Origin of the sequence: Streptomyces sp. Je 1-332, assembly GCF_040730185.1 — a bacterium.
Taxonomy (GTDB): Bacteria; Actinomycetota; Actinomycetes; order Streptomycetales; family Streptomycetaceae; genus Streptomyces.
Map to the genome: position 1 here is coordinate 4,717,335 of NZ_CP160402.1, position 109,055 is coordinate 4,826,389.

Consider the following 109,055-nt stretch of genomic DNA (forward strand, 5'->3'; position numbering starts at 1 on the left):
AGGAACGAGAAACGCTCCCAGACCTCGAGACCCGACAGGGTGAGCAGCCCGCGCGGCTGCCCGAAGAAGGCGTGGTCGTCCCCGGGCGGCGGCTCCGTCGGCGGCTCCGCGGGCGGTTCGGTGTCGGGCTCGATGCGGGACAAAGGTTCTGCTCCCGGTGGTTCTGGGGCGTATCAGCTGATCAAGAACATACCGGTGGTCACCGCGTGCCGCCTGGGCGGCATTGCACAGGCGGGTGCCCACTGTGATCGAAAGGCGACCGGATACGCTGACTTGAGTGATGGCAGCGACACATCGACAAACCGTGTCATCGAAGCGATCATCACGCAAAGACCGACCGAGTGATGATCGACCGAGTGACCGACTTGTGATCGTCAGCAGACAGGAGAACCCCTCGTGACCGTCGTCGGGCCCTTCGGCCTCAGCGTGCGGGACCAGGCTCTCGAAGCCGATGTCCAGGCCGGATTGGCGGCCGTCGAGGAAGGTCTGCTCGACGCCACCAAGAGCGGGGTCCCCTTCATCACGGAGGCCGCGCAGCATCTGGTGCGCGCGGGCGGCAAGCGGTTCAGGCCGCTCCTCGTGTTGCTCGCCTCGCAGTTCGGCGATCCGTACGCGCCGGGTGTCGTGCCCTCCGCCGTCGTCGTCGAGCTCACGCACCTCGCGACGCTCTACCACGACGACGTGATGGACGAGGCGGACGTGCGCCGCGGTGTCGAGAGCGCCAACCAGCGCTGGGGCAACTCCGTCGCCGTCCTCACGGGTGACTTCCTGTTCGCCCGCGCCTCGTACATCCTGGCCGACCTCGGTCCGGACGCCGTCCGCATCCAGGCGGAGGCCTTCGAACGCCTGGTCACGGGCCAGATCCTGGAGACGGCGGGGCCGAGCGAGGGCCGCGACCCGGTCGACCACTACCTCGACGTGCTGGGCGGCAAGACCGGCTCGCTCGTCGCCGTGGCGTGTCGTTTCGGCGCCATGATGTCGGGCGCCGACGAGACCGTCGTGGACGTCCTGACCCAGTACGGCGAGCGGCTCGGTGTCGCCTTCCAGCTCGCCGACGACGTACTGGACATCGCATCCGACTCGCACGAGTCCGGCAAGACGCCGGGCACCGACCTTCGCGAGGGCATTCCCACGCTTCCGGTCCTGCGCCTGCGCGAGCGGGTGGAGAAGCTCGGGCTCGCCGAGGACATCGCCCTGTCGGAGCTCCTGGACTCGGACCTGACGGACGACGCGCGGCACGCCGAGGCGCTGGCCCGGCTGCGGGTCCACCCGGCCCTGGAGCAGGCGCGCAAGGACACCGTGCGGTTCGCGGAGGAGGCGCGGGACACCCTCGCGCCGCTGCGGGACTGCGACGCGAAGACGGCGCTGGTCGAGCTCTGCGATCTTGTGGTGCACCGGGCCGGCTGAGGCCCGAACGCGGAATGTGACTGAGGTCACACTCGCTGTCGCGCGAGCGTCCCGAGCAAGACGGACTACGTGTGGCGCTGTGCCCTGAGTTGGGTCATGACTGCCTGGGCGGTGCTTCCCCTACTGGTTGGGGGAGGTGCCGCCCCTCTGTGTCATCCCACAGCAGTACGTGGAGTTGCTCCCGGGGTCTGACGCTTCTGGCTGGCCGATTTGGTCGTATGGACAACAACAAGGCCCGGCAAGAACAACCACTCCTGACCTATTCGGGTGAGAATGGCGGCGCGGAGTGGACGCACGCACGTACTGGGAAGGCCGCCGCCGACCACGGAGGTAGGGCACACAATGGCACCGTACGAACCGGAGCAGAACACCAGCGAGACCGGAGAGCTGCGCGCCGGCCGCCGCAAGGCGGCGCGTTACGTGGTTCCCGTCGCGGTGGCGGGGGTGGCGGCGGCGACCATCGGGCTCGTCCCGGCGCTCGCCACGTCGGGAGACCCCAAGCTGCCCGACGTCACCGCGCAGGAACTCATCGAGAAGATCGCCGCGTCGGACACGGAGCAGCTCTCCGGCACCGTGAAGATCAGCACCGACCTCGGCCTGCCGTCCTTCGGCGGCGACATGGCCGGCGGCCTCGCGCAGGGCGGCGGCTCGGGCGGCGATGACGGCGGGGACGGCGCGGGCTCGGCCGCGGACCCGCAGGCCAAGCTGATGGAACTGGCCACCGGCACGCACACGCTGCGCGTCGCCGCCGACGGCCCCGACAAGCAGAAGCTGTCCGTCATCGACGACGCGGCCGAGTACAGCCTGATCCACAACGGCGACGACGTGTGGGCCTACGACAGCAAGTCGAACGAGGTTCACCACTCCAAGTCGGCGGGCAAGGCCGGGGATTCCGGCAAGAAGGACGCCCCCGAGGACCTCCCGAAGGACGTCCCGTCCACTCCCAAGGAACTGGCCGACGAAGCGCTGAAGGCGGTCGACGACACGACGTCGGTGAAGGTGGACGGCACCGCGCAGGTCGCAGGCCGCGACGCCTACCGCCTGGTCATCAAGCCCAAGCAGTCCGGCTCGACGGTCGGCCAGATCACGGTCGCCGTGGACGCCAGGACCGGTACGCCGCTGAAGTTCACGCTCAGCCCGTCCGGCGGCGGCAGCGCGGTCGTCGACGCGGGCTTCACCAAGGTCGACTTCGCGAAGCCCGAGGCATCGACCTTCGACTTCACGCCGCCGAAGGGCGCGAAGGTCACGGAGGGCGACGACGCCAAGAAGTTCAAGGGAGAGGCGTCCGAGGGCAAGGAGTTCAAGGGCAAGGAGTTCAAGGGCGGGGAGGATCTGAACGGTCTGAACGTCATCGGCAAGGGCTGGAACTCCATCGCCGAGCTGGAACTGCCGGGCGGCCAGGGCATCCCGACGGGCGGCTCCGGCGACGTCCCGCCGGAGGCGCAGCAGCTCCTCGACTCGCTCGGCGACAAGGTGTCGGGCGACTTCGGCTCGGGCACGGTCTTCAAGACGCGCCTGGTCAACGCCCTCATCACCGAGGACGGCAAGGTCTACGCGGGCGCGGTCACCAAGGACGCCCTCGTGAAGGCGGCGAACGCGGCGAGCTAGGGGCGCCCCTTAAGGGGCGCGGGGAACTGCGCGACAAGCCACGAAGCACTCGCAGAGGACGTACAGGCGGCGGGTTCAGGGGGGAACACCCCTGAGCCCGCCGCAACGGTGAGGGAGGACAAGGTGCCGCCCAGCAACGGCAGCCCGGCGCACAGCGTGATCGAGACGGACACCCTCACCAAGCGCTACGGCAAGCAGCTGGCCGTGGACAGGCTGAGCCTCACCGTCCCCCAGGGCAGCGTCTTCGGGTTCCTCGGACCGAACGGCTCCGGCAAGACGACCACCATCCGCATGCTGATGGGCCTGATCGAGCCGACTTCCGGCCAGGCACGGGTCCTGGGCCACCCCATGCCGCGCGAGACGCGAAGGGTGCTGCCGTACGTCGGCGCGCTCATCGAAGGCCCCGCCCTCTACGGCTTCCTCTCCGGCCGCGACAACCTCCTGCGGTACGACGCCGCCGACCCCACCGCCGATCCGCGCACCCGCCGCGCCCGCGCCGGAGCGGCCCTGGACCGGGTGGGGCTGAGCGCCGCCGCCGGCAAGAAGGCGAAGGCGTACTCACTCGGCATGAAGCAGCGCCTCGGCCTCGCGGCGGCGCTGCTCCAGCCGCGCAGGCTCCTCGTGCTCGACGAGCCGACCAACGGCCTCGATCCACAGGGCATGCGCGAAATCCGTGCGCTGGTCCGGGAGTTGGCGTCGGACGGCACGACCGTCTTCCTCTCCTCGCACCTCCTGGACGAGATCGAGCAGGTCTGTACGCATGCCGCGGTGATGGCCAAGGGCCGACTGATCACCCAGGGCTCTGTGGCCGAACTCGCCGAACTCGCCGCCGGCGCGCGGGGACGGCTCGTCGTGACGACGCCGGACACGGGGGACGCGGTCCGTGTCCTGAAGGAACTCGGCGTGACGGACCTCTTCGTGACGGAGGACCGCGTGACGGGCGAGCCGCCGGGCGCGGAGACCGGCACCGACCTCGCTGAGCTGAACGCCGCGCTGGTCGGCGCGGGCGTACGGGTACGGGGCTTCGGCGTCGAACGTGCCTCGCTGGAGGACGCTTTCGTGGTGCTGACGGGGGAGGGCTTCGATGTCGCGGGCTGAGGCCGATGGCGCGGAGGCCGACGGCGTACGAGCGGATGACGTGCGAGCCGATGCGGTACGAGAGGTGAGCGGCCCCCGCGCAGTGCGGCGGATCTGGACCTTCGGTCTCTTCCGCAGTGAGCTGGGCATCACCTTCCGCCGCTGGCGCACCCTCGCCCTGCTCGGTGTGCTCGCCGCCGTGCCGGTCCTCGTGGGCGTGGCCGTCAGGATCGAGACCAGTGACGGTTCGTCGATGGGCGGGGGAGGCGAGGGCGGGGGCCCGGCGTTCATCGCGCAGGTCACCAACAACGGCCTGTTCCTGGTCTTCACCGCGCTCGCCGCGACCCTCCCCTTCTTCCTGCCCATGGCGGTCGGTGTCGTCGCGGGCGACTCCATCGCGGGCGAGTCCAGCGCGGGGACGCTGCGCTATCTCCTGGTCGCCCCCGCGGGACGTACGCGCCTGCTGCTCGCCAAGTACGCGACGGCGATGACGTTCTGCCTGGTCGCGACGCTCGTCGTCGCCGTGTCCGCGCTCGCCGTCGGGGCGTTGCTGTTCCCGCTCGGCGAGGTCACCACGATCTCCGGCACCCGGATCGGCTTCGGCGAAGGGCTGGCACGGGCCCTGCTCATCGCACTCGTGGTCGCCGCGTCACTGATCGGTGTGGCGGCGCTCGGTCTGTTCGTGTCGACGCTGACGAGCAGCGGCATCGCGGCGATGGCGACGACCGTCGGACTGCTCATCACCATCCAGATCCTCGACCAGATCCCTCAACTGCACGCCATCCAGCCGTACTTCTTCTCGCACTACTGGCTGTCCTTCGCGGACCTGATGCGTGAGCCCGTCTACTGGGACGAGCTGGTCAAGAACCTCGGCCTCCAGGGCCTGTACGCGGCCTTGTTCGGCTCGGCGGCGTGGGCGAGATTCGGGGCGAAGGACATCACGGCGTAGGGCGCCCCGTGGCCGCGTGCGCGCGTCAGTTGTCGTACGGGTAGCGGGCGAGCGGCGGTTCCTGCGTGAAGAAGGTCTTGGCGCGGGCGATGGCCTCGGTGTCGTCGAGTACGTTGCCGGGCCGGGAGCCGTTGCCGAGCAGGACGCCGCCGAAGTGCATCGGGAAGAAGGCGGCGGTGTGGTTCAGGGTGCCGATCAGCGGGCCCGCGACCTCCTCCTCCTGGTGTGCGAGCACGGTCACGCCCCACAGGGTGCGGCCAGCCATCGTGTTCTTGAAGTCGACCTCCGGGACCTCCAGCCAGGCGTCCCAGTGGTCGAGGTAGCGCTTGGTGGTGGCCGAGAGCGAGTACCAGTACAGGGGCGACACGATGACGATGTCCGTGGCATCGAGGGTGGCGTCCAGGAGCGCCGCCTCGTGGTCGCCGACGGGCCGGGGGCGGGCCCGGGGCCGGGTGCTGTCGTGGCGCAGGTCCTCGAAGTCGGGCAGTGGGTGGTCGGCGAGGTTCAGCCAGCGCTGCTCGACGTCCGGCGGGAGCTGCTCGGCGGCCTTGCGGGCCAGCGTCTCCGTGTTGCCATCGGGGCGGGCACTGCCGAGCACGAACAGGAACTTGCGGGTCATGGTGGTCCCCCTGGTCTGAGGCGTGGTGGCGCACGGCCGCGCAGGGCCGTGCAATTACCTGCGCTTGCACTATATGCACGCGCAGGTAATTGCGTCCAGGGGGTACCCGACTCGCAGGGCGGGGGACCGTCAGGCGGAGAGCCCCCACACCGCGTACGCCACGGCGTCGCTGTTGCGGTCGAGCGCGGTGCCGTCGATGTTCGACTCCGTGTCGCACGCGGAGTGGTAGCACTTGTCGAACGGCTCACCGGTCGTGCCGCCCCAGTTCCGGGCCTGCTCGGCGGTCTTCTTGTAGTCGGCGCCGCTGAACAGCCCGCCGACCGGGACCCCTGCGTCCTTGAACGGCGCGTGGTCGGAGCGGCCGTCGCCCTCCTCGTCGGGCTCCGTGGTGATGTCGAGGCCGCCGTAGAAGTCCTTGAAGGTCTTCTCGATGGTCGGGTCGTCGTCGTAGACGAAGTAGCCCGGGTTCGGGGAGCCGATCATGTCGAAGTTCAGATAGCCCTTGATCTTCGAGCGCTCGGCCGCGGGCAGCTTGTCCACGTAGTGTGAGGAGCCGACGAGGCCCAGTTCCTCCGCGCCCCACCAGGCGAACCGCAGGTGCTTGGCCGGCTTGTACTGCTCGCGCGCCACGGTGAGCGCGGTCTCCAGGATCGCGGCGGAGCCGGAGCCGTTGTCGTTGATGCCGGGTCCCGAAGCGACGCTGTCCAGGTGCGAGCCCGCCATGACGACCTGGTCGGCCGAGCCGCCGGGCCAGTCCGCGATCAGGTTGTAGCCGGTCTTGCCGTTGGAGGTGAACTCCTGGAGTGACGTGGTGAATCCGGCTGCGTCCAGCTTGCCCTTGAGGTAGTCGACGGAGGCCTTGTAGCCCGCGCTGCCGTGGGCGCGGTTGCCGCCGTTGGACGAGGCGATGGACTGCAGCTGCGAGAGGTGGGCCTGGACGTTGGCCACGGAGATGTCGGGGGCGGCGGCTGTGGGGGCCGGGGCCGCGGAGGACAGGGCGCTGGTCGTGAAGAGTCCGGTGACGGCTATGACGGCGGCCGCCGTGACGCGTCCGGGAACGGAGAGCTTCATGTGGGGGGCTCCGTGTTCTGTTGGATCGTTCGTTGCGTGGGGGGTTCGCGGTACGCCGAATTCCCTGAACGTCGAAAGGAATTGGCGTGCCTGATGGTGGGGGTGAGCTTGACCGTGCGTCAAGACCGCATATCGGGCGGGGTGTTCTGCAAGGCGGGCGTCGGCGGGGGGTTCCGCAACGCGGGTGACGGCGGCACGAGCACCGCCCAGCCGGGGGCGTAGGTGTCCGGAACGGGGTGGCGCCGCCAGTCACGGGCCCAGCGCGGAGGCTTCTTCCCGCGCAGTACCAGAGCGGCGGGCTGCCGCCGGTCACCGTGGCGGACGGCCGAGCATCCGGAGACGTACGCGATGGGGATCACCGAAGTGTTGCCTTTCAGGAGGCAGGGGGCGCGGACCCCGTGCTCGTACAGAACGTCGGTGATGCGGTCCCAGTCGCCGCGGGCACCGACCTGGATACGGGCGTTGCCGAAGGCGAGCAGGAGTTGCACCGCGAGGTGGGCGACGAGGAGGCCTACGACGCCGACGGCGATGGTGCGCCTCGCGCGGCCGGCGGGGCGCCTCGCCCGGTCGACGAGGGCAAGGAGGCCCAGGGTGGCGGGCACCGCGAGGAGGGCGTGGGTGGGCAGGAGGAAGCGGGGAGCCCCGTAGGGGACGAGGAAGAAGTAGGGCAGGGCGGCGGCCACGGCGACGAGCACGGCCAGCCAGAGGTCGCGAGGGGCCGCCCCGAGGGCTGGGCCTGCGGCCACGGCGTCGACTGTCCGCCCCGCGGCCCACAGCCCGGCGGCCACGAGCAGCGGCAGCAGGATCCACCACTCGGCGGCCACGATTCTGAGCTGGTCGGCGGCGCACGGCCTGCACAGCAAGGGGCCGTCCAGGGCGGTGAATTGGGCCTCGATGGCGGCCAGGGGGCGCAGGCCTCCCTGCACGTCGCTCGCGGCGGTGAGCCGTGCGCGGACACCGCCGAAGCGGACGTACGCCTCGATGGCCCACGGCAGCAGACCGGCCAGGAGGCCGCCCATCACGGCGAGCAGACGCCCCCGTGTCCGCCAGGCGGGCACCAGCAGGGCCGCGGCGAGCAGCGGGACGGCGACGGCGGCACCGTCGTTGGGGCGCATCAGGGCGGCGACGGCGAGCCCCGCCGCGATCCCCGCGAGGGCGAGGCGTCCGGGGCGCGCCCCGAGGAAGAGCCCGACCGCCGCAGTGACGCCCATGGCGGTGTAGTGGTTCGGCATCGCGGCGTTCGCGTAGAACAGCGCGAACCAGAGGCTGCCGTAGAGACCGGCGGCCACGCCGACGGCGACGGGGCGGTGCGCGACGACACGCAGCCAGGGGCGGAAGCCCAGGTAGAGGGCGGCGGTCGAGAGCAGCGTCAGCCACACCCTGAGCAGGACGGTGGAGTCGCTCCAGGTCGCCACGGGGGAGATGAGGAGCGGCACGCCTCGGGTGCGGGGAGCGCTGAACGGGGTGGCGGGCGCGTACGGCGGGAAGCGGCTCGCGTAGACGATCTCGTCCCAGCCGAGGGACAGGGTGAGGGGGACGAGGGCCAGGGAGAGGGCCGCGAAGGCGAGGCAGGCGATCAGGAGGGGAAGGTCGTCGCGGGCGGAGGGCCGACGGCCGGAGAGGCGGCGGCCTGCGAGGCGGCGGCCTGCAAGGCGGCGAGGGGAGCGGCTCGGGAGGCGGCCGGGCGAGCGCGTCGTCTCGGGCACGAGGGGCTCGACCTCCCGTCAAGCTCGGTCGGATCATGTCGCTTTCGGTCACTTCTGTTCCCTTATGGGCGAAGGTAGCGACGATGATGCCCGAATCACAGGAGGTGGGGCCCACGTGTTTCACTCGCGGACCCGGCACGGCGCCTCCCGCGGCGAGCCGGTCATCCCACGGCCCGCGGCGAGCCGCCCCCCGGCCGTCCGGCGGTCAGCGAGGCCCTGGAAGGCGTGACCGCGCTCTACCTGGTCGGCCCGCCCGAGCCACGCCCGATCGCCGACTTCGTCCACCAGGCGGCCGCAGCGGGCGTACGCCGCTTCGTCGTCCTCTCCGGGCGGGGCGTCGAGGTGTTCGGCGACTCCTTCGAGCCGTCGATGGCGGAGGCCGAGCGGGTGGTGCGCGAGGCGGGCGTGGACTGGACGGTGATCCGGCCCAACAACTTCTCGCAGAACTTCGACGAGGACATCTTCGCCGCGCCCTTGCGCGAGGGCCGACTCGCGCTGCCGGTCGGCGACGTGCCCGAACCGTTCGTCGACGCGGAAGACATCGCGGACGTGGCCGCCGCGCTGCTCACCGAGCAGGGACACACGGGCCGGGTCTACGAACTCTCCGGCCCCCGAGCACTGACCTTCGCCGAAGCGGTCGCGGAGCTGGCGGACGCGTGGGGGCGCCCGATGCGCTTCGAGCACATCACGGCGGACGAGTACGTGACGGAACTGACCGCAGCCAACGTCCCCGCCGAACCGGCCCGAGCCCTGGCAGACATCCTCACCTGGCTGACCGACGGCCACAACGCCACCCCGGTGAACGGCGTACGAGACGTACTGGGCCGAGAACCACGCGACTTCACGGAGTACGCGAAGAAGGCCCCGGAGGGGGCAGCCCGACGCTAACGCCCCAAAGGGGCGCGGGGAACGGCGCGCCCAGCCACGACGGCCCGGCGGACAAAAAAGAGGCCCGACACGAGCGCCCCAAAGGGGCGCGGGGAACGGCGCGCTCAGCCACAACGAGCCCGCGCTAAGAAACGGCGCCCCGCAGGCAGGCGCATTTAAGGGGCGCGGGGAACTGCGCGACCGGCCACAACGAGCCCGCGGCTAAGAAACGGCGCCCCGCGGGCAAGCGCTTTTAAGGGGCGCGGGGAACTGCGCGACCGGCCACGGCCGACCCGCAGAGACGGACGGCGCAGCCCGCAGGGGCAAGTCAGACCCCGGACTCCGTGCCCCGCCCGGCAGCGGGAGTCATCGGCTCGGTCTCCCGCCCCGCGACGGGGGCAACCGAAGCCACGGAACCCCGCCGAGCGGCAGCGACCCGCACCGCACCAAGCCGCGCACCGCGCACCGCATCCCAGGTCAGCAACGTCAACGCCACCCACACAAGCCCGAACCCGGCCCACCGCTCGGGCGGCATCGCCTCGTGGAAGTACAGGATGCCGAGCAGGAACTGGAAGACGGGCGCGAGGTACTGCAACATCCCCAGCGTCGCGAGCGGCACCCGGATCGCCGCGGCGCCGAAGCAGACCAGCGGGATGGCGGTGACCACACCGGTCGCCGCGAGCAGCGCCCCGTGCCCGAAGCCCTCCGCGCCGAACGTGGCGTCGCCCCGCACACTCAGCCACACCAGGAAGCCGACCGCGGGCAGGAACTGGACCGCGGTCTCGGCCGCGAGCGACTCCAGACCGCTGAGCCCGACCTTCTTCTTCACCAGGCCGTACACGGCGAAGGAGAAGGCGAGGCAGAGCGAGATCCACGGCGGCTGCCCGTACCCGAAGGCGAGCACGAGGACCGCCACGAGGCCGACGGCGACGGCCGCCCACTGCACGGGACGCAGCCGCTCGCCGAGGATCAGGACGCCCATGGCGATGGTGACCAGGGGGTTGATGAAGTAGCCGAGGGAGGCCTCCACGACGTGGCCGGAGTTCACGGCCCAGATGTAGACGCCCCAGTTGATCGTGATGACCGCCGCGGCGATCGTCACGAGGCCCAGCTTGCGCGGTTGGCGGATCAGCTCGCCCGCCCAGGCCCAGCGCCGCACGACGAGGAGCGCGATGCCCACCACGACGAGGGACCAGGCCATGCGGTGCGCGAGGATCTCGCCCGCCCCGGCCGGCTTGAGCAGGGGCCAGAAGAGGGGCACGAGGCCCCACATTCCGTACGCCGCGAAACCGTTCAGCAGACCTATGCGCTGCTCGCTCCTCGACTTCTCGGCTGCGGCAGCGTCCACGGGTCCTCCTTGGTGCGAGGCAGCCCCACGCTGCCCCCAAGAAGGTAGCGGGACAGGAGGCCCCGTGTCATGCCCGTCTCACGAAAACGGTCATGACCTCCGTCTCGCCGCCCCCGACGCTCCCGCCGCTCCCGACGCCCCCGCCGGCCCCGGCGCCCCCCATTCGCCCTCAGCTCTTGAGCGCCGCCGAGATCGCGTCGGCGACAGGCGTGGTCGGGCGCCCGATGAGCCGGGCCAGATCGCCGTTCGTACCGGCGAGCAGCCCCCGCTCGATCGCCGAGTCCATGTCGACGAGGATCGCGGCGAACTGCTCGGGAACGCCCGCGCCGGTCAGGATCGCGAGGTTCTGCTCGGCGGGCACGTTCGTGTACGAGATGTCCTTGCCGCTCTGTCGGGCGACCTCGGCGGCGTACTCGGCCAAGCTCCACGCGACATCGCCGCTCAGCTCGTACGCCTTGCCCTCGTGGCCCTCGCCGGTCAGTACGGCGACGGCGGCAGCCGCGTAGTCGGCCCGCGAGGCGGAGGCGATCCTGCCCTCGCCCGCGGAGGCGACGACGGCGCCGTGCTCCAGGACGGGAGCGAGGTTGGCCGTGTAGTTCTCGTGGTACCAGCCGTTGCGCAGGAACGTGTGCGGAAGCCCGGACGCGAGGATGAGCCGCTCGGTCTCCTTGTGCTCGGCCGCGAGGTCGAGGTCGGCGTCGGGTCCGCCGAGGACACCGGTGTACGCGAGCAGCGCGACCCCCGCGGCACGCGCCGCGTCGATCACCGCCGCGTGCTGCGCCACCCGCCGCCCGACCTCGCTTCCGGAGATCAGCAGGACCCTGTCGCCCGCGGCGAAGACGCCGGCGAGGGTCTCGGGTGCGTTGTAGTCCGCGATCCGCAGCTCCACGCCCCGCGCGGCGAGGTCCGCGGCCTTCTCCTTGTCGCGGACGACGGCGGCTATCTGCCCCGCGGGCACCTGCGCGCCGAGCAGCCCGTCGATGACGAGACGGCCGAGCTGTCCGGTGGCTCCGGTGACGACGATGCTCATGTCTGTTATCTCCCTCTGGTGCCCTTTGGTGCGGTTCGACAGTGAGCCTACGTCGGGCGCTAACTATTGGAAAGTACCCACTTTGAAGTAAGGTACTGGCATGGCAGTAAGTAACTGGAATCTCGGGGACGAGGGCATGTGCCCGCAGCGCCTCGTCCTGGAACACGTCACGAGCCGCTGGGGCGTGCTCGTCCTGATCACCCTGGACGAGCGTTCGTACCGCTTCAGTGAGCTGCGCCGGGCCCTCGGCAGGGTCAGCGAGAAGATGCTGACGCAGACCCTCCAGACCCTGGAGCGCGACGGCCTGGTGCACCGCGACGCCAAGCCGGTCATCCCGCCGCGCGTCGACTACTCGCTCACCGACCTCGGGCGCGAGGTTGGCTCGCAGGTCCGGGCGCTCGCCGAGTGGACCGAGCGGCGCCTGGCGGACGTACAGGAAGCGCGCCTGGCGTACGACGAGGCCCGGTCCCAGGGGAAGGCGTACGACGAAGCCCGGTCCTGAGGGATCAGAACCGGGCTTGGAAGAGTGCGAGTTGAGCTAGCCGACGACGGTCCAGGTGTCGCCGCCCGCGAGGAGCGCGGCCAGGTCGCCCTTGCCGTTCTGCTCGATGGCGGTGTCGAGCTGGTCGGACATCAGCGTGTCGTAGACCGGGCGCTCGACGTTGCGGAGGACGCCGATGGGGGTGTGGTGCAGGGTGTCGGGGTCGGCGAGGCGCGAGAGGGCGAAGGCGAGCGTCGGGGAGGTGGAGTGCGCGTCGTGGACCAGGATCTGGGGCTCGGTCTCAGGGGTGACGGGGACGACCTTGAGATCGCCGGTGGCCGGGTCGCGTACGACGCCCTTGGAGCCGAGGCCGCCCTCCATGGGGGCCCCGAAGCGGATGGGCTGCCCGTGTTCCAGGCGGATCACCGCCTCCTCGGCCTGCTGCTTGTCCTTGAGGACCTCGAAGGCGCCGTCGTTGAAGATGTTGCAGTTCTGGTAGATCTCCACCAGCGCGGTGCCGGGGTGTTCAGCGGCTTCGCGTAGCACCGAGGTGAGGTGTTTGCGGTCGGAGTCCACGGTCCGTGCGACGAACGACGCCTCCGCTCCGATCGCCAGCGACACCGGGTTGAAGGGTGCGTCCAGCGAACCCATCGGCGTCGATTTGGTGATCTTGCCGACTTCGGAGGTGGGGGAGTACTGGCCTTTGGTCAGTCCGTAGATCCGGTTGTTGAAGAGCAGGATCTTGAGGTTGACGTTGCGGCGCAGGGCGTGGATGAGGTGGTTGCCGCCGATGGACAGGGCGTCGCCGTCGCCGGTGACGACCCACACGCTCAGGTCCCGCCTGGAGGAGGCGAGTCCGGTGGCGATGGCGGGGGCGCGGCCGTGGATGGAGTGCATCCCGTAGGTGTTCATGTAGTACGGGAAGCGGCTGGAGCAGCCGATGCCGGAGACGAAGACGATGTTCTCCTTGGCCAGGCCGAGTTCGGGCATGAAGCCCTGCACGGCGGCCAGGACCGCGTAGTCACCGCAGCCGGGGCACCAACGCACCTCCTGATCGGACTTGAAGTCCTTCATGGACTGCTTGGCCTCGGCCTTGGGCACCAGCGAGAGCGCTTCGATCGTGCTCCCGGGGCCTTCGGTCTTCGTGTCAGCCATTGATGGCCTCCTTGAGAGCCGTGGCGAGCTGCTCGGCCTTGAACGGCATTCCATTGACCTGGTTGTACGAGACCGCGTCCACGAGGTACTTGGCGCGGAGGAGCGTGGCGAGCTGCCCGAGGTTCATCTCGGGGATCACCACCTTCTCGTAACGCTTCAGGACCTCGCCCAGATTCCGTGGGAACGGGTTGAGGTGGCGCAGATGGGCCTGCGCCACGCTCTGACCGGTCGCCCGCAGGCGCCGTACCGCCGCGGTGATGGGCCCGTAGGTCGAACCCCAGCCGAGGACGAGCAACTTGGCGTCCCCGGTGGCGTCGTCGACCTCCAGGTCCGGGACCTGGATTCCGTCGATCTTGGCCTGGCGGGTGCGGACCATGAAGTCGTGGTTGGCGGGGTCGTAGGAGATGTTGCCGGTGCCGTCCTGCTTCTCGATGCCGCCGATACGGTGCTCGAGACCGGGCGTGCCGGGAATCGCCCACGGACGGGCCAGCGTGTGCGGATCACGCTTGTACGGCCAGAAGACCTCGGTGCCGTCGTCCTCGGTGTGGTTGGTCCCCGAGGCGAACTGCACCCGCAGATCCGGGAGTTCGTCGGTGTCCGGGATGCGCCACGGCTCGGAGCCGTTGGCCAGATAACCGTCGGACAGCAGGAACACCGGCGTGCGGTAGGAGACCGCGATCCGCGCCGCCTCCAGCGCCGCGTCGAAACAGTCGGCCGGCGTCATCGGCGCCACGATCGGCACCGGCGCCTCACCATTGCGCCCGAACATCGCCTGGAGCAGATCCGCCTGCTCCGTCTTGGTCGGCAGACCGGTGGAGGGACCACCGCGCTGGATGTCCACGACCAGCAGCGGCAGTTCAAGAGAGACCGCGAGCCCGATCGTCTCCGACTTCAGCGCCACACCCGGCCCCGACGTGGTCGTCACCGCCAGCGACCCGCCGAACGCCGCGCCCAGCGCCGCCCCGATCCCCGCGATCTCGTCCTCGGCCTGGAAGGTGCGTACGCCGAAGTTCTTGTGCTTGCTGAGCTCGTGCAGGATGTCCGAGGCCGGGGTGATCGGATACGAGCCCAGATACAGCGGCAGGTCCGCCTGCCGGCCCGCCGCGATCAGCCCGTAGGACAGGGCCAGGTTCCCGGAGATGTTGCGGTACGTGCCGGTCGGGAACGCCTGGGCGGCCGGAGCGACCTCGTAGGAGACCGCGAAGTCCTCGGTCGTCTCGCCGAAGTTCCAACCGGCGTGGAACGCGGCGATGTTCGCCTCCGCGATGTCCGGCTTCTTCGCGAACTTCGCCCGCAGGAACTTCTCCGTCCCCTCGGTCGGCCGGTGGTACATCCACGACAACAACCCGAGCGCGAACATGTTCTTGCTGCGGCCCGCGTCCTTGCGGGAGAGGTCGAACTCCTTGAGCGCCTCCACCGTCAGCGTCGTCAGCGGCACCGGGTGGACGCTGTAGCCGTCCAGCGAACCGTCCTCCAGCGGCGAGACCTCGTAGCCGACCTTCTGCATCGCCCGTTTGGAGAACTCGTCCGTGTTGACGATGATCTCCGCGCCGCGCGGCACGTCGGCGATGTTCGCCTTCAGCGCCGCCGGGTTCATCGCGACGAGGACGTTCGGCGCGTCGCCCGGCGTGAGGATGTCGTGGTCGGCGAAGTGCAGCTGAAAGGAGGACACGCCCGGCAGGGTCCCGGCAGGGGCACGGATCTCGGCGGGGAAGTTCGGCAACGTCGACAGGTCGTTACCGAAGGACGCCGTCTCCGAGGTGAACCGGTCACCGGTGAGCTGCATACCGTCACCCGAGTCACCCGCGAAGCGAATGATCACCCGGTCCAGACGGCGCACATCCTTCTCACCAGCATGCTTGCGCTGCTCTCCGACGACTGCCCCATCGGCCTGCTCTGCTGGGCTACTGACCTGGCTGGTCACTGAACTGGACCTCCCTCGGGCGGCTGAGCGGGAAGGGCTGGGCGACCGGCCTTCCCAAGGCCCACCCTACGTCGGTAAGGGTCGCCTTCCTGGGGCGGATCGCATGATGGACCTGATTTTGAGATGCGCATATGCCCCAGTTTGCCGTGCTGTGCCCCGCCTCCCGGCCTGCCATGGGAGACGCCCCCCGCTCATCCTTTGGTTCTAGGACCGTGCTCCTTGCTCGCGTTCGTGCTCGTGTTCGTGCTCGCGTCCCTGCTCCTGCTCTCGCGCGCTCCCGCTGATACCTCTAGTGGCACTCATTAGCTGACGCAGCGTCAGATTGCTAGGAGTTGAGGTAGGTGAGGACCGCAAGCACACGCCGGTGGTCCCCGTCGCTCTGGGAGAGCCCCAGCTTCAGGAAGATGTTGCTGACGTGCTTCTCGACCGCGCCGTCGCTCACCACCAACTGCCGGGCCACCGCCGAGTTCGTCCGCCCCTCGGCCATCAGGCCGAGTACCTCGCGTTCGCGTGGAGTAAGCCCCGCGAGGACGTCCTGCTTGCGGCTGCGGCCGAGCAGCTGTGCCACGACCTCCGGGTCGAGCGCGGTGCCGCCCTCCGCGACGCGCACCACGGCGTCCACGAACTCGCGCACCTCGGCGACGCGGTCCTTGAGCAGATAGCCGACGCCGCGGCTGGACCCGGCGAGCAGTTCGGTGGCGTACTGCTCCTCGACGTACTGCGAGAGGACGAGTACCCCGAGCCCCGGGAACCGGTGGCGCAGATGCACCGCGGCCCGCACCCCCTCGTCGGTGTGCGTCGGCGGCATCCGCACGTCGGCGACGACGACGTCGGGCAGCTCGCCCGCCGAGGAGAGTTCGCCGATCGTCTTGATCAGCGCGTCCGCGTCGCCCACCCCCGCGACGACGTCGTGCCCGCGGTCGGTCAGCAACCGGGTCAGGCCCTCCCTGAGCAGCACCGAATCCTCGGCGATGACGACCCGCACTTTGTCCTCCACGTTCATGGCCCCCCGGCATATGTGGTTCTGGTTGTCCCCCGGCGCCCCAGTATCGGCGCCTCGGTATCGGCACCTCAGTATCGCGCGTACGAACGCGCACGAAGGGGCGTTACGGCGTTCGTGGACAACCGCTTGCGACGTGTTCGCGCACGGCGGGCCACGGCTGGGCACGGCGGGGCACGGCGGAGCCCACCCGCCCCCTCTGCGGGGTGATCGGGTGGGCAGGTGGGAAAGATCCGCTGCGAAGCGGCTGGACGGGAGACGGGCTACGCCCGCCAGGGCAGCTCAGCAGTCACCGTCGTGGGCCCGCCCGCAGGGGAATCCACCACCAGAATCCCGTCGACGGCGTCGAGCCGCTCGGCGAGCCCCGCGAGACCGGAGCCACCGGTGACATCCGCGCCCCCGGCCCCGTCGTCGGAGACCTGAAGCATCAGCCGGCCCTCGACCTGCCACACGTCGACCGAACCGCGCGACGCCCGCGCATGCTTGCTGATGTTCTGCAGGAGCTCGGAGACCGTGAAGTACGCGATGCCCTCGATCGCGGCGGCGGGACGCGCGGGCAGGTCCACCTCGACCTGGACCGGAACGGTGCACCGGGCGGCGAGCGCGGAGAGCGCCGCGTCCAGGCCGCGGTCGGTCAGGACGGCGGGGTGGATGCCGCGGGCCAGGTCACGCAGCTCCTGGAGGGCCACCTTCACCTCGCCGTGCGCCTCGCCCACCATGCGCGCCGCGGCATCCGGGTCCTCCGTCAGCTTCTCCTTGGCCAGGCCCAGGTCCATGGCGAGTGCCACCAGGCGTGCCTGCGCGCCGTCGTGCAGGTCGCGCTCGATGCGGCGCAGGTCGGCCGCGGCCGTGTCCACGACGACGCCGCGGTCCGACTCCAGCTCGACGACGCGCGTGGCCAGGCTCGACGGGCCGAGCAGACCGGCCACCATGACGCGGTCGACGGTGGTCAGGGCCCGGATGATCCAGGGCGTGGCGAGCGTGACCAGCAGGCCGGTGAGGGCGGTGACGCCGATCTCGAAGGGGTTGTCCAGATAGATCTGGTGACCGTTGTCGCGGTAGAGCTGGATGCCGTTCTGGCCGCCGTAGACCGGGAAGAGCCACTGCCACAGCGGGTACGTGAGCATCGCCCAGCCATACGTCCAGAAGACCACCGACACGGCGAAGGAGAAGACCGCCCACGGCATGTGGAGGATGGAGTAGAGGACGTGCCGCCAGGAGACTCCGCTCTTGAGCGCGGCGCCCATCCACCCCATGGGCCCCCCGCCGTTCTTGGGCCGCAGCGGCTCCGGTGCCGCCACCTCGACGCCCAGGAGCGCCCGCGCCCGCACCCGCTCCAGCGAGCCGAAGCCACGGCAGGCGGCGAGCCCGGCGGCCAGGACCGGGATGCCGATGAACGTGACCAGCAGACCCACGCCGAGCGACAGCATCGTGACCGCGAACACGAACGTGACGATGCTGATCGGCAGGCTCAGGAGCACATAGCCGAACTCCTTCCAGGCACGGGCCTCGATGGGCGCGCGCAGCCCGGCGGGAAGACGGCGCCGCCGGTCGTCGAGGTCGGATCCCCGGAACTCCGAACGGTTCATGCGTCCGTACTCCTGTCCGTACTCCGTGGCCATCGGTGTCGTCCGTTTCTGCTCGGTCGTGCGCTGCTTGATGTGCGCTGCCTCTTGGGTCACGCGCTGGTTCGGCGTCGTATCTCAAGAGTGCTGGCCGCCGGTGATCCGGACCATGTGGTGCGTAGGTGTCTTGGACCGGGGGTTTTCCCTACCCCCGGGACCCCCGGGACCCCCGGACGACCTGCTCCAGCTCCTGGCCCTGGCCCTGGCCCTGGCCTTGGCCTTGGCCTTGGCCCTGCTCCCGGTCACGCCACGGCAGTTCCGCCGTGATCGTCGTGGGCCCGCCCTCCGGCGACTCGATCACGAACAGGCCGTCGACCGCGCCGAGCCGGTCCGCGAGGCCCGCCATACCCGTGCCCCCGTTCAGGTTCGCGCCGCCCCGGCCGTCGTCCCCCACCTGGATGAGCAGCCGCTGGTCGCTCCGCCACACGTCCACGGACGCCGTACGGGCCCCGCTGTGCTTGCTCACGTTCTGCAGGAGCTCGGAGACCGTGAAGTACGCGATGCCCTCGATCGCGGCGGCCGGGCGTGCCGGCAGATCGGCGGTCACCTTCACCGGGACCGTGCACCGCGAGGCCACCGAGGACAGCGCGGCATCCAGGCCGCGGTCGGTCAGGACGGCGGGGTGGATGCCGCGGGCCAGGTCACGCAGCTCCTGGAGGGCGAGCTTCACCTCGCCGTGCGCCTCGTCGACCATCGCCGCCACGGTGTCGTCGGCCTGGCCCTCCAGGAGCTTCTCCTTGGCCAGACCGAGGCCCATGGCGAGTGCCACCAGGCGTGCCTGCGCGCCGTCGTGCAGGTCGCGCTCGATGCGGCGCAGGTCGGCCGCGGCCGTGTCGACGACGACACCGCGGTCCGACTCCAACTCCACGATGCGCCGCTCCAGTTCGTCGGAGGGCGACAGCAGCCCGCGCGCCATCGCGCGGTCGGCGTTCGTCAGGCCGCGCACGATGTAGGGGAGCACCGGCCAGAGCACGAAGAGCCCGGTCAGGGTGACGGCGAAGGTCACCACGCCCCAGGGCAGCCGCATGAACGAGTACAGCATCGTGCGCCAGCCGACCGGATCCTTCAGGCTCGACCACAGCCAGCTGAAGAAGCCGTGCCCCCGCTGCTTGGGCATCGGACTCGGCTCGTCGATCCGCAGCCCGAGCAGCTTGCGCGCCCGCGCCCGCTCCGCCCTGCCGATCAGCCGGGCGCCGAGCAGCGCGCCCGCCAGCAGCGGCAGACCGACGACCGTCACGGCGAGACCGCAGCCGGCCGCGAGCGTCACGACCACGTAGACGAAACCGGCCACGCCGATCGGCAGGTTGGCGAGGAGATGCGCGATCTCCTTCCAGGTCCGCGCGTCGTATCCCGCGAAGCGGGCGGGGGGCGGCGAGGACGTGGCTGACGTGGCTGAGGACATGGCGCGTGCGGTCATACGGGTCAGAGTGCACGGCACGCCGCCGCGACGCCATGAGGAGGGCCGCCAGGAACACCCGGGGGATAACCCCACCCGATGCATGACGCTCTGCTTACCTCACCTTTAGCAGGCCCTAGACTCCCGTGCGTACAGATCGTCGAACAGCGCTGGGTGTCAGAGGCGGTCAGGGAGTGAGGGGCTGACGTGCACGTGACGAACGTCGCGGCGAGCTACTACCAGTCGTACTCCGTCGTCGGACTGCTCGCCGTCGTCGGCGTGCTGTTCGTCGCCGTCGCCTTCGGCGCGGGGCGGCTGTTGCGTCCCGTCGTGCCGACACCCGAGAAGCTCCTGACGTACGAGTGCGGCGTCGACCCGGTCGGCGAGGGCTGGGCACATACCCAGGTCCGCTACTACGTCTACGCGTTCCTCTATGTCATCTTCGCCGTCGACTCGATCTTCCTCTTTCCCTGGGCGACGGTTTTCGCCGCGCCCGGCTACGGTGCGACGACGCTGTTGGAGATGTTCGTCTTCCTCGGCTTCCTGACCGTGGGCCTGCTGTACGCATACAAGAAGGGCGTCCTCACATGGACGTGACCCCGGAGCGTCCTCGCACGGACGTCACCCCGGAGCCCGTGCTCCTGCCCGAGCCGACCGTGCTCCCCACACCCGAGCCGCAGAAGCTGGGCGTGCTGTCACGGCTGGCCCCCGAGCCGATGAAGGTGGTCCTCAACTGGGGCCGCCGGTACTCGCTGTGGGTCTTCAACTTCGGCCTCGCGTGTTGCGCCATCGAGTTCATCGCCGCCTCCATGGCCCGGCACGACTTCATCCGGCTCGGCGTGATCCCGTTCGCACCGGGCCCGCGCCAGGCCGACCTGATGGTCGTCTCCGGCACGGTCACGGACAAGATGGCCCCGGCCGTGAAGCGCCTGTACGAGCAGATGCCCGAGCCCAAGTACGTCATCTCCTTCGGCGCCTGCTCCAACTGCGGTGGCCCGTACTGGGATTCGTACGCGGTGACCAAGGGCGTCGACCAGATCATTCCGGTCGACGTCTACGTACCCGGCTGCCCGCCCCGGCCCGAGGCGCTGCTCCAGGGCATCCTCAAGCTCCAGGAGAAGATCGCGGCGGAGTCGCTGGGGGAGCGGTACGGGCGCGGTAAGGGCAACGGCAGCCGCCCTTCGACGGCGGCCCTGCAGAGCGGGCTCGTGAAGCCGCCGGTGCCGGCCTCTGACTCAGGCTCTGGGGAGGGGAAGGCATGACCGGCTGGCTGCCGAGCCCCGTCGAGGAGCTCTTCGGCGCGGACGCCACGGCGGGCGAGTCGTACGACCTCCTGACGGTCGACGTCCCGCCGAGCTCGTGGATCGCGGCGCTCGAAACCGCGCGCACGGCCCTGACCTGCACCTACTTCGACTGGCTGAGCGCCGTCGACGAACCGGGCACGGGCTTCCACGTCTCGGCCCACGTCGTCGCCCTGGCTCCCGTACGTCGCCTCCTCGTCCGTACGACCGTTCCGCACGACGCCCCGGTCCTGCCGACGGCGGTCGGCGTCTACGCGGGCGCGGCATGGCACGAGCGCGAGACACACGAGATGTTCGGCGTGGCTTTCGAGGGCCACCCGCACCTGGTCCCGCTGCTCCTCCCCGACACCTTCGAAGGCCACCCCCTGCGCAAGGACTTCGTCCTGGCGGCGCGCGTCGCCAAGGCGTGGCCCGGCGCGAAGGAGCCGGGGGAGTCGGAGCACGGCGGGCCCAAGCGCCGCCAGATGCTGCCGCCCGGCGTACCCGACCCGAACGAATGGGGCCCCCTCAAGGGCCAGCTCCCGGCGGCCCCGGCCCGCCCGGCCCGCGGCGCCGCCCGCGCGGCGGGCGACCGTCCCGTACGCCGGGCACGCACGGCGGGAGAGGGCTCGGCCAGCCAGGCAGCGGGCGCCCAGCCGGAGACTCCGGCACCCGCACCGCGCCGTTCGCGGAGTGTGAGCCAGGGGTCGGCTTCGCAGCGACCGGAGGCACCGGCCGTTCCGGCGCCTGAGGCGAAGCCCGAGGCTGCTCCGGCACCGGAGGCGAAGCCCGAGGCTGCTCCGGCACCGGAGGCGAAGCCCGAGCCGTCGGCACCTGCTTCCGACGCTCCGTGGCACCAGGCCCGCCCGGCGTTCGACGCGAGCGAGGGGGAGAGCGCCAAGCCGGCCCCCGCCAAGCCGGCCCCCGCCAAGCCGGCCCCCGCCAAGCCGGCCCCGGCCAAGCCCGACCCCTCAAAGCCCGCCCCAGCCAAGCCCGACGATGAAGCCGACCGCCAAGGAGGCTCGGAGTGACCGACGTTCTCGACGTCGCCCTGCGTCTGCTCATCGTCTTCGCCGCATTCCTCGTCCTGCCCCTGGTCGTCGGCCAGACCGAGCACAAGGTGATGGCCCACATGCAGGGCCGCCTCGGCCCCATGCACGCGGGCGGTTTCCACGGCTGGGCCCAGCTCGTCGCCGACGGCGTGAAGTTCGCGCAGAAGGAAGACGTCGTGCCGGCCAAGGCCGACCGGCGGATCTTCCAGCTCGCCCCCGCCATCTCCCTGCTGCCGTACCTCCTCGTCCTGGTCGCCATCCCGATCGGCCCGAGCGAAGGCGCCGTCGGCCAGCTCGTCGACGCGGGCATCTTCTTCGTGCTCGCGGTCATGGGCATCGGCGTACTCGGCTCGCTCATGGCGGGCTGGGCCAGCGCCAACAAGTTCTCCCTCCTCGGCGGCCTGCGCACCGCGGCCCAGCTCCTGGCGTACGAACTCCCGATGCTGCTCGCCGCGGCCTCGGTCGCGATGGCCGCCGGGACGGTGTCGCTGCCCGGCATCCTGAACGCCTTCGAGTGGTGGTGGCTGCCCTGGCAGATCGTCGGCGCCCTGGTCTTCTTCATCGCGGGCCTCGCCGAACTCCAGCGCCCGCCCTTCGACATGCCGGTCGCCGACTCGGAGATCATCTTCGGTGCGTACACCGAGTACACGGGCCTGCGCTTCGCCCTCTTCCTCCTCGCCGAGTACGCCGGAATCGTCGTACTCTGCGGCCTCACCACCGTCCTCTTCCTCGGCGGCTGGCACGGCCCCTGGGGCGCAGACGGCCTCGGCTGGATCTGGACCCTCCTGAAGACCGGACTGCTCGCCTTCGTCGTGATCTGGCTACGCGTCAGCTACCCCCGTCTCCGCGAGGACCAGCTCCAGAAGCTCTCCTGGACCCTCCTCGTCCCGCTCGCCCTCGCGCAGATCGCGCTCACCGGCATCGTGAAGGTGGCGATCAACTAATGCCTCCGATCCCTGGCAGCGGCCTGGCCAAGGGCCTCGCCGTCACCCTCCGCACGATGACGAAGAAGACCGTCACCGAGCAGTACCCGGAGCACCAGCCCGAACTCCCGCCCCGCACCCGCGGCGTCATCGGGCTCTTCGAGGAGAACTGCACGGTCTGCATGCTCTGCGCCCGCGAGTGCCCGGACTGGTGCATCTACATCGACTCCCACAAGGAGACGGTCCCGCCCGCCGTCGAGGGCGGCCGCGAGCGCAGCCGCAACGTCCTCGACCGCTTCGCCATCGACTTCTCCCTCTGCATGTACTGCGGTATCTGCATCGAGGTCTGCCCCTTCGACGCACTGTTCTGGTCACCGGAGTTCGAGTACGCCGAGACCGACATCCACGAACTCACCCACGAGCGCGACAAGCTCCGCGACTGGATGTGGACGGTCCCCGCCCCGCCGGCCCTCGACCCCGCGGCCGAGGACCCCAAGGAGATCGTCACCGCCCGCAAGGCAGCGGAGAAGCTGGCCGCCGCACAGGAAGCCGAAGCCGCGGCCCAGGAAACCGAAGCAGCGGCGCAGGGGCCCGAAGCCGCGGCGCAGGGGTCCGAAGCCGCGGCGCGGGAATCCGAAGCAGCCGCACAGCAGGGCCAAGCCGCCGGACCGGAGGGAGACGCGTGACCCTCACAGCCACCGCCACCTCCCTGGCGGCCAACGCCCCCCAAGGCTTCCTCTCCCCGACGGGAGTCGAGATCGCCTTCCTCCTGGTCGGCCTCGTCACCCTCGGCTCGGCGATCGTCACCGTCACCACCAAGCAGCTGGTGCACGCCGCCCTGTGGCTCGTGGCGACGCTCGGCGGCCTGGCCGTCGAGTACCTCCTGCTCACCGCCGAGTTCATCGCCTGGGTGCAGGTCCTGATCTACGTAGGCTCCGTCGTCGTACTCCTCCTCTTCGGTCTGATGCTGACCCGCGCCCCCATCGGCCGCTCCCCGGACGCCGATTCGGGCAACCGCCCGGTCGCGCTCGCGGTGGCCGTCCTCGCCGCGGGCCTGCTGGTCTGGGTGGTCGTCGACGCCTTCCGGACGGAGTGGATCGACCTCGACCGCGCCGCCGACGAGGCCCAGGGCTCCACCGCGGTGACCGGAGAGTTCCTCTTCCGGCACTGGGTGCTGCCCTTCGAGGCCCTCTCGGTCCTGCTCCTCGCCGCACTGGTCGGCGCGATCGTCCTCTCCCGCAGGAACGCCCGAATGACCCGCCTGAACGGCACCCCCGGCAACACCCCCACACCAGGCACCCCCGGCAACACAAGCCCCACGCCGGGCACCCCCGGCACAGGCCGCACGCCAGGCGCCGCGCCCCAAAGCCGCCCGCCAGGCGCCACGGCCCAAAGCCGCCCGACCGGTGCCGCCGCCGAGAGCCGCCCGTCAGATGCCGCCGCCGAGAGCCGCCCGACCGGTGCCGCCGGCGACAAGGAGCAGCGCTGATGCACCTCGCCTATCCCGCCGTCCTGGCCGTCCTCCTCTTCTGCGTGGGCCTGTACGGAGTGCTCGCCCGCCGCAACGCGATCCTGGTCCTGATGTCCGTCGAGCTCATGCTCAACGCCGTCAACCTCAACCTGGTCGCCTTCGACGTCTGGCTCCGCGACGCCCTCCACTCCGGCCAGGCCCTGACCCTCTTCACCATCGCCATCGCCGCGGCGGAGATCGGCATCGGCCTCGCTATCGTCCTGGCGGTCTACCGCAACCGCGGCTCCTCCGCCGTCGACGACCTCCGCGACACCGCCGAGGGTCCGGACGACCCCGACGACGACCCCGACGACGACGCTGAGGGCGCCGCCGCCGAAGAACCCGGCAGCGAAGAGCCCGCCCCGGCCAAGTCCTCGCAGAAGTCGCAGAAGGCTGAGGCCGCCGCGTGACCACGACCACCCTCGCCGTACTCGTCCCCCTCCTGCCGTTCCTCGGCGCGGTCGCCGGCCTCCTCCTCGGCCGCACCGCCCCCGGTCTCGTACGCCCCCTCGCGGTGCTGCCCACTCTGGCGGCGCTGGTCCTCGCCGTCCTGGTCGCCGTCCGCCACGGTGGCGGCGCCGACATCGACTCCGCCACCGAGCTCACTCCGACCGGCTCGGTCCCCATCGAACTCGCCCTGCACATCGACGGCTTCGCCGCCCTCGTCGCCGTCCTGGTCGGCGTCGTCGCCTCCTGCGTGCAGATCTACTCGACGGGCTATCTGCGCGACGACCCGCGCTACCCCTCGTACGCCGCTCTCGTCTCCCTCTTCACCTCCGCGATGCTGCTCGTCGTCTACTCCGGCGACCTGATGGTGCTCCTGGTCGGCTGGGAGATCATGGGCATCTGCTCGTACTTCCTCGTCGGCCACTACTGGGAGACGCCCGAAGCCCGCGCCGCCTCCCTCAAGGCCTTCCTGGTCACCAAGCTCGGCGACGTCCCCTTCCTGATCGGCCTGTTCGCGCTCGCCGTCGACGCCGGGTCCTTCCGCATCACGACGATCCTCGGGACGGTCGCGGGCGGCGGCCTCGACCACCCCACGCTGATCGCCCTGCTGCTCCTCGCCGGTGTGGCGGGCAAGTCCGCGCAGTTCCCGCTGCACACCTGGCTGCCCGACGCGATGGCGGGCCCCACCCCCGTCTCCGCGCTCATCCACGCCGCGACGATGGTCGCCGCCGGTGTCTACTTCGTCGCCCGCCTCCTCCCGGTCTTCGCCGCCTCATCGGCAGCACTGGTCGTCCTCGCCGTCATGGCCGCCGTCACGATGGCCGGCTCGGCCCTCGCCGCGCTCGCCCAGGACGACATCAAGCGCGTCCTCGCCTACTCGACGATCGGCCAACTCGGCTATCTGACCGGCGCCCTCGCCGTCGGCGACCGCGGCGCCGCCGTCTTCCACCTCCTCTCGCACGGTGCCTTCAAGGCGCTCCTCTTCCTCGGCGCCGGCGTGATCATCCACGCCGCCGGCACCAACTCCCTCGCCGCGATGTCCCGCATGAAGGGCCTGCGCGACCGCGTCCCCGACGCCTTCTGGACGATGACCGTGGCACTCCTCGCGCTCGCCGCGATCCCGCCCTTCAGCGGCTTCTTCTCCAAGGAAGCCGTCCTGGGCGCCGCCGAACACGCGGCCACCGGTCACTCCGAGACCGCCCCCACCGCGGCGGGCTGGATCGTCCTGATCGCCGGCCTGCTGACCGCCCTCCTCACCGCCGCCTACGCGACGCGTCTGTGGCTGCTCGCCTTCAACGGCCAGGGCCCCGAAGCCCCGGACCACGGAAAGCAGCCGGTCACGATGACCGCCGTGCTCTGGGTGCTCGCCGTCCCCTCGCTCGCCTTCGGCCTCACCGTCGGCGTCCTGCCGGACTGGTTCGACGGCCACTCGCTCACCCCGACCCTCACCACCTCCGTCCTCGGCACGGGACTCGCCCTCGTCGGCGGGCTCGTCACGTACGGAGCGTGGCGGCACACCACGGCGCTTGCCGTCCGCCATCCGATGGGCGCGGTCGCCGCCGACACGGGCGCCGACGGAGGCCTGGTCGAAGCCGAGGCCATCGCCTCGCACGCCCCCGCCTACGGAGACGTGGCCCAGGCCCACGACCCGGCCGACCCCGGCCGCCTCCTGCTCGGCCCACTGCACCGCCACGCCGCCGTCGGCTTCCACCTCGACGCCGTCTACGCCGCCCTGTTCGTGCGCCCCGTCCAGGCCGCCGCGCGCCTCGTCCGGTTCCTCGACCGCGAGGTCGTCGACACGTACGTACGCGGCGCGGGCACCGCACCCCGCTGGCTCGGCGCGGCCGTCCGCCGCGCGCAGACCGGCAACGTGCAGACCTACCTGAGCGCGCTGCTCGCAGGCACCGTCGTCCTGGCTGTCGCCGCCGTCCTCGTCGCCACCGCCGGAGCGTGAGCAGCCGTGATCGATATCAGTGAATCCGTGATGCAGCTTCTTCTCGCGTTGATCGTGGTCGGCCCGCTCATCGGCGCCGTGGCCGCCCTGCTCCCGGCCCCGCCCGGACTGAAGGGGAAGTCACCCGACCAGGCCGTACTGCGCCACGGCGTGTTCGTCACCGGTGCGATCCTCATCGCAGCGATCATCCTGGCACTCGGCTTTGACCATGACCATCCGTCAAAGATGCAGGCCACGACCGATATCAGCTGGATCCCCGCACTCGACGTGCGCATCCACCTCGGCATCGACGGCATCTCGCTCCCCCTCCTGGTCCTGACCGCGCTGCTGACCTTCCTCTGCGCGATGTACAGCTATTTCAAAATGCCGACCGGGCCGTCCCCCAAGGCATTCGTCGCGCTGATCCTCGTGCTCGAGTCCGGCACCCTCGCGACCTTCGCCGTCCTCGACCTGCTGCTGTTCTTCCTGGCGTTCGAGATGGTCCTCATCCCGATGTACTTCCTCATCGCACGCTGGGGCGGCGCCCAACGCACGCAAGCTGCTTGGAAGTTCATCCTCTACACGCTTCTCGGCTCCGTCGTGATGCTGCTCGGTCTCCTCCTCATCGGCCTCAAGTCCGGCACATTCGACATGGTGGCACTCGCCACTGACAACGGCCCCCGGCTGAGCACATCCGTGCAGGTCATCGCCGTTCTGGCGATCGGGATCGGGCTCGCGGTCAAGACGCCGATGTGGCCGCTGCACAGCTGGCTGCCGGACGCGCACACCGCCGCGCCGACCGTCGGCTCGGTCCTGCTGGCAGGCGTGCTGCTGAAGATGGGCACGTACGGCTTCGTCCGGATCCTGCTGCCGATCGCGCCCGACGGAATGCAGACCTTCGCGCCGTACCTCGCGGCCTTCGCGGTCGTCGGGATCATTTACGGATCACTCGCCTGCCTCGCCCTCGCCAAGCAGGGCGCGAAGGGCGATCTCAAGCGCCTCATCGCGTATTCGTCCGTGGGCCACATGGGCTTCGTACTGCTCGGCATCTCGACGATGAGCCCGACCGGCGTGAACGGCGCGCTGTTCGCGAACATCGCGCACGGCCTCATCACCGGCCTGCTGTTCTTCCTCGTCGGCGCGCTGAAGGACCGCACCGGCACCAGCGACCTCGACACCCTCGCGCAGGAGTCGGGCGCCGCGCTCTACGGCAGGGCGCCCCGCCTCGGCGGCCTCCTCGCCTTCGGCGCCGTCGCCTCGCTCGGACTTCCGGGCCTCGCCGGGTTCTGGGGCGAAATGCTCGCGCTGTTCGGCGCGTTCAAGCCCGCCGACGGGCTCAGCCGCCCCGCCTTCCTCACGTTCATGGCGATCGCCGCCGTCGGCACCCTGCTCACCGCCGCGTACATGCTCATCGTCGTACGCCGCGTCTGCATGGGCCCGATGACTCACGGGCCCCGGGGGTCCCAGGAGGCCCAGCAGCCAGAGGGCGCCGCCAAGTCCGAATCCCCGGCGCTCGCCGACGTCCAGGGCTATGAGTTCGCCGCCTGGACCCCGCTCGTCGCCCTCACCGTCCTCGCCGGACTCTGGCCCGCCGCTCTGCTCGGCCTCACCGACCCGGCCGTGCAGCAGCTCCTCTCAGGAGGCAAGTCGTGATCGTGGCCGCCGAAAGCGCCGCCGACGTCGTCCAGTCCGTGGACTGGCTCGCGATCGCTCCGCCCACCATCGCGGCGGTCGTCGGTCTCCTCGTGCTCGTCGTCGACCTCTTCGTGGGCGACAAGAAGAAGGCGCTGCTCGGCTGGATCTCCGTGGCGGGCCTCGCCGTCGCCGCGCTCTCCCTGCTGCCGCTCCTGAACGACGACCGGTCGACCTTCTGCCTGACCGGTGGCGCGGAGGCCTGCAGCTACACCGCCGACCGCTTCACGCTCGTCATCCAACTCCTCGTCATCGGCGGCGCCCTGCTGGCCGCCCTGCTCTCGATCAGCACACTCAAGGACGCGAACGGCACCGCCAAGGAACTCCCCGAAGGGGAGTTCTGGTTCCTGCTGCTCTCCTCCGCGGCGGGCGCCGCGCTGCTGCCCGCCTCGCGCGACCTCGCCACGCTCATCGTCGCCCTCGAAGTCGCCTCCCTGCCCGCCTTCGCGCTCGTCGGCCTCAGGCACGGCGACAAGCGGTCCTCCGAGGCGGCTCTGAAGTTCTTCCTCTCCTCCGTCACCGCCACCGCCGTGACGCTGATGGGCGTCAGCTTCGTGTACGCCGCGACCGGGACCATGCACCTCACGGAGATCGCCGAGGAGCTCCAACACGTCGACGGGCAGCTGGACACCCTCGCCCAGACCGGCGTCGCCCTCACCCTCGTCGGTTTCGCCTTCAAGGTGGCCGCCGTGCCCTTCCACTTCTGGGTGCCCGACACCTACGTAGGCGCTCCCTTGCCGGTGGCGGCCTACCTCTCGGTCGTCGGTAAGGCGGTCGGCTTCACCGGTCTGATCCTCGTCACCGTCGTCGCCTTCCCCTCGTACGCGGACGTGTGGGGCCCGGCACTCGCCGTGCTCGCCGCCCTCACCATGACCGCGGGCAACGTGGCTGCGCTGCGCCAACAGGCCACGCGCGCGTACAGCGCGGTCCGTCTGCTCGCCTGGTCCTCGGTCGGCCAGGCGGGATACCTCCTGGTGCCGATCGCCGCGGCCGGATACGCCGACAACCCCGCCGAGGCGGAGAAGGCCGTCGGCTCCACCGTCGCGTACGCCCTCATGTACGCGGCCGTGAACCTCGGCGCCTTCGCCGTAGCCGCGCTCGTCGGCCGTACGCAGCGCCTGAACCGCGTCAGCGACTACCGGGGCCTGTACGCGCGAAGCCCCCTCGCGGCCCTGGTGCTCGGCTTCTTCCTGCTCTGCCTCGCGGGCCTGCCGCCGGGCATCATCGGCCTCTTCGCGAAGGTCACCGTCTTCTCCGCGGCGGTCGACGCGGGCCTCGGCTGGCTCGCCGTGGTGATGGCCGCGAACGTGGTGATCGCGCTCTTCTACTACCTCCAGTGGACCGCGCTGCTGTTCCGCGCCCCCGAGGGCGAGCCCGTCAAGCACCGCGTCCCGGCACCCCTCACGGCGGCCATCGCCCTCACCGCGGTCCTCGGCGTCGCGCTCTCCGGAGCGCCGCAACTCGTCCTGAGGTTCTCCGACACCGGCCTTTTCTGACGGGTCGCCTTCTTCCGGGGGCCGCGCGGCCGTCACCCGAGCGGCCCACACCGCTCCTGCGCCGCTCCTGCGCGCACAAGGGAACTAGTGCTCCCCGCCTGGCGTTGACCAGTACGGGAGGGTCCACTGAAGAGTGGAAGCACCAGTAGGCAGAGGGTTCCCCCACGCACCACAGGAGGGCGTACCGTGCACCGCCGGCACAACGGGCTGAAGACCGCCGTACTCCTCGGGGGACTGTCCGCTCTCATCCTCGTCATCGGCAGTTTCTTCGGGCGTACGGGCCTGATCGTCGCGCTCTTCGTGGCGCTCGGCACGAACGCGTACGCGTACTGGAACAGCGACAAGCTCGCCCTGCGCGCCATGCGCGCGCGCCCGGTGAGCGAGTTCGAGGCCCCCGAGCTGTATCGCATGGTCCGCGAGCTCTCCACCCAGGCCCGCCAGCCCATGCCCCGCCTCTACATCTCGCCCACCGAGGCGCCGAACGCCTTCGCGACGGGCCGCAACCCCCGTAACGCGGCGGTGTGCTGCACCGACGGCATCCTGCGCCTCCTCGACGAGCGCGAGCTGCGCGGCGTGATCGGCCACGAACTCAGCCACGTCTACAACCGCGACATCCTGATCTCGTCGGTCGCCGGCGCGCTCGCCTCGGTGATCATGTTCCTGGTCAACTTCGCCTGGCTGATCCCGATCGGCAGGTCGAACGACAACGACGGCCCCGGCATCTTCGGCATGCTCCTGATCATGCTCCTCGGCCCGCTCGCCGCCTCGATCATCCAGCTCGCGATCAGCCGCTCCAGGGAGTACGAGGCCGACGCGTCCGGCGCACAGCTCACCGGGGACCCACTCGCGCTCGCGAGCGCCCTGCGCAAGCTCGAGGCGGGGACGAAGCAGCTTCCGCTGCCGCCCGAGCCACGCCTTGAGACGGCAAGTCACATGATGATTGCGAACCCTTTCCGTCCGGGGCAGGGCATGTCCAAGATGTTCTCCACGCATCCGCCGATGGCGGAGCGCATTGCCCGGCTCGAGCAGATGGCAGGTCGCCAACAGTGAAGACAATCCTGAACGTCATTTGGCTCGTCCTGTGCGGCTTCTGGATGTTCCTCGGCTATCTCCTGGCCGGGGCGCTCCTGTGCATCACGGTCATCGGCATCCCCTTCGGTGTCGCCAGCTTCCGCATCGGCCGCTATGCCCTGTGGCCCTTCGGCTACACGGCAGTCGAGCGCCGCGACGCGGGCGCACCGTCCTGCATCGCGAACGTCCTGTGGCTGGTCCTTGCGGGCTGGTGGCTGGCGCTCGGCCACATCGTCACGGGCCTCGCCCTCTGCGTCACGATCATCGGCATCCCGCTGGGCATCGCCAACTTCAAGCTGATCCCGGTGTCGTTGATGCCGCTCGGCCGCGAAATCGTCCGCACGGACCAGCCGTTCGCGGCGCGCTAGCTCGCTAGCGCGCCGGCGCGCGTGCCGGGCCGCGCCGCAGCGGCCCGTGTGTCATACACCGCACCTGGCTGATCACCGCAACCACGCCCCGCCCTTGTGTCGTCCTCCAGGACAACAGCACCAAGAGGGCACGAAGAGGGGCAGGTCACCGCATGGGCACCATCAGCTGGATCGTTCTCGGGCTGCTCGCAGGTGCCGTGGCCAAGGTCCTGCTGCCCGGCCGCGACCCGGGCGGTTTCATCGGCACGACGGTCATCGGCATCGCGGGCGCCTTCATCGGCGGCTGGCTCTCCGCCCGCTATCTCGACCGCCCGATAGTCAACGACTTCTACGACGGCGCGACCTGGGCAGCGGCGATCGGCGGCTCACTCGTCCTGCTCGTGGCCTACCGCATCCTCTTCGGCCACTCGCGCCGCTGAGCCACAAGCGCGCCACCCACGCCTCCGCGCACGCCTCCACTCAGGCCTCCTGAGGCGTAGTCCCCCGATCTGCGGCCAGCAGCAAGGGCGGGCACCCGATCCGGGTGCCCGCCCTTCGGCGTGGTGCAACGAACGATCACCAGTACTTACTGCTGCGTCCCTACCGGCGATTACCGGTAGTTGACGAACTGCACGGCGAAGTCGAAGTCCTGCCCCTTGAGCAGCGTCTGCACGGCCTGCAGGTCGTCACGGCTCTTCGAGCTGACCCGCAGCTCGTCGCCCTGGACCTGCGCCTTGACGCCCTTGGGGCCCTCATCGCGGATGATCTTGGCAACCTTCTTCGCGTTCTCCTGGGAGATGCCCTCTTCGATCGAGGCGAAGATCTTGTACTCCTTGCCGGAGAGCTGCGGCTCGCCCGCGTCCAGCGACTTCAGCGAGATGCCGCGCTTGATCAGCTTGGACTGGAAGATGTCGAGGATCGCCTTGACCCGCTCCTCGCCGTTCGCCTCCATCAGGATCTTCTCGCCGGACCAGGCGATCGAAGCGCCCGTGCCCTTGAAGTCGTAGCGCTGCGAGATCTCCTTGGCGGCCTGGTTGAGGGCGTTGTCGACCTCCTGCCGCTCGACCTTCGAGACGATGTCGAAACTGGAGTCGGCCATGTCCTGTGGCTCCTTGTATCGGGGTCTGTGTACGTCTACGTGCGTCTGCGTACCGAGCAGGTGCACGGCCTTCGGTCCCTGGCCGCACCCGCAAAGCCTAGCCACCGCCCCCGCGCCGGGCGCTGATCAATCGGGTGGCGAAGCACCCCTGTGCATCAGGTATCGTTTACGTCGTTGCCACGGAACGCCGCCGCAAAGCGGTCGATTCCGGGCAGCGACCCAGGCGGTGTGCCCGAGCGGCCAAAGGGAGCAGACTGTAAATCTGCCGGCTCAGCCTTCCCAGGTTCGAATCCTGGCGCCGCCACACGAAGGAGACCCTCTCCGATCTTGCGGAAACGCGAGTCGGAGGGGGTCTTTTCGTACGCTGAGGCCATGTCGATGTCCATGCCCTCCTCGTCGCGTCGCAGGAACTGCCCCGAGTGCCGCCGTGAAATCGCCGTCGTCGGAGGCCGGTTCGCCCGGCATGATCCGCCGGGGGCGCGCGGCAGCGGTGACCTGGTGTCCTGTCCCGGCTCGCGCAGGCAGGCCATGCTGGGCGCCGCACAGCCCGCTCTGGACGGTTACGCGGTCCCTGACTTCCCCGGACAGCTCCCGCTCTTCTGAGGCGCTCTCACGGGCCTTCAGGGCCGCCTGGCGCGGTCCGGGCGGGCGGTCACGGCTGGCGGACGTCCATGCGGCTCACCAGGCCGTCCGCCCGGAACGTGTAGACGTGCTCGACCGTCGTCGGCGCCCAGTGGTCGCCCGTCTCGTCGCGCAAGCCGGGCCGCACGGTCGCCACGACCCGCCGCCCGTCGTCGTCGAGCCGCAGCCGCTCCAGGTGTACCAGGGGGTGCATCACCGCGAACTGCCGTGCCCAGTAGGCGCGGACCGCCGCTATGCCGCGGGCGCGGGTGTTGTCCAGGAGGTTCGGCCAGTTCACGTCGGGGGCCAGGGAGCGGGGGATGAACGCGTCGCGCTCTTCGGTACTGAAGACGGCGTACATCTGCCGCAGGAGGGCTTCCTGCGCGGCGGGCACATCGGAAGCAGGCATGGCGTTCCTCACGTAGGCAGTGCCTCCCAGCCAAGCACCGCCCCGCGCGCGGGGCATCCCTCAGGAGACCGACATACCCGTACGGCCTGTACGAACGTCAGTTCCCCGCAACGGACTTGACCGCCACGGACACCGGAGTGGAGCCGCTGACCAGCTCCAGCGTCAGGCCCGCCGTCGCCGACGAGTCGACGAGCTCGGCGAGGACCGCGGCCACGTCGTCCCGCGGGACAGGACCGCGTCCGGTCGACGCCTCCAGGCGTACGAGACCGGTGCCCGCGTCGTCGGTGAGCATGCCGGGGCGCAGGATCGTCCAGTCCAGGGCCCTGCGGCCGCGTACGGAGGCGTCGGCCTCGCCCTTGGCGCGCAGGTAGGCGTCGAAGATCTCGTCGCCCTCGTGCGCGGGGTCGGCGCCCATCGACGACACGACCACGTAGCGCCGCACGCCCGCGCGCTCCGCCGCGTCCGCGAAGAGCACCGCGGCGTCGCGGTCCACGGTGTTCTTGCGGTCGGCCCCGCTGCCCGGCCCGGCGCCCGCCGCGAAGACGGCGGCGTCGGCGCCTTCCAGAATCCCGGCGACCTCGCCCACCGACGCCGATTCCAGGTCGCACAGCGCCGCTTGCGCGCCCGCGTCCCGCAGGTCGGCTTCCTGGTCGCCTCTGCGGATGATCCCGACGACCTCGTCACCCCGCGCGGCGAGCAACCGCTCGAGCCGCAGCGCGATCTGACCATGACCTCCAGCGATGACAATGCGCATGTCTCCGACCGTACGACAGCACCCGCGTGTTCGCCCCGCGCACGCGGGTGCACGTCAGGAGGTGCCGCCCGCCCTCGAGCCCACCCTCAAGCCGCCCTCAAGGCGTCTTCACGAGGGTTCCGCGCCCTTCGCCCGCCCCGGGCCGTTCCCTGTGGACCGGCCCTGCCGGGGCAGGTCGAGCGCCACGGCGGCCGCCGAGTCGCAGTACTCCCGTACCGCGCTCGTCCGTGCCACCACGCGCCCCCGGTGCACCACGATGCGGCTGTACGCGAGCGAGAGCGCCCCCGCGAGATGGTCGCCGCGCACCGCGAGCAGCTCGGCGGGGAAGCCCGCCTCCACCCGGACCTGGCGCAGCCCCATCGCGGCCCGCGCCGCCGAGCTGACCGCGCCGTACGCCTCCCCGGGGCGCAGCCCGCACCGAGAGGCCAGCAGGTAGGCGGCCTCCAGCGGGTCCCCGCGCCCCACGGGGTTCGACACGTCCCGCATGGCCCCGCTGCCCGCGGCGACCCGCACCCCGGCCGCCCGCAGCAGCCGTACCGGAGCCACCGCGCCCCGCCGTTCCACGCTCCCGCACCCGCCCTGCGGCAGGCACACCACCGTCACGCCGGCCGCCGCCAGCTGTTCCGCCGTTCGCGCGGCCACGTCCGACGGCAGTCGCCCCAGCCCGCCGCACGGCCCGATCGTCACCCCGGGCCGCAGCCCGCCCGCCATCGCCGCGAGCCGCCCGAGCCGGGCCGGATCGCTGCCGTCCGTGTGCAGGTCGACTGGGCAGCCGTGCTCTGCGGCGACTTCGAGCACCGCCTCCACGTAGCCGGTCGGATCAGGGTCCAGGTCGGGGCAGCCGCCCACTACGGAGGCGCCCATCTTCACCGCGTCCCGCAGCATCGCGAGCCCGTCGGCACCGGCCACGCCGGTCAGCAGCCGCGGCACGGCCACGGCCGCCAGGTCGACCAGGCCGCGCAGCGAACGCCGCGCCTGCAACACCGCCTCCATCGGGGTGAGCCCCGGGACATCGCCGATCCGCACATGCGAGCGCAGCGCCGTCGCGCCGTGCCCGAGCTGCAGCAGAGCGGCCTCGGTCGTCCGGCGTTGGACGTCCGCGAGTTCGTACGAGGCCGGGCCCTCCGCGTCCGCCGACAGTGCCGTGTCGCTGTGCGCGTGCGGTTCGGCGGCGGCCGGCAGCAGGAGGTAGCCGCCGAGGTCCACGCGCGTGGCGTGCGAGGTCAGGCTGCCCGCGGTGCCGACCGCTTCGATGCGCCCGGAGCCGAGCCGCACGTCCACCGTCCGCCCGTCGGTCAGCCGGGCACCGCACAGGAGCAGCGCGGACGCGTCGGCGTCGTCCCCGGAGGAGCCGGAAGAGCCGGATGACCCGGAGGAGTGGGGCTGCGGCTGGCTGTCGGGCATCGCGCTCCTGAGGTTCGGGGGCGGCTGCGGGACCTGGCGTCGTCCGGGACCAGGACGTCCAAGATCACGCAGAGTAGGTCGAGCAAGATCACGCAGGGTGGGTCGAGCCTAGGACGGCGACCGGCCCTCTTCGAGGAGGAGCGGAATAGTCGTACCGGCGTGGTGCGGAGCTACGAGGGGGCACTCCACGCGCCGCGAAACGGGCCGGCCCCGAGCCGCGGAAGCGGCACTCCGTGCCCCGCGGACCGCCCGGGCCACGAGTCACCGAAGCACCCCGCCACGAGTCACCGAAGCACCCCACCACGAGCCGCCGAACCGCCCCGCCTTGAGCCGCCGAACCGACGTGGCGTGAGGCGTCGAACCGACGTGGCGTGAGGGTCGAAGTGACGTCGTGAGGCGGGCGGGACGCCTGCCTGAATGCCCCCGGACAGCACGGGCGAAACGGATTTGGGCGATCGGCGACCGACCGTGTAATGTCTTCATCGCTCGCCCCAATAGCTCAGTCGGTAGAGCGTCTCCATGGTAAGGAGAAGGTCTGCGGTTCGATTCCGCATTGGGGCTCTGATGTCGCGTGATCCTCGCCCTCGGGCGAGGGGATCCGGCATCTGCAGCGGTGTAGCTCAGTCGGTAGAGCAAGCGGCTCATAATCGCTGTGTCACCGGTTCAAGTCCGGTCACCGCTACTGATTTGGTAGCCGATTGTGGGGTCGGACCTTCGATCGGCTACTATTTTTTTGCGTTCATCCGTCCATCCGTCCGTCAAGGAGCACTCACGTGGCTGCCACAGACGTCCGCCCGAAGATCACGCTGGCCTGCGTGGAGTGCAAGGAGCGGAACTACATCACCAAGAAGAACCGGCGTAACGACCCGGACCGTCTTGAGATGAAGAAGCACTGCCCGCGCTGCAACGCGCACACTGCGCACCGCGAAACGCGCTAGACACAGGCTCGTACGCGAGGCCGTCCCCGATTTCTGGGGGCGGCCTCGCGTCGTTTACCCATACCTGTCACCCCTACCTGCAGGAGGTACCGAGTCCATGGCGCTCGACCAGTCCTTCGTGGGGCGGTCCTACCCGCCCACCGATCCCTATGAGGTCGGCCGGGAGAAGATCCGTGAGTTCGCCGAGGCGGTGGGCGACGCCAACCCCGCGTACACCGACGCGGAGGCCGCCAAGGCGCTCGGGCACCCGGATGTGATCGCACCCCCGACCTTCGTGTTCGCCATCTCGTTCAAGGCCGCGGGCCAGGTCATCGAGGACCCGCAGCTGGGGCTCGACTACAGCCGCGTCGTGCACGGCGACCAGAAGTTCACGTACACCCGCCCGGTGCGCGCGGGGGACCGGCTCACGGTCACCTCGACCATCGAGGCCATCAAGTCGATGGCGGGCAACGACATCCTGGACATCCGCGGCGAGGTCCACGACGAGGCCGGCGAGCACGTCGTGACCGCCTGGACGAAGCTCGTCGCGCGTGCGGCGGAGCCTGCGGCAGAGGGAGCGTGACGCGATGACCGCCAAGATTTCGTACGACAGCGTCGAGGTCGGCACCGAGCTGACGGCCCAGAGCTTCCCCGTGACACGCGCCACACTCGTGCGGTACGCGGGCGCTTCCGGTGACTTCAACCCGATCCACTGGAACGAGAAGTTCGCGGTCGAGGTCGGCCTCCCCGATGTCATCGCGCACGGCATGTTCACCATGGCCGAGGCGATCCGTGTGGTGACGGACTGGGTGGGCGACCCGGCCGCCGTCGTCGAGTACGGCGTGCGCTTCACCAAGCCCGTCGTGGTCCCGAACGACGACAAGGGCGCGGTCGTCGAGGTCAGCGCCAAGGTCGCCCAGAAGCTCGACGACAACCGGGTCCGCGTGGACCTGCTGGCGACCAGCGAGGGCCAGAAGGTCCTCGGCATGTCGCGCGCCGTGGTCCAGCTCGCCTGACGATCGCAGGTATCGCAGGTATCGCAGGTCTCACGGGTAAGGGGCGTCCGCTATGGCGGACGCCCCTTACTTCGTGGCTCGTCGTCACGACGACCGCTTGACCAAGGTAGTGATTGGACACTAACTTAGTCGCATGGTCAGGATGAGCGCAGAGGAGCGGCGCGAGAGCGTCATCCGCGCGGCGATGATCGAGTTCGCGCGCGGTGGGTACAACGGCACGTCCACCGAAGTGATCGCCAAGCGGGTGGGTGTATCGCAGCCCTACCTCTTCCGTCTCTTCCCGGGGAAGCAGGCCATCTTCCTCGCCGCGTCCGGGCGTTGCTGCCGGGAGGTCACCGAGGTCTTCAGGAAGGCGGCCGAGGGGCTCGAGGGGGAGGAGGCCCTGCATGCCATGGGTGAGGCCTATCAGGCGCTCATCGCCGACGACCCGGACAAGCTCCTCATGCAGATGCAGATGTACGTCGCCGTAGCCTCCGCGGAGGCGTCCGGTGACCGGGAGTTCGGTGAGGCGCTGCGAGCCTCCTGGATGGAGATGTACGACACGGTGCGCCTCGCGCTGGGTGCGGACGTCGGTGAGACGACGCAGTTCCTGGCGTACGGGATGCTGGTCAACGTCCTGGTGTCGATGGGGTTCGATCCCGATCACCGGGTGTGGACCGGTTTCTACAAGCCGACACAGCCCAAGCAGTGATGCGCGTCGAGCGGTGATCCGCGCCGAGCGGTGAGTTGCGCCGAGCAGTGATTCACGCTCCGGTGTGCGTCAGGAGGGTGCGTACTTTTGCGCCCATGAAAGTTAGTCATCAATAACTAACCACAGGGGAAAGCAATGTCACAGAAGCAGCAGCACCAGCCGCCACGGCGCGGGGAAGCGGCCTGGGCCCTCGCCATCACCAGCGTCGCCGGATTCATGGCGGCCCTCGACAACCTCGTCGTCACCACCGCCCTGCCCGCCATCCGCGAGGACCTCGGAGGAGCGCTGCACGACCTCGAATGGACGGTGAGCGCCTACACCCTCACCTTCGCCGTGCTGCTGATGTTCGGCGCGGCCCTGGGCGACCGCTTCGGACGCCGCAAGCTCTTCATCACCGGCCTCGCCATCTTCACCGGAGCCTCCGGCGCCGCGGCCCTCGCGCCCGGCATCGAGGCGCTGATCGCGGCCCGCGCGGTCCAGGGCGTCGGCGCCGCGATCATGATGCCCCTGACGCTGACCCTCCTGACGGCGGCCGTGCCGGCGGCCAAGCGCGGGAAGGTGTACGGGATCTGGGGCGCCGTCAACGGCCTCGCGGTGGCCGGCGGCCCGCTCATCGGCGGCAGCCTCACCGAACACATGTCCTGGCAGTGGATCTTCTGGCTGAACGTCCCGCTCGGCCTCGCGGTGCTGCCGCTGGCCCGGCTGCGGCTCTCCGAGTCGTACGGCACGGGAGCGCCGCTCGACATCACCGGAACACTGCTGGCCAGCGGCGGCCTCTTCGGCATCGTGTACGCGCTGATCCGCGGCAACATCGACGGCTGGACGAGCGCGACCGTCCTCACCGGCCTGATAGGCGGCGGCGTGCTCCTGGCCCTCTTCGTGCGCCACGGCATCCGCAGCGAGAACCCGATGCTGCCGATGCGGCTCTTCCGGAACCGTGCGTTCTCCGCGATCAACGCCGCGAGCCTGCTGATGTTCGTCGGGATGTTCGGATCGATCTTCCTGCTCGCGCAGTTCCTGCAGACCGTCGTCGGCTACTCGCCCACCGAGGCGGGCCTGCGGATGCTCCCCTGGACCGGCATGCCGATGATCGTCGCCCCCATCGCGGGCTATCTCTCGGACCGGATCGGCGGCCGTCCCGTCGTGACCGCGGGCCTCGCGCTCCAGGCCATCGGCCTCGCCTGGTTCGCGGCCGTCCTGGAGCCCGATGTGTCGTACGCCGCCCAGCTGCCCGCCCTGATCATCAGCGGGGTCGGCATGGCGCTGTACTTCGCGCCCGCCGCGAACCTGGTGATGTCCAGCGTCCGCCACTCCGAGCAGGGCATCGCGTCCGGCGCCAACAACGCCCTGCGCGAGGTCGGCGGCGCCCTCGGCATCGCGATCCTCGCCGCGGCCTTCTCCGCCCAGGGCGGCTACGAGTCCGACCAGAGCTTCGTGGACGGCCTCGGGCCCGCGCTGTGGGTCGGCGCCGCGATGGTCGGCGTGGGCGCCGTGGCGGCCGCGCTGCTCCCGCGGCGGGCCGCGACCGGCAAGCAGGCGGGCGCGGTGCCGGCCGCCGAGGAGCGCACCCGGGCCGGAGTCTGAGCCGGTTCCGCCCGACTCGCCCGGCCCCCGGTCCGTGGGCCCGCCCGACTCGCCCGGCCCACCGCCCGTGGGCCCGCCCGGCCCCACGGCCCGTGGGCCCGCCCGACCCGCCTGGCCCCCCGTCCGTGGCCCCGCCCGAGCGGCGGGGCCACGGACCGTACCCTTGGGCACGTGCAGGAACTCCACGATGCCCCCCTCGCCCCGCTGACCACCTTCCGGCTCGGCGGTCCCGCGGCCCGCCTGATCACCGCGACGACCGACGCCGAGGTGATCGCCGCCGTCCGTGAAGCCGACGACTCCGGGACCCCGCTGCTGATCGTCGGCGGCGGCTCGAACCTGGTCATCGGCGACAAGGGTTTCGACGGCACCGCTCTGCGCATCGCCACGAAGGGCTTCGAACTCGACGGCGTAGAGCTCGAGTTGGCTGCCGGTGAGGTGTGGACCGACGCGGTGGCCCGCGTCGTGGAGGCCGGTCTCGCGGGCATCGAGTGCCTGGCGGGCATCCCCGGCTCGGCGGGCGCGACGCCGATCCAGAACGTGGGGGCGTACGGCCAGGAGGTCTCGTCGACCATCACCGAAGTGATCGCGTACGACAGGAAGACGCACGAGACGGTCACCGTCTCGAACGCCGAGTGCGACTTCTCGTACCGCCACAGCCGGTTCAAGGCCGAACCCGACCGCTTCGTGGTGCTGCGCGTCCGCTTCGCCCTTGAGGACGCCCAGGGGATGAGCGCCCCCCTCAAGTACCCGGAGACGGCGCGCACGCTCGGCGTCGAAGCGGGCGACCGGGTCCCCGCGGCCGTCGCCCGTGAGACCGTCCTGAAGCTGCGCGCGGGCAAGGGCATGGTGCTCGACCCCGAGGACCACGACAGCTGGTCGGCCGGGTCCTTCTTCACCAACCCCATCCTCACCGAGGAGGAGTTCGCCGCGTTCCACGCGCGCGTGGTGGACCGTCTCGGCCCGGACGTGGCACCCCCCGCCTTCCCCACCGAGGACGGCCGCGTGAAGACCTCCGCCGCCTGGCTCATCGACAAGGCGGGCTTCACCAAGGGCTACGGAGAGGGCCCGGCCCGCATCTCCACCAAGCACACGCTCGCCCTGACCAACCGCGGCGACGCGACCACGGAGGACCTGCTGGCCCTGGCCCGTCAGGTCGTGGCCGGAGTGCGGGACGCCTTCGGGGTCACGCTGGTCAACGAGCCGGTGACGGTGGGCGTCAGCCTCTGAGCCCCCCCGGCCGGCCGTGCGCGGCTAGTAGGCCACGCCCACGCCCTGTTTCACCGTCGCCAGGTCGTCGACCGCCGTCAGCATCGCGTGCGCCACGTCGGCCCTGCCGATGAACCGCCCGCTGGTCGGCGTGCCCCCGACGACCCGGCGGTAGACGCCCGTGACCGGCTTGTCCTGCAGCCGCGGCGGGCGCACGGACGTCCAGTCCGTCGCGCTGCTCGCCAGCTCGGCCTCCATGGCCCGCAGATCGTCGTAGACCGGCTTCAGGATGTTGCTGACCAGGGCTCCCATGATCCGGTCGACCACCGGCTGGGGCTCGGCCGGCGGGCCCACCGGTGCCGCGCTCACCACCACCAGCCTGCGCACGCCCTCGGCCTCCATGGCGTGCAGCACCGCACGCGTGAGCTCGGCCGCGATCCCCGCGTCCGCCCTCTTGCGCGGCCCGAGCCCCGAGAGGACCGCGTCCCGTCCGGCCACCGCCGCCCGCAGGGACTCCGGATCGGTCAGGTCGGCCCGGAATGCCTCAAGGCCCTCGCCCGTCGCCTTAAGCCGCGCGGGGTCACGTACGACTGCCGTCACCTCGTGGCCCGCCGCGAGCGCCTGTCGGACGATCTCCCCGCCGACACCCCCGGTCGCACCGAACACCGTGAGCTTCATTGCGCACCCTCCCCAGGTGGGTAAGTATTCACTCACCCCTAGGGTGAGTATCCACTCACCCCTGCGTCAAGGTTGGTTGGACGGCACATGCAGCAGAAGCCCACCCGGGCCCGCATTCTCGACGCGGCGCACGATCTCATGCGCACCATCGGCCTCGCCCGTGCCACCACCAAGGAGATCGCCAGAGCGGCCGGCTGCTCCGAAGCGGCCCTCTACAAGCACTTCGCGAGCAAAGAGGAGCTCTTCGTGGGCGTCCTCCAGGAGCGGCTGCCGCGGCTCGGCCCGCTCCTGCGCCGCCTCGCCGAGGACCCGGGGGAGCGCTCGGTGGAGGAGAACCTCGCCGAGATCGCCCGCCTGGCCAGCCACTTCTACGCCCAGAGCTTCCCGATCGCCGCGTCCCTCTACGCCGAGACCAAGCTCAAGCGGCGCCACGAAGACGCCATGCAGGAGATGGGCACAGGCCCGCACATGCCCATCGAGGCCCTCGACGCCTACCTCCGCACCGAACGCGACGCCGGCCGGATCGCCCCCGGAGCCGACACCTTCGCTGCCGCCTCGCTCCTCCTGGGCGCCTGCGCCCAGCGTGCCTTCGCCTACGACGCCACGGTCGGCAAGCAACCTCCGCAGCCCGTAGAGGAGTTCGCGGCTGCCCTCGCCCGCACCCTCCTCGCGGGCATCAGCCGCTGAGCCACTCCTCGATCCCCGAAAGCAGCTTCTCCTGTACGCCGACGGGGGCGGCCGAGCCACGCACCGACTGCCGGGCGAGCTCGGCCAGTTCGCTGTCGTCGAAGGCATGGTGCTTGCGCGCGATCTCGTACTGCGCGGCCAGCCGCGACCCGAAGAGCAACGGATCGTCCGCCCCCAGAGCCATCGGCACCCCGGCGTCGTACAAGGTGCGCAGCGGCACGTCCTCGGGCTTCTCGTAGACGCCGAGAGCCACGTTCGACGCCGGACAGACCTCGCAGGTCACGCCACGATCGGCGAGCCGCTTCAGGAGCCGCGGGTCCTCGGCCGCCCGCACCCCGTGCCCGATCCGCCCCGCGTGCAGGTCGTCCAGGCAGTCCCGCACGGAGGCGGGCCCGCTGAGCTCGCCGCCGTGCGGCGCGGCGAGCAGGCCGCCGTCCCGCGCGATCGAGAAGGCCCGGTCGAAGTCCCGCGCGAAGCCCCGGCGCTCGTCGTTCGAGAGCCCGAAGCCGACGATGCCGCGATCGGCGTACCGCACCGCGAGCCGGGCCAGCGTGCGGGCGTCCAGAGGGTGCTTCATGCGGTTCGCCGCGACGAGGACGCGCATTCCGAGACCGGTGTCCCGCGAGGCGCTCTCGACGGCGTCCAGGATGATTTCCAGGGCCGGGATCAGCCCACCGAGCCGCGGCGCGTACGACGTCGGGTCGACCTGGATCTCCAGCCACCCCGACCCGTCCCGCAGATCCTCCTCCGCGGCCTCCCGCACCAGGCGCTGGATGTCCTCGGGCTCCCGCAGGCAGGACCGCGCCATGTCATAGAGCCGCTGGAAGCGGAACCACCCGCGCTCATCCGTCGCCCGCAGCTGCGGAGGCTCACCGCCGGTCAGCGCCGGAGGCAGCCGCACCCCGTACTTGTCGGCGAGCTCCAGCAGGGTCGTGGGCCGCATCGACCCGGTGAAGTGCAGATGCAGATGGGCCTTCGGCAGCTCTCTTACGTCACGTACGCGCTCCATTCAAGGATCTTGCCGTACGTACGGGGCGTCCCGGTAGCCACTTTCCCCCTTCGTGGCCTTCCCCGAACGAAGAAGCGGACCGCCTCCCCGGGGAGGGGAGACGGCCCGCACGCGCGCGTGGAGCGCGAGAACTCGACGAGATCTCAGTCGCGCGCCTCGGCCAGCAGCTTCTGGATCCGCGAGACGCCCTCGACGAGGTCCTCGTCCCCCAGGGCGTACGAAAGGCGCAGATAGCCCGGCGTTCCGAAGGCCTCACCCGGGACGACCGCGACCTCGGCCTCCTCCAGGATCAGCGCGGCCAGCTCCACGGAGTCCTGCGGGCGCTTGCCACGGATCTCCTTGCCGATGAGGCCCTTCACCGAGGGGTAGGCGTAGAAGGCGCCCTCGGGCTCGGGGCAGAGCACGCCGTCGATGTCGTTCAGCATCCGCACGATGGTCCTGCGGCGCCGGTCGAAGGCCTCGCGCATCGTGTCGACGGCGGTCAGATCGCCGGAGACGGCCGCGATGGCCGCCACCTGCGCGACGTTGGAGACGTTCGACGTGGCGTGCGACTGGAGGTTCGTCGCGGCCTTGACGACATCCTTCGGGCCGACGATCCAGCCCACGCGCCAGCCGGTCATCGCGTATGTCTTGGCGACGCCGTTGACCACGACGCACTTGTCGCGCAGCTCGGGCAGGATCGCGGGGAGCGAGGTGAACTTCGCGTCTCCGTAGACGAGGTGTTCGTAGATCTCGTCGGTCATGACCCACAGGCCGTGCTCGACGGCCCAGCGGCCGATCGCCTCGGCGTCGGCCTCGCTGTAGACGGCGCCCGTCGGGTTGGACGGTGACACGAAGAGGACGACCTTCGTGCGCTCCGTGCGCGCGGCCTCCAGCTGCTCCACCGAGACGCGGTAGCCCGTCGTCTCGTCGGCGACGACATCGACCGGCACACCGCCCGCGAGACGGATCGACTCCGGGTACGTCGTCCAGTAGGGAGCCGGGACGATGACCTCGTCCCCCGGGTCGAGGATCGCGGCGAACGCCTGGTAGATCGCCTGCTTGCCGCCGTTGGTCACCAGGACCTGCGAGGCGTCGACCTCGTACCCGGAGTCGCGCAGCGTCTTCGCGGCGATCGCGGCCTTGAGCTCGGGGAGACCGCCGGCCGGGGTGTAGCGGTGGTACTTCGGGTTCTTGCAGGCCTCGACAGCGGCTTCGACGATGTAGTCGGGCGTCGGGAAGTCGGGCTCACCCGCGCCGAAACCGATCACCGGCCGCCCGGCGGCCTTGAGGGCCTTGGCCTTGGCGTCGACAGCGAGGGTCGCGGACTCGGAGATCGCGCCGACGCGGGCGGACACCCTGCGCTCGGTGGGAGAAGTGGAAGCGCTCATCGCCCCATCGTTCCAGACCTGAAACGCCTCTGGCACGCGGCTCTCGGTGTTTGCCGACGGCCGCCGGATCCGTTTCTGTTCGACGGGGCGCCGCAGAGCACGTACACTCACTGCTCGTTGGCCCTCACCGGCCGCACCTTCTCCTCGCACTCTGTGCACCCGGGCGGATGCGGTAGGTTGGGGGAAATCAAAGGGTCGTAGCTCAATTGGTAGAGCACTGGTCTCCAAAACCAGCGGTTGGGGGTTCAAGTCCCTCCGGCCCTGCTACACACTCCTCTCACCAGGATGTGTGCGCACATGTACGTACTGCATTGCACCGCCGTGCGGCTCATACCGGGCGCGGCACGGCCACGACCCGGAATCAGGTGAGGACGAGTGACGGACGCCGTGGGCTCCATCGACATGCCTGATGCCCAGGACGAGGCGCCGGATTCGAAGAAGGCCCGTAAGGGCGGCAAGCGCGGCAAGAAGGGCCCCTTCGGCCGTCTCGCGCTCTTCTACCGCCAGATCGTCGCGGAACTCCGCAAGGTCGTCTGGCCGACTCGCAGTCAGCTCACGACGTACACCACCGTGGTGATTGTCTTCGTCGTCATCATGATCGGCCTCGTGACCGTGATTGACTATGGGTTCAACCAGGCCGTCAAGTACGTCTTCGGCTGAGCCGATGGCACAGCCGAGAGCGAAGGGCGCCGTACCCGGCGCCCGTTTCGCGCGTTCCACCCCTCTGTATCCAGGAAGAAGCAGCCACCGTGTCTGACCCGAACCTGAACGACGCCGTTGAGCCGCGCGTGGATTCCGCGGAGTCCGTGGAGGACCAGCTCGACATCGTCGAGGCGGCGGACGCCGAGGACCCGGACCAGGCCGAGGCTGCCGACGCCGCTGCTGGCGCTCCCGCCGAAGAGTCGGCGCTGCACGTCGAGAACGACACCGAGTCTGCCGACGAGGCCGAGGCCGAGGCGGGCGAGGAAGCCGCCGCCGAGTCCGACGAGACCGAGGGCGAGACCGAAGAGGCCGCCGAGGCTGCAGAGCCCGCCGAGTCCGCTGAGGACGAGGAGGAGGCCGAGCCGGTCGACCCGATCGCGGCCCTGCGCGACGAGCTCCGCACCCTTCCCGGCGAGTGGTACGTCATCCACACGTACGCCGGTTACGAGAACCGCGTGAAGACCAACCTCGAGCAGCGTGCCGTCTCGCTGAACGTCGAGGACTTCATCTTCCAGGCCGAGGTGCCGCAGGAAGAGGTCGCGCAGATCAAGAACGGCGAGCGCAAGACCATCCGTCAGAACAAGCTCCCCGGATACGTCCTGGTGCGCATGGACCTGACGAACGAGTCCTGGGGCGTCGTGCGTAACACCCCCGGCGTCACCGGCTTCGTGGGCAACGCCTACGACCCGTACCCCCTGACCCTGGACGAGATCGTCAAGATGCTCGCCCCCGAGGCCGAGGAGAAGGCGGCCCGCGAGGCCGCCGAGGCCGAGGGCAAGCCGGCTCCGTCCCGCAAGGTCGAGGTCCAGGTGCTCGACTTCGAGGTCGGCGACTCGGTCACCGTCACCGACGGCCCGTTCGCGACGCTGCAGGCGACGATCAACGAGATCAACGCCGACTCGAAGAAGGTCAAGGGTCTCGTCGAGATCTTCGGCCGCGAGACCCCGGTCGAGCTCAGCTTCGACCAGATCCAGAAGAACTAGCCCTTAGCGGCTTCCTGGCTTCCTCTGGAACATACGCCTCCGAACAGGTCAGACGGGCTCTCAAAGCCGGTCTGACCTGCTCGGTTTTTGGCCGCGTGACGATACCCGTTATCGTGGTGCGGTATGCCTCCATCCGGATGACTGGATGGTGGCTGGAAACTCTCACTAGGACCCGGAGAGAGCAATGCCTCCCAAGAAGAAGAAGGTCACGGGGCTTATCAAGCTCCAGATCCAGGCCGGCGCAGCCAACCCGGCCCCGCCGGTCGGCCCCGCGCTGGGCCAGCACGGCGTCAACATCATGGAGTTCTGCAAGGCCTACAACGCCGCGACCGAGTCGCAGCGTGGCTGGGTCATCCCGGTGGAGATCACGGTCTACGAAGACCGCTCCTTCACCTTCGTGACCAAGACTCCGCCGGCCGCCAAGATGATCCTCAAGGCCGCGGGTGTCGAGAAGGGCTCCGGCGAGCCGCACAAGACCAAGGTCGCCAAGATCACCGAGGCGCAGGTCCGCGAGATCGCCACCACCAAGATGGAAGACCTCAACGCCAACGACCTGGACGCCGCGTCGAAGATCATCGCCGGCACCGCCCGTTCCATGGGCATCACGGTCGAGGGCTGAGAGCTTTCCCCGTCTGACCTTTCTCAGTGGTAGGGCCACGCGCCGGCCCGCACCACGACTCCCACACCTGTCACGCGGCGGAGCCGCATGATGTAACCGCTACAGGAGCAGAAGTGAAGCGCAGCAAGACTCTCCGCGCTGCGGACGCCAAGATCGACCGGGACAAGCTCTACGCCCCGCTCGAGGCCGTCCGTCTCGCCAAGGAGACCTCCTCGACCAAGTTCGACGGCACCGTCGAGGTCGCCTTCCGCCTGGGTGTCGACCCGCGCAAGGCCGACCAGATGGTCCGTGGCACCGTGAACCTCCCGCACGGCACCGGCAAGACCGCCCGGGTCCTGGTCTTCGCGACCGGTGACCGTGCTGCGGCCGCGGAAGCCGCTGGGGCCGACATCGTCGGCGCCGACGAGCTCATCGACGAGGTCGCCAAGGGTCGCCTGGACTTCGACGCCGTCGTCGCCACCCCGGACCTCATGGGCAAGGTCGGCCGCCTCGGCCGCGTGCTCGGTCCGCGTGGTCTGATGCCGAACCCGAAGACCGGCACCGTGACCCCCGACGTCGTGAAGGCTGTCAACGACATCAAGGGCGGCAAGATCGAGTTCCGCGTCGACAAGCACTCGAACCTGCACTTCATCATCGGCAAGGTGTCCTTCGACGACACCAAGCTGGTGGAGAACTACGCCGCGGCGCTGGAGGAGATCCTCCGTCTGAAGCCGTCGGCCGCCAAGGGTCGCTACATCAAGAAGGCCGCGCTCACCACCACGATGGGCCCCGGCATTCCGCTGGACAGCAACCGCACCCGCAACCTCCTCACCGAGGAGGACCCGGCCGCCGTCTGAATCTGACGGCAGTCGCGTCGCGCACGCGTTTGTGGACGGGCCCCGCAACCTTTCGAGGTGCGGGGCCCGTCCTCGTATACGTGCATGCCTCAGAGCTTTCGGGGGACTGCGCTAGCGTGCGGGATTCACACAAGTACAAGGGGTGGGATGTCATGAACAGCACGACCATGCGACGCGCAGGCCTGTCGATCGCGGTGGCCGCCGCGCTGACCGGGGTCGCGGCCTGTGGCTCCTCCGGCGGCGGCGACGGCGACGAGAAGGGCAAGAAGAAGGGCTCCGTGGCTCTCAGCCCGATAGCCGCCCTGCGCACCATCCAGGACAAGACCGACAGCGCCGACTCCGCCAAGGTCGAGGGCAAGACGGTCATGGGCACCAAGATGTCGATGGACATGGCGGGCTCCATGGAGTGGTCGGACGGCATCACCGGCACCATGACGGCCACCCTCACGGGCGGAACCCAGGCCGAGCAGATGGAGCAGATCGGGCAGTCGAAGATCGACTACCGCTATCTGAAGAACGGGTTCTACGCGAACATGGGTGACAAGTTCGCGGAGCAGGCCGGCGGCGGCAAGCACTGGATCGAGTACGACTACGCCACGCTGGCCGACATGAGTGGCGCTGCCGGTGATGCCTTCAAGGATCAGATGCAGAACACCACCCCGAACCAGTCGGTCAAGATGCTGCTCGCCTCGGGTGACGTGAAGCGTGTGGGCGAGGAGACCGTCCGCGGGGCGAAGGCCACCCACTACTCCGGCACCGTCGACGCCGCCGACTTCACCGGCAAGAACGCTGACCTCGACGCCGAGCAGATGGCCGAGCTGAGGAAGCAGTTCAAGCAGGTCGGCCTGACCACGCAGACCATCGACATCTGGGTCGACGCCGACGACCTGCTGGTCAAGAAGGCCGAGAAGGGCAAGATGGCCGACGGCGACTTCTCGCAGACGGCCTACTACAGCGACTACGGCACCCCCGTGTCCGTGGAGAAGCCCCCGGCCTCGGACACGATGAGCTTCAAGGACCTCATGAACCAGCAGCCGCAGGCCTGACCTCGGACGTCGGGTATTCTCGCCGGACCGAATTGTGTCGATCATGTGTTCCTAGGGGTGGGGTCATGACTGTGAAGAGAACGGCGAGCGCTGTGCTCGCCACCGCGATGCTGTGTACCGGCGCGGTGGCCTGTGGAGGCTCCGACAACGGCGGCAAGGCGAAGGGGGCGGGCTCGGGGGAGACCCAGTCCCGGTCGCAGGTGACCGAGGTCATCACGGCGGCGTACGAGAAGACCTCGAAGGCCAAGTCGGCCAAGGTCGAGATGACGATGTCGACGCCGAAGTCGATGGGCGGCTCCAGCGGTGACATGAAGATGTCCGGAGTCATGGGCTGGGACCCGACCGTCATGGATATGACGATGTCGGGCTCGGCGCTCACGGACAGCGACCCGGAGGCGCCGGAGAAGGTCCGGATGCTCTGGCTCGACAACGTGATGTACATGGACATGGGGGCTGTCGCCGCCAAGGACATGGACGGCAAGCAGTGGGTCAAGATGGACCTGAACACCATCGCGGAGCAGGTCGGTGACGAGAAGGCCGCCAAGCAGCTGACCGGCGGTCTGGACAGCATGAACCAGGACCCGGCGCAGCAGCTCGCGATGCTCCTGGACTCGCCGAACCTGAAGCACGTCGGTCCCGCGAAGGTCGACGGCGTCCAGACGCAGCGCTACAAGGGCCGCCTCTCCGTCAAGGAGATGATGGAGTCCAACAAGGGCCTCGACGAGATGCTCGGCAAGAGCGAGCGCGAACAGCTCCTCAAGAGCATCGAGAAGGCGGGCATCAAGGGGTACGACACCGAGGTCTGGGTGAACGAGGACGACTACCCCGTCCGCATGGACATCGACATCAAGTCCCCTGAAGGCACGATGAAGACGTCCCAGAAGTTCTCCGAGTACGGCGCGGCCGCCAAGGTGAGCCCGCCGCCCGCCGGCGAGACCTTCGACCTGATGGAGATGTTCAAGGAGCTCGAGAAGAGCGGCGCGGACATGGGCGCGGACAGCGGCGTCTGAGCCGATTTGCCTGACGCGAACCCGTTCGCGTACTCTTCCACAGAAGCCAAAGACCGCTGGTCGTTGCCGTGTGCTCGTTAGAGGGCGCGGTGGCCGAAGGATCCGTTGAAATTGCGGACGACCCGCGCAGGTGGATGTGGAAGTGCTCCCGGACGGGATTCCGTCGGGTCGAGCTCACGCCCCATGCGCCTGCGCTGGGGCGTTTTGTTTTGTCAGCCCCTTTTGAGCGGTCCTCATCACCCGGAAGGAGGCTGACGCTCTATGCCGACGCCCGACAAGGCTGCCGCGGTAGCCGAGCTCACGGACAAGTTCCGCAGCTCGAACGCCGCCGTGCTGACCGAGTACCGGGGTCTCACCGTGGCCCAGCTCAAGCAGCTGCGCCGTTCGCTCGGTGAGAACTCCGAGTACGCCGTGGTGAAGAACACGCTGACCAAGATCGCGGCCAATGAGGCCGGGATCAACCAGCTGGACGACCTGTTCGCGGGTCCGACCGCTGTTGCCTTCGTCACCGGTGACCCGGTGGAGTCGGCGAAGGGTCTTCGTGACTTCGCCAAGGACAACCCCAACCTCGTCATCAAGGGCGGTGTCCTTGACGGCAAGGCGCTGTCCGCCGACGAGATCAAGAAGCTCGCGGACCTCGAGTCCCGCGAGGTTCTGCTCGCCAAGCTGGCGGGCGCCATGAAGGGCAAGCAGACGCAGACTGCGCAGCTCTTCCAGGCGCTTCCCTCGAAGTTCGTCCGCACCGCGGAGGCGCTTCGTGCCAAGAAGGCCGAGCAGGGCGGTGCCGAGTAATTCGGCTCGCGCATTGATCGCCGCCCGTTAGGGCGACGGTCGCAGCGGGCCAAACGTACGCCCGCCTTCATATACACCCGGCACCAGCCGAATTAGTGGAAGGATCGCCCATCATGGCGAAGCTCAGCCAGGAAGACCTGCTTGCCCAGTTCGAGGAGCTCACCCTCATCGAGCTCTCCGAGTTCGTGAAGGCCTTCGAGGAGAAGTTCGACGTCACCGCCGCCGCGGCCGTCGCCGCTGCCCCGGCCGGCCCGGCCGCCGCCGCCGAGGTTGCCGAGGAGCAGGACGAGTTCGACGTCATCCTCACCGGCGCCGGCGAGAAGAAGATCCAGGTCATCAAGGTCGTGCGCGAGCTCACCTCCCTGGGTCTCAAGGAGGCCAAGGACCTCGTCGACGGCACCCCGAAGCCGGTCCTCGAGAAGGTCGCCAAGGAGGCCGCTGACAAGGCTGCCGAGTCCCTCAAGGCTGCCGGCGCCTCGGTCGAGGTCAAGTAACACCTCGCGAGTCGTCTGCCACGCGCCTGAGGGCGTGTAGGTGGCAGGTCTTTTCAGCGCTGCTCAGGCAGCGCGCGCCAAGGGCGATCACCCATCTGGGTGGTCGCCCTTCGGCGTTCTCCGGCGCACCCCTACGGCTGCCTTGCGTAGCCCGCCCCGACGAGTATGGTGATCTTCGTCGTGCCTCGGAACGGCCGTGACGGTGACGAACTGAGAGCCAAGTCGGGGCAGGGGGGCCTTGACGAACCGCACGCAGCGCGCAATTCTCAGGACGCGTCGTCACAACGATCCGCATCCGAGGCATGGATCGACGGCGAAGAGGGCAGTATCGATGTGCATCGAGGGCGTGGCTTGCAGCAGGGGTTGAGAACAACGAGGGTCTTCAAAAACCCGCACTGGACATCAGTGGGCCTAGTGGCTACACTGACCCTTTGCGCTGCCTGTTAGCTGCCTCCTGCCCGTCACCAGGGGCATGCCCATGCTTGAGCACAGTGGACTGGACTTTCCCTGACCTGGGATCTTCCGTCCCTGCGTCCAACCTGGGACCGGTACGCGCGTAGTGAGTCCGAGCCCTCGGAAGGACCCCCTCTTGGCCGCCTCGCGCACTGCCTCGACCGCGAATACGAACAACGGCGCCAGCACCGCCCCGCTGCGCATCTCCTTTGCAAAGATCAGGGAGCCCCTCGAGGTTCCGAACCTTCTTGCGCTGCAGACCGAGAGCTTTGACTGGCTGCTCGGGAATGAAGCCTGGAAGGGTCGTGTCGAGGCGGCTCTCGACAGTGGACAGGACGTCCCCACCAAGTCCGGTCTGGAGGAGATCTTCGAGGAGATCTCTCCGATCGAGGACTTCTCCGGGTCGATGTCCCTGACATTCCGCGACCACCGTTTTGAGCCTCCGAAGAACTCCATCGACGAGTGCAAGGAGCGCGACTTCACGTTCGCCGCCCCGCTCTTCGTCACCGCTGAGTTCACCAACAACGAGACCGGCGAGATCAAGTCCCAGACGGTCTTCATGGGCGATTTCCCGCTCATGACGAACAAGGGCACCTTCGTCATCAACGGCACCGAGCGTGTCGTCGTGTCGCAGCTGGTCCGTTCGCCGGGCGTCTACTTCGATTCCTCGATCGACAAGACGTCCGACAAGGACATCTTCTCCGCCAAGATCATCCCGTCCCGGGGTGCCTGGCTGGAGATGGAGATCGACAAGCGCGACATGGTCGGTGTGCGCATCGACCGCAAGCGCAAGCAGTCGGTCACCGTTCTGCTCAAGGCTCTCGGTTGGACGACCGAGCAGATCCTCGAGGAGTTCGGCGAGTACGAGTCCATGCGCGCCACCCTGGAGAAGGACCACACCCAGGGCCAGGACGACGCGCTGCTCGACATCTACCGCAAGCTCCGTCCGGGCGAGCCGCCGACGCGTGAGGCTGCTCAGACGCTGCTCGAGAACCTCTACTTCAACCCCAAGCGCTACGACCTCGCGAAGGTCGGCCGCTACAAGGTGAACAAGAAGCTGGGTGCGGACGCTCCGCTCGACGCGGGCATCCTCACGGTCGAGGACATCATCGCCTCGATCAAGTACCTGGTGAAGCTGCACGCCGGTGAGGTCGAGACCGTTGGTGACAGCGGTACGTCGATCGTCGTCGAGACCGACGACATCGACCACTTCGGCAACCGTCGTCTGCGTAACGTCGGCGAGCTCATCCAGAACCAGGTCCGCACGGGTCTGGCTCGTATGGAGCGCGTCGTGCGTGAGCGCATGACGACCCAGGACGTCGAGGCGATCACGCCGCAGACCCTGATCAACATTCGCCCGGTCGTGGCGTCGATCAAGGAATTCTTCGGCACCTCGCAGCTGTCGCAGTTCATGGACCAGAACAACCCGCTGTCGGGTCTCACCCACAAGCGCCGTCTGTCGGCGCTTGGTCCGGGTGGTCTCTCCCGTGAGCGGGCCGGCTTCGAGGTCCGTGACGTGCACCCGTCTCACTACGGCCGCATGTGCCCCATTGAGACTCCCGAAGGCCCGAACATCGGTCTGATCGGTTCGCTCGCCTCGTACGGCCGCGTCAACGCGTTCGGCTTCGTAGAGACGCCGTACCGCAAGGTCGTCGAGGGCGTCGTCACCGACGACGTCGACTACCTCACGGCCGACGAAGAAGACCGCTTCGTGATCGCCCAGGCCAACGCCGTGCTGGGTGAGGACATGCGCTTCACCGAGTCGCGCGTCCTCGTCCGCCGTCGTGGCGGCGAGATCGACTACATCCCCGGCGACGACGTCGACTACATGGACGTCTCGCCGCGCCAGATGGTGTCGGTCGCGACCGCGATGATCCCGTTCCTCGAGCACGACGACGCCAACCGTGCCCTCATGGGCGCGAACATGATGCGTCAGGCCGTGCCGCTGATCACCGCCGAGGCTCCCCTCGTCGGCACCGGCATGGAGTACCGCTGTGCGGTCGACGCCGGTGACGTGATCAAGGCCGAGAAGGCGGGTGTGGTCCAGGAGGTCTCCGCGGACTACGTCACCGTCACGAACGACGACGGCACGTACACCACGTACCGCATCGCCAAGTTCTCCCGGTCGAACCAGGGCACCTCGGTCAACCAGAAGGTTGTCGTCGACGAGGGCGCCCGCGTGATCGAGGGCCAGGTTCTGGCCGACGGTCCCGCGACCGAAGAGGGCGAGATGGCCCTCGGCAAGAACCTGCTCGTGGCGTTCATGCCCTGGGAGGGTCACAACTACGAGGACGCGATCATCCTGTCGCAGCGCCTCGTGCAGGACGACGTCCTCTCCTCGATCCACATCGAGGAGCACGAGGTCGACGCCCGTGACACCAAGCTGGGCCCGGAGGAGATCACCCGGGACATCCCGAACGTCTCCGAGGAGGTCCTCGCCGACCTCGACGAGCGCGGCATCATCCGTATCGGTGCCGAGGTCGTCGCCGGCGACATCCTCGTCGGCAAGGTCACGCCCAAGGGTGAGACCGAGCTGACGCCGGAGGAGCGCCTGCTCCGCGCGATCTTCGGTGAGAAGGCGCGCGAGGTGCGCGACACCTCGCTGAAGGTGCCGCACGGTGAGATCGGCAAGGTCATCGGCGTACGCGTCTTCGACCGTGAAGAGGGCGACGAGCTGCCGCCGGGCGTGAACCAGCTGGTTCGTGTCTACGTGGCGCAGAAGCGCAAGATCACGGACGGTGACAAGCTCGCCGGTCGTCACGGCAACAAGGGCGTCATCTCCAAGATCCTTCCGATCGAGGACATGCCCTTCCTTGAGGACGGCACGCCGGTCGACATCATCCTCAACCCGCTGGGTGTCCCGTCCCGAATGAACCCGGGTCAGGTCCTGGAGATCCACCTCGGCTGGCTCGCCAGCCAGGGCTGGGACGTCTCCGGTCTCAGCGAGGACTGGGCGCAGAGCCTGCAGCGCATCGGCGCCGACCAGGTCGCCCCGCGGACGAACGTCGCGACTCCGGTCTTCGACGGCGCCCGCGAGGACGAGCTGACCGGCCTCCTCGAGCACACCGTCCCGAACCGCGACGGCGACCGCATGGTCCTGCCGTCCGGCAAGGCGCGGCTGTTCGACGGGCGCTCCGGCGAGCCGTTCCCGGACCCGATCTCGATCGGGTACATGTACATCCTCAAGCTCCACCACCTGGTCGACGACAAGCTCCACGCTCGCTCGACCGGTCCGTACTCCATGATCACCCAGCAGCCGCTGGGTGGTAAGGCTCAGTTCGGTGGTCAGCGCTTCGGTGAGATGGAGGTGTGGGCGCTGGAGGCTTATGGCGCCGCGTACGCCCTCCAGGAGCTCCTGACGATCAAGTCCGACGACGTGACCGGCCGCGTGAAGGTCTACGAGGCCATCGTCAAGGGCGAGAACATCCCCGAGCCCGGCATTCCTGAGTCCTTCAAGGTGCTCATCAAGGAAATGCAGTCGCTCTGCCTCAACGTGGAGGTGCTGTCCTCGGACGGCATGTCCATCGAGATGCGCGACACCGACGAGGACGTCTTCCGCGCGGCGGAGGAGCTCGGTATCGACCTGTCCCGGCGCGAGCCGAGCAGCGTCGAAGAGGTCTGACGGGTTGGCCGGCCGGACCTCGTGTCCGGCCGGCTCTCCCCGGACCCGTTCAGACCATGATGAAGCGCCTTTTTTCTCGCTAACGCGAGGGGCACAACCCCGAAAGAGGGATTGACGACAAAGTGCTCGACGTCAACTTCTTCGACGAGCTGCGGATCGGCCTTGCCACCGCGGACGACATCCGACAGTGGTCGCACGGCGAGGTCAAGAAGCCGGAGACCATCAACTACCGCACGCTCAAGCCCGAGAAGGACGGACTCTTCTGCGAGAAGATCTTCGGTCCGACCCGGGACTGGGAGTGCTACTGCGGTAAGTACAAGCGTGTCCGCTTCAAGGGCATCATCTGCGAGCGCTGCGGCGTCGAGGTCACTCGCGCCAAGGTGCGTCGTGAGCGGATGGGCCACATTGAGCTGGCCGCCCCTGTCACGCACATCTGGTACTTCAAGGGCGTCCCGTCGCGCCTCGGCTACCTGCTTGATCTCGCCCCGAAGGACCTCGAGAAGGTCATCTACTTCGCGGCGTACATGATCACGTTCGTGGACGAGGAGCGCCGTACGCGTGACCTGCCCTCCCTGGAGGCGCACGTCTCCGTGGAGCGTCAGCAGGTCGAGAACCGTCGCGACTCCGACCTGGAGGCCCGCGCCAAGAAGCTCGAGACCGACCTGGCCGAGCTCGAGGCCGAGGGCGCCAAGGCCGACGTACGCCGCAAGGTGCGCGAAGGTGCCGAGCGCGAGATGAAGCAGCTGCGTGACCGTGCGCAGCGCGAGATCGACCGTCTCGACGAGGTCTGGAACCGCTTCAAGAACCTCAAGGTCCAGGACCTGGAGGGTGACGAGCTGCTCTACCGCGAGCTGCGTGACCGCTTCGGCACGTACTTCGACGGTTCGATGGGTGCCGCTGCACTGCAGAAGCGCCTTGAGTCGTTCGACCTGGATGAGGAAGCCGAGCGGCTTCGCGAGATCATCCGTACCGGCAAGGGCCAGAAGAAGACCCGTGCGCTCAAGCGCCTCAAGGTCGTCTCCGCGTTCCTGCAGACCAGCAACAGCCCCAAGGGCATGGTGCTCGACTGCGTGCCGGTCATCCCGCCGGACCTGCGTCCGATGGTGCAGCTGGACGGTGGCCGCTTCGCGACCTCCGACCTGAACGACCTGTACCGCCGTGTCATCAACCGCAACAACCGCTTGAAGCGGCTTCTCGACCTCGGTGCTCCCGAGATCATCGTGAACAACGAGAAGCGCATGCTCCAGGAGGCCGTGGACGCCCTCTTCGACAACGGTCGTCGTGGTCGCCCGGTCACCGGTCCCGGTAACCGCCCGCTGAAGTCCCTGAGCGACATGCTCAAGGGCAAGCAGGGTCGTTTCCGTCAGAACCTTCTCGGTAAGCGTGTGGACTACTCCGCGCGTTCCGTGATCGTCGTCGGCCCGCAGCTGAAGCTGCACCAGTGTGGTCTGCCGAAGGCCATGGCACTGGAGCTCTTCAAGCCGTTCGTGATGAAGCGCCTGGTCGACCTGAACCACGCGCAGAACATCAAGTCGGCCAAGCGCATGGTCGAGCGCGGCCGCACGGTCGTGTACGACGTCCTGGAAGAGGTCATCGCGGAGCACCCGGTTCTCCTGAACCGTGCGCCCACGCTGCACCGCCTCGGCATCCAGGCCTTCGAGCCGCAGCTGGTCGAGGGCAAGGCCATTCAGATCCACCCGCTCGTCTGCACCGCGTTCAACGCGGACTTCGACGGTGACCAGATGGCCGTGCACCTGCCGCTCTCCGCGGAGGCGCAGGCCGAGGCCCGCATCTTGATGCTGTCCTCGAACAACATCCTGAAGCCGGCAGACGGCCGTCCCGTCACCATGCCGACCCAGGACATGGTTCTCGGTCTCTTCTTCCTCACGACGGACGAGGAAGAGCGCAAGGTCATCGGTGAGGGCCGTTCGTTCGGTTCCTCCGCCGAGGCGACCATGGCGTTCGACGCCAAGGAGCTCTCGCTCCAGGCGAAGGTCGACATCCGCTTCCCGGTGGGCACCATCCCGCCGCGCGGCTGGACCCCGCCGGCCGTCGAAGAGGGCGAGCAGGAGTACCAGCAGGGCGACAGCTTCCGGCTGCGTACGACCCTGGGCCGCGCGCTCTTCAACGAGCTGCTGCCCGAGGACTACCCGTTCGTCGACTACTCGGTGGGCAAGAAGCAGCTCTCCGAGATCGTCAACGACCTGGCCGAGCGCTACCCCAAGGTCATCGTGGCGGCGACGCTCGACAACCTGAAGGCGGCGGGCTTCTTCTGGGCGACCCGTTCCGGCGTCACCGTGGCCATCTCCGACGTCGTGGTCCCCGAGGCCAAGAAGGAGATCGTCGCGGGCTACGAGGCCCAGGACGAGAAGGTCCAGAAGCAGTACGAGCGCGGTCTGATCACCAAGGACGAGCGCACGCAGGAGCTCATCGCGATCTGGACCAAGGCGACCAACGAGGTTGCCGAGGCGATGAACGCGAACTTCCCCAAGACGAACCCCATCTTCATGATGGTTGACTCGGGTGCCCGAGGAAACATGATGCAGATGCGTCAGATCGCCGGTATGCGTGGTCTGGTGTCGAACGCGAAGAACGAGACGATCCCGCGCCCGATTAAGGCATCGTTCCGTGAGGGCCTCTCGGTCCTCGAGTACTTCATCTCGACGCACGGTGCTCGTAAGGGTCTTGCGGACACGGCTCTGCGTACCGCTGACTCCGGTTACCTCACCCGTCGTCTGGTCGACGTCTCTCAGGACGTCATCATTCGCGAGGAGGACTGTGGCACCGAGCGCGGTCTGAAGCTCAAGATCGCGGTCAAGGGCGAGGACGGTGTGCTCCGCAAGACGGAGAACGTCGAGACCTCGGTGTACGCCCGCATGTTGGCCGAGGACGTCGTCATCGACGGCAAGGTCATCGCGCCGGCCAACGTCGACCTCGGTGACGTCCTCATCGACGCCCTGGTCGCCAACGGCGTCGAGGAGGTCAAGACCCGCTCGGTCCTGACCTGTGAGTCCGCGGTCGGCACCTGTGCCTTCTGCTACGGCCGTTCGCTCGCCACCGGCAAGCTGGTCGACATCGGTGAGGCGGTCGGCATCATCGCCGCCCAGTCCATCGGTGAGCCCGGCACGCAGCTGACGATGCGTACGTTCCACACCGGTGGTGTGGCCGGTGACGACATCACCCAGGGTCTGCCCCGTGTCGTCGAGCTCTTCGAGGCTCGTACGCCCAAGGGTGTCGCCCCGATCTCGGAGGCGGCAGGCCGCATCCGTATCGAGGAGACCGAGAAGACCAAGAAGATCGTCGTCACGCCGGACGACGGCAGCGACGAGACTCCCTTCCCGATCTCGAAGCGCGCCAAGGTCCTCGTGCGTGAGGGTGACCACGTCGAGGTGGGCCAGAAGCTCACCTTCGGTGCCACCAACCCGCACGACGTGCTGCGGATCCTCGGTCAGCGCGCGGTCCAGGTCCACCTGGTCGGCGAAGTCCAGAAGGTCTACAACAGCCAGGGCGTGTCGATCCACGACAAGCACATCGAGATCATCATCCGGCAGATGCTGCGCCGCGTGACGATCATCGAGTCCGGCGACGCGGAGCTGCTGCCGGGCGAGCTCGTCGAGCGCTCGAAGTTCGAGACCGAGAACCGTCGTGTGGTCACGGAAGGCGGCCACCCGGCCTCCGGCCGTCCGCAGCTGATGGGTATCACCAAGGCCTCGCTCGCGACGGAGTCGTGGCTGTCCGCGGCCTCCTTCCAGGAGACGACCAGGGTCCTGACGGACGCGGCGATCAACGCCAAGTCCGACTCCCTGATCGGCCTCAAGGAGAACGTCATCATCGGTAAGCTCATCCCGGCCGGTACGGGCCTGTCCCGCTACCGCAACATCCGGGTCGAGCCGACCGAGGAGGCCAAGGCCGCGATGTACTCGGCAGTCGGCTACGACGACATCGACTACTCGCCCTTCGGGACGGGGTCGGGTCAGGCTGTGCCGCTGGAGGACTACGACTACGGGCCTTACAACCAGTAAGACCTACGTCTGTTGATGGGCGGTCATCCCGAGAGGGGTGGCCGCCCTTCGGCGTTTCAGTGGCCGGGCTGTTGGAGCTGTCGCTGGAGCCGCTGCAGCCGGGTGTGGAGATCTGGTCTCGAGGAGAGCAGTGAAGGCGCCGGGAGGAGACGGCCCTGCCGGTGGACCGGAACGGGGGGCTTCGAGGCCTCCTCATCGGTGATGAAGCGCTGCAGGACCGCGACCAATTGGGGGCCGAAACCGCGCAGCGCCGCGGCCCGGTCGGCACGCAACTCGGCACGCCGGCTCACGGCGGCGAGCAGCCATGGAGTGAGCGCCAGCAGGAGCAACCAGGGGAACAGGAAGAGCAGGACCAGCCCGGCCAGGATCGCGAGCAGGAGGAGCCGACGCTTGGCTTCCCGGGCCTCGTGTCGCCGATGGGGGAGCGCGTACCGGTGCAGAGCCTGCAGGACACGCCAGAGGAGGCGTCCGGGCAGGGCGTACCAGTTGCTCAGGAGCGCGGACCATGAGTGCCCCGCGACATGGTGGCTGAGTTCATGGGCCAGCACGGCCGCGAGCTGGCTCGGCGGGAGGCGTAGCGCTGCCGAGGTGACGGTCACGATGTGTCCCGCTGCGGCCTCCGCGTTGAGTTCTTCGCTTTCCGCGATCCAGAGTTGGTACGTGACCGCGTCCGCTCCGAAGCGGGCCGTGACATCGCGCCAGACCGGTTCCAGTTGGCCGGCCTCGACGAGGGACGGCGGCCTGTGGCCGAAGACATGGTGGGCCAAGAACGCCTCCGTCGGGCGGTGGAAGATCAGCGCACCGCTGAGCAGCCACCCGATGACGGGGGCCCAGAGGGAGATGCCGGTCGCGCTCTGCAGTGCATATGCCAGACCGGCCACGACAAGGAGGCTGGCCGCCGCGTGCGGCAGGTGAAGGGCCAGCGATCCGACGGCGAGGGCGTCAACGCCCCTGCGGCGGGCCGCTATGTGGATGCGACCGCCGTGGGGGACGTGCACGTCGTACGCCTGGGCATCCGCGTCCGCTGACGGCCCCGTCCCGGAGGCGCTGGGTATTCGGGATGCCTCTGGTTCCGCGTCCCTTGACGGCTTCGGTGAGGTATTGGGTGTGCGTGGTGCCTGTGCGGAAGTAGGCCCGGGGTAGGGGGGTGACGCCGACGGATCGTATTCGGGGTACTCCGGTTCGTGCGGCTGGGACATGGTGCTCCTTCCTTCGGTACGGGCTTCCTCAGCCGAGCAGCAGGGCCGCGGGGAGGAGCAGGGTCGCCGCTGTGAGGGCCAGGAGCCCGGCGCGTACGCACAGGTGTTTGTGCGCGGCGATCGTGCTGGTTGCCGCAAGTGCGTTCACAAGCAGGGGGGTTGGGTCGCGGTCGGCTTCCGTCAGCGCCTGTGCCAGGACGCCGGAGTCGGCGGCGCGTCGGATGTCGCCGAAGTAGCCGAGTGGCAGCCCGGGCTCCCAGTCGCTCTTGCGGTAGCGGGGCACGACGGCGAGGAGCATCGAGAGCAGGGAGGCCGCGAGTGAGCAGACTCCGCTCCACCAGACGGCGGCCCAGGGCAGGGCGAGCCGGGACGGGTCCCAGCCACGGCTCACGACGAGGCCGCCGAGCAGCCCTACTGCCATCGCGATAGCACCGACCACTACGGCCGCCTTGCTGTCGGCGCGACTGATCTCGGCCCGCACCTCGGTGAGCAGCCTGGCGCCGGACTGCGATTCCTCGGTTGTCATACGGACTCGGCCCGGCCCTCGAAGTGCTGGGCGGCCGGATCGGGTGGCTTGCGCAGCGGGTCTTCGGGCTGTGCGTCCGTGGAAGCGTTCATCGACTGCGTGAACATGGCCCTGAACAGCGCGAGTACCAGCTGCTGGGGCTCCTCCAGCTGGTACTTCTCCAGGGTTTCCTCGGGCAGAACCCGGTCGATGAGCCCGAGCTGGTTCTCGATCATCCTCGCCTCGTCGGCGCGGAGGTTCTCCACGACCAAGCCGGTGTCCTGCGTGTGCTCGGCCAGGTGGAGAAGGAGCGCGTCGAGTCCGCCTTTGGCGAGGTGGTGGCGGTAGAACGCGATCTTCCGCGCCTTGAGATCTTGCTGGTGTTCCAGCCGCAGCAGCTCCACCTCGTGTTCGGACAGCACGGCGGCAACGTCGTACTGGGCCGCGCGCTCGCCGGGATCGCGACGCAGCCGCGCTGTGCCGCCGAGCCGCAGGCCTTGCCTCGCCGCGTGGTCGCCGGAGGCATCGAGGACCTGCTGTACGGATTCCTCGGCGCGCGCACTCGAGGAAATGGGGAACTTACGGGTGACGGGGCGCAGCAGGCGGTGCAGCAGGCGGTTCAGCAGAGCGGGGATGTCGCGTTCCTGGCTGATGACGAAGCGTTCCGGGTCGGTCACCTGCCAGGTGAGATCGAAGGTGGTGTCGAACTCGAAGCTGTCGACGTCACTGGGCAGACGGGTGCGCAGGCGCAGGGGATGAACGCCGAGATCGACCTCGTACGCGGCGGTCCTGCCGCGGAGAGTTGTGGGGCGTCGCGGAGGCAGAAACGTCTCGTAGAAGGCTCCGGGCCCGGCGATCACGAGAGCGCAGTCGGCGCGCCCCAGAAAGCGGCGGCCCGGGAAGTCATAGCGTGACAGTTCGCGCACCGCGAGGACGGGGTCGATCAGCCGTGTGGGCCGGCTGCTCGGCAGGGCGTGTGCGTCGTCGTTGTCGGCTGCCTCGCGCGGTCCCTCTCGGGACGACTGGGGGGTCTGGTTTACAGGATGATCCTTGTCCGTTGCCACGGCGGGTTCCTCTCCGGCTCATTACTGCGCCGCGACGACCGCACGCAGGCGGTGCGTCACGTGCAGGGGCCTGCCATCGGCGTCGTGTGCCGTGCGCAGGAGGTGATCGATCCGTTGCCGGTCCGTCTCGGTGTCGGCGAGGGCGGCCAGCAGTGGCGTCAAGGCTTGCTCGGTGTATGAGTCGCGCTCCGCCGCACGGACCCACTCCTGCAAGGTTTCCCGGGCGCCGTCGGTGTGGGCGCGGTCGCGCAGCCCGGCACGCCAGAGGCCGGCGACGAGTTCGTCCTCGTTGCTGTCGGGGGAGGAACGGGCATCGGCGAACCACTTCAGGACGAGAGGGCGGTCCGTGCCCTCCTCAAACTCATCGCAGGCGAGACCGAAGGCACGCAGTGCGTGGTCGTACAGGGCGTCGTCGTGCTGCGCTTGGACGCCCTGGGCCAGGGAGGCGAGTCGCGGGAGCACCGGCTCATGCGCCGCGAGCAGCAACAGCTGCGTGGCTTCGGCGAGTTGGTTCACCTCCTCCTCCTCGTCGTTCTCCAGGCGCACGGTGTCGAGCAGCGCGTCCAGCGCCTCCACCGGCTGCATCGGGCCGAGAAGTCCGTAGACGCGGATCGCGGTCCATCGGCGGCTGGGGTGTTCTCCGGTGCACCAGGAATGCAGGATGCGGGACACGCCCCGCACCTCGAGCAGGCTGGCCAGACTGAGCGTGTTGGCGGCGGTCAGCCAGCCGTTGTAGGACGTGCCGCCGGCCCAGGGCTCGACCAGGTGTGCCATGGCGGAGGGCAGATCAGCCTCGGCGAGCACCGCAGTGGCCGCGGCGGCCCGGGTGCGAACCAGCGGGCGGCCGTCCTTCGCGAGGTGCTGGATCCAACGGACGAGAGCGGGGCGTGCGGAGGGATGTACCGTCCAGACCTCGTGCAGGAGCACGCTTGGGGTCCGCGTGTCCTGGAACTCGGCCCTGTACTGGGAGACCGGGCCCCATTCGGTGACCTCGTCCTGTGTACTGCCGACGGCGTGGGCGAGTTCGAGGCGCGATGCCGTGGAGCTGCCGAAGATCGGGATGACGGGTGGCTCGTCGGGGTTGGCCGTCCTCTGGAGTTCGACGAAGAGTCTGTCGCCTAGTTCCGCGGCGATCGCGTACGGGGCCTTGTCGAAGACGGCGAGAGCAATGAGGAACGCCTTGTCACGCAGTTCGGCGCCGCGTTCCTTCTCCGGCGACGTGAGCCATCCGGAGACCCGGTCCGCCAGGGCCGACCGAGCGAAGTCGACCAGTTTGCCCTCGTCGAGTTCGCCTCGGTGGTGCGCGGCGAGTTGCTCCGCGAACCTCTTGGTCTCGCCCGGCTGGTGCGTACGGCCGAGGAAGTCCTCGACGGACGCGAGCAGCCGCAGCCGCTCCCATGCTTTGCTGCCGGCCAGGGCCCTGACATGGGCGCGGAGCACGTCCGCGACCGGCGGTGGTTCCCACAGGACGCAAGGGACCTCGCCAAGGAACGCTGACGTGTCGACAGTGATCACGAACCGGCCGCCGTTCCGCTGCAGCTTCTCCCGCATGCCCAGAACATGGGGCTCCAGGAGCGGACGGCTGCGGCTGGTCGACAGGTCGAGCAGGAGGAAACCGGGAGAGTCCTCAAGGGCATCCGGCAACGCCGTCGGGGCTGTGCCCGGGTCGAAAAACTGTATGGGCCGGGCGCCGAGCCGATGCAGCAGCATGAGCGCCGCGGACCGGCGGCCGGTACCCCGGCTCCCCCTGAGGACGACGACATGGTCGTCCCGGAGTCGCTCAAGGGCCGCGTCGAAGCTCGGGCAGCTCTGGAAGACGGCCGCCACCTGATCGACGTCCTCGGGGCGGACCTGGCCGGACACCGAGCGGGATCGCGCGCCGAAGCTCTGAGGGCCGAGGTTGAAGTTGACGTCGCCCGCGACGTGGCCACCGGTGACGCCGAGCTGGTCGCGTGAGACCAGACTGCCGATGAAGTCGGGTGCGTGGTCGATCAGGTCGCGGCGGGCGGCCCAGGCCGGCTGCCGTTCCTCCGGTTCCTGATCCTGCTCCTTGCCCGAGTCGCCGTCGGACGTGTTCTCGTCCGTCTTGGCGGCGTCCGGCTCCGGCTTCTCACCCTTCTCCGGCCGCTCGCCCTTCGGCGCCTTCTCCGGTTTGGCCTCTTCCGCGCTCATTTCCGGTCACCCCGCTCCGAGCCCCGCAGGTCGAAGTTGAGGTTGCCGTCGACCTGGCCGCCGGTGACTCCGTACTGCGAGCCCATGATGTGGGTGCCGGTGGGAAAGGGGGCAGTGGGGGAGGCGGCGTTCGGCCGGGAGTCCCCGCGGTCGTCGCCCTGCTCGTGCGCCGCCACCCGGCGCAGCCAGGCGCTGGTCGGCCCTTCCTTGGTCTGCACGGCGACCTGGTGGAACTCCTCGGGGCGAACGCCGTGATGGCCGTGGCGTACGACGCCCTGGTAGACGGCGTCGGAGACACAGAGGACGCTGCTGTCGGCGCCGGTCCGCAGGGCCTCGCGCAGTGGCTCGGCGTCCAACAGGCGGAAGGCATGGTTCAGGTCCCCTCCGACCCAGCCCTTCTCGTCCACGCCGACGTATCCGGCCGCCAGTACGACGCGCAGCCGCATCCGGGTGCTGCCCGCCATCAGCCGGTTCTTGGCGTGCAGCAGCATCGGGGTCTCGGTGAGAAGCGCCTTCAGCAGCCTGGACACCGGAACATTCGCGTCGATGAGTTCGACGACGGAGTCACCTCGGTCGGCGCGGAGCCGAGCCGTTTCGCTTACGTCGGCCGCGGTGAGGGTGTCGTCGGCGACGTCGTAGAGCATGCGTCGGAGGAAGGCCTGCTCGACATCGTCTCTGGTGCCGAACTGCTCGATGTCGAAGAGCAGGATCGTGCGGTGCAGGTGGTCGGCCATGTCTGCCTCTCGCCGGTTCGGGCTGTCGAACAGCACGATGGCGCGGCCGGGCGAGAGGGCGAAGGGACGATGACACGTACGACGTGTGACCGTGTGCACAGAGCGACGTTTCGTTACTGATGGATCACTCGCTGCCGCTGCTGCCGCCGACTCCGGCTATGCGGCGCAGGATATCCGGCCGGACGACGACGACGCGGCGGCGGCTAGTGACGACGACCTGCCGGTCGCGTAACTCCTTCAGGAGCCGGGCGACCGCCTCGCGCGACGATCCGACCGAACCCGCGAACTCCTGCTGGCTGAGCGGGACGGTGAGCTCGATGCCCTTCTCGGTCCGCGTGCCGTGAGTGCGTATGAGGTCGAGCAGGAGGACGGCGAGCCGCTCGCGCACCGTGAGCGCCGCCCACTCCAGTCGGCGGCGGTCGGTCGAGCGCTGTCGGTCGGTGGCAAGGCCGAGGAGCTTGAGCGCCACCTGAGGGCTGCCGCCGAGGAACCCGGTGAAGCGGCCCTGCTCGATGGCGACCGCCTCGATCTGCTCCAGTGCCGTCACGGTGGCAGAGCGGCCGCGACCGCTGAGGGCCGCGCCCTCGCCGACGATGTCGCCGGGGCCCCGAAGGGCGAGGAGGGCCTCGTACCCATTGGCCGCGGTCGCCGTGACCTTGGTCCAGCCCTGCAGGAGCAGCAGGATGTGGCTGGACGGCTCTTCCTGGCGCATGAGCACGCCGCGTGCGGGATAGCTCAGGGGCCGGCCGATGGCGAGCAGGGCCGTGCGGTCGTCCCTCTCGAGGCGCGCGAGGAAGGGCACCCGGTCGTCCAGGCCGTCGTCATCCCATGCGTGCGCTTGCCCCCCGGCCATCCCGCTGCCCCCGTGTTCACGTGCGCCGATGCCATTGATCTCGCAACCAGTCAACGTACTTGAGGCAGCCGTCCGGGGAACGGGCGGCAATCGGCCCCGCTGGCCGAGACCGGTCACATCGGAGCCGAAAAGCCCGGCGTGTCGCCCCCCACCGCATTTGTTTTGACCGAACCCGATGAGGTAGGTACGCTCAGACCTTGTGCCTGGGGTGTGCCTGGGCTCGTGCGCGTGTCTTCAGCCGCTGTGCGAGTCCGATAACGGCCACCGCAATCTGCGCTCCTTTCCGCCTTGCGGCGGGAGTCCGCAGGATTCGACACACCCGACCGCGTGGGTCGGTGACGTTCCAGGTTAGCTTTACCATTCGGCACACAGAAACCGGAGAAGTAGTGCCTACGATCCAGCAGCTGGTCCGGAAGGGCCGGCAGGACAAGGTCGAGAAGAACAAGACGCCCGCGCTCGAGGGATCGCCCCAGCGCCGCGGCGTCTGCACGCGTGTGTTCACGACCACCCCGAAGAAGCCGAACTCGGCCCTGCGTAAGGTCGCGCGTGTGCGTCTGACCTCCGGGATCGAAGTCACCGCTTACATTCCGGGTGAGGGACACAACCTGCAGGAGCACTCCATCGTGCTCGTGCGTGGTGGCCGTGTGAAGGACCTGCCGGGTGTTCGCTACAAGATCATCCGCGGCTCCCTTGACACCCAGGGCGTCAAGAACCGCAAGCAGGCCCGCAGCCGCTACGGCGCCAAGAAGGAGAAGTAAGAATGCCTCGTAAGGGCCCCGCCCCGAAGCGCCCGGTCATCATCGACCCGGTCTACGGTTCTCCTCTGGTGACCTCCCTCATCAACAAGGTGCTGCTGAACGGCAAGCGCTCCACCGCCGAGCGCATCGTGTACGGCGCCATGGAGGGCCTGCGCGAGAAGACCGGCAACGACCCGGTCATCACGCTCAAGCGCGCGCTCGAGAACATCAAGCCGACCCTCGAGGTCAAGTCCCGCCGCGTCGGCGGTGCGACCTACCAGGTTCCGATCGAGGTCAAGCCCGGTCGCGCCAACACGCTGGCCCTGCGCTGGCTGGTCGGTTACTCCCGCGCCCGTCGCGAGAAGACGATGACCGAGCGTCTCCTCAACGAGCTCCTCGACGCCTCCAACGGCCTTGGTGCCGCTGTGAAGAAGCGCGAGGACACCCACAAGATGGCCGAGTCCAACAAGGCCTTCGCGCACTACCGCTGGTAGTCGCTACCCACATCGAGACCGAGAGAAGACTGAGCCGATATGGCTACCACTTCACTTGACCTGGCCAAGGTGCGCAACATCGGCATCATGGCCCACATCGACGCGGGCAAGACGACGACCACCGAGCGGATCCTGTTCTACACCGGTGTGTCGTACAAGATCGGTGAGGTCCACGACGGCGCCGCGACCATGGACTGGATGGAGCAGGAGCAGGAGCGTGGCATCACGATCACCTCTGCTGCCACCACCTGTCACTGGCCGATGAACGACGTCGACCACACCATCAACATCATCGACACCCCGGGCCACGTCGACTTCACCGTCGAGGTGGAGCGTTCGCTCCGCGTGCTCGACGGTGCCGTGACGGTGTTCGACGGCGTCGCCGGTGTTGAGCCCCAGTCCGAGACCGTGTGGCGTCAGGCGGACCGCTACGGCGTCCCGCGCATCTGCTTCGTCAACAAGCTCGACCGCACGGGTGCCGAGTTCCACCGCTGCGTCGACATGATCGTCGACCGCCTCGGTGCGACCCCGATCGTCATGCAGCTGCCCATCGGCGCAGAGGCTGACTTCAAGGGCGTCGTCGACCTCGTCACCATGAAGGCCTTCGTCTGGTCCGCCGAGACCAAGATGGGCGAGGCCTACGACATCGTCGACATCCCCGACACGCACGTCGAGGCTGCCGATGAGTACCGCGGCAAGCTGCTCGAGGCCGTCGCCGAGAACGACGAGCAGATGATGGAGCTGTACCTCGAGGGCCAGGAGCCCACCGAGGAGCAGCTGTACGAGGCCATCCGCCGCATCACCATCGCCTCCGGCAAGGGCGGCGACACCACCGTCACCCCCGTGTTCTGTGGCACCGCGTTCAAGAACAAGGGCGTCCAGCCCCTGCTCGACGCGGTCGTGCGTTACCTGCCTTCGCCCCTGGACGTCGAGGCCATCGAGGGCCACGACGTCAAGGACCCCGAGACGGTCGTCAAGCGCAAGCCTTCGGACGAGGAGCCGCTTTCGGCTCTCGCGTTCAAGATCGCGAGCGACCCGCACCTCGGCAAGCTCACCTTCGTCCGGATCTACTCCGGTCGCCTCCAGGCCGGCACCGCGGTGCTGAACTCGGTCAAGGGCAAGAAGGAGCGCATCGGCAAGATCTACCGCATGCACGCGAACAAGCGTGAGGAGATCGAGTCGGTGGGCGCCGGTGACATCGTCGCCGTCATGGGCCTGAAGCAGACCACCACCGGTGAGACGCTGTGTGACGACAAGAAGCCGGTCATCCTGGAGTCCATGGACTTCCCGGCGCCGGTCATTCAGGTCGCCATCGAGCCCAAGTCCAAGGGTGACCAGGAGAAGCTGGGTGTAGCCATCCAGCGTCTCTCGGAGGAGGACCCCTCCTTCCAGGTTCACTCGGACGAGGAGACCGGCCAGACCATCATCGGTGGTATGGGCGAGCTTCACCTCGAGGTGCTCGTCGACCGCATGAAGCGCGAGTTCCGCGTCGAGGCGAACGTCGGCAAGCCCCAGGTCGCGTACCGCGAGACGATCCGTCAGGCCGTCGAGCGCGTGGACTACACCCACAAGAAGCAGACCGGTGGTACCGGTCAGTTCGCCAAGGTGCAGATCGCGATCGAGCCCATCGACAGCGGCGACGCTTCGTACGAGTTCGTGAACAAGGTCACCGGTGGCCGTATCCCGCGGGAGTACATCCCGTCGGTGGACGCCGGTGCGCAGGAGGCCATGCAGTTCGGCATCCTGGCGGGCTACGAGATGACTGGTGTTCGCATCACGCTTCTCGACGGCGCCTACCACGAGGTCGACTCCTCCGAGCTCGCCTTCAAGATCGCCGGTTCGCAGGCCTTCAAGGAGGCCGCGCGTAAGGCCAAGCCCGTGCTGCTCGAGCCGATGATGGCCGTTGAGGTCACCACGCCCGAGGACTACATGGGTGATGTCATCGGTGACATCAACTCCCGTCGTGGCCAGATCCAGGCCATGGAGGAGCGCAGCGGCGCTCGCGTCGTGAAGGGCCTCGTGCCCCTCTCGGAGATGTTCGGCTACGTCGGAGACCTCCGCAGCAAGACGTCGGGTCGCGCAAGCTACTCAATGCAGTTCGACTCCTACGCCGAGGTTCCGCGGAACGTCGCCGAGGAGATCATCGCGAAGGCCAAGGGCGAGTAACTCACCCGAGTTGACGCTTTAGGCTTGACTCCGGAGTCTCCGGGGCATTCCGACCCTCTTCGGGCCGGGTGCCCCGGGCCCCGGGTATCCCAGCAAAGATCACCTGGCGCCGATGAAGCAAGGCGTACAGAACCACTCCGCAGGAGGATTCAGTGGCGAAGGCAAAGTTCGAGCGGACTAAGCCGCACGTCAACATCGGCACCATCGGTCACATTGACCACGGTAAGACGACCCTCACGGCCGCCATTACCAAGGTGCTGCACGACGCTTACCCCGAGCTGAACGAGGCCTCGGCCTTCGACCAGATCGACAAGGCTCCCGAGGAGCGCCAGCGCGGTATCACGATCTCGATCGCGCACGTCGAGTACCAGACGGAGACGCGTCACTACGCGCACGTCGACTGCCCGGGTCACGCGGACTACATCAAGAACATGATCACGGGTGCCGCGCAGATGGACGGCGCCATCCTCGTGGTCGCCGCCACCGACGGCCCGATGCCGCAGACCAAGGAGCACGTGCTCCTGGCCCGCCAGGTCGGCGTTCCGTACATCGTCGTCGCCCTGAACAAGGCCGACATGGTGGACGACGAGGAGATCCTGGAGCTCGTCGAGCTCGAGGTCCGTGAGCTCCTCTCCGAGTACGAGTTCCCGGGCGACGACCTGCCGGTCGTCAAGGTCTCGGCGCTCAAGGCGCTCGAGGGCGACAAGGAGTGGGGTGAGTCCGTCCTCAACCTGATGAAGGCTGTCGACGAGTCCATCCCGGAGCCCGAGCGTGACGTCGACAAGCCGTTCCTGATGCCGATCGAGGACGTCTTCACGATCACCGGTCGTGGCACCGTCGTCACCGGTCGTATCGAGCGCGGCATCCTCAAGGTCAACGAGACCGTCGACATCATCGGCATCAAGACCGAGAAGACCACCACCACGGTCACCGGCATCGAGATGTTCCGCAAGCTGCTCGACGAGGGCCAGGCCGGTGAGAACGTCGGTCTGCTCCTCCGTGGCATCAAGCGCGAGGACGTCGAGCGCGGCCAGGTCATCATCAAGCCCGGTTCGGTCACGCCGCACACCGAGTTCGAGGCCCAGGCCTACATCCTGTCGAAGGACGAGGGTGGCCGTCACACCCCCTTCTTCAACAACTACCGCCCGCAGTTCTACTTCCGCACCACGGACGTGACCGGCGTCGTGACCCTCCCCGAGGGCACCGAGATGGTCATGCCGGGCGACAACACTGAGATGACCGTTGAGCTCATCCAGCCCGTCGCGATGGAAGAGGGCCTGAAGTTCGCCATCCGTGAGGGTGGCCGGACCGTCGGCGCCGGCCAGGTCACCAAGATCAACAAGTAAGCATTTCGCTTGCGCGTTGATCGGGGAGACCCGGTTGCTCTGAACTGAGAGCACCAGCAGTACCTAGCAGTAGCGGGAGGGCCCGTACGACTTCGGTCGTACGGGCCCTTCTGTGTTGGTGGTCGTAACCGTGGTGCGAGGGGGACCAGTGATGATCAAACGTGGTGCACGCTCTGTCGCAGCACTGGCTGTCGGCCTCTTCCTCTCCGCGTGTTCCGTCCCGGACGCGGGCGATCGCCCTGTGACCGAAGGACGTGACTGGCACTGGGACAAAGAGGCAGGAGCGGACGAAGCTTCAGCCTTCATGGATGTGGCGGTGCCCAGGGGAGCGGCCGAGGTCAAGGGCGCAGTTCAGATCAACCCGCAGGAGGACGTCTACTTCCTGTCCTTCGTCACCGGCGAGAAGGATGCCGAAGACATCGCGGAAGCCCTCCACCCGGAAGAGCCCCTTCGGGCAGGTAAAGCGGAAGCCGTACCGAAGGCGGAGCTCTTCGGGCATCTGGGGCTGGCCGAGCCGCAGAGCCTGGAGGGAACACGCTGGGCAGGCGTTTGTCCGCCGTGCGTCAACGACGACCGTCGCAAGAAGGTTCAGTGGATCGAGATCCACGTCCAGGCTCTCAAGTCCGATCGGGCACGGGTCTACCTGCAGGCGTTCTGAGACCTTCAGGACTCAGAAGCCCAGGTAAGTGAGCTGGACGACGTAGACGCGTTCGCTGCGTACGACGATCTGGTACCGGAACATCCCGCCGGGCACGGTGATGTCGCCGCCCTTCGGGTCGACGCCTTGGTGACCGCGACCGTGTACGTACAGGGCTTCGGTCGCCCGGACCAGTTCCGCGGCCTTGCGCTCCACTTCGGCGAGAAAAGCCGGTGACGCGGTGCGGGCGGCCTCCTCGGCCGCGAAGGCGTACTCCCAGCTCCAGCTCAAGTCCGGACGGCCTTCATGGCCTCGTCCAGGACGGCGCTCAGCTCGCGCAATGCCTCTTGGGCGACGGCGGCGTCCTCATGCTCCAGATCCCGCGTGGCGCGGGCGTGCCGGGCGGACAGGTCGGGGCGGCGGGCGATCTCGATGTCCCGGGCCCAGGCGAGGACCCAGCTCTGCACCGGGCTGAGGGACTGCCATTCGACGGCCTTGGCGAAGGCCTCGTCCTTGGTCCGCTGCATCTCCGGCAGGCGCGCGGGGGCGACGACGGCGAGGGCGGCGCGCAGGGCGCCCGGGGTCTGCTCAGGGCGGGGCGCCAGCTCGTGCCCGTGATCGGCCTGCGTGCACATGGAGTCCTCCCGGGAGTGCCCTGGCCAGGTTAGTCGGCCGGGGCTCCCGGGGTGTGGGGACGCGAACATTGCTGAGTGTTTCCCCTGGTCAGTGCGCGTACGACTGGTCTGGCCCGGGTCCGTTCCGTGTGTGGCTGGACGTGCGGGACCGGCAGCTGGCAGAAGTGGTCGGCGAGGCGGCCCACCATCCGTGGACCGCGCGCTATGACGTCCACCTCGATGTTCTGGTGCAGCCGTCGAGTTCGTGATCCAGCGGCTGGACGACTGGCGCCGACGCCTTTTGGCCCGCGGGGAGGGCCTATGCGCCCGCCCCGCCGGTCTGGTCCTCGTAACGGGGCAGGCCCTCCGTCGAGATCGTCCACTCGGCGACGGTGACGTCCTCGCCGTAGTCGAAGTCCGTACGGGTGGCGTAGCGCGGGCCCTGCGGGGTCGGGTGGATCTCGGAGAGAACCGCGCCGGTTCCCGTGCGCGGGTCGAAGATCGCGTAGATGGGGATGCCCAGGAGCGGGTAGTCCCGCATCTTGCTCACCCAGTCGTTGTCCGGGTTGGAGCGGGAGACGACCTCGATGGCGGCGATGAGCGTGCGGGGGTCGAAGGAACCGTCCCCCTCCATGTCGGCCTCGGCGATCACGATGATGTCCGGGAGTCGCAGGATGCCCTCGGGTGCGTCTTCCACGTCGGGCGCTCCGGTGTGGGCCACGAGTGCGTCCGGCATGATCGCCTCCAGGCGCTTGCGCAGGCGTAGCGCCGTGAGTTCGTGCCGCTTGATCGGCGCCATCATGTCGTGGACGATCCCTTCCCTGGTGATCTCGAACTTGCCCGGAATCGTGTCGTCCATCGACTGAACGACCTCCCGCATCGTCCGGTACACGTGGTTTACGTCCTGCCGTGCGTTGTCCGGGGCGATGGTCATGGCGTGCGCTCCTCGTCTGTGCCCAGGGGCAAGGGTCGTCACGTTCATGCTAGGCGGCCTCCATGGAGTCGGGTCGGCAGTCGCGGCAGCGGCCTGGTTCGGGGGCGCGGAAGGCGCGGTCGCAGGCGTCGCAGTTCTGGAGCGGCTGCCGGGCGGGCGCCGGGCCGTGGAAGGGGGGTGGGGGCGGGAGGAGCGCTGTCAGGCGGTGGGCGAGCAGTGCGGCGGGGCGGCGTGGGCCTTCGGGCGGCAGGTCGTGAGTGAGGGCGTGGACTACGGAGGTGGGGGCGACCTCGCGTTCCAGCCAGGTGGCGACGCCGGGGGCTAGGTGGGTGGTGTCGCGGGCCGAGAGGAGCAGACGCGGGTCCTCGTGGCGCAGGTCGGCGAGGAGGTCGGTGGCCTGCTGGAGGAGGGCGGAGGCGGGGAAGGCCGGGCGCGGTACGGCGGGGAGGAGGCGGGGCTGTCTCGGGGGTGCGTGGGTGGACGGGGCCGTATTGGTCTCGGACGGCGGTGTGGTCGACCTCGGGGTGGGGGAGTGCGGGCGGCGCTGGGCCGCCGCGTGTGGCTGGTTGCAGGAGGTTGTACGGGTGATGATGCGGCCGGCGGGGGTGCGTTCGCGTTCGCGGCGCAGGTAGCCGTGGGCCTCCAGCTCGCGCAGGGCGGCGGCGATACGGGTCGAGCCCTCAGGGAAGCGGGCGGTGAGCGTCTTGATGTCGACGCGGGCCCCGGTGGGCAGTGACTGCATGTGGCAGCCCAGGCCGATCGCCAGGAGGGAGAGCTCCTGGTGTTGGGTGAGGTGGTTGCCGATCACCGTGAAGCGGGTGGTGTGGCGGGTGTTGTCGTGGGCGATGCCGGAGGGGCGCGCAGCGGTGGGGCGGGGCTGGCTGCGGGGGCGCCGGGTCGCTCGTGCGTGGGATTGACTGCCGCCAAGGGCGGACTGGGCGCGCGGGGGCGCGCTAGGGTTCTGGGTGTCCATCGGGAAGCTCTTCTCTTCCTCGGTGGTCAGGCCCTCGATCGGGATTGCGAGTCCCGGCCGGGGGCCGTCGCATGTCTGCTGTTGTTTCGCCTACTGGGGCTGAGACTAAGGCAGTTGGGGGAGCGGAAATCCAGCTGAGCCGGTGATGTTCACTCGCGTGAGTGAGCGGGCTGTTGGTCGTTGCCGACGGCGCTCGGGCGGGCGCGCCTGCGGGTGGGTGGGGTGGGGTTTGGTGGGTCCTTTCTCCCTCTCAGGTTTCTTGGGGAAAGGCGCCAGTGGTACCGGAGCCTGGGGGGACGGGTTCCGGTGGCGTGAGGCTCAGTTCGGCCCAGAGGGTCTTTCGGGGGAACTGGTCCTCGGTCACTCCCCAGCGATGTGCCAGTGCCTCTACGAGGATCAGGCCGCGCCCTGATTCCGCTTCGGGGGACGGTAGTTGGGGAGCGGGGAGCCGTTCAGGTCGAGTGTCCGTGACCTCGATGCGGAGGGTGTCGGGGGACGCGTAGAGCGCTAGGCGGAAGTCGCGCCCGGGGACGCGGCCGTGGGTCGCGGCGTTGGCGGACAGCTCGGCGACGATCTGGCGGGCCGGGTCCAGAGGCATTCCCCACGAGCGGAGCTGCTCGGTTGCGAGGAGGCGCGCGAGGCGGGCTCCGCGAGGCGTGGGGGAGAGCTGGACGCTGAAGTGGCGTGTGGTGCACGGGAGTTCGGCGGTTTCCTGATTCACGTCACTCAGCGTGGCCTTCGCCTTCTACGCTGCCCAGTGACATGGCGGTTGCGTACGGTGACTGTCCAGGTTTTGTCCAGGGCTGTACTGGCTGTCCAGGGCCACGGACGGGTACGGCGTTGACGGTACGTGGCGGGGAGTTCGGTCAGGCGGGAGGCGTGGGCGGATGGAACAGGCGAGTGTGGCGGCGACGGTGAGTGAGCGGGAGCCGGATCGGGAACCGGAGGAGCCGGGGTGGGAGGTCGACCCGGAGGATGAGCAAGGCGCGGCGATCGTCGCCTTCGTGGGGCGACAGCTGCGGGCCCGGCGGGAGGCTGCCGGGCTGCGGGCCGCCGAGTTCGCGGCGGCGATGGGATATGGGGAGGGGCTCGTCTACAAGGTGGAGTCCGGGAAGCGGATCCCGCGGGGCGAGTACCTGGAGAAGGCGGACGAGGTGCTGGGGGCGGGGGGTTCCGTCGCGGCGATGCGGGAGGACGTGGCGGAGGCTCGGTATCCGAAGAAGGTGCGTGATCTGGCGAGGATGGAGGCGCAGGCGGTTGAGCTGACGGCTTACGGCAACCACAACTTGCATGGGCTGTTGCAGACCAAGGGGTACGCGCAGGCGCTGTTCGCGATGCGGCGCCCGGCTCTGGAGCAGGGCCGGATGGAGCAGCTCGTCTCCGCTCGACTGGCCCGGCAGTCGATCTTCGAGCGGGAACCCGCTCCCGCGCTGAGCTTTGTGCAGGAGGAGGTGACGCTACGGCGCCCGATCGGAGGCAAGATGGTATTGCGCGCGCAACTCGAAAGGCTCCTGGAACTAGGTGAGTTGCGGACCGTGGAGATCCAGGTCATGCCTACAGGCCGAGAGGACCACGCTGGTATGAGCGGTGAGATGCAGGTGCTGAAGTTCAGGGACGGTGCGGCGGTCGGTCGCTCCGAGGGGGAGTTCGGCAGCCGCCCCGTATCTGATCTGAAGCAGCTCCGGATCATCGAACTGCGGTGTGGCATTATCCGGGCTCAGGCGCTCACGCCAGGGGAGTCGCTGGTCTTCATCGAGCAGGTGCTGGGAGAGACATGATCCGCAAGACCTCCGCCGGGGACTCGTCTGAGCTGGCCTGGTTCAAGAGCAGCTACAGCAGCAACAGCAATGAACCTGACTGCGTCGAGGTCGCCCACGCTCCCGGCGCGGTCCACGTTCGCGACTCCAAGGACTCCTTGGGCCCCCGCTTCGCCGTGAGCGGCAAGCCGTGGGCGGACTTCGTCGCGTACGCCTCCGGGAGCTGAGAGGCATGACCGGCAAGGCTCCCGCCGGGGACTCGTCCGAGCTGGCCTGGTTCAAGAGCAGCTACAGCAGCAACAGCAATGAACCTGACTGCGTCGAGGTCGCCCACGCTCCCGGCGCGGTCCACGTTCGCGACTCCAAGGACGCACAGGGCCCCCGTCTCGCGGTGCGCGTCACCGCGTGGACACGCTTTGTGACGTACGCCTCCGGGAACTGACTCGGGGGAGCCAGGAGCCACCCCAGGTTTCACCTTCGGTATCCGCCGGGTACGATCCCAAGCTTCGATTAGCCAGGCCCTACGCCCGTATGGCAGACTATCGGGGTTGCTCGGTTGAGTGCCGATGCTGCGCGCCTCCCGCCGGGGGGACCGGAAGCGAGTCCCACAGTACTCGTCGCCCCATCTGCCAAACGGTCGTAAAAAGCCCGCAGGCAGCGCTGGAGCGGACGTACGGGAATCTTCTGGGAAGTGCAGTGCGGACGCTCGGCCAGGCGCCCGGTGGGTTTCTTCCCCCGGACCCGCGGTCATCTGGGCCGCAGCCCCTAGCAGGGAAATCCTTCGGGAAATCTCCGTGAGCGGGACTGCGACACGCCCGACCGCGTGGGTCGGAGGAAGTAGAAAAAAGGGCCTCCCGGGAGCCAGAGCCTTCGAGACAAAGGACTACCAAGTAGCCATGGCGGGACAGAAGATCCGCATCCGGCTCAAGGCCTACGACCACGAGGTCATCGACTCTTCGGCGAAGAAGATCGTCGAGACGGTGACTCGCACTGGTGCGTCGGTCGCGGGCCCGGTGCCGCTGCCCACTGAGAAGAACGTGTACTGCGTCATCAAGTCGCCGCACAAGTACAAGGACTCTCGCGAGCACTTCGAGATGCGCACGCACAAGCGCCTGATCGACATCCTCGACCCGACGCCCAAGACCGTTGACTCGTTGATGCGCCTGGACCTTCCGGCCGGCGTCGACATCGAGATCAAGCTCTGAGAGGCGCGGACAGATGACTAAGCAGATCAAGGGCGTCCTGGGCGAGAAGCTCGGCATGACCCAGGTCTGGGACGAGAACAACCGTGTCGTCCCGGTCACCGTCGTCAAGGCCGGGCCCTGCGTCGTTACCCAGGTCCGTACGAATGACTCCGACGGCTACGAGTCGGTCCAGATCGCCTTCGGCGAGATCGACCCTCGCAAGGTGAACAAGCCCCTCAAGGGTCACTTCGCCAAGGCCGACGTGACCCCCCGCCGCCACCTGGTGGAGATCCGCACCCCCGACGCCAGCGAGTACACGCTTGGCCAGGAGGTGACTGCCGAGGTGTTCGAGTCCGGCGTCAAGGTTGACGTCACGGGCAAGAGCAAGGGCAAGGGCTTCGCCGGTGTCATGAAGCGTCACAACTTCAAGGGACTCGGCGCCGGTCACGGCACCCAGCGCAAGCACCGCTCTCCCGGTTCCATCGGTGGCTGTGCCACCCCGGGCCGTGTGTTCAAGGGCCTCCGCATGGCGGGCCGTATGGGCAACGAGCGGGTCACCACCCAGAACCTGACCGTTCACGCCGTTGACGCGGAGAAGGGCCTGCTCCTGATCAAGGGCGCAGTTCCCGGTCCGAACGGCGGCCTCGTCCTGGTCCGTACCGCGGCCAAGGGGGCTTGAGGAACCGATGAGCACCATTGACATCCTTTCGCCGGCAGGCGACAAGGCCGGGACCGTCGAGCTCCCCTCGGAGATCTTCGACGTAGAGAAGATCAGCATCCCGCTTCTCCACCAGGTCGTTGTCGCCCAGCTGGCCGCTGCCCGACAGGGCACGCACAAGACCAAGCGCCGCGGTGAAGTCCGCGGTGGTGGCAAGAAGCCTTACCGCCAGAAGGGCACCGGCCGCGCGCGCCAGGGTTCGACCCGTGCGCCGCAGTTCGCCGGCGGTGGCGTCGTCCACGGCCCGCAGCCGCGTGACTACTCGCAGCGGACCCCGAAGAAGATGAAGGCCGCGGCCCTGCGCCACGCCCTCACCGACCGGGCCCGCAACGCTCGTATCCACGTTGTCACCAACGTGGTCGAGGGCGACATCTCCACGAAGGCCGCGAAGACGCTGCTCGGCAAGGTCAGCGAGCGCAAGAACGTGCTCCTGGTCATCGACCGCGCGGACGAGACTTCGCTGCTCTCCGCCCGCAACCTGCCCCAGGTGCACATCCTGGAGCCGGGCCAGCTGAACACGTACGACGTGCTCGTCTCGGACGACGTGGTCTTCACCAAGGCCGCCTTCGAGTCCTTCGTGTCTGGCCCCAAGGCCGATGAGACCGAAGGGAGCGAAGCCTGATGGCTACGCGTCACCCGAGCATCGCCCCCAAGGCGGCCAAGGCTGCCAAGGCCGCGCGCGTCGCCAAGGCGAAGCGCCACGCCACCGAGGGCAAGAACACCGTTGAGACGCCGCTGAGCAAGAGCTTCACGGACCCCCGTGACGTCCTCGTCAAGCCGGTCGTCTCTGAGAAGAGCTACGCGCTTCTCGACGAGGGCAAGTACACCTTCGTCGTCGCGCCCGGCGCCAACAAGACCCAGATCAAGCAGGCCGTCGAGGCGGTCTTCTCGGTCAAGGTCACTGGGGTCAACACGATCAACCGCCAGGGCAAGCGCAAGCGCACCCGCACGGGGTTCGGTAAGCGCGCTGACACCAAGCGCGCGATCGTGACCCTTGCTGAGGGCGACCGTATCGACATCTTCGGCCAGGCCTCCTAACGGAGCGCCCTGGTCCGAATATCGGACGAGGACTGAGAAATGGGAATCCGCAAGTACAAGCCGACTACGCCGGGCCGTCGTGGCTCCTCCGTAGCCGACTTCGTCGAGGTAACGCGGTCCACGCCGGAGAAGTCGCTGGTCCGCCCGCTGCACAGCAAGGGCGGCCGTAACAACGCCGGTCGTGTGACCGTTCGCCACCAGGGTGGCGGACACAAGCGCGCCTACCGAGTGATCGACTTCCGTCGTCACGACAAGGACGGCGTGCCGGCGAAGGTCGCGCACATCGAGTACGACCCGAACCGCACCGCGCGCATCGCGCTCCTGCACTACGCGGACGGTGAGAAGCGCTACATCCTGGCCCCCCGCAACCTGTCGCAGGGTGACCGGGTCGAGAACGGACCGGGCGCGGACATCAAGCCGGGCAACAACCTGGCCCTCCGCAACATCCCGGTCGGTACGACCATTCACGCCATCGAGCTGCGGCCCGGCGGCGGCGCGAAGTTCGCCCGCTCCGCGGGTGCCTCCGTGCAGCTGCTGGCGAAGGAGGGCTCCATGGCCCACCTTCGTATGCCGTCCGGTGAGATCCGCCTGGTCGACGTCCGCTGCCGCGCCACGATTGGCGAGGTCGGCAACGCCGAGCAGTCGAACATCAACTGGGGCAAGGCCGGCCGTAAGCGCTGGCTTGGCGTTCGCCCGACCGTTCGCGGTGTGGCGATGAACCCGGTCGACCACCCGCACGGTGGTGGTGAAGGCAAGACCTCCGGTGGTCGCCACCCGGTCTCGCCGTGGGGTCAGAAGGAGGGTCGTACTCGTTCGCCGAAGAAGGCGAGCAGCAAGTACATCGTCCGCCGCCGCAAGACGAACAAGAAGCGCTAGGAGCGGGTTTAGATGCCGCGCAGTCTCAAGAAGGGACCCTTCGTCGACGGACACCTCATCAAGAAGGTGGATGTCCAGAACGAAGCAGGTTCCAAGAACGTCATCAAGACCTGGTCCCGTCGCTCGATGATCGTCCCGGCCATGCTGGGCCACACGATCGCGGTGCACAACGGCAAGACCCACATCCCGGTGTTCGTCACCGAGGCGATGGTCGGCCACAAGCTCGGCGAGTTCTCGCCGACTCGCACCTTCCGCGGCCACGTCAAGGACGACCGGAAGTCGAAGCGCCGCTAGCGCGGGGTGGAACGACTATGACTTACACCGAAGGGACAACCATGGAAGCCAGGGCCCAGGCGCGGTACATCCGCGTCACGCCCATGAAGGCCCGCCGAGTGGTGGACCTCATCCGTGGCATGGATGCCACGGAGGCTCAGGCGGTCCTGCGTTTCGCCCCGCAGGCCGCGAGCGTGCCGGTTGGCAAGGTGCTTGACAGCGCCATCGCCAACGCTGCACACAACTACGACCACAGTGACGCCTCTTCGCTGGTCATCAGCGAGGCGTACGTGGATGAGGGCCCGACCCTGAAGCGGTTCCGTCCGCGTGCCCAGGGCCGTGCCTACCGGATCCGTAAGCGGACCAGCCACATCACCGTGGTCGTCAGCAGCAAGGAAGGAACCCGGTAATGGGCCAGAAGGTAAACCCGCACGGGTTCCGGCTCGGCATTACCACCGACTTCAAGTCGCGTTGGTACGCCGACAAGCTGTACAAGGACTACGTCAAGGAAGACGTCGCCATCCGTCGGATGATGACGTCCGGCATGGAGCGCGCCGGCATCTCGAAGGTTGAGATCGAGCGCACCCGTGACCGCGTGCGGGTGGACATCCACACCGCGCGTCCCGGCATCGTCATCGGCCGCCGTGGCGCCGAGGCCGACCGCATCCGCGGTGACCTCGAGAAGCTCACGGGCAAGCAGGTTCAGCTGAACATCCTCGAGGTCAAGAACCCCGAGGTCGACGCTCAGCTGGTCGCGCAGGCCGTTGCAGAGCAGCTGTCCTCCCGCGTCTCCTTCCGTCGCGCCATGCGTAAGAGCATGCAGTCGACGATGAAGGCCGGCGCCAAGGGCATCAAGATCCAGTGTGGCGGCCGTCTCGGCGGCGCCGAGATGTCCCGCTCGGAGTTCTACCGCGAGGGCCGCGTGCCCCTGCACACCCTCCGTGCGAACGTCGACTACGGCTTCTTCGAGGCCAAGACGACCTTCGGCCGTATCGGCGTGAAGGTCTGGATCTACAAGGGCGACGTCAAGAACATCGCCGAGGTCCGCGCCGAGAACGCCGCGGCCCGTGCGGGTAACCGCCCGGCCCGTGGTGGCGGCAACGACCGCCCGGCCCGTGGTGGCCGTGGTGGCGAGCGTGGCGGCCGCGGCCGCAAGCCGCAGCAGCAGTCCGCGCCGGCTGCCGAGGCCCCCAAGGCCGACGCTCCCGCCGCAGCTGCCGCTCCGGCTGAGAGCACCGGAACGGAGGCCTGACCGACATGCTGATCCCTCGTAGGGTCAAGCACCGCAAGCAGCACCACCCGAAGCGCAGCGGTATGTCCAAGGGTGGTACGCAGGTTGCGTTCGGCGAGTACGGGATTCAGGCCCTCACTCCGGCGTACGTGACCAACCGCCAGATCGAGGCGGCTCGTATCGCGATGACCCGCCACATCAAGCGTGGCGGCAAGGTCTGGATCAACATCTACCCGGACCGCCCGCTGACGAAGAAGCCCGCCGAGACCCGCATGGGTTCCGGTAAGGGTTCCCCCGAGTGGTGGGTCGCGAACGTCAAGCCCGGACGGGTGATGTTCGAGCTGTCCTACCCGAATGAGAAGACTGCGCGTGAGGCGCTTACCCGCGCTGCTCACAAGCTTCCGATGAAGTGCCGGATTGTTCGGCGCGAGGCAGGTGAGTCGTGATGTCGGCCGGTACCAAGGCGTCCGAGCTGCGCGAACTGGGTGACGAGGAGCTTCTCAACAAGCTCCGCGAAGCCAAGGAAGAGCTGTTCAACCTCCGCTTCCAGGCGGCGACCGGTCAGCTCGAGAACCACGGTCGGCTCAAGGCCGTCCGTAAGGACATCGCGCGGATCTACACCCTGATGCGTGAGCGCGAGCTGGGCATCGAGACGGTGGAGAGCGCCTGATGAGCGAGAGCAACGTGACTGAGACCAAGACTGACCGCGGATTCCGCAAGACCCGTGAGGGTCTGGTCGTCAGCGACAAGATGGACAAGACCGTCGTCGTCGCTGTCGAGGACCGTGTGAAGCACGCGCTGTACGGCAAGGTCATCCGCCGTACGAACAAGCTCAAGGCGCACGACGAGCAGAACGCTGCCGGCGTCGGCGACCGCGTCCTCCTGATGGAGACGCGTCCGCTGTCGGCGACCAAGCGCTGGCGCATCGTCGAGATCCTCGAGAAGGCCAAGTAAATCTCCCAGGGGTATCCCTAGGAGTTCGTTCCGCCAGGCTCCCGGGGCAGTTCAGTGAACTGCCCCGGGGGAACCGGCAGACAAACAGGAGATAGACGTGATCCAGCAGGAGTCGCGACTTCGGATCGCCGACAACACGGGTGCGAAGGAAATTCTCACCATCCGTGTTCTCGGTGGCTCGGGTCGCCGCTACGCGGGCATCGGTGACGTCATCGTCGCCACCGTCAAGGACGCGATCCCCGGTGGCAACGTGAAGAAGGGTGACGTCGTCAAGGCCGTCATCGTTCGCACCGTCAAGGAGCGCCGCCGTCCCGACGGCTCGTACATCCGCTTCGACGAGAACGCCGCCGTCATTCTGAAGAACGACGGCGACCCTCGCGGCACCCGTATCTTCGGCCCGGTCGGCCGTGAGCTGCGCGAGAAGAAGTTCATGAAGATCATCTCGCTCGCGCCGGAGGTGCTGTAAGCATGAAGATCAAGAAGGGCGACCTGGTCCAGGTCATCACCGGTAAGGACAAGGGCAAGCAGGGCAAGGTCATTGCCGCTTACCCGCGCGACGAGCGCGTCCTGGTCGAGGGTGTCAACCGGGTCAAGAAGCACACGAAGGCCGGCCCGACCGCCAGCGGTTCGCAGGCCGGCGGCATCGTGACCACCGAAGCCCCTGTCCACGTCTCCAACGTCCAGCTGGTCGTGGAGAAGGACGGCAACAAGGTCGTCACGCGTGTCGGTTTCCGCTTCGACGATGACGGCAACAAGATCCGCGTTGCCAAGCGGACGGGTGAGGACATCTGATGACGACCACCACCAGCCCGCGTCTGAAGACGAAGTACCGCGAGGAGATCGCGGGCAAGCTGCAGGAAGAGTTCTCCTACGAGAACGTCATGCAGATCCCCGGCCTCGTCAAGATCGTGGTCAACATGGGTGTCGGCGACGCCGCCCGTGACTCGAAGCTCATGGACGGTGCCGTCCGTGACCTGACCACGATCACCGGTCAGAAGCCGGCCGTCACCAAGGCCCGGAAGTCCATCGCGCAGTTCAAGCTGCGCGAGGGTCAGCCGATCGGCTGCCACGTCACGCTTCGTGGCGACCGCATGTGGGAGTTCCTGGACCGCACCCTGTCGCTCGCGCTGCCGCGCATCCGCGACTTCCGTGGTCTGTCCCCCAAGCAGTTCGACGGCCGTGGCAACTACACCTTCGGTCTCACGGAGCAGGTCATGTTCCACGAGATCGACCAGGACAAGATCGACCGCGTCCGGGGTATGGACATCACCGTGGTCACCACGGCGACCAACGACGCTGAGGGCCGTGCGCTCCTTCGTCACCTCGGCTTCCCGTTCAAGGAGGCGTAAGCGAGATGGCGAAGAAGGCACTTATTGCCAAGGCTGCTCGTAAGCCCAAGTTCGGTGTGCGCGGCTACACCCGCTGCCAGCGCTGTGGCCGTCCGCACTCCGTGTACCGCAAGTTCGGCCTGTGCCGCGTCTGCCTTCGTGAGATGGCTCACCGTGGCGAGCTGCCGGGCGTGACCAAGAGCTCCTGGTAATTCCCTCCTGTCCTTAGGGACTTGGGAATTTCCGGAGGCTCTCGGTAAGTATCTGGTCGGTAGGTGGCCCACCTCTCCATGGCTTAGGCTAGGAGGGTTGGGCGCCTGCCGCCCTGACCGACTTACTACGCCGTAGGTCCCCGCGCCGCACCCGTCCCGCCTCTGAGTGGGGAGAGGGATGGCGCAGATAGGAAACCACGGCGAGAGAGGCCGAAGGCCAATTCATGACCATGACTGATCCGATCGCGGACATGCTGACTCGTCTGCGTAACGCGAACTCGGCGTACCACGACTCCGTGGCGATGCCGCACAGCAAGATCAAGTCTCACATCGCGGAGATCCTCCAGCAGGAGGGCTTCATCACGGGCTGGAAGACCGAGGACGCCGAGGTCGGCAAGAACCTCGTCCTCGAGCTGAAGTTCGGCCCGAACCGTGAGCGCTCCATCGCGGGCATCAAGCGGATCTCCAAGCCCGGTCTCCGGGTTTACGCGAAGTCCACCAACCTGCCGAAGGTGCTCGGCGGCCTGGGCGTGGCGATCATCTCCACGTCCCACGGTCTCCTCACCGGCCAGCAGGCAGGCAAGAAGGGCGTAGGTGGGGAAGTCCTCGCCTACGTCTGGTAGTCGGGAACGGAGGAATAGCTAATGTCGCGTATTGGCAAGCTCCCCATCACGGTTCCCGCCGGCGTGGACGTCACCATCGACGGCCGGACGGTCTCGGTTAAGGGTCCCAAGGGCTCCCTTTCCCACACCGTCGTCGCGCCGATCGACGTCGCCAAGGGTGAGGACGGCGTGCTGAGCGTCACCCGCCCGAACGACGAGCGTCAGAACAAGGCCCTGCACGGCCTGTCCCGCACGCTGGTGGCCAACATGATCACCGGCGTGACCACGGGTTACGTGAAGAAGCTCGAGATCAGCGGTGTCGGTTACCGCGTGCTCGCGAAGGGCTCCAACCTGGAGTTCTCGCTGGGCTACAGCCACCCGATCCTGGTCGAGGCCCCCGAGGGCATCACCTTCAAGGTGGAGTCCGCGACCAAGCTTTCGGTCGAGGGCATCGACAAGCAGAAGGTCGGCGAGGTTGCGGCCAACATCCGCAAGCTCCGCAAGCCCGACCCGTACAAGGCCAAGGGTGTCAAGTACGAGGGCGAAGTCATCCGGCGCAAGGTCGGAAAGGCAGGTAAGTAAGCCATGGCATACGGTGTGAAGATCGCCAAGGGTGACGCTTACAAGCGTGCCGCCAAGGCCCGCCGCCACATCCGCATCCGCAAGAACGTGTCGGGTACGGCGGAGCGTCCGCGCCTCGTCGTGACGCGCTCCAACCGCAACATCGTTGCTCAGGTCATCGACGACCTCAAGGGTCACACCCTTGCGTCGGCGTCGACCCTGGACACCACGATCCGCGGCGGCGAGGCTGACAAGTCGGCCCAGGCCAAGCAGGTCGGCGCGCTCGTTGCCGAGCGTGCCAAGGCCGCGGGTGTCGAGACCGTCGTGTTCGACCGCGGTGGCAACAAGTACGCCGGGCGCATTGCCGCTCTGGCGGACGCCGCCCGCGAAGCCGGGCTGAAGTTCTAAGCCCCGGTTCCGGAGCTAGCGGACGTAACAGAGAGAGGTAATTCCAATGGCTGGACCCCAGCGCCGCGGGAGCGGTGCCGGTGGCGGCGAGCGGCGGGACCGGAAGGGTCGCGACGGTGGCGCTGCCGCCGAGAAGACCGCATACGTTGAGCGCGTTGTCGCGATCAACCGTGTCGCCAAGGTTGTCAAGGGTGGTCGCCGCTTCAGCTTCACCGCGCTGGTCGTGGTGGGCGACGGTGACGGCACCGTAGGTGTCGGATACGGCAAGGCCAAGGAAGTTCCCGCGGCCATCGCCAAGGGCGTTGAAGAGGCCAAGAAGAACTTCTTCAAGGTTCCGCGTATCCAGGGCACCATCCCGCACCCGATCACGGGCGAGAAGGCCGCAGGCGTCGTCCTGCTCAAGCCTGCTTCCCCCGGTACCGGTGTTATCGCCGGTGGCCCGGTGCGTGCTGTGCTCGAGTGCGCAGGCGTGCACGACATCCTGTCGAAGTCGCTCGGCTCGTCGAACGCGATCAACATCGTGCACGCGACCGTGGCGGCCCTCAAGGGCCTGCAGCGTCCCGAGGAGATCGCGGCTCGCCGTGGTCTGCCCCTCGAGGACGTCGCCCCCGCGGCTCTGCTGCGTGCGCGTGCCGGGGCTGGTGCGTAATGGCACAGCTCAAGGTCACGCAGGTGAAGTCGTACATCGGCAGCAAGCAGAACCACCGCGACACGCTGCGTTCGCTTGGCCTCAAGCGGGTCAACGACGTGGTTGTCAAGGAAGACCGCCCCGAGTTCCGCGGAATGGTGCACACCGTCCGCCACCTCGTGACGGTTGAGGAGGTCGACTGACATGGCGGAGCAGAACCCGCTGAAGGTCCACAACCTCCGGCCCGCCCCGGGCGCCAAGACCGCCAAGACCCGTGTGGGTCGTGGTGAGGCGTCCAAGGGTAAGACCGCTGGTCGTGGTACCAAGGGCACCAAGGCCCGTTACCAGGTTCCGGAGCGCTTCGAGGGTGGCCAGATGCCCCTCCACATGCGTCTCCCGAAGCTCAAGGGCTTCAAGAACCCGTTCAAGACCGAGTTCCAGGTCGTGAACCTCGACAAGCTGAGCGCGCTGTTCCCCGAGGGTGGCGAGGTCACCGTCGAGGCCCTCGTGGCCAAGGGTGCGGTTCGCAAGAACAGCCTCGTCAAGGTCCTCGGCCAGGGTGAGGTCACCGTGGCGCTGCAGGTGACGGTTGACGCCGTCTCCGGCTCCGCCAAGGAGAAGATCACCGCCGCCGGCGGTACTGTCACCGAGCTCGTCTGAATTCTTCAGGCACCTCGATGACTTGAGCGATTCCCAGCCGGGGATGCCCCACAAATGGGGCATCCCCGGTTGGTCGTTCCAAGGGGGGCACGGTCGCCGGTAAGGTGGCGTGCACTGTCTAAGCTCCGTGCGGTCTGCCCGTGCGGTTTTTCTGACTGATACGTATTCGTCGATCCTCAGACCACTACCTCTGACGCACGCGCGCGGGGGTCGCAGGAGGCACCGTGCTCACCGCGTTCGCCCGGGCGTTCAAGACGCCCGACCTGCGCAAGAAGCTGCTCTTCACGCTCGGCATCATCGTGATCTACCGGCTCGGGACGCACATCCCGATCCCTGGCGTTAGCTACAAGAACGTCCAGACCTGCATCGACCAGGCGAACAGCACCGGAGGCCTGTTCGGCCTGGTGAACATGTTCAGCGGTGGTGCGCTGATGCAGGTCACGATTTTTGCGCTCGGTATCATGCCGTACATCACGGCGAGCATCATCTTGCAGCTACTGACCGTGGTGATTCCGCGGCTCGAGGCCCTCAAGAAGGAAGGGCAGGCCGGCACGGCGAAGATCACGCAATACACGCGTTATCTGACCGTGGCGCTCGCAATTCTTCAGGGCACTGGACTCGTAGCTACAGCGCGCACTGGGACTCTCTTCCAGGGATGTCCCGTCGCCACTGAGGTCGTGCCGGACCAGTCGATCTTCGTGACCGTCACCATGGTCATCACGATGACCGCGGGCACGGCCTGCGTCATGTGGCTGGGCGAGCTGGTCACCGACCGGGGCATCGGCAACGGCATGTCGATCCTGATGTTCATCTCGATCGCCGCGACCTTCCCGAGCGCCCTGTGGGCCATCAAGCAGCAGGGTGACCTGGCCGGCGGCTGGATCGAGTTCGGCACCGTCATCGCGGTCGGTCTCGTCATGGTCGGTCTCGTCGTCTTCGTGGAGCAGGCTCAGCGCCGCATTCCGGTTCAGTACGCGAAGCGCATGATCGGCCGCCGTTCCTACGGCGGCACGTCGACGTACATTCCGCTGAAGGTCAATCAGGCGGGCATCATCCCTGTGATCTTCGCCTCTTCGCTGCTCTACATCCCCGCTCTTGTCGCCCAGTTCGCGGGTGGCAACTCCGGGTGGAAACAGTGGATCGAGGCGAACCTCACCAAGGGCGACCACCCGATTTACATCGCGACGTACTTCTTGTTGATCGTGTTCTTCGCCTTCTTCTACGTGGCTATCTCGTTCAACCCCGAGGAAGTCGCGGACAACATGAAGAAGTATGGTGGCTTCATCCCGGGCATCCGGGCTGGCCGTCCGACCGCTGAGTACCTGAGCTACGTACTCAACCGGATCACGTGGCCGGGCTCGCTGTATCTGGGTCTGATCGCTCTCGTACCGACGATGGCGTTGGTGGGCTTCGGCGCGAACCAGAACTTCCCGTTCGGCGGGACAAGCATCCTGATCATCGTGGGTGTGGGTCTGGAGACCGTGAAGCAGATCGAGAGCCAGCTCCAGCAGCGCAATTACGAAGGGTTCCTCCGCTGATGCGAATCGTCCTCGTCGGGCCGCCCGGTGCGGGCAAGGGAACGCAGGCCGCGTTCCTCGCCAAGAACCTGTCGATCCCGCACATCTCCACGGGCGACCTCTTCCGCGCCAACATCAGCCAGGGCACGGAGCTGGGCAAGCGGGCGAAGGCGTTCATTTCCGAGGGCAACCTGGTTCCTGACGAGGTCACCATCGGGATGGCGCACGACCGCATGACGCAGCCGGATGCCGCGAACGGCTTCCTGCTCGACGGCTTTCCGCGGAACGTGTCGCAGGCCGAGGCCCTGGACGAGTTGCTCAAGTCCGACAGCCAGAAGCTCGACGCGGTGCTCGACCTCGAGGTCCCCGAGGACGAGGTGGTCGAGCGCATCGCCGGCCGCCGCATCTGCCGGAACGATTCCAGCCACGTTTTCCACGTGACGTACAGCAAGCCGAAGGTCGAGGGCGTCTGCGACGTCTGCGGCGGCGAGCTCTACACGCGCGGTGACGACAAGGAAGAGACCGTGCGCAAGCGTCTCGACGTGTACCACCGTGAGACCGAGCCGATCATCGACCACTACAAGGCCCAAGGCCTCGTGGTCACGATCTCGGCGCTCGGCAAGGTGGACGAGGTCACCAAGCGCGCGATGGAAGCCCTCAAGGGCGACAAGTAGTCAGTACGCTGTTTCGGCCGCGGTGCCCCTCGGGGGACCGCGGCCGTACTGTTGTGTACGTAGTCGGTTCGTGTACGTAGCCGGTTGTTGGACGGATGACGGAGAGCGGAAGCCCCATGGTGCAGATCAAGACCCCCGAGCAGATCGCGAAGATGCGTGAGGCGGGCCTTGTCGTCGCCGCCATCCACGCCGCGACGCGCGAGGCGGCGGTGCCGGGTGCCACCACGAAGGACCTGGACGACGTCGCCCGCAAGGTGATCGCCGAGCACGGCGCGAAGTCGAACTTCCTCGGGTACGGCGGCTTCCCCGCGACGATCTGCACCTCGGTCAACGAGGTCGTCGTCCACGGCATCCCGGACGACAAGACCGTCCTCAAGGACGGCGACATCATCTCCATCGACGCGGGCGCGATCATCGACGGCTGGCACGGCGACGCCGCGTACACCGCGTTCGTGGGCACCGGTCACGCGCCGGAGCTGATCGAGCTCTCCCGGGTGACCGAGGAGTCGATGTGGGCCGGCCTCGCCGCCATGAAGCAGGGCAACCGCCTCGTGGACATCTCCCGGGCGGTCGAGACGTACATCCGCCGCCAGCCGAAGCCCGGCGGCGGCAAGTACGGCATCGTCGAGGACTACGGCGGCCACGGCATCGGCACCGAGATGCACATGGACCCGCACGTCCTCAACTACGTCGAGCGCCGCCGCGGCAAGGGCCCCAAGCTGGTCCCCGGCCTCTGCCTGGCCATCGAGCCCATGGTCTCCCTCGGCACCCCCCGCACGGAGGTCCTGGAGGACGACTGGACGGTCATCACGGCGGACGGCACGTGGTCCTCGCACTGGGAGCACACGATCGCTCTCACGGAGGAGGGGCCGCTCGTGCTCACGTCCCCGGACTGCGGGCGGGCGAAGCTGGCGGAGTACGGGGTCACGGTCGCGCCGGATCCGCTGGGCTGACGGACCCCGCCTCAGTCTGCTTAAGGATCTTCCCGATGGGGCATTCTTCCTCGATTCGTCTTTCCGGGGTGCCTGACGTAGACTGACTCGTCGGCTCTCGTGCATCCGTGTGCCTGCATGCGGGGATACGGAAGTGCGCGGCCGATCAAGGTAGTCGATTCGAAGGGCAAAGCGTGGCCAAGAAGCAAGGTGCCATCGAGATCGAGGGCACTGTCGTTGAGTCTCTTCCGAACGCCATGTTCAAGGTTGAGCTCCAGAACGGCCACCAGGTCCTGGCACACATCAGCGGCAAGATGCGCATGCACTACATCCGCATCCTCCCTGACGACCGGGTCGTGGTGGAGCTGTCTCCTTACGACCTGACGCGTGGCCGGATCGTCTACCGGTACAAGTAGATCTTGCCCGCACCCCATTCGCGTGGGGTGATGGCACTGACCCGGAGAACCTCACCCAATGAAGGTCAAGCCGAGCGTCAAGAAGATCTGCGACAAGTGCAGGGTGATCCGCCGTCACGGCCGGGTCATGGTTATCTGCGACAACCCGCGCCACAAGCAGCGCCAGGGCTGACGCACGACTGCAGTTCGCAGATTTTCGCGCGACGCACGTAAAGCACATATGCAGGACCCGTCCCTCTTCAGTGATGGAGGGCGACACCCCCGGTCGGAGGCCGGGGACCCAGGATGTACCACCTCTTTTCAGAAAGCGGTCGGCACCTGGGACCGGTCCTGCTGAAGACCTCCGAAAATCAACAGGAGCCTTGAATGGCACGCCTTGAAGGTGTTGACCTCCCGCGCGATAAGCGTGTTGAGGTTGCCCTCACGTACGTGTTCGGCATTGGCCGCACGCTGTCCCAGCAGACGCTGGACGCCACCGGTGTGGACCGCAACACCCGTGTTCGTGATCTGTCCGAAGAGGACCTGATCAAGATCCGCGAGTACGTGGACGCCAACATCCAGACCGAGGGTGACCTCCGTCGCGAGATCCAGGCCGACATCCGCCGCAAGGTCGAGATCGGCTGCTACGCGGGTATCCGTCACCGTCGTGGTCTGCCCGTCCGCGGTCAGCGCACCAGCACCAACGCCCGCACCCGTAAGGGCCCGCGTCGCGCCATCGCCGGTAAGAAGAAGCCGGGCAAGAAGTAGTCCTCAGCGGTCGATCGACAGCTGTCGCTGCAGGACCGACCACCTCGCGTAGGAGTTAATAGATGCCCCCCAAGGGTCGTCAGGGCGCTGCCAAGAAGGTGCGCCGCAAGGAAAAGAAGAACGTCGCTCACGGGCACGCCCACATCAAGAGCACGTTCAACAACACCATCGTCTCGATCACGGACCCCACGGGCAACGTGATCAGCTGGGCCTCCGCCGGCCACGTCGGCTTCAAGGGCTCGCGCAAGTCGACTCCGTTCGCCGCGCAGATGGCCGCCGAGTCGGCCGCGCGTCGCGCCCAGGAGCACGGCATGCGCAAGGTTGACGTCTTCGTCAAGGGTCCGGGTTCCGGTCGTGAGACCGCGATCCGTTCGCTGCAGGCGACCGGCCTCGAGGTCGGTTCGATCCAGGACGTCACGCCGACGCCGCACAACGGCTGCCGTCCCCCCAAGCGCCGCCGCGTCTGACGCACGTCGCTTGAACCAGGGATTTTCGGGCGGTGCGGCTCCTCGGAGCCGTACCGCCCGTACCCTTGTACTGCATACACATCGGGCTACCGCCCGGTGATATCAGGGCATCAAATAGTGGGTGCCCCTGAGCTGAAGGAAAACACTTCATGCTGATCGCTCAGCGTCCCTCGTTGACCGAAGAGGTCGTCGACGAATTCCGCTCCCGGTTCGTGATCGAGCCGCTGGAGCCGGGCTTCGGTTACACCCTCGGCAACTCCCTGCGTCGGACCCTTCTCTCCTCGATCCCGGGTGCGGCCGTCACGTCCATCCGCATCGACGGTGTCCTGCACGAGTTCACCACCGTGCCGGGCGTCAAGGAGGACGTCACCGACCTCATCCTCAACATCAAGCAGCTGGTCGTTTCCAGCGAGCACGATGAGCCCGTCGTGATGTACCTGCGCAAGCAGGGTCCCGGTCTCGTCACCGCCGCTGACATCGCCCCGCCCGCCGGTGTCGAGGTGCACAACCCCGACCTGGTCCTCGCCACGCTCAACGGCAAGGGCAAGCTGGAGATGGAGCTGACCGTCGAGCGCGGTCGCGGCTACGTCTCCGCCGTTCAGAACAAGCAGGTCGGTCAGGAGATCGGGCGCATCCCGGTCGACTCGATCTACTCGCCGGTCCTGAAGGTCACGTACAAGGTCGAGGCCACGCGTGTCGAGCAGCGCACCGACTTCGACAAGCTGATCGTCGACGTCGAGACCAAGCAGGCCATGCGCCCGCGTGACGCCATGGCGTCCGCCGGTAAGACCCTGGTCGAGCTGTTCGGTCTGGCCCGCGAGCTGAACATCGACGCCGAGGGCATCGACATGGGCCCCTCGCCGACGGACGCGGCCCTTGCCGCTGATCTCGCCCTGCCGATCGAGGAGCTCGAGCTCACCGTTCGGTCGTACAACTGCCTCAAGCGCGAGGGCATCCACTCCGTGGGTGAGCTCGTGGCCCGCTCCGAGGCGGACCTGCTCGACATCCGCAACTTCGGTGCGAAGTCGATCGACGAGGTCAAGATGAAGCTGAACGGCATGGGTCTCGCGCTGAAGGACTCGCCTCCCGGCTTCGACCCGACCGCTGCGGCTGACGCCTTCGGGGCTGACGACGACGCGGACGCCGGCTTCGTGGAGACCGAGCAGTACTGATGAACTGCCCGGGGGCGTCCGCTCCCGGGGCCCTGACCCCGGTACCTGATACGGCCGGGGCAGATCACTAGGAGAAACACCATGCCGAAGCCCACCAAGGGTGCCCGTATGGGCGGCAGCGCCGCGCATGAGAAGCTTCTGCTTGCGAACCTCGCCAAGCAGCTCTTCGAGTACGGCCGCATCACCACCACCGAGGCGAAGGCCCGTCGTCTGCGTCCCTACGCGGAGCGTCTGGTCACCAAGGCGAAGAAGGGTGACCTTCACAACCGCCGCCAGGTGCTGTCCGTCATCACCGACAAGAGCATCGTGCACACGCTCTTCACGGAGATCGGCCCGCGCTACGAGAACCGCCCGGGTGGCTACACCCGTATCACCAAGATCGGTAACCGTCGTGGCGACAACGCGCCCATGGCTGTCATCGAGCTGGTGGAGGCCCTGACCGTGGCCCAGGAGGCCACCGGTGAGGCCGAGGCGGCCACGAAGCGCTCCGCCAAGGACGCCGAGGTTTCCGAGCCCAAGGTCGACACGACCAAGGGTGACGAGGCTGCCGAGGAGTCCAAGGACGCCTGAGGCTCTGCCTTGCTGTGAGCGGGTCCGCCCTTCGGGGCGGGCCCGCTTTCGCGTGTACCTGGTGCTGAGAGGATGTTGGTGTGAGTGATGAAGTAGAGCCCGGCTTCGTGCGGGTGCGGCTCGACCTTTCGTACGACGGCAAGGACTTCTCCGGCTGGGCCAAGCAGAAGCAGGGGCAGCGGACCGTCCAGGGCGAGATCGAGACCGCGCTGCGGACCGTGACGCGGTCGCAGGAGACGTACGAGCTGACCGTCGCCGGGCGGACCGACAGTGGTGTGCACGCGCGGGGGCAGGTCGCTCATGTCGATCTGCCCGAAGGGGTGTGGGCCGAGCACAGTGACAAGCTGCTGCGCAGGCTCGCCGGGCGGCTGCCGCACGATGTGCGGGTCTGGAAGGTGGCCGAGGCTCCCGAGGGGTTCAACGCGCGGTTCGCGGCCGTGTGGCGGCGTTACGCCTATCGCGTCACCGACCACCCGGGCGGCGTCGACCCGCTGCTGCGCAGTCATGTGCTGTGGCACGACTGGGAGTTGGACCTCGATGCCATGAACGCCGCTGCCGAGAAGCTTCTCGGCGAGCACGACTTCGCTGCTTACTGCAAGCGGCGCGAGGGTGCCACCACCATCCGTACGCTCCAGGAACTGCGCTGGGAGCGACGGCCGGACGGGATTCTCGAAGCCACCGTGCGGGCCGACGCCTTCTGCCACAACATGGTGCGGTCGCTGGTGGGTGCCATGTTGTTCGTGGGGGACGGGCACCGTCCCGTGGAGTGGCCCGCCAAGGTGCTGGCCGCCGGGGTGCGGGACTCCGCCGTGCATGTCGTACGGCCGCACGGGCTGACCCTTGAGGAAGTCGGTTACCCCGCCGACGAGTTGCTCGCCGCGCGCAGCAAAGAAGCGCGCAACAAGCGGACGTTGCCCGGCGCCGGCTGCTGCTGAGCGCCGGCTGCCGGGTCCCCGGCTGCCGGACTACTGCGGGGCGTTGGCCGCGGCGGAGGCCTGGGCCTCGCCCCGCCGCTGGATCTGGCCGAAGGCGAAGCGGGCCAGGTCGTCGCCGGTCGTGTAGACCTTGCGCTCCTTCGTGGTGACGTCCTTGTCGCTGGTGAAGCCGGACGTCGTGAAGTAGGCGTAGCGGCCGTGGGCGTTGTAGGTGCCGCGGCAGACCGCCGTACGGCAGAAGGCGGGCACGCCCTTGCCGGACAGGGAGAGGACCAGGCCTTCCTTCGCCTGGTCGTTGACCTTGGCGGCCTGGGCCGCGGTGTCGAAGACGGCGACGCCGACCGTCACGGCGATGCCGTCCTTCACGTAGCTGGCGCGGAAGAGCTGCGTGCAGTCGTTCTTCGTGAGGATCGCGCCGAGCTTGGCCTGGGTGACGCTCGCGCACTTCTTGGTGCCGCTGGTGGCGCCCTTCTTGTAGACGCGGTCGCCCGAGGTCAGCGACTTGCCGGGGAAGAGCGTGTCGGCGCTGAGCGGCGCCTTGTCCTTCTTGGCGCTGGAGATGAACTCCTTGGGGTCCGGCGGGGGCGGCGGTGTCGTCGCCTCGAAGGACGGCCCGGGGTTCTCGCTCGCGCCGGGGATGTCCGCGGTCGACGGCAGCTCGCTCGCCGGTTTGTTCGACGCGGAGGTGTTGTCGCTGTTCGCGGAGACGACGGCGACGGCGACGGCGGCCGCGACCACCACGGTGGCGAGCGCGCCGCCGCCGATCATCAGCCATTTGCGGCGCCGGGTGCGCGATTCGGACGCCTCGGCGAGCGCCGCCCAGTCAGGGGTCTGTGAATCCCCTGGACCCCACTGAGGTCCCCCTTGCCCAAAGCTCATGCGCCGCATCTTAGACGGGGAGTTGCGGATGTTGAGCGGGGGCCGGGGGAGGTCGCCGACCTAGCCTGATCCCTATGAATACGGGCAAAGTAGCTGTAAGTGGGTGGATGCTGCGGCCGACGACCTGGCATGCCTGGGCGGCGCTCGGGGTCGTGCTGCTCGCCGCGGTGATCCGGGTGGGTCTGAAGAGCTCGGGCGGAGGGATGGACAACGCCATCGTGGTGCGGGCGGCCGAGGCGTGGCTCGAGGGGCGTTCGCCCTATGCCGACCGGCACTTCCTCTATCTGCCGGGAGCCGTGCTCGCCGCGGTGCCGCAGACGCTGCTCCCGCAGTCCGTCGTGCGTTTCCTCGTCCCGGCGGGGGTCGCTTCCTCGCTCGTCTTCGGGTGGGGGTGTGCGCTGCGGATCTACGGGGTGCGGTGGCGCAGCCGGTTCGCGGCCCTCGGGCTTCTCGTGCTCGTGGTGGTATTCGCGCCGTTCGTGCACCTCATCAAGCTCGGTAACTGGACCGTGGCGTCGGCGGCCGCGCTGCCGCTCGCGCTGCTCCTCGTGTGCCGGGGGAAATGGGTGGGCGCGGCTCTGGTCATCGGGGCAGCCGTCGCCGTGAAGCCGCTGCTCGTGCCCGTGGTGCTGCTCTTCGTGTTCGCGCGGCGGTGGCGGGCGCTCGGGGCCGCGGTGCTCGTGCCGGCGGTGGTGTCGGTGGCGGCGGCGCTCGCGATGCCGGACCCCGCGGGGTTCTTCACGCGGACGCTGCCGTTCCTGCTGCAGGGCGACGACAAGTTCGTACGGCTCTACGAGGCCTCGCCCGCCGCGATCCTGCCGCGGCTCGGAGTGCCGCAGGGGGCGGCGACGCTGCTCGCCCTCGTGGCCGCGGGGGCGGGGGTGTGGTGCGCGTGGCGGCGCTGGCGGGGCGGTGAGGGGACGTACGAGCAGCGGGTGGTCGAGACGACCGCGATGCTGATGCTGGCGGCCTTCCTGGTCTCCAGGCCGTCCTACGACCACTACCTCCTCGTCGTCGTGCCGATGCTGCTCGCCGGAGTGCTCGTGCCGGGGGCGGTGGCCCGGGAGAAGTGGTTCTGGCTCGCGTTCGTCCCGCAGATCCCGGGGTTCAGCTGGCCCTGGCTCGAACAGGGCACCCGGCGGGCCTTCAGGGACTCCGTCACCCTGTGTGTACTGGCCTTCACGGCGGCCCGGTGCTGTCTGCGGCCGCCGGCGGTTATCGTGGAGGACGCACGACCGCCCGAGGCGGTGGAGCCGGCGGTGCCGGTCTCCAGGTCCGCGTTTTGACCCGTACGGGGCAGCGCGGGTATTCTCGGCGATTGTTATGCGTATTGGTGTCGTCGTTCTCACGCGAAGGGCCCATACGTAGGTTCCCTGGAGCAGTTACCAGTGGCTCGCATACGGGCAGCGTCCCCGGCACTGTGAGCCCCAGCTGCATGATCGCTTCCTGGGTGCCGTGTGTCTGGACCCCATCCACTGAAGAAGCGAAGGCTACGAAGTGCGTACGTACAGCCCCAAGCCCGGCGATGTGACCCGCCAGTGGCACGTCATTGACGCTCAGGACATCGTCCTGGGCCGTCTGGCGACCACTGCCGCCAACCTCCTGCGGGGCAAGCACAAGGCGATCTACGCCCCCCACATGGACATGGGCGACTTCGTCATCATCATCAACGCCGACAAGGTTCACCTGTCCGGCAACAAGAAGACTCAGAAGATGGCGTACCGCCACTCCGGCTACCCGGGTGGTCTGCGTTCGGTCCGTTACGACGAGCTTCTTGAGAAGAACCCCGAGAAGGCCGTCGAGAAGGCCATCAAGGGCATGATCCCCAAGAACACCCTGGGCCGTCAGATGCTCTCGAAGCTGAAGGTCTACGCGGGCGACCAGCACCCGCACGGCGCTCAGCAGCCGGTCCCGTTCGAGATCACCCAGGTCGCGCAGTAGTTCCGGCCACCCCCAAAGACGTAAAGAAATCTGAGGAGAATCGTGGCCGAGACCACCGTTGAGCAGCCGGTCGAAGAGACCGAGGTTGTTGACGTCGAGCAGTACACCACCGAGTCCGAGGCGCCCGTCGAGGGCGAGTACACCTCGGAGTCGAACGCCGCGCGCTTCGGCGACCCCCAGCCGGCCGCCGGCCTGGGCCGTCGCAAGAACGCCATCGCCCGCGTCCGGATCGTCCCGGGCACCGGCAAGTGGAAGGTCAACGGGCGCACGCTCGAGGACTACTTCCCGAACAAGGTCCACCAGCAGGAAGTCAACGAGCCCTTCAAGGTGCTCGAGCTCGACGACCGCTACGACGTCATCGCCCGCATCTCGGGTGGCGGCGTCTCCGGCCAGGCCGGTGCGCTCCGTCTGGGTGTCGCCCGTGCGCTGAACGAGGCCGACGTCGAGAACAACCGCGCCGCCCTCAAGAAGGCCGGTTACCTCAAGCGTGACGACCGTGCGGTCGAGCGCAAGAAGGCCGGTCTCAAGAAGGCCCGCAAGGCTCCGCAGTACAGCAAGCGCTAATCTGCCTGCTTGTACTTTTCGTTCGCCCCGGCGGCACGTTGTGTGCTGCCGGGGCGTTCGTTTATCGGGAACCCCGGTGACCCTGGGGTAGAAGTCCGGAGGAGGACAGCAGTGGGACGACTCTTCGGCACGGACGGCGTGCGCGGTGTCGCCAACGCGGATCTGACGGCCGAGCTCGCGCTCGGGCTCTCCGTGGCGGCGGCTCATGTGCTCGGCGAAGCGGGCACGTTCGAGGGCCATCGCCCGGTCGCGGTGGTCGGCCGCGACCCGCGCGCCTCGGGGGAGTTCCTGGAGGCCGCGGTGGTCGCCGGCCTCGCGAGCGCGGGCGTGGACGTCCAGCTCGTCGGTGTGCTGCCCACCCCCGCGGTGGCGCATCTCACCGGTGCGCTGGGCGCCGACCTCGGCGTGATGCTCTCCGCGAGCCACAACGCCATGCCGGACAACGGCATCAAGTTCTTCGCGCGCGGCGGCCAGAAACTGGCCGACGAGCTGGAGGACCGCATCGAGTCCGTGTACGAGGAGCACCGCACCGGTGCTCCCTGGCAGCGCCCCACGGGCGCGGGCGTCGGCCGCGTGCGGACGTACGACCAGGGCCTCGACCAGTACGTGGCGCATCTCCTCGGCGTGCTCCCCAACCGCCTCGACGGACTGAAGATCGTCCTCGACGAGGCGCACGGCGCCGCCGCCCGCGTCTCGCCCGAGGCGTTCGCGCGCGCCGGTGCCGAGATCATCACGATCGGCGCCAAGCCGGACGGCCTGAACATCAACGACGGCTGCGGGTCCACGCACCTGGAGCTGCTCAAGGCCGCCGTCGTCGAGCACGGCGCCGACCTCGGTATCGCGCACGACGGCGACGCCGACCGCTGCCTCGCCGTGGACCACATGGGCGCCGAGGTCGACGGGGACCAGATCCTCGCCGTCCTCGCGCTCGCCATGCGGGAGCACGGCACGCTGCGCGAGGGCACGGTCGTCGCGACGGTCATGTCGAACCTCGGCTTCAAGCTCGCCATGGAGCGCGAAGGTCTCTCCCTCGTACAGACCGCCGTCGGCGACCGGTACGTCCTGGAGTCGATGAAGGAGCACGGCTTCGCCCTCGGCGGCGAGCAGTCCGGGCACGTGATCATCCTCGACCACGCCACCACGGGCGACGGCACCCTGACGGGGCTTCTGCTCGCGGCGCGCGTCGCCGAGACCAAGCGCAGCCTCGCGGAGCTCGCCGGGGTCATGGAGCGGCTTCCGCAGGTCCTGATCAATGTGCCCGACGTCGACAAGACGCGGGTCGACACCTCCGCCGAGCTGACGGCCGCCGTGGCCGAGGCCGAGCGTGAACTGGGCGCCACGGGGCGGGTGTTGCTGCGTTCCTCCGGCACGGAGCCGCTGGTGCGCGTCATGGTCGAGGCCGCCGACATCGACCAGGCCAGGTCCGTTGCCGGGCGGCTCGCCGACGTGGTGAAGTCCGCGCTCGGCTAGGACACCCGGGCCTTCCTGGCCGTACGTTCGTGCTGCCTGGCCCAGAAGATCTTCTGGGCCAGCAGTGTGAGGGTGCCGGCCAGGACGATGCCGAGCAGGTTGAGCAGGAGCTGCTCGGTGGAGCGCCAAGTCTGCGTGGCGTCTCCGTACCTGAGCGCCACCGCCGCGTTGGCCGCGGCCGGGACGGTCGTCACCGAGATCGCGACGCCTACCAGGGCGCCCGACTTGGCCGATGTCAGCGAGAGCGTTCCGGCGGCCCCTGCGAGGACCGCCACGACGAACGAGAACCAGTCGGGCGCATAGACGAAGCCGGTGTTGGGCCGCTCCTGCTCCAACTGCTCCTCGGTGAACAGGCCGACGGCGTCCATGAAGAAGCTGAAGCCGACCGTCACCGCCATGGCGATGGCGAAGCCCGCCAGGATCGCGATCAGCGAGCGCAGCGCAAGGCGCGGGGCGCGCTGGACCAGGGCCGTGCAGAAGCCCGCCAGCGGGCCGAACTCCGGGCCCACCGCCATCGCCCCCACGATCAGGATCGCGTTGTCCAGGACCACGCCGCAGGCCGCGATCATCGTGGCCAGCGTGATGAAGGCCACGTACGTGACGGAGAGCGTCGACTCCTCGTGGGTCGCGTCGCTGAGCTGCTCCCACAGGACCGCGTCCGCGCCCTCGCCCGGGGCGTCGTCCTCCGCCTTGTCCGCCCGCTCGGAGAGCGACAGGTCGATGTTCTCCAGGGCGATCGAGCCGGTCTTGTCGATGCCGAGCGCGCGCAGGGCGCCGATCAGCGTGTCGCCCGCCTCACGGGCGACGTCGCACATCACGACGTCGCCCGCGGGGTCGCGGGCCGCGCCCGGCACGACGGCCAGGTGCGTGGCGCCGACCGTCTCCTCGATCAGGCGCACCACGTCGTCAGTCTTGTCCGCCGGGGTGATCAGGCGCAGATGCAGCATGCGCGCAGGGTAGCCGGGGGGCCGTGGACGGTCACAGCTTGCGCAGCCTCAGGCGCTGGACCTTGTGGTCGGCGCCCTTGCGGATGACCAGGGCGGCGCGGCCGCGGGTGGGGGCCACGTTCTCCAGGAGGTTGGGCTTGTTGATGGTGCGCCAGGTCGTGCGGGCGTAGTCCAGGGCCTCCTCCTCCGAGACCTGGGTGTACTTGCGGAAGTACGAGGACGGGTCCTGGAACGCCGTGGCGCGCAGCTTCTTGAAGCGGTTCAGATACCAGCGCTCGATGTCCTCCGCGCGGGCGTCCACGTACACGCTGAAGTCGAAGTAGTCGGCGAGGCCCACGCGGGTGCGGCCGTCCTTGCCGGGGAGGGCGGGCTGCAGGACGTTGATGCCCTCGACGATGAGGATGTCGGGGCGGCGGACCGTGAGGCGCTGGTCAGGCACGATGTCGTAGATCAGGTGGGAGTAGACGGGCGCCGTCACCTCGTCCTTGCCCGCCTTGATGTCCGCGACGAAACGGGTGAGGGCGCGGCGGTCGTACGACTCCGGGAACCCCTTTCTGGACATCAGGCCGCGGGCCTCCAGCTCCCTGGTGGGCAGCAGGAAGCCGTCGGTCGTCACGCGCTCCACACGCGGGTGCTCGGGCCAGCGGGAGAGCAGCGCCTGGAGGAGGCGGGCCACGGTCGACTTGCCGACGGCCACCGAGCCGGCGACTCCTATGACGAAGGGCGTGCCCGACTGGGAGCCCTTCTCGCCGAGGAAGGTGTTGAGGGCGCCGCGCAGACCGTCCGTGGCGCCCACGTAGAGGTTGAGCAGCCGGGAGAGCGGCAGATAGATGTCCCGCACTTCGTCCAGGTCGATGACGTCACCCAGGCCGCGCAGCTGTTCCAGCTCCTCGGCGGTCAGAGGGAGCGGCGTCTTGTCGCGCAGGGCGCTCCACTCGGTGCGGGTGAGGTCGACGTACGGAGTCGCCTCCGGCCTGTGCCGGTGGGCGCTCCGCGCGGTCGTCGGGGGTACGGAGACCGAAGAGATCACAGTCCATTGTTACGGCTGTTTGAACGGGCCGGGGGGTGGGGTGCGTCACCCCTGCGGGGCTTGGACGGTTACCGTGCTCCGCCTCGTAGGCTGCTGCTCGTGATTATTGGGGTCGGAATCGACGTGGCCGAGATCGATCGGTTCGAGGCGGCGATGGAACGTACGTCCGGGATGGCCGGCCGGCTCTTCGTGGAGCGGGAGCTGCTGCTCCCGAGCGGGGAGCGGCGCGGGATCGCCTCACTGGCGGCACGGTTCGCGGCCAAGGAGGCGCTGGCGAAGGCGCTGGGTGCGCCGGCGGGGCTGCGGTGGACGGACGCGGAGGTCTACGTCGAGGGGAGCGGGCAGCCACGACTCCGGGTGAAGGGGACGGTGGCGGCGCGGGCGGCGGAGCTGGGGGTGCGGTCGTGGCATGTCTCGCTGAGTCATGACGCGGGGGTGGCTTCGGCTGTGGTGATCGCTGAGGGGTAGGTGGGGTGGGCGGTGTGCGCGGCGCGGGGTGACACTCGGGGGTATGCGTATTGCGTATCCGGTGGAGACGGTCAGGGCCGCTGAGCGGGAGTTGATGGCGCGGGTGCCGGAAGGCGCCCTGATGCAGCGGGCGGCGGCCGGGCTCGCCGTGGTCTGCGCCGAGGTGCTGGGCAAGGTGTACGGCTCCCGGGTCGTGCTGCTCGTGGGCAGCGGGGACAACGGCGGCGACGCGCTGTACGCCGGGGCGCGGCTCGCCCGGCGTGGGGCCGGTGTGTCGGCGGTGCTGCTTTCGCCCGAACGGGTGCACGGGGGTGGGCTTGCCGCCTTTCGTGCGGCTGGGGGGCGGGTCGCTGCGCGCGAGGGCGTGGACGGGGTTGCTCGGGGGCTTCTCCGCAGGGCCGATCTTGTCGTGGACGGGATCGTGGGCATCGGGGGGAAGGGTGGGCTGCGGGGCCCGGCCCCGGAACTGGTGGGCGCAGTCCGGGATTTGGGTACCCCCGTGGTCGCCGTGGACCTGCCGAGTGGTGTCGACGCGGACAGCGGGGTCGTGGACGGCCAGGCGGTGCGGGCCGATGTGACGGTGACGTTCGGGGCGTACAAGCCGGGGCTGTTGATCGATCCGGGGCGGGAGTACGCGGGTGTGGTGCGGCTCGTCGACATCGGGTTGGAGATGGGTGAGGCCGGGGGTGGTGGAGAGGTCGAGGCCCTTCAGTACGCCGACGTGGCCTCGCTGCTTCCGATGCCGACCGGGGAGAGCGACAAGTACCGGAGGGGCGTGGTGGGGATCGTCGCCGGGTCGGCCCGGTACCCCGGAGCGGCCGTGCTCTGCGTCGCCGGGGCGCTGCGGGGTGGCGCGGGGGCCGTGCGGTACGTGGGGCACGCGGCGGATGCCGTCATCGCGCGTTTTCCGGAGACCCTCGTGTCCGCGGGGCCGCCGTCGAAGGCGGGGCGGGTGCAGGCGTGGGTGGTCGGTCCCGGCCTCGGGGACGACGCCGAGCGGCTCGCGGAGGTGGTCGACGCCGATGTGCCCGTGCTGATCGACGCGGACGGGCTGCGCCTTGCCGACGCCTCGGCCGTGCGGGGGCGGTCCGCGCCTACGTTGCTCACGCCGCACGCGGGGGAGGCGGCGGCGCTGCTGGGGGTCGCGCGGGAGGAGGTGGAGCGGGGGCGTCTGGCCGCTGTGCGGGAGCTGGCTGGGCGGTACGGGGCGACGGTACTGCTCAAGGGGTCGACGACCCTGGTCGCCGGCCGCGATGGCGGTGCGGTCCGGGTCAACCCCACGGGCACGCCCTGGCTGGCCACCGCGGGCAGTGGGGACGTCCTCTCGGGGCTTGCGGGGGCGTTGCTCGCGGCGGGTCTCGATGCGGGGGACGCGGGGGCGGTGGGCGCGTATCTGCACGGCCTCGCGGGGCGGCGTGCGGCGGATGGGGCGCCGGTGGGGGCGCATGACGTGGCGGAGGCTGTTGCTGGGGCTTGGCGGGATGTGCGGGGGGACTAGCGTTCGGCTTGGCGGGTGCGGGTGCGGGTGCGGGTCGGGTGCGTGGGTGGGTGCGGGGCCGCGCCGGTATGTCCGTCCTCGCTATCGTCCGGTGGCCGTGGGGTTGCTTCGGCTCCCGGGGTCTTCGGGAGCCGTGCTCCGGGCAGACATACCGGCACGTCCCCTCGCGTCTGCTGCCGACTGCGGGCGCGTGGGCCCCACCCAGCCCCCTATGCCACCCCCCCCACCCCGTCACCGCGGGGTAATCGGGTGGGTGGGCGGGAAAGCCTGTTCGGGGTGGAGGTGGCTGCGGGGTGCGGGGCGTAGCCCGGCGGTGCAGCTGGGCGGCGTAGCCCCGGCGGGCAGCCCCGCGGCTGGGACGTTGGTGGAGGTGGGGCTCTGAGACACTGGTCGGCGTTATGACTGAGACCGCACCTTTGCGTGCCCGCGCCGAGATCGACCTGGCCGCCCTCCGGGCCAACGTGCGGACTCTGCGCGCCCACGCCCCCGGAGCCGCCTTCATGGCCGTCGTGAAGGCGGACGCGTACGGCCACGGGATGGTGCCCTGCGCCCGCGCCGCCGTCGAGGCGGGAGCCACCTGGGTGGGCACCGCGACCCCCGAAGAGGCCCTCGCGCTGCGCGCCGCCGGGATCGAGGGGCGCATCATGTGCTGGCTGTGGACCCCGGGCGGGCCCTGGCGCGAGGGCGTCGAGGCCGACCTCGACATGTCGGTCAGCGGACTCTGGGCGTTGCGTGAAGTGTCCGCCGCCGCCCGCGCCGTGGGGCGTACCGCACGGGTTCAGTTGAAGGCCGACACCGGGCTCGGGCGGGGCGGCTGCATGCCCGCCGACTGGCCCGAACTCGTCTCGCAGGCGCTGCAGGCCGAGGCCGAGGGCCTGGTGCGCGTCACGGGCCTCTGGTCGCACTTCGCGTGCGCCGACGAGCCGGGCCATCCGTCCATCGTCGCCCAACTCGCCCTGTTCCGCGAGATGGTCGCGGAAGCCGAGGGCCGCGGTATCCGGCCCGAGGTGCGGCACATCGCCAACTCGCCCGGCACACTGACGCTTCCGGAGACCCACTTCGACCTCGTACGTCCGGGGATCGCGATGTACGGAATCTCGCCGAGCCCCGAGGTCGGCACCTCGGAGGAGTTCGGGCTGCGGCCCGTCATGCGGCTCAGCGCCTCACTCGCCCTCGTGAAGCACGCCCCGGGGGGTCACGGCGTGAGTTACGGGCATCACTACGTCACTCCCGGCGAAACGACTCTTGGACTCGTCCCGGTCGGGTACGGGGACGGAGTCCCGCGTCACGCGTCCGGCACGGGACCCGTGCTCGTCGGCGGGAAGTTGCGCACGGTCGCGGGGCGCATCGCCATGGACCAGTTCGTGGTCGACCTCGGCGGTGACGAGCCGGCGGTGGGCTCGGAGGCCGTCCTGTTCGGTCCCGGCGACCGGGGCGAGCCGACCGCCGAGGACTGGGCACAGGCGGCGGGCACGATCGCGTACGAGATCGTCACCCGCATCGGAACGCGCGTCCCGCGCGTCCATGTGAACGAGCGGCGAGAAGCGGACGGCGTCTGAGGAGGAGCGGCACGTGAGCGAGACCAGCACGGGGGCGGCCGCGGACGCGGTGGTGACGGAAGTCGCGACGGCGGTCGGCAACTGGCGGAGGGCCGGCTTCGCCGGTGCCGCGATAGGCGTCGTCGCCGCGGGCGCCGCGGCCGGTGTCGCCATCGAACGGCTGACCGTGGGCCGCGGGATGCGCAAGAAGGCGCGGCTCGCACTCGACGCGTCGGGGCCGTACGGCTCGCTGCGCGGCATGCCCGGCGTGGCGTACGCCGATGACGGCACCGAACTCTCGTACGAGGTCGACGAGATCGACACGGACGAGGAGGACAGTGCGCGCGCCCCGCGCCGCCGCAGGCTCTTCGGACGCAAGACCCCGGCTCCGGTCACCGTCGTCTTCAGCCATGGCTACTGCCTGAGCCAGGACTCCTGGCACTTCCAGCGGGCGGCGCTGCGCGGTGTCGTGCGCTGTGTGTACTGGGACCAGCGCAGCCACGGCCGTTCGGGGCGCGGTGCGGCGCAGGTGACGGAGCAGGCGCCGGTCTCCATCGACCAGTTGGGGCGGGACCTGAAGGCCGTCATCGACGCGGCGGCTCCCGAGGGGCCGCTGGTCCTCGTCGGGCACTCCATGGGCGGCATGACGACGATGGCCCTCGCCGATCACTACCCGGAGCTGATCCGCGAGCGGGTCGTCGGCGTCGCCCTCGTCGGTACGTCGTCCGGGCGGCTCGGGCAGGTCAACTTCGGGCTTCCCGTCGCCGGGATGAACGCCGTGCGGCGCGTGCTGCCGGGGGTTCTCAAAGCCCTCGGGTCGCAGGCCGAGCTCGTGGAGAAGGGGCGGCGTGCCACCGCGGATCTCTTCGCCGGGATCATCAAGCGCTACTCGTTCTCGTCGAGGGACGTGGACCCGGCGATCTCGCGGTTCGCCGAGCGGATGATCGAGTCGACGCCGATCGACGTGGTCGCGGAGTTCTATCCGGCGTTCGCCGAGCACGACAAGACGGAGGCGCTCAACCACTTCGCCGGGCTTCCGGTGCTCGTCCTCGCGGGGGACAAGGACCTGGTGACGCCCAGCGAGCACAGCGAGGCCATCGCCGATCTGCTCCCGGACGCCGAACTCGTGCTCGTACCCGACGCCGGGCACCTGGTCATGCTGGAACACCCCGAGGTCGTCACGGACCGCCTCGCGGACCTTCTCGCCCGTACGGGAGCTCTGCCGACGGCGGCCGACGCACGGACCTCCAGCGGCTAACGTGGGTGGGCATGGAAGCACCGCACAACCCGGCCCCCGTGAACGACCCGGCCCCCGTGAACACCCTCGGCATCACCGTCACCTCCCCCGAGCAGATGGGCGACCTGGGCCGCCGCCTGGCCAAGCTGCTCCGCCCCGGTGACCTCGTGATGCTCACCGGCGAACTCGGCGCCGGCAAGACGACGCTGACCCGTGGCCTCGGTGAGGGCCTCGGCGTGCGCGGCGCCGTCACGTCACCGACCTTCGTCATCGCCCGCGTCCATCCGTCACTCTCCGACGGCCCGCCCCTGGTGCACGTGGACGCGTACCGCCTGGGCGGCGGGCTCGACGAGATGGAGGACCTCGACCTGGACGTCTCGCTGCCGGAATCGGTGATCGTCGTGGAGTGGGGCGACGGCAAGGTCGAGGAGCTCTCCGACGACCGCCTGCGGGTCGTGATCGACCGCGCCGTCGGCGACACCACCGACGAAGTGCGTGAAGTGACGCTGACCGGGGTCGGGACGCGGTGGGCGCAGGCCGACCTCACGCTGCTCTCGGCCTGATCCTCGTCTCCTCGCCCTGACTTTCCGAGTCTTTCAGCCCTGACTTTCCGACAGGGCGTCGGGAAGATGTTGCGCGGCGTGCGTCGCGCGTGGTGACATGGATGCCGGTACTGGTTAGGTCTACCTAACCACGTCTGCCCCGGAGCCCAGGAGGCATCCATGTCGGCTTCAGAACGTGACGCACAGCCCCGGCCGCACGGGCTGCCGAGGCCATCGGGGATCTCCATGAGCGACCTGCTGGCGTCCTGCGCCGCCGCGACCGCGGTCTCCACACCGCCGCGTGATCCGGCGCCCCGGGGCGAAGCGCCTACGGAACGACGACGACCTTCTTGCTGATCGTCGCGAACTCCCACATAGCGTTGCCGTCCTTGCGGGACTCGCGGATGCCGCCGGTCTTCTTCGACGGGTCGGGCTTCGGCGTCGAGCCGTCCACGGCCGCGCTGAAGCCGATCGCGATCCCGTCCACGCTCGCGAAACGCACGACGTGCTCGATCGCCACACCGTCCGTTCCGGTGACGGTGCCCGAGCGCGAGGTGACGGCGTACGTGCCGGGGACCGGGTCCACCGTGCTCGGCGTGACCTTGAAGGTGTGCTGCGCCTTGCCGGAGCCTCCGACCAGCCACACGCGGTCCTCGCCCACCGAGTAGACGACCCGCTCGCCCGCGCCGGACTGGGCAGGGACCACCGTGGGGTCGGCCTTTTCCTTGGGGGAGCGCGGGGCCGAGCTGGAAGGGGACGAGTCCGGCTTCTTGCCCAGGGTGTCCGGCGCGCTGGCCGAGGCCTGGTAAGCGAGGAAGCCGACTCCGGCGAGTGCGGCGGCCGTGAGGCCGGCCACGAATCCCGAGCTGCTCCTGGACACCTGCGCCACCCTCTTCGTACTCCGTACGGCTACGGGGTGACGTTAGCAGCAGGTGTGCGGCATCTTCGGTCGGCCGTGCGTCGGGCGTCGGAGCCGTAGGCTATTCGCGTGCTCTTGCTCGCTCTGGATACCGCCACCCCCGCCGTCACCGTCGCGCTGCACGACGGCTCGTCCGTTGTCGCAGCCTCCAGCCAGGTGGACGCCCGCCGCCACGGCGAGCTGCTGCTTCCCGCCGTCGACCGGGTGCTCGCCGACGCCGGGCTCAGACTCGACGCCGTGACCGCCGTCGTCGTAGGCGTCGGCCCCGGCCCGTACACCGGCCTGCGTGTCGGCCTGATGACCGCCGACACCTTCGGCCTCGCGCTCGGCGTGCCGGTGCACGGCGTGTGCACGCTCGACGGCCTCGCGTACGAGGCGGGCATCGAGGGCGGCCCCTTCGTCGTCGCCACGGACGCGCGCCGCAAGGAGGTCTACTGGGCGCGGTACGCGGACCCGCGCACCCGCCTCACCGGCCCCGCCGTCGACCGCCCCGCGGACATCGCGGACGAGGTGGCGGGTCTGCCCGCCGTCGGCGCCGGCGCGCTGCTCTACCCCGAGACCTTCCCGGACGCCCGCGCCCCCGAGAACGTCTCGGCGGCCTCGCTCGCATCCCTCGCCGCGGAGAAGCTCGCCGCGGGCGAGGAACTGCCGGCCCCCAGGCCGCTGTACCTGCGCCGCCCTGACGCGCAGGTCCCCAAGAACTACAAGGTGGTCACCCCCAAGTGACATCCGTGACGACAGTCGTCCTGCGCGAGATGCGCTGGTGGGACATCGAGCCCGTCTTCGTCCTGGAGAAGGAACTCTTCCCGGACGACGCCTGGTCGCGCGGCATGTTCTGGTCCGAGCTCTCCCACGCGCGCGGGCCGCTGGCCACCCGCCGCTATGTGGTGGCCATGGACGACGGGCGTCTCGTCGGTTACGCGGGGCTGGCGTCCGGCGGCGACCAGGCCGACGTACAGACCATCGCGGTGGCCCCGAGCCACTGGGGCACGGGGCTCGGCTCCCGGCTCCTGACCGATCTGCTGAACGCGGCGACCGCCTTCGAGTGCGCCGAGGTGATGCTCGAGGTGCGGGTCGACAACACGCGGGCGCAGAAGCTGTACGAGCGCTTCGGCTTCGAGCCCATCGGCTTCAGGCGCGGCTACTACCAGCCGGGCAATGTGGACGCCCTCGTCATGCGTCTGACCGATCCATCAACTTCCGTACAAGGAACCGACATCCATGGCTGACTCGCGCGACCAACCTCTCGTTCTCGGCATCGAGACCTCCTGCGACGAGACCGGCGTCGGCATCGTCCGCGGCACCACCCTGCTCGCCGACGCCATCGCATCCAGCGTCGACGAGCACGCGCGTTTCGGCGGCGTCGTGCCCGAGGTCGCCTCGCGTGCGCACCTGGAGGCGATGGTGCCGACCATCGACCGCGCCCTGAAGGAGGCGGGGGTCGCCGCCTCCGATCTCGACGGCATCGCGGTGACGGCCGGTCCCGGCCTCGCGGGCGCGCTGCTCGTGGGCGTCTCGGCGGCCAAGGCGTACGCGTACGCGCTCGGCAAGCCGCTCTACGGCGTCAACCACCTGGCGTCGCACATCTGCGTCGACCAGCTGGAGCACGGCACGCTGCCCGAGCCGACGATGGCGCTGCTCGTCTCCGGCGGCCACTCCTCGCTGCTGCTGTCCACCGACATCACCTCGGACGTACGGCCCCTGGGCGCGACCATCGACGACGCGGCGGGCGAGGCCTTCGACAAGATCGCACGGGTGCTCGACCTCGGCTTCCCGGGCGGCCCCGTCATCGACCGGTACGCGAAGGAGGGCGACCCGAACGCGATCGCGTTCCCGCGCGGTCTCACCGGGCCGCGCGACGCCCCGTACGACTTCTCCTTCTCCGGTCTGAAGACGTCCGTCGCGCGCTGGATCGAGGCCAAGCGGGCGGCGGGCGAGGACGTTCCCGTCCGCGACGTGTCGGCGTCCTTCCAGGAGGCGGTCGTCGACGTGCTGACCCGCAAGGCCGTGCGGGCCTGCAAGGACGAGGGCGTGGACCACCTGATGATCGGCGGCGGCGTGGCCGCCAACACGCGGCTGCGCGCGCTTGCGCAGGAGCGGTGCGAGGCGGCCGGGATCCGGCTGCGGGTGCCGCGGCCGAAGCTGTGCACGGACAACGGCGCGATGGTGGCCGCGCTCGGCGCCGAGATGGTGGCCAGGAACCGCTCGGCATCCGACTGGGACCTGTCGGCGGACTCCTCGCTCCCGGTGACGGAGCCGCACGTGCCGGGCCACACGCACGACCACGGCCACGATCACGATCACGTGCACGAGGTCAGCAAGGAGAACCTGTACTCGTGACCGTCGCGCTGATGTGGGAGGCCCGCGCCGCCGACGGGCGTGGCGACGAGCTGCTCGCGTGGGCGCGGGCGCAGGTCCTGGCCGGTGAGCCGGTCCGGCGGGAGAGCTTCCGCGCCCCGCAGGACCGGGTGCTCGTCCTGACGTGGTGGGACACGTCGTACGACGCCGACCTGCCCGAAATCCCGGAGCCCGCACCCGAGTTGGTGACGCGCCCGGTGCACAGGTGGCGCTTCGAGTCGGTGGGCCTGGGCTGACGCCCTCCGCCGCCGGGGGAGCGGTTCAGGGGTGCCGAGCCTGCCCCAGAAGCCCGTCGATGACCGCTCCCAGCTGCGCGGACACGTCGTACTCCGCCGTCA

Annotated in this window: 123 protein-coding genes, 4 tRNA genes and 1 pseudogene (2 of these 128 cut by a window edge); 94 read left to right on the forward strand and 34 right to left on the reverse strand. The window is 68.8% G+C overall.

Annotated elements, in window-relative coordinates:
* A protein-coding gene (locus ABXJ52_RS21420) for a peptide MFS transporter (RefSeq protein ID WP_367049163.1) crosses the window boundary here: on the reverse strand, positions 1-134 show its start. It extends 1,372 nt beyond the left edge of the window; the window shows 134 of its 1,506 coding nt (coding positions 1-134); the start codon lies at positions 132-134; its stop codon lies off the left edge, out of view.
* A 262-nt stretch (positions 135-396) separates the two neighbouring features.
* Between ABXJ52_RS21420 and ABXJ52_RS21425 the strand changes: the two genes are divergently transcribed.
* The 4 genes from ABXJ52_RS21425 (at position 397) to ABXJ52_RS21440 (ending at position 5,041) form a co-directional block, all read left to right on the forward strand.
* Positions 397-1,407, forward strand: coding sequence for a polyprenyl synthetase family protein (locus tag ABXJ52_RS21425; RefSeq protein WP_367044243.1), 1,011 nt, complete (start codon positions 397-399; stop codon positions 1,405-1,407).
* A 342-nt stretch (positions 1,408-1,749) separates the two neighbouring features.
* Complete coding sequence (locus ABXJ52_RS21430) at positions 1,750-3,015, forward strand: DUF2092 domain-containing protein (RefSeq protein ID WP_367044244.1); 1,266 nt, start codon at positions 1,750-1,752, stop codon at positions 3,013-3,015.
* Positions 3,016-3,138: 123 nt separating this feature from the next.
* Positions 3,139-4,113: an ABC transporter ATP-binding protein gene (locus ABXJ52_RS21435; RefSeq protein ID WP_367044245.1), complete on the forward strand. Its 975-nt coding sequence runs from the start codon at positions 3,139-3,141 to the stop codon at positions 4,111-4,113.
* Entirely contained in the window at positions 4,100-5,041 is a 942-nt protein-coding gene (locus tag ABXJ52_RS21440; RefSeq protein WP_367044246.1) for an ABC transporter permease, read from the forward strand. The genes ABXJ52_RS21435 and ABXJ52_RS21440 overlap by 14 nt, the downstream gene beginning before the upstream one ends.
* Positions 5,042-5,066: 25 nt before the next feature.
* On the opposite strand, the gene ABXJ52_RS21445 is transcribed toward ABXJ52_RS21440, so the two are convergent.
* The 3 genes from ABXJ52_RS21445 to ABXJ52_RS21455 all read right to left on the reverse strand — a co-directional run bounded on the left by ABXJ52_RS21445 (position 5,067) and on the right by ABXJ52_RS21455 (position 8,437).
* A complete protein-coding gene (locus ABXJ52_RS21445; protein WP_367044247.1) occupies positions 5,067-5,660 on the reverse strand; it encodes an NAD(P)H-dependent oxidoreductase in 594 nt (197 codons plus the stop codon).
* 129 nt (positions 5,661-5,789) lie between these two features.
* Positions 5,790-6,731, reverse strand: coding sequence for a M28 family metallopeptidase (locus ABXJ52_RS21450; protein WP_367044249.1), 942 nt, complete (start codon positions 6,729-6,731; stop codon positions 5,790-5,792).
* A gap of 119 nt (positions 6,732-6,850) precedes the next feature.
* Positions 6,851-8,437, reverse strand: a complete 1,587-nt coding sequence (locus tag ABXJ52_RS21455; protein WP_367044250.1) for a hypothetical protein — start codon at positions 8,435-8,437, stop codon at positions 6,851-6,853.
* Positions 8,438-8,650: 213 nt separating this feature from the next.
* Between ABXJ52_RS21455 and ABXJ52_RS21460 the strand changes: the two are divergent.
* Positions 8,651-9,325 (forward strand): annotated as a pseudogene (locus ABXJ52_RS21460) (NAD(P)H-binding protein); the annotation flags it as partial.
* A gap of 307 nt (positions 9,326-9,632) precedes the next feature.
* On the opposite strand, the gene rarD reads toward ABXJ52_RS21460, so the two are convergent.
* Positions 9,633-10,577, reverse strand: coding sequence for an EamA family transporter RarD (gene rarD / locus ABXJ52_RS21465; protein WP_367049165.1), 945 nt, complete (start codon positions 10,575-10,577; stop codon positions 9,633-9,635).
* A gap of 244 nt (positions 10,578-10,821) precedes the next feature.
* Complete coding sequence (locus ABXJ52_RS21470; RefSeq protein ID WP_367044251.1) at positions 10,822-11,682, reverse strand: NmrA family NAD(P)-binding protein; 861 nt, start codon at positions 11,680-11,682, stop codon at positions 10,822-10,824.
* Positions 11,683-11,782: 100 nt separating this feature from the next.
* Between ABXJ52_RS21470 and ABXJ52_RS21475 the strand changes: the two genes are divergently transcribed.
* A complete protein-coding gene (locus ABXJ52_RS21475) occupies positions 11,783-12,184 on the forward strand; it encodes a helix-turn-helix domain-containing protein (RefSeq protein ID WP_367044252.1) in 402 nt (133 codons plus the stop codon).
* 36 nt (positions 12,185-12,220) lie between these two features.
* On the opposite strand, the gene ABXJ52_RS21480 is transcribed toward ABXJ52_RS21475, so the two are convergent.
* The 5 genes from ABXJ52_RS21480 to ABXJ52_RS21500 form a co-directional block, all read right to left on the reverse strand.
* Positions 12,221-13,318, reverse strand: coding sequence for a 2-oxoacid:ferredoxin oxidoreductase subunit beta (locus ABXJ52_RS21480; RefSeq protein WP_367044253.1), 1,098 nt, complete (start codon positions 13,316-13,318; stop codon positions 12,221-12,223).
* On the reverse strand, positions 13,311-15,242 hold the full coding sequence (locus ABXJ52_RS21485) for a 2-oxoacid:acceptor oxidoreductase subunit alpha (RefSeq protein ID WP_367044254.1): 1,932 nt from the start codon (positions 15,240-15,242) through the stop codon (positions 13,311-13,313). The genes ABXJ52_RS21480 and ABXJ52_RS21485 overlap by 8 nt, the downstream gene beginning before the upstream one ends.
* Before the next feature lie 325 nt (positions 15,243-15,567).
* Entirely contained in the window at positions 15,568-16,245 is a 678-nt protein-coding gene (locus ABXJ52_RS21490) for a response regulator transcription factor (RefSeq protein ID WP_367044255.1), read from the reverse strand.
* Positions 16,246-16,505: 260 nt separating this feature from the next.
* The gene (locus tag ABXJ52_RS21495; RefSeq protein ID WP_367049167.1) at positions 16,506-17,864 is read right to left on the reverse strand and encodes a sensor domain-containing protein; all 1,359 of its coding nucleotides are present in this window, start codon (positions 17,862-17,864) and stop codon (positions 16,506-16,508) included.
* A gap of 148 nt (positions 17,865-18,012) precedes the next feature.
* The gene (locus ABXJ52_RS21500) at positions 18,013-19,284 is read right to left on the reverse strand and encodes a sensor domain-containing protein (RefSeq protein ID WP_367044256.1); all 1,272 of its coding nucleotides are present in this window, start codon (positions 19,282-19,284) and stop codon (positions 18,013-18,015) included.
* Between the two features lie 186 nt (positions 19,285-19,470).
* On the opposite strand from ABXJ52_RS21500, the gene ABXJ52_RS21505 reads away from it, so the two are divergent.
* The 13 genes from ABXJ52_RS21505 to ABXJ52_RS21565 all read left to right on the forward strand — a co-directional run bounded on the left by ABXJ52_RS21505 (position 19,471) and on the right by ABXJ52_RS21565 (position 31,454).
* The gene (locus ABXJ52_RS21505) at positions 19,471-19,860 is read left to right on the forward strand and encodes an NADH-quinone oxidoreductase subunit A (RefSeq protein WP_367044257.1); all 390 of its coding nucleotides are present in this window, start codon (positions 19,471-19,473) and stop codon (positions 19,858-19,860) included.
* On the forward strand, positions 19,851-20,525 hold the full coding sequence (locus tag ABXJ52_RS21510) for an NADH-quinone oxidoreductase subunit B family protein (protein ID WP_367044258.1): 675 nt from the start codon (positions 19,851-19,853) through the stop codon (positions 20,523-20,525). The genes ABXJ52_RS21505 and ABXJ52_RS21510 overlap by 10 nt, the downstream gene beginning before the upstream one ends.
* On the forward strand, positions 20,522-21,574 hold the full coding sequence (locus ABXJ52_RS21515) for an NADH-quinone oxidoreductase subunit C (protein WP_367044259.1): 1,053 nt from the start codon (positions 20,522-20,524) through the stop codon (positions 21,572-21,574). The genes ABXJ52_RS21510 and ABXJ52_RS21515 overlap by 4 nt, the downstream gene beginning before the upstream one ends.
* Complete coding sequence (locus ABXJ52_RS21520; protein WP_367044260.1) at positions 21,571-22,539, forward strand: complex I subunit 1 family protein; 969 nt, start codon at positions 21,571-21,573, stop codon at positions 22,537-22,539. Before ABXJ52_RS21515 ends, ABXJ52_RS21520 begins: the two co-directional genes overlap by 4 nt.
* Complete coding sequence (locus tag ABXJ52_RS21525; RefSeq protein WP_367044261.1) at positions 22,539-23,204, forward strand: NADH-quinone oxidoreductase subunit I; 666 nt, start codon at positions 22,539-22,541, stop codon at positions 23,202-23,204. Before ABXJ52_RS21520 ends, ABXJ52_RS21525 begins: the two co-directional genes overlap by 1 nt.
* Entirely contained in the window at positions 23,201-24,007 is an 807-nt protein-coding gene (locus ABXJ52_RS21530; protein WP_367044262.1) for an NADH-quinone oxidoreductase subunit J, read from the forward strand. The genes ABXJ52_RS21525 and ABXJ52_RS21530 overlap by 4 nt, the downstream gene beginning before the upstream one ends.
* Positions 24,007-24,438: an NADH-quinone oxidoreductase subunit NuoK gene (gene nuoK / locus ABXJ52_RS21535; RefSeq protein WP_367044263.1), complete on the forward strand. Its 432-nt coding sequence runs from the start codon at positions 24,007-24,009 to the stop codon at positions 24,436-24,438. The genes ABXJ52_RS21530 and nuoK overlap by 1 nt, the downstream gene beginning before the upstream one ends.
* Positions 24,435-26,429, forward strand: a complete 1,995-nt coding sequence (locus ABXJ52_RS21540; protein WP_367044264.1) for an NADH-quinone oxidoreductase subunit L — start codon at positions 24,435-24,437, stop codon at positions 26,427-26,429. The genes nuoK and ABXJ52_RS21540 overlap by 4 nt, the downstream gene beginning before the upstream one ends.
* Before the next feature lie 6 nt (positions 26,430-26,435).
* On the forward strand, positions 26,436-28,061 hold the full coding sequence (locus ABXJ52_RS21545) for an NADH-quinone oxidoreductase subunit M (protein WP_367044265.1): 1,626 nt from the start codon (positions 26,436-26,438) through the stop codon (positions 28,059-28,061).
* Positions 28,058-29,596 carry an NADH-quinone oxidoreductase subunit N gene (locus tag ABXJ52_RS21550; protein ID WP_367044266.1) on the forward strand — a complete coding sequence of 513 codons (1,539 nt, stop codon included), beginning with the start codon at positions 28,058-28,060 and terminating at the stop codon, positions 29,594-29,596. The genes ABXJ52_RS21545 and ABXJ52_RS21550 overlap by 4 nt, the downstream gene beginning before the upstream one ends.
* A gap of 186 nt (positions 29,597-29,782) precedes the next feature.
* The gene (htpX, locus tag ABXJ52_RS21555) at positions 29,783-30,646 is read left to right on the forward strand and encodes a zinc metalloprotease HtpX (RefSeq protein ID WP_367044267.1); all 864 of its coding nucleotides are present in this window, start codon (positions 29,783-29,785) and stop codon (positions 30,644-30,646) included.
* Positions 30,643-31,035 carry a YccF domain-containing protein gene (locus tag ABXJ52_RS21560; RefSeq protein WP_367044268.1) on the forward strand — a complete coding sequence of 131 codons (393 nt, stop codon included), beginning with the start codon at positions 30,643-30,645 and terminating at the stop codon, positions 31,033-31,035. Before htpX ends, ABXJ52_RS21560 begins: the two co-directional genes overlap by 4 nt.
* Positions 31,036-31,187: 152 nt before the next feature.
* Positions 31,188-31,454 carry a GlsB/YeaQ/YmgE family stress response membrane protein gene (locus ABXJ52_RS21565; RefSeq protein WP_367044269.1) on the forward strand — a complete coding sequence of 89 codons (267 nt, stop codon included), beginning with the start codon at positions 31,188-31,190 and terminating at the stop codon, positions 31,452-31,454.
* 170 nt (positions 31,455-31,624) lie between these two features.
* Here the strand turns inward: ABXJ52_RS21565 and ABXJ52_RS21570 are convergent, their stop codons facing one another.
* Positions 31,625-32,113 (reverse strand): YajQ family cyclic di-GMP-binding protein, encoded by a 489-nt coding sequence (locus tag ABXJ52_RS21570; protein ID WP_367044270.1) that lies wholly within the window; start codon positions 32,111-32,113, stop codon positions 31,625-31,627.
* A 222-nt stretch (positions 32,114-32,335) separates the two neighbouring features.
* Between ABXJ52_RS21570 and ABXJ52_RS21575 the strand changes: the two genes are divergently transcribed.
* Positions 32,336-32,417 (forward strand) — tRNA-Tyr (locus ABXJ52_RS21575).
* A 68-nt stretch (positions 32,418-32,485) separates the two neighbouring features.
* Positions 32,486-32,716, forward strand: coding sequence for a hypothetical protein (locus ABXJ52_RS21580; RefSeq protein WP_367044271.1), 231 nt, complete (start codon positions 32,486-32,488; stop codon positions 32,714-32,716).
* A gap of 49 nt (positions 32,717-32,765) precedes the next feature.
* Here ABXJ52_RS21580 and ABXJ52_RS21585 read toward each other — a convergent pair whose 3' ends face one another.
* The 3 genes from ABXJ52_RS21585 to ABXJ52_RS21595 all read right to left on the reverse strand — a co-directional run bounded on the left by ABXJ52_RS21585 (position 32,766) and on the right by ABXJ52_RS21595 (position 35,301).
* Positions 32,766-33,143: a nuclear transport factor 2 family protein gene (locus ABXJ52_RS21585; RefSeq protein WP_367044272.1), complete on the reverse strand. Its 378-nt coding sequence runs from the start codon at positions 33,141-33,143 to the stop codon at positions 32,766-32,768.
* A gap of 97 nt (positions 33,144-33,240) precedes the next feature.
* Entirely contained in the window at positions 33,241-33,897 is a 657-nt protein-coding gene (locus ABXJ52_RS21590) for an NAD(P)H-binding protein (RefSeq protein ID WP_367044274.1), read from the reverse strand.
* A 108-nt stretch (positions 33,898-34,005) separates the two neighbouring features.
* The gene (locus tag ABXJ52_RS21595; RefSeq protein ID WP_367044275.1) at positions 34,006-35,301 is read right to left on the reverse strand and encodes an amidohydrolase family protein; all 1,296 of its coding nucleotides are present in this window, start codon (positions 35,299-35,301) and stop codon (positions 34,006-34,008) included.
* A 488-nt stretch (positions 35,302-35,789) separates the two neighbouring features.
* Between ABXJ52_RS21595 and ABXJ52_RS21600 the strand changes: the two genes are divergently transcribed.
* From ABXJ52_RS21600 to ABXJ52_RS21635, 8 genes are all read left to right on the forward strand, one after another.
* Positions 35,790-35,862 (forward strand) — tRNA-Thr (locus tag ABXJ52_RS21600).
* Positions 35,863-35,910: 48 nt separating this feature from the next.
* A tRNA-Met gene (locus ABXJ52_RS21605) sits at positions 35,911-35,983 on the forward strand.
* Between the two features lie 91 nt (positions 35,984-36,074).
* Positions 36,075-36,239, forward strand: coding sequence for a 50S ribosomal protein L33 (rpmG, locus tag ABXJ52_RS21610; protein WP_004571794.1), 165 nt, complete (start codon positions 36,075-36,077; stop codon positions 36,237-36,239).
* Between the two features lie 97 nt (positions 36,240-36,336).
* Positions 36,337-36,801, forward strand: a complete 465-nt coding sequence (locus ABXJ52_RS21615) for a MaoC family dehydratase N-terminal domain-containing protein (protein ID WP_367044276.1) — start codon at positions 36,337-36,339, stop codon at positions 36,799-36,801.
* Positions 36,802-36,805: 4 nt separating this feature from the next.
* Positions 36,806-37,234 carry a MaoC family dehydratase gene (locus ABXJ52_RS21620; RefSeq protein WP_367044278.1) on the forward strand — a complete coding sequence of 143 codons (429 nt, stop codon included), beginning with the start codon at positions 36,806-36,808 and terminating at the stop codon, positions 37,232-37,234.
* 133 nt (positions 37,235-37,367) lie between these two features.
* Complete coding sequence (locus tag ABXJ52_RS21625) at positions 37,368-37,925, forward strand: TetR/AcrR family transcriptional regulator (protein WP_367044279.1); 558 nt, start codon at positions 37,368-37,370, stop codon at positions 37,923-37,925.
* A 135-nt stretch (positions 37,926-38,060) separates the two neighbouring features.
* The gene (locus ABXJ52_RS21630; RefSeq protein WP_367044280.1) at positions 38,061-39,509 is read left to right on the forward strand and encodes a DHA2 family efflux MFS transporter permease subunit; all 1,449 of its coding nucleotides are present in this window, start codon (positions 38,061-38,063) and stop codon (positions 39,507-39,509) included.
* Between the two features lie 111 nt (positions 39,510-39,620).
* The gene (locus ABXJ52_RS21635) at positions 39,621-40,736 is read left to right on the forward strand and encodes a UDP-N-acetylmuramate dehydrogenase (RefSeq protein WP_367049169.1); all 1,116 of its coding nucleotides are present in this window, start codon (positions 39,621-39,623) and stop codon (positions 40,734-40,736) included.
* A gap of 24 nt (positions 40,737-40,760) precedes the next feature.
* On the opposite strand, the gene ABXJ52_RS21640 is transcribed toward ABXJ52_RS21635, so the two are convergent.
* Positions 40,761-41,393 carry an NAD(P)H-binding protein gene (locus tag ABXJ52_RS21640; RefSeq protein WP_367044281.1) on the reverse strand — a complete coding sequence of 211 codons (633 nt, stop codon included), beginning with the start codon at positions 41,391-41,393 and terminating at the stop codon, positions 40,761-40,763.
* An 87-nt stretch (positions 41,394-41,480) separates the two neighbouring features.
* Between ABXJ52_RS21640 and ABXJ52_RS21645 the strand changes: the two genes are divergently transcribed.
* Positions 41,481-42,080 carry a TetR/AcrR family transcriptional regulator gene (locus tag ABXJ52_RS21645; RefSeq protein WP_367044283.1) on the forward strand — a complete coding sequence of 200 codons (600 nt, stop codon included), beginning with the start codon at positions 41,481-41,483 and terminating at the stop codon, positions 42,078-42,080.
* Here ABXJ52_RS21645 and ABXJ52_RS21650 read toward each other — a convergent pair.
* Together ABXJ52_RS21650 and ABXJ52_RS21655 are read right to left on the reverse strand one after the other, a co-directional pair.
* Positions 42,070-43,089: an adenosine deaminase gene (locus ABXJ52_RS21650; protein ID WP_367044284.1), complete on the reverse strand. Its 1,020-nt coding sequence runs from the start codon at positions 43,087-43,089 to the stop codon at positions 42,070-42,072. The two genes, ABXJ52_RS21645 and ABXJ52_RS21650, sit on opposite strands and share 11 nt — an antisense overlap.
* 143 nt (positions 43,090-43,232) lie before the next feature.
* Entirely contained in the window at positions 43,233-44,459 is a 1,227-nt protein-coding gene (locus ABXJ52_RS21655) for a pyridoxal phosphate-dependent aminotransferase (RefSeq protein ID WP_367044285.1), read from the reverse strand.
* A 191-nt stretch (positions 44,460-44,650) separates the two neighbouring features.
* Here ABXJ52_RS21655 and ABXJ52_RS21660 point away from each other — a divergent pair.
* The 11 genes from ABXJ52_RS21660 to ABXJ52_RS21710 all read left to right on the forward strand — a co-directional run bounded on the left by ABXJ52_RS21660 (position 44,651) and on the right by ABXJ52_RS21710 (position 59,038).
* A tRNA-Trp gene (locus ABXJ52_RS21660) sits at positions 44,651-44,723 on the forward strand.
* Positions 44,724-44,834: 111 nt separating this feature from the next.
* Positions 44,835-45,119 (forward strand): preprotein translocase subunit SecE, encoded by a 285-nt coding sequence (gene secE, locus ABXJ52_RS21665; RefSeq protein ID WP_367044286.1) that lies wholly within the window; start codon positions 44,835-44,837, stop codon positions 45,117-45,119.
* A gap of 89 nt (positions 45,120-45,208) precedes the next feature.
* Complete coding sequence (gene nusG, locus ABXJ52_RS21670) at positions 45,209-46,144, forward strand: transcription termination/antitermination protein NusG (RefSeq protein WP_367044287.1); 936 nt, start codon at positions 45,209-45,211, stop codon at positions 46,142-46,144.
* Positions 46,145-46,328: 184 nt separating this feature from the next.
* The gene (gene rplK / locus ABXJ52_RS21675; protein ID WP_160506641.1) at positions 46,329-46,763 is read left to right on the forward strand and encodes a 50S ribosomal protein L11; all 435 of its coding nucleotides are present in this window, start codon (positions 46,329-46,331) and stop codon (positions 46,761-46,763) included.
* A 113-nt stretch (positions 46,764-46,876) separates the two neighbouring features.
* On the forward strand, positions 46,877-47,599 hold the full coding sequence (gene rplA, locus ABXJ52_RS21680; RefSeq protein WP_367044288.1) for a 50S ribosomal protein L1: 723 nt from the start codon (positions 46,877-46,879) through the stop codon (positions 47,597-47,599).
* A gap of 152 nt (positions 47,600-47,751) precedes the next feature.
* Positions 47,752-48,645 carry a hypothetical protein gene (locus tag ABXJ52_RS21685; RefSeq protein WP_367044289.1) on the forward strand — a complete coding sequence of 298 codons (894 nt, stop codon included), beginning with the start codon at positions 47,752-47,754 and terminating at the stop codon, positions 48,643-48,645.
* A gap of 65 nt (positions 48,646-48,710) precedes the next feature.
* Positions 48,711-49,655, forward strand: a complete 945-nt coding sequence (locus tag ABXJ52_RS21690) for a hypothetical protein (RefSeq protein ID WP_367044291.1) — start codon at positions 48,711-48,713, stop codon at positions 49,653-49,655.
* A gap of 261 nt (positions 49,656-49,916) precedes the next feature.
* Positions 49,917-50,447, forward strand: coding sequence for a 50S ribosomal protein L10 (gene rplJ, locus ABXJ52_RS21695; RefSeq protein WP_367044292.1), 531 nt, complete (start codon positions 49,917-49,919; stop codon positions 50,445-50,447).
* A gap of 113 nt (positions 50,448-50,560) precedes the next feature.
* On the forward strand, positions 50,561-50,941 hold the full coding sequence (rplL, locus tag ABXJ52_RS21700; protein ID WP_365823557.1) for a 50S ribosomal protein L7/L12: 381 nt from the start codon (positions 50,561-50,563) through the stop codon (positions 50,939-50,941).
* A gap of 589 nt (positions 50,942-51,530) precedes the next feature.
* Positions 51,531-55,016: a DNA-directed RNA polymerase subunit beta gene (gene rpoB / locus ABXJ52_RS21705; protein WP_367044293.1), complete on the forward strand. Its 3,486-nt coding sequence runs from the start codon at positions 51,531-51,533 to the stop codon at positions 55,014-55,016.
* A 122-nt stretch (positions 55,017-55,138) separates the two neighbouring features.
* Positions 55,139-59,038: a DNA-directed RNA polymerase subunit beta' gene (locus ABXJ52_RS21710; protein WP_367044294.1), complete on the forward strand. Its 3,900-nt coding sequence runs from the start codon at positions 55,139-55,141 to the stop codon at positions 59,036-59,038.
* 56 nt (positions 59,039-59,094) lie between these two features.
* Here the strand turns inward: ABXJ52_RS21710 and ABXJ52_RS21715 are convergent, their stop codons facing one another.
* On the reverse strand, positions 59,095-59,919 hold the full coding sequence (locus tag ABXJ52_RS21715) for a M48 family metalloprotease (RefSeq protein ID WP_367044295.1): 825 nt from the start codon (positions 59,917-59,919) through the stop codon (positions 59,095-59,097).
* 21 nt (positions 59,920-59,940) lie between these two features.
* On the opposite strand from ABXJ52_RS21715, the gene ABXJ52_RS21720 reads away from it, so the two are divergent.
* A complete protein-coding gene (locus tag ABXJ52_RS21720) occupies positions 59,941-60,066 on the forward strand; it encodes a hypothetical protein (RefSeq protein WP_367044296.1) in 126 nt (41 codons plus the stop codon).
* A gap of 199 nt (positions 60,067-60,265) precedes the next feature.
* On the opposite strand, the gene ABXJ52_RS21725 is transcribed toward ABXJ52_RS21720, so the two are convergent.
* The 5 genes from ABXJ52_RS21725 to ABXJ52_RS21745 form a co-directional block, all read right to left on the reverse strand.
* The gene (locus ABXJ52_RS21725) at positions 60,266-60,763 is read right to left on the reverse strand and encodes a Pycsar system effector family protein (RefSeq protein WP_367044297.1); all 498 of its coding nucleotides are present in this window, start codon (positions 60,761-60,763) and stop codon (positions 60,266-60,268) included.
* Positions 60,760-61,806 carry a hypothetical protein gene (locus ABXJ52_RS21730; protein ID WP_367044298.1) on the reverse strand — a complete coding sequence of 349 codons (1,047 nt, stop codon included), beginning with the start codon at positions 61,804-61,806 and terminating at the stop codon, positions 60,760-60,762. The genes ABXJ52_RS21725 and ABXJ52_RS21730 overlap by 4 nt, the downstream gene beginning before the upstream one ends.
* Before the next feature lie 21 nt (positions 61,807-61,827).
* Positions 61,828-63,978, reverse strand: a complete 2,151-nt coding sequence (locus ABXJ52_RS21735) for a hypothetical protein (protein ID WP_367044299.1) — start codon at positions 63,976-63,978, stop codon at positions 61,828-61,830.
* Positions 63,975-64,712, reverse strand: a complete 738-nt coding sequence (locus ABXJ52_RS21740; protein ID WP_367044300.1) for a hypothetical protein — start codon at positions 64,710-64,712, stop codon at positions 63,975-63,977. The genes ABXJ52_RS21735 and ABXJ52_RS21740 overlap by 4 nt, the downstream gene beginning before the upstream one ends.
* 124 nt (positions 64,713-64,836) lie before the next feature.
* The gene (locus tag ABXJ52_RS21745) at positions 64,837-65,565 is read right to left on the reverse strand and encodes a Crp/Fnr family transcriptional regulator (protein ID WP_367044301.1); all 729 of its coding nucleotides are present in this window, start codon (positions 65,563-65,565) and stop codon (positions 64,837-64,839) included.
* Positions 65,566-65,951: 386 nt separating this feature from the next.
* On the opposite strand from ABXJ52_RS21745, the gene rpsL reads away from it, so the two are divergent.
* The 5 genes from rpsL (at position 65,952) to ABXJ52_RS21770 (ending at position 70,966) form a co-directional block, all read left to right on the forward strand.
* Entirely contained in the window at positions 65,952-66,323 is a 372-nt protein-coding gene (rpsL, locus tag ABXJ52_RS21750; protein WP_003948652.1) for a 30S ribosomal protein S12, read from the forward strand.
* Positions 66,324-66,325: 2 nt separating this feature from the next.
* A complete protein-coding gene (gene rpsG, locus ABXJ52_RS21755; RefSeq protein WP_003974303.1) occupies positions 66,326-66,796 on the forward strand; it encodes a 30S ribosomal protein S7 in 471 nt (156 codons plus the stop codon).
* Positions 66,797-66,835: 39 nt separating this feature from the next.
* Positions 66,836-68,962 (forward strand): elongation factor G, encoded by a 2,127-nt coding sequence (gene fusA, locus ABXJ52_RS21760; protein WP_367044304.1) that lies wholly within the window; start codon positions 66,836-66,838, stop codon positions 68,960-68,962.
* Between the two features lie 152 nt (positions 68,963-69,114).
* The gene (tuf, locus tag ABXJ52_RS21765; RefSeq protein ID WP_160506655.1) at positions 69,115-70,308 is read left to right on the forward strand and encodes an elongation factor Tu; all 1,194 of its coding nucleotides are present in this window, start codon (positions 69,115-69,117) and stop codon (positions 70,306-70,308) included.
* 151 nt (positions 70,309-70,459) lie between these two features.
* Entirely contained in the window at positions 70,460-70,966 is a 507-nt protein-coding gene (locus ABXJ52_RS21770; protein WP_367049171.1) for a hypothetical protein, read from the forward strand.
* Between the two features lie 12 nt (positions 70,967-70,978).
* Here the strand turns inward: ABXJ52_RS21770 and ABXJ52_RS21775 are convergent, their stop codons facing one another.
* The 5 genes from ABXJ52_RS21775 to ABXJ52_RS21795 form a co-directional block, all read right to left on the reverse strand.
* On the reverse strand, positions 70,979-71,236 hold the full coding sequence (locus ABXJ52_RS21775) for a hypothetical protein (protein WP_367044306.1): 258 nt from the start codon (positions 71,234-71,236) through the stop codon (positions 70,979-70,981).
* Positions 71,233-71,580, reverse strand: coding sequence for a hypothetical protein (locus ABXJ52_RS21780; protein ID WP_367044307.1), 348 nt, complete (start codon positions 71,578-71,580; stop codon positions 71,233-71,235). Before ABXJ52_RS21780 ends, ABXJ52_RS21775 begins: the two co-directional genes overlap by 4 nt.
* Positions 71,581-71,878: 298 nt before the next feature.
* A complete protein-coding gene (locus ABXJ52_RS21785; RefSeq protein WP_367044308.1) occupies positions 71,879-72,493 on the reverse strand; it encodes a Uma2 family endonuclease in 615 nt (204 codons plus the stop codon).
* A 49-nt stretch (positions 72,494-72,542) separates the two neighbouring features.
* Positions 72,543-73,466: a helix-turn-helix domain-containing protein gene (locus ABXJ52_RS21790; RefSeq protein WP_367044309.1), complete on the reverse strand. Its 924-nt coding sequence runs from the start codon at positions 73,464-73,466 to the stop codon at positions 72,543-72,545.
* 250 nt (positions 73,467-73,716) lie between these two features.
* Positions 73,717-74,187 carry an ATP-binding protein gene (locus tag ABXJ52_RS21795; protein ID WP_367044310.1) on the reverse strand — a complete coding sequence of 157 codons (471 nt, stop codon included), beginning with the start codon at positions 74,185-74,187 and terminating at the stop codon, positions 73,717-73,719.
* 181 nt (positions 74,188-74,368) lie between these two features.
* Here ABXJ52_RS21795 and ABXJ52_RS21800 point away from each other — a divergent pair, with 181 nt between their 5' ends.
* The 34 genes from ABXJ52_RS21800 to truA all read left to right on the forward strand — a co-directional run bounded on the left by ABXJ52_RS21800 (position 74,369) and on the right by truA (position 93,326).
* Positions 74,369-75,244, forward strand: coding sequence for a helix-turn-helix transcriptional regulator (locus ABXJ52_RS21800; RefSeq protein WP_367044311.1), 876 nt, complete (start codon positions 74,369-74,371; stop codon positions 75,242-75,244).
* Positions 75,241-75,450: a DUF397 domain-containing protein gene (locus tag ABXJ52_RS21805; protein WP_367044312.1), complete on the forward strand. Its 210-nt coding sequence runs from the start codon at positions 75,241-75,243 to the stop codon at positions 75,448-75,450. The genes ABXJ52_RS21800 and ABXJ52_RS21805 overlap by 4 nt, the downstream gene beginning before the upstream one ends.
* 5 nt (positions 75,451-75,455) lie before the next feature.
* Positions 75,456-75,665 (forward strand): DUF397 domain-containing protein, encoded by a 210-nt coding sequence (locus ABXJ52_RS21810; RefSeq protein WP_367044313.1) that lies wholly within the window; start codon positions 75,456-75,458, stop codon positions 75,663-75,665.
* Between the two features lie 454 nt (positions 75,666-76,119).
* Positions 76,120-76,428: a 30S ribosomal protein S10 gene (gene rpsJ, locus ABXJ52_RS21815; protein ID WP_003948644.1), complete on the forward strand. Its 309-nt coding sequence runs from the start codon at positions 76,120-76,122 to the stop codon at positions 76,426-76,428.
* A 13-nt stretch (positions 76,429-76,441) separates the two neighbouring features.
* The gene (gene rplC / locus ABXJ52_RS21820; protein ID WP_361182338.1) at positions 76,442-77,086 is read left to right on the forward strand and encodes a 50S ribosomal protein L3; all 645 of its coding nucleotides are present in this window, start codon (positions 76,442-76,444) and stop codon (positions 77,084-77,086) included.
* Between the two features lie 7 nt (positions 77,087-77,093).
* Positions 77,094-77,747, forward strand: a complete 654-nt coding sequence (gene rplD / locus ABXJ52_RS21825) for a 50S ribosomal protein L4 (RefSeq protein ID WP_367044314.1) — start codon at positions 77,094-77,096, stop codon at positions 77,745-77,747.
* Positions 77,747-78,163 carry a 50S ribosomal protein L23 gene (gene rplW / locus ABXJ52_RS21830; protein WP_160506660.1) on the forward strand — a complete coding sequence of 139 codons (417 nt, stop codon included), beginning with the start codon at positions 77,747-77,749 and terminating at the stop codon, positions 78,161-78,163. The genes rplD and rplW overlap by 1 nt, the downstream gene beginning before the upstream one ends.
* Before the next feature lie 39 nt (positions 78,164-78,202).
* Positions 78,203-79,039 (forward strand): 50S ribosomal protein L2, encoded by an 837-nt coding sequence (rplB, locus tag ABXJ52_RS21835; protein ID WP_367044315.1) that lies wholly within the window; start codon positions 78,203-78,205, stop codon positions 79,037-79,039.
* 12 nt (positions 79,040-79,051) lie between these two features.
* Entirely contained in the window at positions 79,052-79,333 is a 282-nt protein-coding gene (gene rpsS / locus ABXJ52_RS21840) for a 30S ribosomal protein S19 (RefSeq protein ID WP_160506662.1), read from the forward strand.
* Between the two features lie 41 nt (positions 79,334-79,374).
* Positions 79,375-79,722: a 50S ribosomal protein L22 gene (rplV, locus tag ABXJ52_RS21845; RefSeq protein WP_016645177.1), complete on the forward strand. Its 348-nt coding sequence runs from the start codon at positions 79,375-79,377 to the stop codon at positions 79,720-79,722.
* The gene (rpsC, locus tag ABXJ52_RS21850) at positions 79,722-80,564 is read left to right on the forward strand and encodes a 30S ribosomal protein S3 (RefSeq protein ID WP_160506663.1); all 843 of its coding nucleotides are present in this window, start codon (positions 79,722-79,724) and stop codon (positions 80,562-80,564) included. Before rplV ends, rpsC begins: the two co-directional genes overlap by 1 nt.
* A gap of 5 nt (positions 80,565-80,569) precedes the next feature.
* Positions 80,570-80,989, forward strand: a complete 420-nt coding sequence (gene rplP, locus ABXJ52_RS21855; RefSeq protein WP_135332557.1) for a 50S ribosomal protein L16 — start codon at positions 80,570-80,572, stop codon at positions 80,987-80,989.
* The gene (gene rpmC / locus ABXJ52_RS21860) at positions 80,989-81,213 is read left to right on the forward strand and encodes a 50S ribosomal protein L29 (protein WP_005481220.1); all 225 of its coding nucleotides are present in this window, start codon (positions 80,989-80,991) and stop codon (positions 81,211-81,213) included. Before rplP ends, rpmC begins: the two co-directional genes overlap by 1 nt.
* Complete coding sequence (gene rpsQ / locus ABXJ52_RS21865) at positions 81,213-81,497, forward strand: 30S ribosomal protein S17 (protein ID WP_055564830.1); 285 nt, start codon at positions 81,213-81,215, stop codon at positions 81,495-81,497. The genes rpmC and rpsQ overlap by 1 nt, the downstream gene beginning before the upstream one ends.
* 97 nt (positions 81,498-81,594) lie before the next feature.
* Complete coding sequence (rplN, locus tag ABXJ52_RS21870) at positions 81,595-81,963, forward strand: 50S ribosomal protein L14 (protein ID WP_073768975.1); 369 nt, start codon at positions 81,595-81,597, stop codon at positions 81,961-81,963.
* A 2-nt stretch (positions 81,964-81,965) separates the two neighbouring features.
* A complete protein-coding gene (gene rplX / locus ABXJ52_RS21875) occupies positions 81,966-82,289 on the forward strand; it encodes a 50S ribosomal protein L24 (protein WP_160506664.1) in 324 nt (107 codons plus the stop codon).
* Positions 82,289-82,846: a 50S ribosomal protein L5 gene (rplE, locus tag ABXJ52_RS21880; RefSeq protein WP_367044316.1), complete on the forward strand. Its 558-nt coding sequence runs from the start codon at positions 82,289-82,291 to the stop codon at positions 82,844-82,846. Before rplX ends, rplE begins: the two co-directional genes overlap by 1 nt.
* 5 nt (positions 82,847-82,851) lie before the next feature.
* The gene (locus ABXJ52_RS21885) at positions 82,852-83,037 is read left to right on the forward strand and encodes a type Z 30S ribosomal protein S14 (RefSeq protein ID WP_003948630.1); all 186 of its coding nucleotides are present in this window, start codon (positions 82,852-82,854) and stop codon (positions 83,035-83,037) included.
* 224 nt (positions 83,038-83,261) lie between these two features.
* Positions 83,262-83,660, forward strand: coding sequence for a 30S ribosomal protein S8 (rpsH, locus tag ABXJ52_RS21890; protein ID WP_160506666.1), 399 nt, complete (start codon positions 83,262-83,264; stop codon positions 83,658-83,660).
* A gap of 21 nt (positions 83,661-83,681) precedes the next feature.
* Positions 83,682-84,221: a 50S ribosomal protein L6 gene (gene rplF / locus ABXJ52_RS21895; RefSeq protein WP_190084423.1), complete on the forward strand. Its 540-nt coding sequence runs from the start codon at positions 83,682-83,684 to the stop codon at positions 84,219-84,221.
* Positions 84,222-84,224: 3 nt separating this feature from the next.
* Positions 84,225-84,608 (forward strand): 50S ribosomal protein L18, encoded by a 384-nt coding sequence (gene rplR / locus ABXJ52_RS21900; protein ID WP_344522013.1) that lies wholly within the window; start codon positions 84,225-84,227, stop codon positions 84,606-84,608.
* A gap of 46 nt (positions 84,609-84,654) precedes the next feature.
* Positions 84,655-85,257, forward strand: a complete 603-nt coding sequence (rpsE, locus tag ABXJ52_RS21905; RefSeq protein WP_160506669.1) for a 30S ribosomal protein S5 — start codon at positions 84,655-84,657, stop codon at positions 85,255-85,257.
* The gene (gene rpmD / locus ABXJ52_RS21910; RefSeq protein WP_190084424.1) at positions 85,257-85,439 is read left to right on the forward strand and encodes a 50S ribosomal protein L30; all 183 of its coding nucleotides are present in this window, start codon (positions 85,257-85,259) and stop codon (positions 85,437-85,439) included. Before rpsE ends, rpmD begins: the two co-directional genes overlap by 1 nt.
* Before the next feature lies 1 nt (position 85,440).
* Positions 85,441-85,896 (forward strand): 50S ribosomal protein L15, encoded by a 456-nt coding sequence (rplO, locus tag ABXJ52_RS21915; RefSeq protein WP_098244248.1) that lies wholly within the window; start codon positions 85,441-85,443, stop codon positions 85,894-85,896.
* Between the two features lie 224 nt (positions 85,897-86,120).
* Entirely contained in the window at positions 86,121-87,434 is a 1,314-nt protein-coding gene (secY, locus tag ABXJ52_RS21920; RefSeq protein ID WP_367044317.1) for a preprotein translocase subunit SecY, read from the forward strand.
* Positions 87,434-88,087, forward strand: coding sequence for an adenylate kinase (locus ABXJ52_RS21925; RefSeq protein WP_367044318.1), 654 nt, complete (start codon positions 87,434-87,436; stop codon positions 88,085-88,087). The genes secY and ABXJ52_RS21925 overlap by 1 nt, the downstream gene beginning before the upstream one ends.
* A 116-nt stretch (positions 88,088-88,203) precedes the next feature.
* The gene (gene map / locus ABXJ52_RS21930; protein ID WP_367044319.1) at positions 88,204-89,040 is read left to right on the forward strand and encodes a type I methionyl aminopeptidase; all 837 of its coding nucleotides are present in this window, start codon (positions 88,204-88,206) and stop codon (positions 89,038-89,040) included.
* Between the two features lie 173 nt (positions 89,041-89,213).
* A complete protein-coding gene (gene infA, locus ABXJ52_RS21935) occupies positions 89,214-89,435 on the forward strand; it encodes a translation initiation factor IF-1 (RefSeq protein ID WP_003948620.1) in 222 nt (73 codons plus the stop codon).
* Positions 89,436-89,493: 58 nt separating this feature from the next.
* Positions 89,494-89,607: a 50S ribosomal protein L36 gene (gene rpmJ, locus ABXJ52_RS21940; RefSeq protein WP_003974245.1), complete on the forward strand. Its 114-nt coding sequence runs from the start codon at positions 89,494-89,496 to the stop codon at positions 89,605-89,607.
* Between the two features lie 194 nt (positions 89,608-89,801).
* On the forward strand, positions 89,802-90,182 hold the full coding sequence (gene rpsM, locus ABXJ52_RS21945; protein WP_190084427.1) for a 30S ribosomal protein S13: 381 nt from the start codon (positions 89,802-89,804) through the stop codon (positions 90,180-90,182).
* A 62-nt stretch (positions 90,183-90,244) separates the two neighbouring features.
* Complete coding sequence (rpsK, locus tag ABXJ52_RS21950; RefSeq protein ID WP_003948617.1) at positions 90,245-90,649, forward strand: 30S ribosomal protein S11; 405 nt, start codon at positions 90,245-90,247, stop codon at positions 90,647-90,649.
* A 149-nt stretch (positions 90,650-90,798) separates the two neighbouring features.
* Complete coding sequence (locus tag ABXJ52_RS21955; protein WP_016645160.1) at positions 90,799-91,821, forward strand: DNA-directed RNA polymerase subunit alpha; 1,023 nt, start codon at positions 90,799-90,801, stop codon at positions 91,819-91,821.
* Between the two features lie 81 nt (positions 91,822-91,902).
* A complete protein-coding gene (gene rplQ, locus ABXJ52_RS21960) occupies positions 91,903-92,391 on the forward strand; it encodes a 50S ribosomal protein L17 (protein WP_367044321.1) in 489 nt (162 codons plus the stop codon).
* A gap of 80 nt (positions 92,392-92,471) precedes the next feature.
* On the forward strand, positions 92,472-93,326 hold the full coding sequence (gene truA / locus ABXJ52_RS21965) for a tRNA pseudouridine(38-40) synthase TruA (RefSeq protein WP_367044322.1): 855 nt from the start codon (positions 92,472-92,474) through the stop codon (positions 93,324-93,326).
* Positions 93,327-93,356: 30 nt separating this feature from the next.
* Here the strand turns inward: truA and ABXJ52_RS21970 are convergent, their stop codons facing one another.
* Positions 93,357-94,205, reverse strand: coding sequence for a hypothetical protein (locus ABXJ52_RS21970; protein ID WP_367044324.1), 849 nt, complete (start codon positions 94,203-94,205; stop codon positions 93,357-93,359).
* 74 nt (positions 94,206-94,279) lie between these two features.
* Here ABXJ52_RS21970 and ABXJ52_RS21975 point away from each other — a divergent pair, with 74 nt between their 5' ends.
* The 4 genes from ABXJ52_RS21975 to glmM all read left to right on the forward strand — a co-directional run bounded on the left by ABXJ52_RS21975 (position 94,280) and on the right by glmM (position 98,180).
* Positions 94,280-95,491: a glycosyltransferase 87 family protein gene (locus ABXJ52_RS21975; RefSeq protein ID WP_367044325.1), complete on the forward strand. Its 1,212-nt coding sequence runs from the start codon at positions 94,280-94,282 to the stop codon at positions 95,489-95,491.
* A gap of 211 nt (positions 95,492-95,702) precedes the next feature.
* The gene (gene rplM / locus ABXJ52_RS21980; protein ID WP_361182318.1) at positions 95,703-96,146 is read left to right on the forward strand and encodes a 50S ribosomal protein L13; all 444 of its coding nucleotides are present in this window, start codon (positions 95,703-95,705) and stop codon (positions 96,144-96,146) included.
* Positions 96,147-96,188: 42 nt separating this feature from the next.
* Complete coding sequence (rpsI, locus tag ABXJ52_RS21985; RefSeq protein ID WP_361182316.1) at positions 96,189-96,710, forward strand: 30S ribosomal protein S9; 522 nt, start codon at positions 96,189-96,191, stop codon at positions 96,708-96,710.
* 111 nt (positions 96,711-96,821) lie between these two features.
* On the forward strand, positions 96,822-98,180 hold the full coding sequence (gene glmM / locus ABXJ52_RS21990) for a phosphoglucosamine mutase (protein WP_367044326.1): 1,359 nt from the start codon (positions 96,822-96,824) through the stop codon (positions 98,178-98,180).
* Here the strand turns inward: glmM and ABXJ52_RS21995 are convergent.
* Together ABXJ52_RS21995 and coaA are read right to left on the reverse strand one after the other, a co-directional pair.
* Positions 98,177-99,127 carry a DUF389 domain-containing protein gene (locus tag ABXJ52_RS21995; RefSeq protein WP_367044327.1) on the reverse strand — a complete coding sequence of 317 codons (951 nt, stop codon included), beginning with the start codon at positions 99,125-99,127 and terminating at the stop codon, positions 98,177-98,179. The two genes, glmM and ABXJ52_RS21995, sit on opposite strands and share 4 nt — an antisense overlap.
* 31 nt (positions 99,128-99,158) lie before the next feature.
* On the reverse strand, positions 99,159-100,157 hold the full coding sequence (coaA, locus tag ABXJ52_RS22000) for a type I pantothenate kinase (RefSeq protein ID WP_367044329.1): 999 nt from the start codon (positions 100,155-100,157) through the stop codon (positions 99,159-99,161).
* Positions 100,158-100,256: 99 nt separating this feature from the next.
* On the opposite strand from coaA, the gene ABXJ52_RS22005 reads away from it, so the two are divergent.
* From ABXJ52_RS22005 to tsaE, 5 genes are all read left to right on the forward strand, one after another.
* The gene (locus ABXJ52_RS22005; protein WP_160506682.1) at positions 100,257-100,625 is read left to right on the forward strand and encodes a holo-ACP synthase; all 369 of its coding nucleotides are present in this window, start codon (positions 100,257-100,259) and stop codon (positions 100,623-100,625) included.
* Positions 100,626-100,668: 43 nt separating this feature from the next.
* A complete protein-coding gene (locus ABXJ52_RS22010) occupies positions 100,669-102,123 on the forward strand; it encodes an NAD(P)H-hydrate dehydratase (protein ID WP_367044331.1) in 1,455 nt (484 codons plus the stop codon).
* A 398-nt stretch (positions 102,124-102,521) separates the two neighbouring features.
* Positions 102,522-103,682, forward strand: coding sequence for an alanine racemase (alr, locus tag ABXJ52_RS22015; protein ID WP_367044332.1), 1,161 nt, complete (start codon positions 102,522-102,524; stop codon positions 103,680-103,682).
* A gap of 13 nt (positions 103,683-103,695) precedes the next feature.
* Entirely contained in the window at positions 103,696-104,919 is a 1,224-nt protein-coding gene (locus ABXJ52_RS22020) for an alpha/beta hydrolase (RefSeq protein WP_367044333.1), read from the forward strand.
* Between the two features lie 11 nt (positions 104,920-104,930).
* Complete coding sequence (tsaE, locus tag ABXJ52_RS22025) at positions 104,931-105,461, forward strand: tRNA (adenosine(37)-N6)-threonylcarbamoyltransferase complex ATPase subunit type 1 TsaE (RefSeq protein WP_367044334.1); 531 nt, start codon at positions 104,931-104,933, stop codon at positions 105,459-105,461.
* A 307-nt stretch (positions 105,462-105,768) separates the two neighbouring features.
* Here the strand turns inward: tsaE and ABXJ52_RS22030 are convergent, their stop codons facing one another.
* Positions 105,769-106,320 carry a hypothetical protein gene (locus ABXJ52_RS22030; protein WP_367044335.1) on the reverse strand — a complete coding sequence of 184 codons (552 nt, stop codon included), beginning with the start codon at positions 106,318-106,320 and terminating at the stop codon, positions 105,769-105,771.
* Positions 106,321-106,428: 108 nt separating this feature from the next.
* On the opposite strand from ABXJ52_RS22030, the gene tsaB reads away from it, so the two are divergent.
* Genes tsaB through ABXJ52_RS22050 form a run of 4 tightly spaced genes read left to right on the forward strand, consistent with a single transcriptional unit; the run spans position 106,429 to position 108,953 of the window.
* The gene (gene tsaB / locus ABXJ52_RS22035; protein WP_367044336.1) at positions 106,429-107,085 is read left to right on the forward strand and encodes a tRNA (adenosine(37)-N6)-threonylcarbamoyltransferase complex dimerization subunit type 1 TsaB; all 657 of its coding nucleotides are present in this window, start codon (positions 106,429-106,431) and stop codon (positions 107,083-107,085) included.
* 29 nt (positions 107,086-107,114) lie between these two features.
* Positions 107,115-107,588: a ribosomal protein S18-alanine N-acetyltransferase gene (gene rimI, locus ABXJ52_RS22040; RefSeq protein ID WP_367049173.1), complete on the forward strand. Its 474-nt coding sequence runs from the start codon at positions 107,115-107,117 to the stop codon at positions 107,586-107,588.
* Positions 107,581-108,699 (forward strand): tRNA (adenosine(37)-N6)-threonylcarbamoyltransferase complex transferase subunit TsaD, encoded by a 1,119-nt coding sequence (gene tsaD / locus ABXJ52_RS22045; protein WP_367044337.1) that lies wholly within the window; start codon positions 107,581-107,583, stop codon positions 108,697-108,699. Before rimI ends, tsaD begins: the two co-directional genes overlap by 8 nt.
* Entirely contained in the window at positions 108,696-108,953 is a 258-nt protein-coding gene (locus ABXJ52_RS22050) for a hypothetical protein (RefSeq protein WP_367044338.1), read from the forward strand. The genes tsaD and ABXJ52_RS22050 overlap by 4 nt, the downstream gene beginning before the upstream one ends.
* 25 nt (positions 108,954-108,978) lie before the next feature.
* On the opposite strand, the gene ABXJ52_RS22055 is transcribed toward ABXJ52_RS22050, so the two are convergent.
* A protein-coding gene (locus ABXJ52_RS22055; protein WP_367049175.1) for a helix-turn-helix domain-containing protein crosses the window boundary here: on the reverse strand, positions 108,979-109,055 show its final stretch. It continues 550 nt past the right edge of the window; the window shows 77 of its 627 coding nt (coding positions 551-627); its start codon lies beyond the right edge, outside the window; the stop codon is at positions 108,979-108,981.

Excerpts from the sequence above, each read along its gene's own strand:
- rplQ (WP_367044321.1), top strand. The coding sequence starts at position 91,903 with ATGCCGAAGCCCACCAAGGGTGCCCGTATGGGCGGCAGCGCCGCGCAT.
- ABXJ52_RS21970 (WP_367044324.1), bottom strand. The coding sequence starts at position 94,205 with ATGAGCTTTGGGCAAGGGGGACCTCAGTGGGGTCCAGGGGATTCACAG.
- ABXJ52_RS21995 (WP_367044327.1), bottom strand. The coding sequence starts at position 99,127 with ATGCTGCATCTGCGCCTGATCACCCCGGCGGACAAGACTGACGACGTG.
- rpsQ (WP_055564830.1), top strand. The coding sequence starts at position 81,213 with ATGAGCGAGAGCAACGTGACTGAGACCAAGACTGACCGCGGATTCCGC.
- rpsE (WP_160506669.1), top strand. The coding sequence starts at position 84,655 with ATGGCTGGACCCCAGCGCCGCGGGAGCGGTGCCGGTGGCGGCGAGCGG.
- rplX (WP_160506664.1), top strand. The coding sequence starts at position 81,966 with ATGAAGATCAAGAAGGGCGACCTGGTCCAGGTCATCACCGGTAAGGAC.
- rpsM (WP_190084427.1), top strand. The coding sequence starts at position 89,802 with ATGGCACGCCTTGAAGGTGTTGACCTCCCGCGCGATAAGCGTGTTGAG.
- ABXJ52_RS21440 (WP_367044246.1), top strand. The coding sequence starts at position 4,100 with ATGTCGCGGGCTGAGGCCGATGGCGCGGAGGCCGACGGCGTACGAGCG.
- ABXJ52_RS21655 (WP_367044285.1), bottom strand. The coding sequence starts at position 44,459 with ATGAGCGCTTCCACTTCTCCCACCGAGCGCAGGGTGTCCGCCCGCGTC.
- ABXJ52_RS21445 (WP_367044247.1), bottom strand. The coding sequence starts at position 5,660 with ATGACCCGCAAGTTCCTGTTCGTGCTCGGCAGTGCCCGCCCCGATGGC.
- rpmJ (WP_003974245.1), top strand. The coding sequence starts at position 89,494 with ATGAAGGTCAAGCCGAGCGTCAAGAAGATCTGCGACAAGTGCAGGGTG.
- ABXJ52_RS21955 (WP_016645160.1), top strand. The coding sequence starts at position 90,799 with ATGCTGATCGCTCAGCGTCCCTCGTTGACCGAAGAGGTCGTCGACGAA.
- ABXJ52_RS21620 (WP_367044278.1), top strand. The coding sequence starts at position 36,806 with ATGACCGCCAAGATTTCGTACGACAGCGTCGAGGTCGGCACCGAGCTG.
- rpsC (WP_160506663.1), top strand. The coding sequence starts at position 79,722 with ATGGGCCAGAAGGTAAACCCGCACGGGTTCCGGCTCGGCATTACCACC.
- ABXJ52_RS21580 (WP_367044271.1), top strand. The coding sequence starts at position 32,486 with ATGTCGATGTCCATGCCCTCCTCGTCGCGTCGCAGGAACTGCCCCGAG.
- ABXJ52_RS21475 (WP_367044252.1), top strand. The coding sequence starts at position 11,783 with ATGGCAGTAAGTAACTGGAATCTCGGGGACGAGGGCATGTGCCCGCAG.
- ABXJ52_RS21630 (WP_367044280.1), top strand. The coding sequence starts at position 38,061 with ATGTCACAGAAGCAGCAGCACCAGCCGCCACGGCGCGGGGAAGCGGCC.
- fusA (WP_367044304.1), top strand. The coding sequence starts at position 66,836 with ATGGCTACCACTTCACTTGACCTGGCCAAGGTGCGCAACATCGGCATC.
- nuoK (WP_367044263.1), top strand. The coding sequence starts at position 24,007 with ATGCACCTCGCCTATCCCGCCGTCCTGGCCGTCCTCCTCTTCTGCGTG.
- ABXJ52_RS21790 (WP_367044309.1), bottom strand. The coding sequence starts at position 73,466 with ATGGACACCCAGAACCCTAGCGCGCCCCCGCGCGCCCAGTCCGCCCTT.
- ABXJ52_RS21735 (WP_367044299.1), bottom strand. The coding sequence starts at position 63,978 with ATGAGCGCGGAAGAGGCCAAACCGGAGAAGGCGCCGAAGGGCGAGCGG.
- rplJ (WP_367044292.1), top strand. The coding sequence starts at position 49,917 with ATGCCGACGCCCGACAAGGCTGCCGCGGTAGCCGAGCTCACGGACAAG.
- ABXJ52_RS21640 (WP_367044281.1), bottom strand. The coding sequence starts at position 41,393 with ATGAAGCTCACGGTGTTCGGTGCGACCGGGGGTGTCGGCGGGGAGATC.
- rpsK (WP_003948617.1), top strand. The coding sequence starts at position 90,245 with ATGCCCCCCAAGGGTCGTCAGGGCGCTGCCAAGAAGGTGCGCCGCAAG.
- ABXJ52_RS21565 (WP_367044269.1), top strand. The coding sequence starts at position 31,188 with ATGGGCACCATCAGCTGGATCGTTCTCGGGCTGCTCGCAGGTGCCGTG.
- ABXJ52_RS21470 (WP_367044251.1), bottom strand. The coding sequence starts at position 11,682 with ATGAGCATCGTCGTCACCGGAGCCACCGGACAGCTCGGCCGTCTCGTC.
- rpsG (WP_003974303.1), top strand. The coding sequence starts at position 66,326 with ATGCCTCGTAAGGGCCCCGCCCCGAAGCGCCCGGTCATCATCGACCCG.
- rplC (WP_361182338.1), top strand. The coding sequence starts at position 76,442 with ATGACTAAGCAGATCAAGGGCGTCCTGGGCGAGAAGCTCGGCATGACC.
- ABXJ52_RS22010 (WP_367044331.1), top strand. The coding sequence starts at position 100,669 with ATGCGTATTGCGTATCCGGTGGAGACGGTCAGGGCCGCTGAGCGGGAG.
- ABXJ52_RS21685 (WP_367044289.1), top strand. The coding sequence starts at position 47,752 with ATGAACAGCACGACCATGCGACGCGCAGGCCTGTCGATCGCGGTGGCC.
- rplD (WP_367044314.1), top strand. The coding sequence starts at position 77,094 with ATGAGCACCATTGACATCCTTTCGCCGGCAGGCGACAAGGCCGGGACC.
- rpsS (WP_160506662.1), top strand. The coding sequence starts at position 79,052 with ATGCCGCGCAGTCTCAAGAAGGGACCCTTCGTCGACGGACACCTCATC.
- ABXJ52_RS21495 (WP_367049167.1), bottom strand. The coding sequence starts at position 17,864 with ATGGCCACGGAGTACGGACAGGAGTACGGACGCATGAACCGTTCGGAG.
- ABXJ52_RS21510 (WP_367044258.1), top strand. The coding sequence starts at position 19,851 with ATGGACGTGACCCCGGAGCGTCCTCGCACGGACGTCACCCCGGAGCCC.
- rplP (WP_135332557.1), top strand. The coding sequence starts at position 80,570 with ATGCTGATCCCTCGTAGGGTCAAGCACCGCAAGCAGCACCACCCGAAG.
- ABXJ52_RS21585 (WP_367044272.1), bottom strand. The coding sequence starts at position 33,143 with ATGCCTGCTTCCGATGTGCCCGCCGCGCAGGAAGCCCTCCTGCGGCAG.
- ABXJ52_RS21480 (WP_367044253.1), bottom strand. The coding sequence starts at position 13,318 with ATGGCTGACACGAAGACCGAAGGCCCCGGGAGCACGATCGAAGCGCTC.
- ABXJ52_RS21500 (WP_367044256.1), bottom strand. The coding sequence starts at position 19,284 with ATGACCGCACGCGCCATGTCCTCAGCCACGTCAGCCACGTCCTCGCCG.
- ABXJ52_RS21590 (WP_367044274.1), bottom strand. The coding sequence starts at position 33,897 with ATGCGCATTGTCATCGCTGGAGGTCATGGTCAGATCGCGCTGCGGCTC.
- rplE (WP_367044316.1), top strand. The coding sequence starts at position 82,289 with ATGACGACCACCACCAGCCCGCGTCTGAAGACGAAGTACCGCGAGGAG.
- rpmC (WP_005481220.1), top strand. The coding sequence starts at position 80,989 with ATGTCGGCCGGTACCAAGGCGTCCGAGCTGCGCGAACTGGGTGACGAG.
- ABXJ52_RS21740 (WP_367044300.1), bottom strand. The coding sequence starts at position 64,712 with ATGGCCGACCACCTGCACCGCACGATCCTGCTCTTCGACATCGAGCAG.
- rplL (WP_365823557.1), top strand. The coding sequence starts at position 50,561 with ATGGCGAAGCTCAGCCAGGAAGACCTGCTTGCCCAGTTCGAGGAGCTC.
- ABXJ52_RS21525 (WP_367044261.1), top strand. The coding sequence starts at position 22,539 with ATGCCTCCGATCCCTGGCAGCGGCCTGGCCAAGGGCCTCGCCGTCACC.
- ABXJ52_RS21430 (WP_367044244.1), top strand. The coding sequence starts at position 1,750 with ATGGCACCGTACGAACCGGAGCAGAACACCAGCGAGACCGGAGAGCTG.
- rplW (WP_160506660.1), top strand. The coding sequence starts at position 77,747 with ATGGCTACGCGTCACCCGAGCATCGCCCCCAAGGCGGCCAAGGCTGCC.
- map (WP_367044319.1), top strand. The coding sequence starts at position 88,204 with ATGGTGCAGATCAAGACCCCCGAGCAGATCGCGAAGATGCGTGAGGCG.
- ABXJ52_RS21925 (WP_367044318.1), top strand. The coding sequence starts at position 87,434 with ATGCGAATCGTCCTCGTCGGGCCGCCCGGTGCGGGCAAGGGAACGCAG.
- rplB (WP_367044315.1), top strand. The coding sequence starts at position 78,203 with ATGGGAATCCGCAAGTACAAGCCGACTACGCCGGGCCGTCGTGGCTCC.
- rpsJ (WP_003948644.1), top strand. The coding sequence starts at position 76,120 with ATGGCGGGACAGAAGATCCGCATCCGGCTCAAGGCCTACGACCACGAG.
- tsaE (WP_367044334.1), top strand. The coding sequence starts at position 104,931 with ATGGAAGCACCGCACAACCCGGCCCCCGTGAACGACCCGGCCCCCGTG.
- ABXJ52_RS21595 (WP_367044275.1), bottom strand. The coding sequence starts at position 35,301 with ATGCCCGACAGCCAGCCGCAGCCCCACTCCTCCGGGTCATCCGGCTCT.
- ABXJ52_RS21780 (WP_367044307.1), bottom strand. The coding sequence starts at position 71,580 with ATGTGCACGCAGGCCGATCACGGGCACGAGCTGGCGCCCCGCCCTGAG.
- rarD (WP_367049165.1), bottom strand. The coding sequence starts at position 10,577 with ATGTGGGGCCTCGTGCCCCTCTTCTGGCCCCTGCTCAAGCCGGCCGGG.
- rplF (WP_190084423.1), top strand. The coding sequence starts at position 83,682 with ATGTCGCGTATTGGCAAGCTCCCCATCACGGTTCCCGCCGGCGTGGAC.
- rplR (WP_344522013.1), top strand. The coding sequence starts at position 84,225 with ATGGCATACGGTGTGAAGATCGCCAAGGGTGACGCTTACAAGCGTGCC.
- ABXJ52_RS21785 (WP_367044308.1), bottom strand. The coding sequence starts at position 72,493 with ATGACCATCGCCCCGGACAACGCACGGCAGGACGTAAACCACGTGTAC.
- ABXJ52_RS21885 (WP_003948630.1), top strand. The coding sequence starts at position 82,852 with ATGGCGAAGAAGGCACTTATTGCCAAGGCTGCTCGTAAGCCCAAGTTC.
- ABXJ52_RS21690 (WP_367044291.1), top strand. The coding sequence starts at position 48,711 with ATGACTGTGAAGAGAACGGCGAGCGCTGTGCTCGCCACCGCGATGCTG.
- rplO (WP_098244248.1), top strand. The coding sequence starts at position 85,441 with ATGGCGGAGCAGAACCCGCTGAAGGTCCACAACCTCCGGCCCGCCCCG.
- ABXJ52_RS21650 (WP_367044284.1), bottom strand. The coding sequence starts at position 43,089 with ATGGAGCGCGTACGTGACGTAAGAGAGCTGCCGAAGGCCCATCTGCAT.
- ABXJ52_RS21570 (WP_367044270.1), bottom strand. The coding sequence starts at position 32,113 with ATGGCCGACTCCAGTTTCGACATCGTCTCGAAGGTCGAGCGGCAGGAG.
- ABXJ52_RS21450 (WP_367044249.1), bottom strand. The coding sequence starts at position 6,731 with ATGAAGCTCTCCGTTCCCGGACGCGTCACGGCGGCCGCCGTCATAGCC.
- ABXJ52_RS21515 (WP_367044259.1), top strand. The coding sequence starts at position 20,522 with ATGACCGGCTGGCTGCCGAGCCCCGTCGAGGAGCTCTTCGGCGCGGAC.
- rplV (WP_016645177.1), top strand. The coding sequence starts at position 79,375 with ATGGAAGCCAGGGCCCAGGCGCGGTACATCCGCGTCACGCCCATGAAG.
- rplK (WP_160506641.1), top strand. The coding sequence starts at position 46,329 with ATGCCTCCCAAGAAGAAGAAGGTCACGGGGCTTATCAAGCTCCAGATC.
- rimI (WP_367049173.1), top strand. The coding sequence starts at position 107,115 with ATGCGCTGGTGGGACATCGAGCCCGTCTTCGTCCTGGAGAAGGAACTC.
- ABXJ52_RS21625 (WP_367044279.1), top strand. The coding sequence starts at position 37,368 with ATGGTCAGGATGAGCGCAGAGGAGCGGCGCGAGAGCGTCATCCGCGCG.
- rpmD (WP_190084424.1), top strand. The coding sequence starts at position 85,257 with ATGGCACAGCTCAAGGTCACGCAGGTGAAGTCGTACATCGGCAGCAAG.
- tsaD (WP_367044337.1), top strand. The coding sequence starts at position 107,581 with ATGGCTGACTCGCGCGACCAACCTCTCGTTCTCGGCATCGAGACCTCC.
- ABXJ52_RS21745 (WP_367044301.1), bottom strand. The coding sequence starts at position 65,565 with ATGGCCGGGGGGCAAGCGCACGCATGGGATGACGACGGCCTGGACGAC.
- ABXJ52_RS21805 (WP_367044312.1), top strand. The coding sequence starts at position 75,241 with ATGATCCGCAAGACCTCCGCCGGGGACTCGTCTGAGCTGGCCTGGTTC.
- ABXJ52_RS21615 (WP_367044276.1), top strand. The coding sequence starts at position 36,337 with ATGGCGCTCGACCAGTCCTTCGTGGGGCGGTCCTACCCGCCCACCGAT.
- ABXJ52_RS21810 (WP_367044313.1), top strand. The coding sequence starts at position 75,456 with ATGACCGGCAAGGCTCCCGCCGGGGACTCGTCCGAGCTGGCCTGGTTC.
- ABXJ52_RS21490 (WP_367044255.1), bottom strand. The coding sequence starts at position 16,245 with ATGAACGTGGAGGACAAAGTGCGGGTCGTCATCGCCGAGGATTCGGTG.
- ABXJ52_RS21725 (WP_367044297.1), bottom strand. The coding sequence starts at position 60,763 with ATGACAACCGAGGAATCGCAGTCCGGCGCCAGGCTGCTCACCGAGGTG.
- ABXJ52_RS21975 (WP_367044325.1), top strand. The coding sequence starts at position 94,280 with ATGAATACGGGCAAAGTAGCTGTAAGTGGGTGGATGCTGCGGCCGACG.
- ABXJ52_RS21645 (WP_367044283.1), top strand. The coding sequence starts at position 41,481 with ATGCAGCAGAAGCCCACCCGGGCCCGCATTCTCGACGCGGCGCACGAT.
- alr (WP_367044332.1), top strand. The coding sequence starts at position 102,522 with ATGACTGAGACCGCACCTTTGCGTGCCCGCGCCGAGATCGACCTGGCC.
- ABXJ52_RS21770 (WP_367049171.1), top strand. The coding sequence starts at position 70,460 with ATGATCAAACGTGGTGCACGCTCTGTCGCAGCACTGGCTGTCGGCCTC.
- rpsH (WP_160506666.1), top strand. The coding sequence starts at position 83,262 with ATGACCATGACTGATCCGATCGCGGACATGCTGACTCGTCTGCGTAAC.